The following is an 89,307-nucleotide window of genomic DNA, read 5'->3' as shown; positions in this document are numbered from 1 at the left end:
TTCCCCTAAACCAAGGTTTTTGGAAAAGCAGTTACACATAGCGAAATCTGTAAAAATCCTCCCACCGCGACATAGAGGAGGAAAATTGATGGCCGTCATTGGTTATATCCGCGTATCAACAATCGACCAGAACAGCGATTTACAGCGCAATGCCCTCACAAGCGCAAACTGTGACCGCATTTTTGAAGACCGTATGAGCGGGAAAGTTGCCAGACGCCCCGGTCTTAAACGCGCTTTAAAGTGCGTTAATAGCGGAGACACCCTGGTCGTATGGAAACTGGACAGGCTGGGACGCAGCGTTAAGAACCTGATCGCACTGATATCAGAGTTACATGAACGCGGTGCCCACTTCCGCTCTTTAACAGACAGTATTGATACCAGCACTGCCATGGGGCGCTTCTTTTTCCACGTGATGTCTGCACTGGCGGAGATGGAGCGCGAGCTAATCGTCGAACGAACGCTGGCCGGGCTGGCAGCAGCCAGGGCACAGGGACGCGTAGGTGGAAGGCCCAACGCATTAAAATCGCATGAGCGAGAGCAGATTGGGCGGCTATTGGCGAAGGGGCACACCCGCAAGCAGTTGGCCATTATTTACGGGGTAGGGTTATCGACGCTTTACCGATACTTTCCTGTTGATGGTCAGAAGAAGGATAACGCAGTAGGAATGTAATTCTTTTGCAAATATTGAAACGCCGCAGCGATGCCATTTATCTCACGGAAATGGGCGCATTTATCGCGCGGCGCATCAGTACGAGGTTCAGGACCTGGACTCGGCTACCCGTATTCTGAATGAAAAAGGCTATCGGTTGCTGGTGGCTAACCGCACAGAACCGTGGGGGCAAACCGTCACCCGTCTGCTCAGCCCGGAGGGCTTGCTTACGGGATTAACGATTACGCCGTGGCTTCGGGAGGTATGACGCCCTTCACCAGGCCATTTACCAGCAGGGTAAAAACCTGAATCGCTTTTGGTAATGCCTGCTGCGGATCTTCGCTGGCGGCCACCCACTGGGCGGCATTCAGTGCGGCACCGTTTAACAGCCAGGCGGTGGCATCAACATCTACCGGTTCGATTAAGCCGCGTTCAATCAGGTCGGAAAGGCTCTTACGCGTAGCGTCGAGGCAGTTATTCTGGCTCGGCCATTTTCCCGGGTCCCCAAGAAAAGCCGGACCATCAAGTAGAACGATGCGACGGACTTCTTCATCCAGCGCCATCTCGATATAGGCTATCCCTTCTGCCAGAAGCTTTTGCTGGTCATCCTTCACATGTGCCGCTGCACTTTTGGCGCTTTGCGCCATTTCAGAATCAATCTGGGTAACGACAGCGGCAAGTAACCCTTTTTTATCGCCAAAATTATGATACAGGGCCCCGCGCGTCAGGCCCACGCTGGCGGTTAAATCATCCATCGAGGCTGCGGCAAACCCTTTTTCGGCAAAGGCTTTACGTGCAGCCGCAATCAATTTAGTGCGGGTTTCTTCCATCGTTTCGGCGCGGCGTTTGGCAGCCATACGAACTCCTTGCAATCTACACCACGCAAGTCGTTTGACATACGCGGCGTATGTGTGATTAAGTTGACATACGCCGCGTATCTTAATTCATTTATTTACGCCGCGCATCCACTGTCCCTGTTTAAAGAAAGGATCCGTTATGAACCAACCGAAACCCGTTTTCCCTGCAAATCGCCACGCGCTGTATGAGCAGCACGGTTATTCTGCAGCGATCCGCTCTGGTGATTTACTGTTTGTTTCCGGACAGGTGGGTAGCCGGGAAGACGGTACACCCGAACCCGACTTTGCAACGCAGGTAGAGCGTGCCTTCGATAATCTCAAGGCCACGCTTGACGCTGCAGGATGTACGTTTGCCGATCTTGTTGATGTGACAACCTTTCATACCGATCCGGAGAATCAATTTCCAGCCATTATGCAGGTGAAACAAACGATTTTCCCTAAGCCACCGTATCCGAACTGGACAGCCGTGGGCGTTACCTGGCTGGCGGGATTTGATTTTGAAATAAAGGTTATCGCCCGGATCCCTGAACATCAGGAATGAACACGTTGCACACAGCTATCAGAAGAACCGGTATCTGTGTGTAAATGTGCAACCGGGGCGGACATAGTGAGTGGTAGCTTAGCGTGACGCTACCTTACAAAGGGCGGTTAGCGTGTTAGCCGCGCATATCGAAACCGGATTTTTGAAAATCTCTGTAGACTTCCGGGTTGTTGAATGCCGGGAATTTGGCTTTTTGGGCTGCTGATTTTATCGCTTCACAATAGGCTTTATTGCCGTTGCTGGTGGATATGTTTAAAGGCGTGCCATCCTGAGCAAATTCAATATGCAGCCTGCATTTTTTCCCTTTCCAGTTTTGCGGCTCATCCAGTTTGTCATTTATTGCCGCCCTGATTGCCCGCGCTTGCGCGCCCCACTCATCCTGATCGTCCCAGCGTCCTGAGCTGCAACTGCCCGTTGCCGTGGTCTTATGGCATCCAGAAGGATGTAACGGCGAACATCCTGCGACCATGTTCACCACTAATGCCACCATAACAATTTTCTTTATTGTTTCAGACACGATCACTTCTTGCCTCTCAGTCCATTTAAGCATCAGAAATAGTGATCTATTTTTCTGTATTGACTGGACATGTTTCAACTACCAATTTTTCACACAACCCGATGCTTCCAATGAACCTTTTTATGGCGCAAGGGTAATAACCTGCGATTTCGTCGTTCATCATGCACGCTAAATCACTACCAAAGCGCTCACCTCCCCAGTGCCTTAAGAATTGCATCCTCCATTTTCTCGGGCGTCGTCATCGGTGCAAAACGCTTGAGGGGTATCCCATCGCGTCCGATCAGGAACTTCGTGAAATTCCATTTGATCCGTCCTCCCAGCACGCCAGGCAATTCCTTTTTCAGATAACGAAACACCGGGTGCGCTGCGCCACCGTTTACCTCAACTTTCTCGAACATGGGGAAACTTACGCCGTAGTTAATGTAACAAGTCTTCGAGATTTCATCGGCGCCGCCGGGCTCCTGCTTACCAAACTGGTTACAGGGAAAGCCAAGCACCACTAACCCTTGACTGGCGTATTTCGTGTATAGCGCTTCAAGGCCCGCGTATTGCGGCGTGAAGCCACACTGGCTGGCAGTATTCACGACCAAAACCACCTTACCCGCATAGTCGTCCATTGAGATAAGATGGCCATCCAGGCTGGTGGCGGTAAGTTGATGAAAATTGGTCATACTGGCATCCTTAAAAGAGAAACGGTTCGGCGTGAAATCTGGTTAACCCTCAGGTTGAATCACTCCTGATGATGGTCCCTCAGGAAAACGGTTAACACATCCTTAGGAGAGGTTATTCCCGTTTCTGAAAGCATCCAGCCCACCGCGCCGCGATGATATGAACCGTGAAAAAGGACATGATTGAGCATATCTCCTGCCTTCATTTCACCATACCCACCATCGACGAAACGAAATTTAACGACTTCAGAAAGATCAGACGTGTTCATTGTACCGACGTGTTGAATATACCATTCAGTGCCTTCAAACATCTTTATCAGAAGCTCGTCTGCAGTCGGGGTTTCTGGCGTATTTAACGCGGTGTATTGGTGCTTTTGTCCAGTAATGTTGGCTCTGAAAATCATATCAACGACATAAACATGGTTCATAAGTCTGAGCATCAGATGATGCTTATCAGCATTCGCTAACGTATCTACCTGTATAGAAAGATGTTGCGGATTGCAAGACACCTTAATGCCCAAGTAATGGATGATGATGGTACGATTTACAGTGACGAATCGCAGGGGGAGTATGATCCGTCAACTAACGCTTAACGTCTGCTGTTGGCTCGCAGAGGCCAGGCTGGCTGGTCTTCAGGTCTGCTTTGAGCGATAAGCAGATATTCCCTTATGGAGACCTCAGTGTAATCAACCTTGTCAGTTCACGGATTCACCTGTTCTGTAAACAAACCTGGATTGATGAATTGAATTAACAGAAGCTTTTAGTCTGGCTAATCACATATTGTTTTTTGTCGACAAAACTTAGGGCTGATTTGCACCTCAACCATAAGGACAAAGTATGTCAAATAAAAAACGTGTAGCCATAACCGGTGCTTCAGGGAAAATTGGCAGGGTTACAGTAGAGTGGCTTGAGAAAGCGGGTTATAAACTGTTTCTCATCGATAAAAAAGACCCCGTCACCGATGCTCATCCAGCTATGATCGCGGATTTAGAGGATTTTGGTGCAACGCTTGATGCACTTTCCTCCGTGGGGGAGGACGTTTATTCACGACCCGAAGCGGCAGCCTTTGATGCCGTGGTTCATCTTGCCAGTATTCCTCATCCCCGAATGATCCCTGATTCTGACGAGTTCAGAAATAATATGCTGGCCACCTTCAACGTGTTTGAGGCATCCAGGCGGCTGGGAATAAAAAATATTATCTGGTCGTCGAGCGAAGTTCCTACCGGCGTGCCTTACGACAAGTGGGATGCCCCCTATGTTCCGGTGGATGGGCACTACCCTACCAGCGGATTAAGCATTTACGCGCTAACTAAAGTGCTGGGTGAAGAGATGGCCCGTCAGTTCTGCCTTAATAACGCTGACATACGCATTACCTGTCTGCGACTTTCTAACGTTATGGCACCGGAAGAATACGCGCAGTTTGAAAGCTGGCAGGACGAACCTGCCGTCAGGCAATGGAACATGTGGACCTACGTGGACGTTCGGGACGTTGCTCAGGCGATTGAAAAAGCTGTTGAATATGATGTCAGGGGCAAAGATGAGTTCTTTATTACCAGCGATGTCACCTGTATGCGGACACCTACACAGGAACTTCTTGACCGTTACTATCCTGACGTTGAACAGCGTAAAAAATTAGCAGGTAATGAATCCGTGCTGAGCAGCGAAAAGGCAATGCGCGTCCTGGGATACCGTCCTGCGCATCGCTGGACCGATAGCGTGTGATGCTAATTGCCCCCTCATTTTGCCACCGGCCTGTACAGGGCCGGTTACCCCTTTAACCGGAGAATCATATGAGTGAGAAAAAGCTGGCTCTGATAACTGGTGCGAGCAACGGTATCGGCCTTGCACTTGCTGAAGAATTTGCAGCTAACGGATACGATCTTGTCATCGTCGCCAGGGATGAAAAAAAACTTTCAGCCGCGGGTGAAAACCTGCAAAAATGTTTTTCAGTTAACGTACACGCGTTCAGTGCTGACCTGAGTGAGTATGACCAGATAACAGATCTCCAGGTCAGAATGGATGAGGCCGGTTTAGCCCCTAATGCACTGGTCATCAACGCCGGTCAGGGGCTCGGCGGCGCGTTTATCGACGGTACCGATCTTGAAAAAGAGCTTAGATTAATCCGGCTCAACGTTGATGCTGTGGTACATCTTTCTAAAATATTTATCCCGCGGCTCGTAGAGAAGGGTAACGGGCACGTTCTTATCACTTCGTCGCTTTCCGGCTCGGCGCCCATACCTTTCGAAGCGGTTTACGGGGCGTCAAAGGCTTTCGTCAACTCCTTTTTTTACGCCATACGTAACGAGCTGATGGGGAGCGGTTTATCAATGACGCTTCTGATGCCTGGGGCAACGGAGACCAATTTTTTCAAAAATGCAGGACAGGCCAGCACGACCGTAGGTTCGATGAAAAAGGACGATCCGAAAGAAGTGGCAAAACGTGCCTGGTATGCCCTGATGACAGGACACGAATTTGTCTATGGCAGTGAGTATGCCGAGTATGAGGGCGAGGTGATGAACAGAATGATGAGTGAGTCACATAAGGCTCAGCGTCACCGCATCATTTCTGAACCCGATTCTGCCACCAAAAAGTAAACCCGCACGGCGCCGGGCATCAGCCCAGCGCCTCTTTCAACAGCGTAAATACAACACTGAAAGCATGATTGCTGACAGCCGCATTGTAATGCGTTTTGCCCGGAACATCGGCCTTAGGATAGGTAAATGAGTGAACCGCACCGGCATAGTTCGTCAGCTGAAAGTCACATCCGCAGGACGCCATTTCACCGGCAAAAGCTTTTATCTGCTCTGCGGAAACAAACGGATCATCGGCCCCATTTAACACAGCGACCTTGCCCCTGATATCCCCTTTCTCAGCAGGGGTGCGGGTATCAAGCGTCCCGTGAAAGCATGCCGTGACGGCCAGAGGCGCACCGCTGCGTGCCAGTTCGAGTACGCAATGTCCACCATAACAGAATCCTACAGCAGCAAGCTTATCCTCATTCACGCACTGGAGCTGCGCCAGTCGTGCCAGCGCTGCGTTAAGAATCAGGCGTTCGGCTGGCGAGTCCTTTAATGAGTTCATACGGTTAGCTGCATCCTCTGCCGAGTCAGGCAGGCATCCATAAAGATCGGCAACGAGTACAACGTAGCCTTTTTTTGCAATGGTACGCGCGTGTTCAATACTCGACGATGCGACACCCATCATATTAGGGGCGAGAAGAACGCCGGGAAGAGGTGCGTTCCGGGAATCACGAACCAGTACGCCCGTAAAGATCTTTCCCTCGGCGTGGTAATGAATAAATTCTTCTGTAAGCGACATGGCCCTGTTCCCTGTAAATTCATATTTTCGGCAACCTGCCCCAAAGCATCCTACCGATGGCATATTATCTTTTCATCCAGCGTTCAAAAGCCGACTTCCAGTCAGGGTGCCAGCGCGACAGGGCAGGGCGGTTGTCCAGCATATCCTGAGCGGCCCACATAATCCGTTTGGCATCCATCTCGCTGGTCACAGCGTTATCAGGGCAGATGATATAGAAATCACCCCGCACAAATCGTGGGAAGAAATAGTCAATGACCTGTGCCGCCGTCCACGCTTCATCAGGCTTTTTACCGCTGCGCTCGTCCATGCCTGGATCGTTCATGTCGGTCCAGGTATAGCCCGGGACCAGAAGATGAGCGGTGAGTCTGGTCCCGGTTTCCTTCAGAAGCTGATGGGACAGCTGTTCTGTCAGCACCTTCACTGCTGCCTTTGAGGCGTTATAGGCTGCGAATCCTGGCGGGGTGGTAATGCCTTCCTTCGAACCGAGGTTAACAATCGCCCCTTTCTCGTCCATTTTTAACATTTCTGGCAGAAAAATATGTTGTGTAGCGACCATAGACAGCAGATTGACCTCCATCTGCTGTCGCCAGAGATTGGGGGAATCCGAGGCTCCGGCTGCTATCTTCACTCCGGCATTGTTAAACAACAGGTTCACTTTTCCCCAGGTGTTGTAAACGGTGTCTTTGAGCTGCAGCTGGTATTCGTTACGGGTTATGTCGCCAGTGACAAGCAGCGTTTCAGCCTCCAGTTCGCCAGCCAGCTGCTCAAGTGCCTGTCTGTTACGATCGAAAAGGCAAAGCTTCATGCCTTTTCGGGCCAGCTCCCTTGCCGCAGCGGCGCCAATACCCTTTGCCGCACCGGTTATTACGGCAACGTTACCTGTCGCGATGACTTTATCGTTCATGATTTACTCCCGTCAGTAATGCGTATCGATAAGAACATAAGCAGAAGTGCTAACAGGGAAAAAGCAGACCCAACCCACCCCGTAGAGATCCAGCTTCCTCCCGAAGCGATAACGAGCCCTCCCCCGGCTGCGCCGATCGCATTGGAAATATTAAATGCGCTGTGCGTAAGGGACGAGGCCAGAGTCTGTGCCTCACCAGCAATGTTCATCATATGGGCCTGAAGCGCCGGCACGAGTGAAAATCCGCAACCGAGCATAAACAGCACGATGAGAACCGGGGTCTGCAGCGTTCCCGAAAGGGAAAACAGACCAAGAAAGACGATGTTCCAGGCGATGATGCCAAATATGGATGGGATCAGCGCAATGTCCGCCAGTCTGCCACCAATAATGTTGCCGACAACCATACCCGCCCCCCAGAGAACCAGGATCCATGGCACGGCTGAGGTTGAAAATCCGGCAGACTCCGTCAGCGCCGGAGTGATAAAACTGTATACGGCAAACATTCCGGCAAAGCTGACTGAAGCGACGGCAAACGTCATCAGGATCCGTGGGCTCTTTAGCGCGCCAAGTTCCTTGAGCGGTGAAGCGGACCTGTCGGCCGGCACGGACGGAACAAAAAGCATAACCATTATGGACGTCAGCACCAGGCCCGTTGCCACCATCCAGAAAGAGATTCTCCAGCCCAGCGTCTGGCCCGCCCATGTGACAAGCGGAACGCCGGCAACGTTCGCTACGGCCAGTCCCAGCATAACGTAACCGATATACCGGGCTTTGTGCTGTGGCGAAACCATTGAAGCTGCCACGAGCGCGGAAACGCCGTACCATGCGCCATGAGGCATACCAGAGATAAAGCGTGCTGCCAGCATAGTATTGTAGCCCGTGGCCAGTGCGCTCAGGGCATAGCCTGTAAGTGCAATAATTAACAATATCAGCAGTAGGTTTTTACGGGCCAGGCGCGCTCCAAGCACCGCAATCGCCGGGGCACCGACCACCACGCCTGTAGCATATGCGCTGATATAGCCACCCGCGGAAGGGATTGAAACGCCGGTTCCCCGCGCAAGATCCGGCAGGAGGCTCATGGGTGCAAACTCGCCCGTTCCGATGCACAGTCCGCCCGCGCCCAGCGCAAGCATGGCGGGGAAAAGACCCACAGGCGGATGAATACGATCACCCTGTCGTGAAAGCGTTTGTTCTGACATTGACTATGACTCCTGATCTCTTTCACTGCCGTATGCAAAAAAGAAGAACCGCTACCTGTCGGGTAACGGCTCTCAGCTATGTGCAGCTTATGGGTCACAACGTTCCGAAAAGAACGGCAACAGGCAGTGGTATATTGAACTGAATTAAACTATAAGCCCTTCCTTTCGGTTATTGATGAATCAGATAGTCAGTAACGGTGAATATTATTCAACAATTCTGCTGCTTGTTTCGCCATGAAGGGTGATAAGCGTTATTTCGGCGGGTTTCCCTAGCCGGAAGGGAAAGCCGTTCCAGATACCGGAACCGTTGCTGACGTAAAGCTTCAGGGCCCCTACTTCGTACAGCCCGGACACAAAACCGTTATTAGCAGGCGCGACCAGCCTGTCCAGACCAGCGATCATACCGCCGTGAGTATGTCCGGAAAGTTGGAGGCTAACTCCACTTTCTGCGGCCTGGACAGCATTTTCAGGCCTGTGGTCAAGAAGAATGACGGTTTCCCCCGGGCGGGAAGACTTGAGGGCCGTGGGCAGGTCAGGGCCCGGCAGACCGTATGTTGGCGCAACGGCATCCGTCACACCCGACAGATACAGCGAGTCGCCGTAACGGCTTACACGGTAACCGGCATTATTAAGAAAATGCAGGCCCAGTTTTTCAAAGGCCAGGATCCAGTTTTCAGCGCCAAAGTAATATTCATGATTGCCCGTTACGGCAAAAACGCCGTCCTCAGCCCGCAACTGGCCAAGCGGCTCAATGTCGGAGAAACGCGCTTCTGGCCAGCCATCAATCATATCCCCGGTAACCACAATCATATCCGCATCCAGCTCACGGGTGCGGGAAACAACATCCTGTATCCAGCTTCGCGGCAGCAGTCTGCTGGCGTGCAAATCCGTCAGCTGAACTATACGGTAACCTTCGAAACGGGGGGGCAAGCCCCTGAGCATGACGTCTATCTTTTTCACTTCAGGAACCACTGTACCATTTTTCAGGGCCTGCGTTGTCAGCATGGCCGCCAGAACAGGCAGGAAAAACCAGCAAGCTGTATGCCATTTCATCCGGCGTCCTGATACCAGTCGGTGCAATATCCAGAATAGGTCACGTAGTACTAATAGGACCGCCATAAAAACGGTCATACCGAAAAGCCCGGTAGTAAGCAGCAGCAACGGTTTTGGTATCTCCGGAGAAAACATATTCCCCGAAAATAATTTCGTGATCAGATGAAACTCGGAGGCTACAACCATTACGCCTGCGATGGCTATTTTAGCCGAAAGCGGTGCGGGAAGCGGCCTGATGAACCGAAACAGCACGTAAAGCGCTGGAATGAGGGTCCAGATATGAAACACGTGGAAATCTCCCGGTAATGAAAACTGTTGGTTTGCCGTGGCGGCGGGTTGCAACGTTTTGTTGAATGAATCTAAACTTACCATCCTTCAGGAACGATTCCATTCAATGTCATTTCACATTGCATTGAATTTTAATCAACGGTTTAACTTTATGTCCTCCAGATTGTCTACCACGCTCACCCGAAGCGATCTTGCTGAGCTCAACGCATTTCTTATCACTGAGAAAAGGCGCAGTTTTACCAGGGCCGCCATAGAACTGGGAATAACCACCTCTGCGCTGAGCCATACCATACGCAACCTCGAGACGCGTCTGGGTGTCAGGTTGTTGAACAGAACAAGTCGTACGGTCTCTCCGACCGAAGCGGGCGCAAGCCTGGCTCTTCGTCTAGAAACAGGATTTAAAGAAATTGGCGACGCGCTTGAGGAAATTAACCGCATGCGCGATCGTCCCGTGGGAAAGCTCAGGCTTAATGTGCTGAGTGACGGAGCACGCCTCATCATGGCGCGACATCTTCCGCGCTTTATCAGCAAATATCCTGAAGTGGAGCTCGAAATCAGCGTTGATGACAGGATGGTCGATATCATCCAGGAAGGATTTGATGCCGGGATTCGCTTTGGCGGAACCGTTCCTGAAGATCTCGTTGCAGTCCGACTGGGCAAAGAGCTCAGATGGGTGGCGGTGGCATCGCCACGCTATCTTTATCAGCATACACCCCCTGCTGTGCCTGAAGATCTGCGCCTGCATGACTGCATTCAACTACGAACCGGGCAGGGCATCATCTACAAATGGGAATTCCGTAAGGGAGAAGACTATCGTGTAATTGACGTCAGAGGGCAGCTCTGTGTGAGCGAAACGGCGCTGGCAATTGAGCTGGCGCTGTCCGGCGTCGGTATTGCTTACTGTCTCGAAGATCGGGTGCGTGATTATATTCGTGACGGCAGACTCAGGATTGTTCTTCCTGAATGGGCCCCTCTGGAAGAGCCTATGTATCTGTACTATCCAGGTCACAGACAAGTTCCCCAGGGGCTCAAGGAACTCATCGAAATTCTGAGAGAAGAAATAGAACTAACGCATGCAGTTTCAGCCTGAATCAGGCTCAGGGATTCATAAATCACCTGAGCCTGAGTTTCATAACCTGTTATGGATGTTTTTGAAGCATTTCCTTAAGGTTATGACGTGAGGTCGTAATGATAGTCCAGGGATCTTTTGGCGCGTCATGCTCAATAATATACCACTCAACCCCACTGCTTCTCCCTGCACTGATGATTGAGCGCCAGTCCAGCAAACCTTCACCTGCCGGAGTGAAATTCATTTCGTCATCACGAATCCCGATAGCAGCGTTATCTTTTGCATGAATCGCATAGATGCGTCCTGAATATCTTGCAATTATTGACGCAGGATCCTGTCCTCCACGCGCAGCCCATGCCACATCGAGTTCAAGACTAAGATTATTTTTGTGGGTGTGTGTCATAATCAAATCCAGAGCTGTCACATCATCATACTTCTTCATCTCAAAGTTATGATTATGGTAAGACAAGGACATTCCTTCATTTCTTAACGTCTCCCCCATACGATCAAGCCTCCTGGCGTAATCTATCCATCCCAGTTTTGTCGTAGGTCGTTCATTAATCTCAATCCATGGGACAACGAGGTGAGAGTTTCCTATGCCTTTGTTAAACGCAACAATTTTTCCGCGCTCGCTCTCTAGAGCAGATAGCTGTACATGCGATGCAATAACGTTAAGCTGATATTTTTTCAACGTTTCCTGCATTGTCGGTAAATCCACGTGATGATCACCGACAAGTTCTACATGTGAAAATCCCGCTTTTTTAGCCATGGCAAACTGTGCATCAGTATCACCAACATTTCTAAGCGTGTACATCTGAATAGCAATATCATCCTGCGCTTCGGTGCGGGCATACCCCACTATGCTTGCCATCATAAGGACTCCACAAAAAATCGAGTTTTTAATCATTATCGCTCTCATTAAAAAGTAATCGATTACAAAATATAATTCGACAGTTTTTTAATACAACAAACATCCATTAAAATGTGAACTAAATCACTGAATATGATTCTCTATATGAAGCAAAAAAAGATTTTATTTAACATTTTTGTTGAAATTCAGCAGCATTAATCTGACTTATTTACTGATTTCGTTGAATATGCGGTCGGTATAGATTTGGCATTTTAAAACTGGCTGAAATTTCTGCAGTAGTAAGATCAAACTATCTGTCATCCCAAAGGTACTGACTAAAGTCGGTTTCCGGTTAGGGCGAAATATCAATGATGTAAAAATGAGCCCCAAGCATGCCTTTTACTGTGATCCTGGATGAGTGGAAAAATACTATAAGTTGGGGTACTACCAGGTTCATTAACCATTAGTTCATGCGTAACGTCCGCTCCTGGCACAAAGCGGACCTCCCCCCTACACCGCCGACTTCGGCCTTAAATTCTCATCAAACGTCAGTCGCTTCCGGTCAGACTCAACCTCGCGCAGCGGCTCGACCTGGTGCATCGTCAGCTTGCAGCGCTCTACCAGCACCTGATACTCCCGCGTGCCCTGCTGTTTCCAGGCCAGTTCCTGCTCGCTCAGCTCGCGGATCGCTTTGGCCGGACTGCCGATAATCAAATTGTTAGCGGGCATCTCCGCTTTCGCCTTCACGAACGCCGCCGCGCCGACGATGCTGTTTTCACCGATGACCGCCCCATCCATTACCACCGCGTTCATGCCCACCAGCGCGTTACGGCGGATAATGCAGCCGTGCAGAATGGCACTGTGGCCGATATGCCCGTCCTCCTCCACCACCGTGTCCTGCTCCGGGAAGCCGTGCATGACGCAGTTATCCTGAATGTTGGCGCCATCTTTCACCACAATGCGGCCAAAATCACCGCGCAGGCTCGCGTTAGGGCCGACATAAACGCCTTTACCCAGAATCACGTCCCCAATCAGCACCGCCGTTGGGTGGACGTAGCTCTCGTCAGGCACTACCGGCGTCAGACCGTCAATTTGATAAACAGGCATCTTCACTCCTTATGCGCTTGAAAGACCACCAAAGCGTTGATAGTAGAGCGTGCCGGGCACGGGCAGTTCGCCGACGGAGGTTTCTCCCTTCTCGCTGACAAACGCCAGCGCCCCCGGTGCGACACGCTGATAGATATTGATGCAGAGCTGTCGGGCGCTTTGTCCCGCCCAGTGCGCAGGCAGTAACTCCTCCGGCAACAGCGGGTCTTTCAGCACCACACGACGATAAAAGTGAATCAGCAGCAGCTGGATCTGGAAGCACCGTTCCGGCGTAAGCTCCTCCGGCGCGGCCTCTTTTAACAGCGGCAGAAGCGGCCGGAACGAAGTAATAAACGACTCATACATCGCATTTTGCTCGGTTAACTGCCAGCACTCTTCTACCCGTGAACGCAGCGCCGCGCGGGAGAGCGCCAGCGGCGAGTGGGCCTCAAAGAAAATGACGTTCTCCGCCACGCCAGCATCGTGAAGCAGAGATTGTACATCCGCCAGATGCTGCGACGGCGAGGCCATCAGGCTCGGCGCCAGCGTGCCAAACCCCTGCCAAATCAGCTGCTTTTTGACGTCGGCAAGGGTAGTTTTGTCCAGCCCTTCGGAGAGCAGCAACAGCCATTTTCCGTCCCAGGCGGGCAGTTCGGCGCGGTAAATCTTGTTCTCCGCGCGACGGGTCAGGCGCAGCCCTTTATCGCTCAGGCGGTAGAAGCTGCGACGCCCGATGCGCGAGACGTCCAGCCAGCCCTCTTTGTTGAGGCGAAACAGCGCGGTGCGCACGAAGCGCTCGCCAAACCCCATGCCTTCCAGTAAGGCGGCGAGGCTGCCAAGCCAAATCTCGCCGCCGCGATGTGAAAGCGCGTCACCGTATAATGAGGAGATAAGCGACGTTCCGCTAACGGGAACCGAGCTAACCGCGTGCTGGATAAAGGCATCGAGTTTATTCATGTGATTCATTCTGTTGTTATTTTTTGGTCTGGATGAATCATAGCATATTCCCCTCTCCCTTGAGGAAGAGGCCTGGGGTGAGGGGAAACATACGGCTATAGTGGTCATTCCGTTCACTTCATGTTTCTTGCTACTCTGTGACGGCACGACCGGTGAACGTGCCAGGGTGGCTCAATCGCCACCACCCTGGCGACCCGGGCTCCCGGCGGTAAATCGCCGCTTCGCGGTGCCCTCAGCTTATTCCTTCAGGCTATCGGGTCGGGCATGAGCCTGCATCCCTGCAGGCCACGCCCTCTCGGCGCATCCCTGCGCCTCGCCCCGGCCTTACGGAAACGCTTCGGCGATTTACAGCCGGACCGGGACATCGCTGTAAGTCATTCATAATCCTGATGGCACATATATCGCTTCAAGTTAAAAAATTACTGGGGATCCCTCAGCCCAAAGGGAGAGGAAGAAAAAGTCCCTTCTCCCCTCTGGGGAGAAGGTTAGGATGAGGGGCAAGGGAAAAAACTCAACCGTTGGCCGCGACTTTACGCAAATCAAACACCCGACAGGCCTTGCCCTCTGAACGCGGGATGCTGCCGCAGTTGACTATCATCACATCGGTGGAAATCCCCACCATCGATTTAATACGATGACGCAGCTGGTGGCACACCTGGCAACGCTGCTCGTGGGTCAGCGTTAAGCTGCTCTCTTTCAGCTCCACCTTCACGGAAAGTGAATCAAGATGTCCGCGACGGTTCACCTCCAGCTGATAGTGGGGTGAGAGATGTTCAAACTTCACAATCTCCTCTTCCAGCTGTGACGGGAAGACGTTGACGCCGCGGATGATCAGCATATCGTCGCTGCGACCGCTGATCCGGTCCATGCGGCGCATGGTACGGGCGGTGCCGGGCAGCAGACGCGTCAGGTCGCGGGTGCGATAGCGGATCACCGGCAGCGCCTCTTTAGTGAGCGTGGTGAACAGCAGTTCGCCCTGCTCGCCGTCGTTCAGCGGCGTGCCGTCGTTCGGGTTGACGATCTCCGGATAGAAATGATCTTCCCAGATGGTCGGACCGTCGGCGGTTTCAATGCACTCCATCGCCACGCCCGGCCCCATCACTTCGGAGAGGCCATAAATGTCCAGCGCCGTAATCCCCAGGCGTTTTTCGATTTCACGGCGCATGGCCTGTGTCCACGGCTCGGCGCCGAATACCCCCACGCGCAGGGAACAGGTGCTGGCATCGCCGCCCATCTGACGTTCCAGCTCCTCAATCAGGTTGAGGCAATAGGATGGCGTCACCATGATCATGTCCGGCTGGAAATCACGGATCAGCTGCGCCTGTTTCTCCGTCTGGCCGCCGGACATCGGGATCACCGTCGCCCCTAAGCGCTCGGCACCGTAATGTGCGCCCAGCCCGCCGGTAAACAGACCATAGCCATACGCCACGTGAATTTTGTCCTTTGCACTACCGCCCGCAGCGCGCAGGGAACGGGCCACCAGGTTGGCCCAGTTGTCAATGTCGCCCTGCGTGTAGCCGACAACGGTCGGTTTGCCGGTGGTACCGGACGATGCGTGAATGCGCACCACCTGCTCCATCGGCACGGCAAACGTATCAAACGGATAGTTATCCCGCAGATCCTGCTTGGTGGTGCACGGGAATTTGCGGATATCCGCCAGCTCGTTGAAATCGTCAGGGTGAACGCCTGCGGCGTCAAACTTGCGTTTGTACATCGGCACGTTGTTGTAGGCGTGATGCAGCGTCCATTTCAGACGCTCAGTCTGCAGCGCCTGTAACTCGTCAAGGGAGGCTGTTTCAATCGGATCAAGCTTTGTTGTATTTGTCATTGTAGGGTGCTCACAGTGAAATTTGATCAAACACGCTCAAGGATCATGGCAATGCCCTGACCCACACCGATGCACATCGTACAGAGCGCGTAGCGCCCGTTGCGTCGATGCAATTCATTACTCGCGGCCAGCGCCAGTCTGGCCCCGCTCATTCCCAGCGGATGGCCCAGCGCAATCGCGCCGCCGTTCGGGTTAACGTGCGCGGCATCATCCGGCAAACCCAGCTGACGCAGGACGCCCAGCGCCTGCGCGGCGAAGGCTTCGTTGAGTTCGATGACGTCCATATCGTTGATGCTGAGACCGGCACGCTCCAGCACCCGGCGGGTGGCAGGCACCGGTCCGAGCCCCATTAAACGTGGCTCCACGCCTGCCGTTGCCATCGCCACGATCCGCGTGCGGGGGATTAATCCCTGCGCCAGCGCCATTTTCTCGCTGGCGATGATTAACGCCGCCGCACCGTCGTTGACGCCGGACGCATTCCCCGCCGTCACCACCCCGTTCTTACGGAACGGCGTTTTCAGCCCGGAAAGCTGTTCGAGCGTGGTCTCTGCGCGCGGATGTTCATCCACGCTGAATTCGGTGACCGTCCCTTTTTTACCCGGTACCCGTACCGGCACGATTTCCTGCGCCAGAATGCCGTTCTGTTGCGCCAGAGCGGTTCGTTGCTGGCTGCGCAGCGCGAACGCGTCCTGATCGGCACGGCTGATATTTAACAATTCAGCTACATTCTCTGCCGTTTCCGGCATACTGTCAGTTCCGAATTGCTGATGCATGAGCGGATTCACAAATCGCCAGCCGATGGTGGTATCAAAGATCTCCGCCTGGCGCTGAAACGCGGCGGTGGCTTTCCCCATCACAAACGGTGCGCGCGACATGGACTCGACGCCGCCCGCCATCAGCAGGTCGCCATCACCTGCTTTAATAGCGCGAGCAGCGAAGCCTATTGCGTCCAGACCCGAGCCGCACAGGCGGTTAACGGTGGTTCCGGATACCGTCTGCGGCAGACCGGCAAGCAGCGCCGACATTCGCGCCACGTTGCGGTTATCTTCCCCCGCCTGGTTGGCGCACCCGAAAATCACATCATCAATCCGTTCCAGGTCGAGCTGCGGGTAGCGGTCCAGCAGCGCACGCAGCGGTACGGCACCGAGATCGTCCGTTCGCACGGCAGAAAGCGCGCCGCCGTAGCGCCCCACTGGCGTTCGAACGCCATCACAAATAAATGCGTCACGCATCAGGCCTCTCCTGTGACAGTGCCGCCGATGCGGTGTGATTTTCCGCGGAAAAGGGCGACGGTTTTCTGTTGCTGGTTCTGAATTTCAATGTCGTACACGCCGGTCAGTTTGCCCTGATGCATCACCCGCGCGGTGGCGGTGAGCTTATCTCCGGCAAAGCCCGGACGCAGAAAATCGATCGAGCAGCCGGAGGCCACCGCCGCCAGCCCCTGGCTGTTGCAGGCGTAGGCAAAGGCGGTGTCTGCCAGCGAAAAAAGTTGGCCGCCGTGACAGGTTTTGTGGCCGTTGAGCATCTGCGGGGTGATGGTCATCGTCACCACCGCGTAGCCCTCGTCCATATCGACAATGTCCATCCCCATCGCCTGCGCGCAGGCGTCCTTTTCGTACATCGTGCGGGCGTTATGCCAGGCGTTATGACTCATAGCTACTCTCCAGAAGCGCCCGCTGGCGCAGCAGTGAACAGGGGCGATAACGTTCTTCGCCGTAATGTCGTTGCAGGTTCTCCAGCAGGGTCAGCAAGCGCTGCCAGCCCAGACGCTCGCCCCAGGCGATCGGGCCGCTCGGGTAGTTCACGCCCAGACGCATGGCGGTGTCGATGTCCTTCTCGCTGGCGACCCCCTTTTGCAGGGCATCCAGCGCTTCGTTAGCAATCATTGCCAGCGTGCGCCAGACCAGCAGACCGGGATAATCGGCAATTTGCACCACCCGGAGACCCTGCTGTTGCAGGTAGCGGATGGCTTTTTGCGTCGCGGTGTGCGGGTTGCTGGCGGCCGCCGCAATCACCGCCACGTCACGCTCAATACGGTCCATCATCACTACCGGGCCGTTGAGGCGCAGCGCCAGTGCCTGAGCGGTTTCCCCCTGCGTTTCAACCAGATACACATCATCAATTTCTGTGACACCGTCACGTCTTTTTTCCACGCGCATCGGGCTGTAGCTGTCATTTACGGTCTCAACCCACTGCACGATGGGTTTCTCCCCCTGCCAGTCGTAAACCCCTTTTCCGCTCTTTTTACCCAGTCTTCCGGCCAGCACCAGCTCCTGCTGCACCAGCGAAGGCAGGAAACGACGCTCCTGCCAGAAGGCGTTAAACACCGAGCAGGTCACCGCAAAGTTGACGTCCTGACCAATCAGGTCGGTCAGCTCCAGCGGCCCCATCGGAAAACCGCCGCCCTCGCGCAGCGCAGCGTCAATCACCTCCGGTGGAGCGACCTGATCTTCCAGCGCACGCCAGGCTTCGGAATAAAACGGACGCGCGACGCGGTTGACGATGAACCCAGGCGTTGACTGGCAGCGAACGGGTTGTTTACCCCAGTTCAGCGCCAGTTCACACAGCGCGTCTGCCACTTCCGCAGAGGTCGCCAGCCCGCTGACCACCTCCACCAGCTTCATCACCGGCGCGGGGTTAAAGAAGTGCAGCCCCGCCACGCGCTCCGGATGATTCACGTCTGCCGCAATCGCCGTGACGGAAATGGACGATGTGTTGCTGGTCAGCAGCGTCTGGGGCGGACAGATCTCCGCCAGCTGCGCAAACAACGCCTTTTTCACCTCCAGCCGTTCGGAGGCCGCTTCAATCACCAGCTCGGCCGCGGAAAGCGCGGTGATATCCGTCACCGGAAGCAGTCGGGCCAGGATCTGGGCGCTGGCATCGGCGGAGAGCTTTCCGCGCGTTACCCGGGAGGCCAGACGCTGGCGAATCCCGTCGATGGCGCGTGAAATCGCATCGCCGGCGATGTCGTAAAGCAGAACCTGATGGCCGTGGCTGGCGGCAACTTCGGCAATGCCCGCGCCCATCGTGCCGCTGCCAATCACGGCGACCGTGCGTATGTTCAGCATCTTATTTCCCCGTAAAGTTCGGCGTGCGCTTCGCCAGGAAAGCGCTGACGCCCTCGCGGTAGTCGTCGCTGCGACCGGCCAGACGTTGATAGTCGCGCTCCAGGTCAAGCTGGGCATCCAGGGTGTTAGTTTCCGCGGCGTTAATCGCCTGCTTGATCAGCCCCAGCCCAAAGGTTGGCTGAGACGCAAAGTGCAGCGCCATCTGCTGCGCGGTAGTGGAGAGCTGGTCGTCATCCACCACCTGCCAGATCATTCCCCACGCCTGCGCCTGTTCGGCGCTGAGTTTATCGCCGAGCAGCGCCAGTCCCATGGCGCGGGCACGTCCGGCCACGCGTGGCAGCAGCCAGGTGCCGCCGCAGTCCGGCACTAAGCCGAGCTTGCTGAAGGCCATCACAAAGTTGGCGGAACGGGCGGCAATCACCATGTCGCAGCCGAGCGCCAGCGTGGCGCCCGCGCCGGCCGCTACGCCGTTGACTGCACAAATGACCGGCTTCGGCAGTTTTGCCAGGCGGCGTACCAGGGGGTTATAGAAGGTTTCAACCGACATCCCCAGGTCCGGTGCCGGGCCGATGGGGTCGACGTTGCGGTCGTTCAAATCCTGCCCGGCGCAAAAACCGCGCCCTGCGCCGGTAATCAGCAGGCAGCGGATGGTGTCATCGCGCTCGGCCTGTTTCAGGCATTCTGCAAGCTGCTGATGCATCACGTCATTAAAGCTATTCAGACGCTCCGGACGGTTCAGCGTAATGGTCATTACGCCCTGTTCTACTTGACTGAGAATACATTCCACAATTAGCGTCCTTTAAAGTCGGGGGTGCGTTTTTGCAAGAAAGCGTCGATACCTTCCCGGCGGTCTTCGGTGGCAGAGAGCAGCGTAAAAAGCTGACGCTCCTGCATCAGGCCAGCCTGCAGTGGCACCTCCTGAGACTGACGAAGCGCCTGTTTCGCCGCCTGCAGCGCCAGCGGGGAATGGCGCGCCATCACTGCCGCCTGCTTCAGGGCATACTCCAGCGTCAGGGATGCCGGGAAGACATCGCTGACCAGCCCGGCGCTCATCGCCTGCTGCGCAGTAATGCTCTCTCCGGTCAGCACCATTTTGCTGGCAAGGGATTTACCGACGCTGCGGATCAGTCGCTGGGTACCGCCCGCCCCCGGCATAATGCCGAGGGTGATTTCCGGCAGGCCAAATCGTGCGTTATCCCCGGCAATCACCACGTCGCACAGCAGCGCAAGTTCACATCCGGCGCCCAGCGCGAAACCGTTGACGGCGGCGATCAGCGGTTTGTTAAACGCGTTAATGCGCGCCCACAGTTGCGGGCGGATATCGTTCAGGGTGGCGGGCAGGTCTTTCTCTGCCATTTCGTTGAGATCGGCCCCGGCGGCAAAGCAGCGTTCGTTGCCGTAGATCACACAGGCCGAGATGTCGGCATCAACCGCAGCGCTTTCCAGCGCGTCGGCTAATTGCGTCAACAGGGCGTTATTCAGGGCATTACGCGCCGCCGGACGGTTCAGCGTCAGCTGCAGCACGCGGCCATGACGGGTAACAGTCAGTTCGCTCATGCCATCCCCTTTGCGTCAAAGTCGACGATCACGTCGGCGGTGAGCGGCAGTGACTGACAGCTCAGCACATACCCGGCGGCCAGCTCGTCCGGCTCCAGACTGTAGTTGGTCGCCATGTCCACCTTCCCGCGCAGCACTTTGCATTTACAGGTCGCGCACACGCCGCCTTTACAGGCATAAGGCAGGTCCGCCCCCTGACGCAGGGCAGCATCGAGGATGCTTTCGTCGTCTGCCGTCAGGGTAATTTCGCGGTCGCGCCCGTCCTGTCGCACGGTCACTTTCTGCCCTTCCGCCTGCACGTTTACCGTGCGTTTCACGGCGGTCCCCGGCGTATTAAAGCGTTCAAGATGAATGGATTTTTCCAGCATCCCCAGCGCCTTCAGCGCGGCTTCGGCCTCGTCCATCATCGACGACGGGCCGCAGATAAACGCGTCGTCGTACTGACGGAAGTTGATCAGGGTTTTCGCCAGCGCCTGCAGCTTTTCCCCGTCGATGCGGCCATACAGCAGATCGCTGTCCAGCCGCTCTTGGCTAAAGATGGAGACCAGCTGCAGCCGCTGCGGATATTTATCTTTCAGGTCCGCCAGCGCCTGGCGGAACATCATGCTCTGGCTGCTGCGGTTGCCGTAAATCAGAGTGAAATGGCTGTTCGGTTCGGTGGCCAGCGTGGCGGAGAGGATCGCCAGCATCGGGGTGATGCCGGAGCCTGCGGCTATCGCCAGGTAGTGGCCTTCACGTTCGGCCTGCGGCTGATAGCCAAATTGCCCCTGCGGAACCATCACCTCCAGCGCCATGCCTGCTTTGATCTCATCCCGGGCATAGCGGGAAAAACGCCCGCCTTCGATGGCTTTGACCGCCACGCTGATCTCACCCGGCGCGGTACTCCGGCAGATGGAGTAACAGCGGCGCAGCTCGTCCCCGCCCAGCTTCGTTTTCAGCGTCAGGTGCTGTCCGGGGCGAAAGCGGTAGGCTTCCTGCAGCGCCTGCGGCACCGCAAACGTGATGGTCACCGCGTCGCGGGTTTCGGGTTCCACTTTTGCCACTGTTAATGAATGAAACGTTGTCATGGCAGCCTCAAATGCATTTGAAATAGTCGAAGGGTTCGCGACAGGTGTTGCAGCGGTAAAGCGCTTTGCAGGCCGTCGAACCAAATTCACTGATTAGCGCGGTGTCGGTGCTGGCGCAGCGCGGGCAGCTCACCTCCAAAGGTGCGTGCGCGTGGCAGCTATGCCCCACGGGCGGGCTGATGCCGTAAGCCCGCAGGCGTTCGCGCGCGTCGGCGGTCATCCAGTCGGTGGTCCAGGCAGGGTCAAGCTGGAGCACAATGTGCACCGGGGTAAAGCCATGCGCGGTCATCACGTCGCGGATCGCCCCCAGCAGGTGTTCCGTTGCCGGGCAGCCCGAATAGGTTGGCGTGAAGCCAATCACCCAGCCTTCCCCCTGTGCCTTCACGCTGCGCACCATGCCTAAATCGGTGATGGTTAATACCGGCACTTCCGGGTCCGGGATCTGGCTTAACAGCGACCAGATCTGCGGGATTTGCGCCGGTGCGATGTCGACGAGACGTTGCATAGCCTTCTCCTTTACCACTGCTGACCGGGATACGCGCGCTGGAGATACTGCATTTCTGCCAGCATCGGCCCCAGATGTTCGGTATGCAGCCCCTTCTTACCCCCGCTGCGGTACGCCACCTCGTCGGGTACGCTCAGGCTGGCTTCTTTAAGACCGGCATACACTTCGCTTTCCCACGGCTGGCGCAGGGTGCGCGGGTCCACCGCCACGCCGGAATCCATCAGCGCCAGCTCAACGTCATCGGCGTCAAACAGCTCTGCCGTAAAGCGCCACAGATTATCGATGGCCTGCTGCATTTTTTGTGCGGACGTTTCGGTCCCGTCGCCCAGGCGTACCAGCCAGCCGCGGCTAAAGCGCAGGTGGTAGCGCGCCTCTTTGATCGCTTTGGCGGCGATGGCGGCAAGCTGGCCGTCAGTGCTGCGGGTCAGGCGCTCATACAGCGCCACGTTCCAGGCATCCATCAGGTACTGACGGGCAATCGTGTCGGCGAAATTGCCGTTGGGCTGCTCCACCAGCAGGACATTGCGGAACTGGCGCTCGTCGCGCCCAAACGCCAGGGTATCTTCGTCGCCCTCACCTTCACATTCAGCGGCGTAGGCCAGGAAATTGCGTGCCTGGCCCAGCAGATCAAGACCGATATTGGCCAGCGCGAGATCGATCTCCAGCTCCGGCGCGTGGCCGCACCAGGCACCCAGACGCTGGGAGAGCACCAGACCGTTGTCGCCCAGACGCAGGGCATAGGCTGTGACTGTTTTCATCCTTCGCCTCACATGTGCTCGATGCCATCGGGGATGGTGTAGAACGTCGGATGGCGGTAAACCTTGCTTTCCGCCGGATCGAAAAATTCGCCGCTCTCTTCCGGCTGGGAGGCAATAATCTCGCTCGCCTTCACCACCCAGATAGAACATCCTTCACTGCGACGAGTGTAAGCATCGCGCGCATTTTCCAGCGCCATGCGATCGTCGGCGGCATGCAGGCTGCCCACGTGACGGTGGGACAACCCTTGTTTGCTGCGTACGAACACTTCGTACAGCGGCCAGTAGACATTGCTCATGATTATTTCCTCTTATGCGGCCTGACGGGCGCGTTGTTTTTCTGCGTGGGCCAGGGCGGCTTCCCGCACCCACGCCCCGTCTTCCCAGGCTTTACGTTTCGCGGCCAGCCGTTCGTGGTTGCAAATGCCGCGCCCGTTAATCACCTCTTCAAATTCCTGCCAGTCGATTTCGCCGAAGCGGTAGTGACCGCTCTCTTCATCAAAACGCAGGTCGGGATCCGGCACCGTCATGCCCAGCATCGCCACCTGCGGCACCGTGTTGTCGACAAAACGCTGACGCAGCTCGTCGTTTCCGAAGCGTTTGATTTTCCAGGCCAGGCTGCGGGCGCTGTTTGGCGAGTTATCGTCGTTCGGCCCGAACATCATCAGCGCAGGCCACCAGAAGCGATTGATGGCGTCCTGCAGCATCTGGCGCTGCGCCTCACTTCCCTGGGCCAGCGCCATGCAGGCTTCAAAGCCCTGACGCTGGTGGAAGCTCTCTTCTTTGCAGATTTTCACCATCGCCCGGGCATACGGACCGTAAGAGGTGCGGCACAGCGCCACCTGATTGACGATAGCGGCCCCGTCCACCAGCCAGCCGATGACACCGATGTCGGCCCAGCTCAGGGTGGGATAGTTAAAAATGGAGGAGTACTTCATCTTGCCGTCGAGCATCTTCTGGTAGATGTCTTCCCGTGCGCAGCCCAGCGTTTCTGCCGCGCTGTAGAGGTAAAGTCCGTGTCCGGCTTCATCCTGTACTTTCGCCAGCAGAATCGCTTTTCGGCGCAGCGTGGGTGCGCGGGTGATCCAGTTACCTTCCGGCAGCATGCCGACGATTTCGGAATGCGCATGCTGACCAATCTGGCGGATCAACGTTTTACGGTAGGGGTCAGGCATCCAGTCCTGAGGCTCAATTGCCGTCTCCTGCGCTATGCGCTGCTCAAACCGTTGTTCTTGCGTCACGTCATCACCTTTATGATTCGTTAGTTTGCAAATTAAAGCGAAATGATGAATCACTTTATTTTTTAAAAGTTACACAAAGGTTAAATATAACCCCAAGAATTGTTTCCTTGTTTTGTGATGGTGCTCGCAAGGCTTTTGCTATCGCCCTTGCAGAAAGCGGTCTGACGGGCTGCAATTCATCAGGCCAGATCACAGCATTAACAATTCATTAAAATCTCAGCTTGCTTTTTATGATTCATAATTAAACTATTAATGGTGAAATTACGTAACACTTGGAGATAAGCGATGCAGCAGTTAGCCAGCTTCTTGTCCGGTACCTGGCAGTCTGGCCGGGGCCGTGAACGCGCCATTCATCACGCCATCAGCGGCGAAGCATTGTGCGAAGTCACCAGCGAAGGGCTGGATATGGCGGCCGCTCGTCGCTATGCGATTGAGCGCGGTGGCGAAGCGCTTCATAAGATGACCTTTATTGAACGTGCAGCCATGCTGAAAGCGGTAGCGAAACACCTGCTTAGCGAAAAAGAGACGTTCTATGCCCTCTCCGCCCAGACCGGGGCGACGAAAGCGGACAGCTGGGTGGATATTGAAGGCGGGATCGGCACCCTCTTTACTTACGCAAGCCTGGGCAGCCGGGAGCTGCCGGATGACACGCTGTGGCCGGAAGATGAGTTGATCCCGCTGTCAAAAGAAGGCGGTTTTGCCGCTCGCCACGTTCTGACCTCGAAATCCGGCGTGGCGGTACATATCAACGCCTTTAACTTCCCCTGCTGGGGGATGCTGGAAAAGCTGGCGCCGACCTGGCTTGCCGGGATGCCCGCCATCATTAAACCGGCCACCGCCACCGCGCAGGTGACACAGGCGATGGTGAAATCTATCGTGGACAGCGGACTGGTGCCGGACGGCGCCATTAGCCTGATTTGCGGCAGCGCGGGAGACCTGCTTAACCATCTCGACAGCCAGGACGTGGTGACTTTTACTGGCTCCGCCAGTACCGGGCAAAGCCTGCGCGTTCACCCGAATATTGTGGCGAACGCGATACCGTTCACCATGGAGGCCGACTCCCTGAACTGCTGCGTGCTGGGTGAAGACGTCACGGCGGAGCAGCCGGAGTTTGCCCTGTTTATCGGGGAAGTCGTTCGCGAGATGACCGCCAAAGCCGGACAAAAATGTACCGCTATCCGCCGTATCATCGTCCCCCAGAATCAGATTGATGCCGTCAGCCAGGCGCTGATTGCCCGGCTGGAAAAAGTGGTGGTGGGTGATCCGGCGCAGGACGGGGTGAAGATGGGCGCGCTGGTGAATGCCGAACAGCGCGCCGACGTGCAGGAGAAAGTGGACCTGTTGGTTACGGCGGGATGCCAGATCCGTCTGGGTGGCAAAGCGGATTTACAGGCCGCGGGCGCGTTCTTCCCACCGACCCTGTTGTTCTGTCCGCAGCCGGACGAAACCCCTGCGGTGCACTCAACTGAAGCTTTCGGCCCGGTCGCGACGCTGATGCCGTATCGCCATACAGAGCACGCGATGGCGCTTGCCCGCGCGGGCGGCGGCAGCCTCGCAGGAACGCTGGTTACCGCTGATTTAGCCCTTGCCCGCCAGTTCATTGCCGGTGCGGCACGTGCCCACGGGCGTATTCAGATCCTCAACGAGGAATCATCCAAAGAGTCCACCGGCCACGGCTCCCCGCTGCCGCAGCTGGTGCACGGCGGGCCCGGTCGCGCGGGCGGCGGTGAGGAGCTGGGCGGTCTGCGCGCGGTGAAGCACTACCTGCAGCGCACCGCGATTCAGGGCAGTCCGACCATGCTGGCGGCCATTGGCAAGCAGTGGGTGCGCGGCGCAACCGTGCAGGAAGATCGCGTGCATCCGTTCCGCAAATACTTTGAGGAGCTGCAGCCGGGCGACAGCCTGCTGACGCCGCGTCGCACCCTGACGGAAGCGGATATTGTGAACTTTGCCTGTCTGAGCGGGGATCACTTCTACGCCCATATGGACAAGATTGGTGCGGCAGAGTCGATCTTTGGCGAACGGGTGGTTCACGGTTACTTCCTGATCTCCGCCGCAGCGGGACTGTTCGTCGATGCGGGGGTCGGACCGGTGATTGCCAATTACGGTATGGAAAACCTGCGCTTTATCGAGCCGGTCAAACCGGGCGACACCATTCAGGTGCGCCTCACCTGCAAACGCAAAACGCTGAAGAAGCAGCGCACCGCGGAAGAAAAACCGACGGGCGTGGTGGAGTGGGCGGTTGAGATTTTCAACCAGCACCAGCAGGCCGTAGCGCTCTACTCCATCCTGACGCTGGTGGCGCGCCAGCGGGGTGAATTCTAACACCTTACCTTCACCGCCTTCCCTGCCGGGTGGCGCGATGCTTACCCGGCCTACGACGACCTGCCGGGTGTGACACCGTCCCGCTCTTTTTTTAACCTGGCAAGTGCAACAAATAACCTGGCAGATGCAGGCAAACGCTTTTCTCAGGCGTCTGTCAGGATAAGGCTGACACAACACAATAAACACAACAAGATGAGGTCTACGATGGGAAGCAATTCTTCTTTTTCTGCCCGTAGAACGGCACTGGCCATGGCCGTTGCGCTGTGTTGCGCCTGGCAATCCCCTGTTTTCGCCCACGGCAGCGAGGCGCATATGGTCCCGATGGACAAAACGCTGCAGGACTTCGGCGCAGACGTGCAGTGGGACGATTACGCACAGATGTTCACCATTGCGAAAGACGGCGCCTTTGTGAAGGTCAAACCGGGCGCAAAAACCGCTATCGTCAACGGTAAAACCCTCACGCTTGAGGTACCGGTGGTGATGAAAGGCAACAAGGCCTTTATCTCAGAGACGTTCATCAACGATATTTTCCAGTCCGGTCTCGATCAGACCTTCCAGGTTGAAAAAAGTCCTCACCCGTTAAATGCGCTCACGGCAGACGAAATTAAGCAAGCCGTAGAGATTGTTAAAGCCTCTGCGGATTTTAAACCGAATACCCGCTTTACCCAGATCGCCCTTGCGGAGCCAGAGAAAGCCAAAGTATGGGACTATGTGCTCAACGGCACGGCAGTCGATGCCCCTCGCCAGGCGAAGATCGTCATGCTCGACGGAAAGCATGTCATCGAGAGTCTGGTGGATCTGAAGGATAAAAAAATTCTGCGCTGGGAACCAGTCAAAGACGCGCACGGCATGGTGCTGTTGGATGATTTCACCGCGGTTCAGCAGATCATTAACGACAGTACTGAATTTGCTGAGGTGCTTAAAAAGCACGGCATAACCGACCCGAAAAAAGTGATTACCACGCCGCTGACCGTCGGCTATTTCGACGGTAAAGATGGCCTTAAGCAGGAAGACCGTTTGCTGAAAGTGGTGAGCTATCTGGATGTCGGCGACGGCAACTACTGGGCACATCCGATTGAAAACCTGGTGGCGGTGGTCGACCTTGAGCAGAAGAAGATCCAGAAGATTGAAGAAGGTGCCGTTATCCCGGTTCCCCTGACCCCGCGTCCCTATGATGGCCGCGACCGCATAGAGACACCGAAAAAACCGCTCGATATCATTGAACCGGAAGGCAAGAACTACACCATAACCGGCGACAGAGTGCACTGGCAGAACTGGGATTTCCACCTGAGCCTGGACTCGCGCGTGGGCCCGATGATCTCAACCGTCACGTATAACGACAACGGCAAGAAACGTCAGGTGATGTATCAGGGGTCGCTCGGCGGCATGATTGTCCCTTACGGCGATCCGGACGTGGGCTGGTACTTTAAAGCCTATCTCGACTCCGGCGACTACGGCATGGGCACCCTGACCTCGCCGCTGGTGCGGGGTAAAGACGTGCCGTCCAACGCCGTGATGCTCAATGAAACCATCCCGGACTATACCGGCGCGCCGATGGAGATCCCGCGCGCAATCGCCATTTTCGAACGCTATGCCGGGCCGGAATACAAGCATCAGGAGATGGGTCAGCCAAACGTCAGCGCCGAGCGTCGTGAACTGGTGGTGCGCTGGGTGAGTACCGTCGGTAACTACGATTACATCTTCGACTGGGTATTCCATGAGAACGGCACCCTCGGCATTGATGCTGGCGCGACGGGTATCGAAGCCGTGAAAGGCGTTCAGGCCAAAACCATGCATGACGCCACCGCCAAAGACGATACCCGTTACGGCACGTTGATTGACCACAACATTGTGGGCACCACGCACCAGCACATCTATAACTTCCGTCTTGATATGGATGTCGATGGTATTAACAACAAGCTGGTGGCAATGGATCCGGAAGTGAAACCCAATACCGCCGGTGGCCCGCGCACCAGTACCATGCAGGTCAATCAGTACGACATTGATACCGAACAGCAGGCGGCACAGAAATTTGACCCAGGCACTATTCGCCTGCTGAGCAACACCCGTAAAGAGAACCGCATGGGCAACCCGGTCTCGTATCAGATTATCCCCTACGCTGGCGGCACCCACCCGGTGGCAACCGGCGCGAAATTTGCCCCGGATGAGTGGATCTACCATCGCCTGAGCTTTATGGATAAACAGCTGTGGGTGACCCGTTACCACCCGGATGAACGCTATCCGGAAGGTAAATTCCCTAACCGCTCCATCCACGACACGGGACTGGGGCAGTACAGCAAAGATAACGAGTCGCTTAACGATCAGGATGACGTAGTCTGGATGACCACCGGCACGACCCACGTCGCCCGTGCGGAAGAGTGGCCGATCATGCCAACGGAATGGGTGCATGCCCTGCTTAAACCGTGGAACTTCTTCGACGAGACGCCAACGCTCGGAAAGAAAAAAGACGAAAAATAACCCACCGCCGGGCAATCGCCCGGTTTTTTTTGCCCTGCCGTTTGAGGATCGTCCATGCTTGCTTATAGTTACAGATATCTCACCTGCATGATTTATCCCCCGGACGGGAAAGGGCTTTATGGAAAAAAGAAAAAAACCGACACTGGAACGCGCAACCTGGCCGACGCGCCACGCGATGGTCATGCATGGGCTGGCGATGAACCTGCCCTGGCTGGCGTTCGTCAACGTCAGCTTCGCCGTGATGATCCTGCTGCGACACGTCCTGCTTAAGGCGAGCGATCCGCTTTATTCTCATATACCGCAACTGACGACCCTGGTCGATGCCTCGATGCTCGGCATTATTATCCTCTCTGCCGCGTTGATCCTGATGGCCTGGCGGCGTATTGCGGGTATCAGCGTGGTGCTCTTTATCTGTAGCGCCATCTGGTCGGTATCCTGTTTTTTGTTTATTACCTATTTGCTGCTGCCCCACGTCTGGCCGCTGTGCGTAATTTTGTTACTCGCAGGGTTAACGGCGCTCTACTTTTACCCTGAGGGATTACTCGCCTTTGTGCTTCCGCTCTGGATCACCCTGCCGGTCGCAAGCTGGGTACTCAACGATGGCCTCAACCTTCACTTTGTCATCATCTGGAGCGTGTTTACCCTGATCCTGATCTGCGGGCGTTTTATCCTGTTGAGCTGGTTTGATGAAGCCTGGCGTCGTAATCAGCAAAATCAACTGTTGATCTCACGGCTGGATGCGCTGGCGCATCAGGATCCGCTAACCAAAACCGCCAACCGCCGGAGAATGGAGGTGGTGCTGGAAAACGCGGTTGAGCAGAAGAAACCTTTCTCGCTGATTATGCTGGATATCGACTATTTCAAACGCTACAACGACACCTACGGCCATCAGGCGGGTGATGACTGCCTGACGCGCGTGGCGCGGGTGCTGAAGCAGTCGGTACGAACGCCGGACGACGTCGTATCACGTTACGGCGGCGAGGAGTTTGTGGTGATCCTTTTCAATTGCCCGCTAAACATCGCAGAAAAGGTTGCCATGCGTATTCAGGACGGGCTGCGCACGGAGGCCATACCGCATGGCGCCTCGACGGTCAGCGACCATGTGACCGTGAGCATGGGGATTGCCGGCATGACGGAGGGGTTAGCCGGCACCGAAATAATCGCCCGCGCCGATGCGGCGCTTTATCGGGCGAAAGAGGCCGGACGGGATCGGTGGTCGCTTTGAATAATGCCGGGTGGCGCTGCGCTTACCCGGCCTACAAAACCAGAGAAAGTAGGCCGGGTAAGGCGTAGCCGCCACCCGGCTTGTTTCTTAATACCGCACGCAAACCGACTTCGTCTCACACCATCCGTCCAGCCAGTCCGGGCCAAAGTCGCGACCGGTGCCGGACTGCTTCATGCCGCCGAACGGCAGGTTGGCGTCGATCAGCGTATGGCTGTTTACCCAGACGGTGCCCGCCTGCAGCCTGTCGGTGTACTCCAGCGCCTTGCTGATATTCTGCGTCCAGACGCTGGCGGTCAGGCCATATTCGGTGTCGTTTGCCAGCTGAAGCGCCTCTTCACCATCGGCAACGCGCACCAGATTGACCACCGGGCCAAACACCTCTTCGCGGGTTAAGCGCAGCGCGGCATCCGGGTTGACCACCAGCGTCGGCGAAATGTAATAGCCTTTCCCTTCCGGGCCACGGTTACCGACAATCAGCTCTGCGTGGCGAGATTGCGCTTCATCGAGGAAAGTCTGCACCTTGTCACAATGCGCACGCGACACCAGCGGGTTGATAAATGCTTCCGGGGACATACCCGGCCCGACGCTCAGGGATTTCACCGCCTGTTCGAAGCCGCTGACCAGCGTGTCAAACAGCGGCGCTTCAATGTAGATACGAGAACTCGCCGCACACACCTGCCCCTGGTTCAGGAAGCTCCCGGTCATCAGGCCTTCGATCACCCACGCCGGGTCCGCATCTTTGAGTACGATAGCCGGGTTTTTGCCCCCCAGCTCCAGGGTCACGCCTGTCAGGGTATCTGCCGCCGCGCGGGCAATTTGCTTGCCCGTCGCCGTTGAGCCGGTAAAGCTCACCTTCGCAACATGTGGGTGCGAGGTCAGCGCGGCGCCACACACCGCGCCGCTCCCGGTCACCACGTTGAATACCCCGTCCGGAATGCCCGCTTCACTGGCCAGTTCCGCCACGCGCAGCATGGTCAGCGGCGTGGTTTCTGATGGCTTGATGACAATCGAGCACCCCGCCGCCAGCGCAGGCATCACTTTCCACATCCCAATCATCAGCGGGAAGTTCCAGGGCACAATCCCGGCCACCACGCCAACCGGCTCTTTACGTGTCCATGCCTGATAACGCGCCCCCTGTGGCAGGGGAATAGAAAGGTCGAGGGTTTTGCCTGCGATTTTGGTGGTCAGCCCGGCGGTATAGCGCATCCAGTTCAGGGTACAACCCACTTCAAAGAGACGGGAAATGTTAATCGATTTCCCCTGCTCCAGCGTTTCAAGCTGGGCCAGCTCCTCGCTGTGCTGTTCAACCAGATCGGCGAAACGGAGCAGGATCCGCTCGCGCTCCGCCGGTAATTTTCCGGCCCAGCTGCGGGCAACAAAAGCACGCCAGCCGGACATGACGGCACGGTCAACGTCATCGACGCTGGCATCGGCCGTCGAGGCAATCACCTCGCCCGTGGCCGGGTTATAGACGTTGAGCCGCTTTTCGCTGTCCGACGCGGCCTGACGCCCTTCAATCCACAGGCCATGATGTCGGTCTAAAAACTGCTGCACGGCAGGCTGAATAGCCACCTGGGATTCGGACATAGGATACTCCTTCGTTATTATGCGCAGGGTGTTCATCCAGTCTAAGAGGGGTTTCGCATTCTCGCTTTTGTCTCTGTGACATTCGCTTTGCCACCTGTGACAGGTGCCGCAAATCGTGATAATTCCACCTTATATCGCTGTTCCCGATGAGTGTTCTTTCCTATAGTCAGCTCAGAGCTCTGACAAAACGCAACATAAATGCAACAATGCGAAAACATTGACGGTGCAGTGAGAGAAACGATGGCGTGTGCAAGCGAGCAGGAACAGTATCAGCAGTGGCTGGCGCAGATTAACCAGGTGTGCGGGCGTTTTAATGCACAGCCCACCGGGGGAAAATTCGTCGGCGAACTGGAGACCAGCTATGCGCGCAGCCTGAAGCTCAGCACCGTCACCGCCGGCGGCGTAAATCTGTTCCGCTCCCGTCAGGAGATCAAACAGAGTAATGATGCCTGGTTCTATACCGTCTTCCAGCTTGAGGGCAGTGCGGAAATTGAACAGGATGACCGTCGCGCTGTGCTCCGAACAGGCGATATCACGCTGCTTGACGCCTCCCGGCCCTGCTCAATCAACTGGCAGGAAAAATCCCGCCAGATTTCGCTGCTGGTACCCCGCCAGATTATTGAGCAACAGTGTCGTTTCCATGAGATTAGCTGCGCGCTCGCCCTCTCTCGCTCGCTGCCAACGGTACAGCTGAGCCATCGCCTGCTGATGGAAAGCATGAACAACGCCGACCTGAGTGACCGGGAGAGCGAAGCCGCGCTCGAAGCCATGGTCTGCCTGCTGCGCCCCGCGTTTCAGCAACGCGACGTGATTCAGCCGCGCAAGGAACGCCAGTTCCAGCATGTCGTGGCGCTGATTGACGATCATATTCAGTCTGACTCTCTGCGCCCGGAGTGGATTGCCGCCGAGAGCGGGATGTCCGTGCGCAGCCTCTACCGCATGTTTGCCGAGAAGGGGCTGGTGGTCGCGCAGTACATTAAAAACCGTCGGCTGGATCTCTGTGCGCAGGTGCTGCGCTCTGCCGGGGATGATGAAAAGCTGGCGGGAATTGGCTACAGCTGGGGGTTCACCGACCATAGCCATTTTTCAACGGCCTTTAAGCAGCGTTTTGGCGTCTCGCCCGGCGAATACCGCAAGCGCCACCGCTAGCTATTTTTTCAGCCATTTGCCGTTAATTCCCTTCACGTATTCGCCCGGCTGCGCGCGAGCAACCAGTTTTTGCCCCGCCATTTTCGCCACTTCATCGACCGGTAAATTATTGCTGTCGGCCAGCTTCTGATAGCTCTCGGTGCGTGCCGCGTTAATACGGTTTACCAGCGCCAGCGTTTCAGCATCCTGTTGGATCGGGGCAATATACCCGCTGAGTGTTTCCCCCACGCGCCCCTGCGCCCGGGCATCATATAAGGTCAGCGCAGCCGCCTGCGCATTCATCCCCAGAGCCAGTAGAATCAGAGCTAAACGTTTCATGGCATCCTCAGAACAGATCGCTGCGCGATTTCAGCAGGGTTTCAACGTCTTTATCGACCTTAATGTGGATCTCGTGTTCGATTTTGACATTCATATTGATGGTAATCGGCTCTTTCGGCGCAGCGACTTCAATACGCGGCGTACAGCCGGTCAGTAGCGCAGCAACGGCAACGGTGAGTACACCAGCCATCTTTTTCATTGTTGATCCTCACTTTCCTTGCCAGTCGAACTGCGGAGACCGGGTATCGTCGCGTGTTGCTCAAACCAGGTTTGCAGGTTGTCTCCAAAACGCAGGCTGCGCCAGAGGGTAAAGACATTCTCGTCATGGGTATAGTTCAGGTTGACGGAGCTGCTTTTGCCATCCACACGGCTGGTTCCCTTGATGGTCGCCTGCATGGTTAATTCACCCAGGTTATCTAAATTGATTCTTGTCCACGAACGAGAAATTTCCATATAGCGGAGCCAGTTGATCGCGGCACCCGCAACCATATTATCTTTCACGATGGCATCCGCCGTATCTTTGTCGATACGTAGCGTCATTGGGCCAGGGTTGGTCAGCCAGCCATCTTTAATGATCCATTTTTCATTGTCCAGCCAGAATGGCAGCGCCCCGCTTACCGGGCCTGACATGGCAAACTGTTTCGGATTGACGGCGCCGATCAGTTCACTTGACGAGATATTGTCCACGCGAAGCAGCGCCGGATCGTGCTGCGGCATCCGCAACTGCTGCATCGTAATCTTCCCGCCGAGGGTTTCCACTTTCACGTTGGTAAGCAGCAGCGGATTGTCCTCCGTCCAGGGATAATCCCCCTGTAGATCGGCGGTAATATTGCGCGCGGTCACCAGGTTTTCCACTTCGCCAATACGCAACGTAACCGGGCCGCGCGTACCCAGGGACCAGGTCCCCCTGCTGAAGCGGAACGGCAGCACAAAATCGACACCGTTGATCTGGTTATCCGGCATCCAGGCGCTACCGGCTTTCAGCACGCCGTGCCCCCCCGCCTCAAAGCCCTGATCGGCCGCCGCCGAGAAAGCCACCTGCGCATAGAGTTCCCCATCACGCAGCGTCATTTTCCAGTCCGGAGGGATCAGAGGCTGGAACACGGTGAGCGACTGTTTCGGCCACCAGGCCTGCCCGCGAAGGCGTTCACCATCCCAGCGACCATTCACCTGTACCGGGCCGATTTTCTCTGCATGGAGGTCGCCCTTAAACTGGAACACCGTCGGATCGGTGCCGTCGACGCTAAAGGTCAGAACCGACGGTGGCAGCGTGCTGCCACCGGAGAAACGGGTTTGCCCGGCATTGAGCGCCAGCGCGCCGCTGAACGTCGGCTTTTCGGCGTCACGGAACCAGCGCACGGGTTGATCCAGCACCAGACGCGGCGTGCTGACCTCCATGGTTCCATACTGGAACTTGTCAAAACCGGTGGAGAGCGCCGTGAGCTCAATGAGTTTGTCACGCCACTCGCCTTTCCCGGCGACATCCCAGCGGGCATGCATCGGCGTAAAACTCCCTTTTCCCCAGTAGCGCCACTGCCAGAGACCGCTGTCGGGTAAAAAGTCGTTCGCCTGCCCGTCCAGATGCAGTTCAAAATCGCCCATCTCGTTTTCATGGGCACGCAGGATAGCCTGTAACCGCCCGTCCACGCCCTTCTGCGTCAGCTTCACACCTGCCAGCGGCCAGCGGATTTCATCGATATCAAGCGAGTCAATGATGCGCCCGCGCGAGCGAAGCAGTGCGCCCGGTTCAAAGGCGAGTTGCGGTTCATATACGCTGCCGGTCAGTGTTGCCGGCAATTTGGCATAAAGAATGAGGTCGTTTTGCTTCGCCTCACCGCTCAGATGCAGCGGCATGTCGCTGTTTTCCATACTGAGCCTGCCTGGCCCAATATTGAGTACCACGTTGCCTTTCCCCGCATCACCATGGGTAAGCACGTTCAAACGCCCGGTCAGGGTGGCTTTCTCAAGCCCCTGCTGCCAGTTATCGGCGCGAAGCGAAACGCGTCCGCTCAGCGGCATACCGGACAAATCCCAGTTCCAGCGCCCGTCGCTGATGTTCAGCTGTTCCGCCGTAACTTGCCACGGCAGATCGAGCAGTGGATCAGGGTTGTCTCGCGCCATCACCACCAGTTGTCCACGGTTGTCTTCCCAGTCCAGATCGGCATCGACGAGAGACGTCAGTTGTGGCACGTTAAAGGTTGCCACCGCGTGGCCTTTTACCGGCACGCCATCCGGCACCAGCGGCAGAGTGAACTCTCCCACCAGTTTAATGGGCTGCGGCTGATCGGGAAGCTGCACATCGAACTGGCTGACCGAAAGCGTCTGCCCGCGAAGCGTTCCTTGAATGCTCACCTGCTCGCCTTTATAGGCTATCTCCTGGCTGGACGGGGTCAGCGAGGCCTTCAGCTCACCCTGCCACTGCTGCCAGGGCGAGAGGGTGAGACGGTGAATGGTCAGCCAGGTATTCGGTAATACCGCCTGCCACTGCGCCAGCGTTTTGGGGGCAACGGTCGACGGCGCGGATTGGGGAATTTTGCTGAGGCAGACGGCGTTAAGATCCAGCGCGCCGATATCCAGCTGCCAGCGGCTCGGATGTGACAGCGTCACGTTTTCAATGCGAGCAATTTCGCACTCTTCAACCAGATAGCGGAGATCGGGGATCACCAGCGCATGACGAGTCAGTTTAGGACTCTCTTCGAAAGCGATACGCGTCCCGACGGGAAGCCAGATTCCGGCAAGCGTCGGTACCCACTGAGCGAGCGTCATCAGCAGCGTCAGCGGCAATAAAATGAACAGCAGTAAAAGCGCAAGTGCGGCTTTGTATTTACCCTTCATGGGCAGTTAATATCCTGATTTAGCGAAAGAATTAAGCCGACGATGCCTTTCATTGTCGCATGTTTAGCCAGTCAGTTGAAGGAAATGCCATTTTTAAGGATAGATGCTCTAGAATAATTCATAGAACTTATTGAATTCAATAATATTTTATAAATTGTAAGATAATTTTAATCATGCTAACGTGAATGCAAAATCACTGGAGAAAGTCTTATGAAACTCGCGGTATATAGCACAAAGCAGTACGACAAAAAGTATCTGCAACATGTTAACGAAGCTTACGGGTTTGAGCTTGAATTTTTCGACTTTCTGCTGTCCGAAAAAACCGCCAAAACGGCGCACGGCTGTGAAGGCGTCTGCATTTTTGTTAACGATGACGGCAGTCGTCCGGTGCTGGAAGAGTTGAAAAAACAGGGAGTGAAGTATATCGCCCTGCGCTGTGCAGGCTTTAACAACGTGGATCTCGATGCGGCGAAAGAGCTGGGGCTGAAGGTGGTGCGCGTTCCGGCCTACTCCCCGGAAGCCGTCGCGGAACATGCGATTGGCATGATGATGTCGCTCAACCGTCGTATTCACCGCGCTTATCAGCGCACCCGTGATGCCAACTTCTCGCTGGAGGGGCTGACCGGCTTTACCATGTACGGTAAAACCGCAGGGGTGATCGGGACCGGGAAAATTGGCGTCGCTGCCCTGCGGATCCTCAAAGGCTTTGGCATGCGTCTGCTGGCATTTGATCCGTATCCAAGCGCCGCGGCGCTGGAGCTGGGCGTGGAATATGTTGACCTGCCGACCCTGTTCTCGCAGTCTGATGTGATCTCCCTGCACTGCCCGCTGACGCCGGAAAACTATCACCTGCTGAACCAGGCGGCGTTTGACCAGATGAAGGACGGCGTGATGATCATCAACACCAGCCGTGGTGGCCTGGTTGACTCTCAGGCCGCTATCGAAGCGCTGAAAACCCAGAAAATTGGCGCGCTCGGGATGGACGTGTATGAGAACGAACGCGATCTGTTCTTTGAAGACAAGTCCAACGATGTGATTCAGGACGACGTGTTCCGCCGCCTGTCTGCCTGTCATAACGTCCTGTTTACCGGTCACCAGGCGTTTCTGACGGCTGAAGCGCTGATCAGCATTTCAGAAACCACGCTGGGTAACCTGCAGCAGCTGGAAAAAGGCGAAACCTGCCCTAACGAGCTGGCATAAGTATGACGCCGGGTGGCGGCTATGCCCCACCCGGCGTACTGTCTGTTTCCCAGGTTCGGTGAGCAACGCGCCACCAGAGCAGGACGGCCACCAGCGCAATCGCGCTCAGCACGCTGAATGCCGTCGCAAAGGAGTAATGCCCGGCTATCGTGCCGGTTAACGCCGGGCTCATCGATGCCCCAACGCCCTGCATCAACATCACCACGCTCTGCCCGGCATTGACGTGCCCACTCCCTCGCAACAGCACAACAATAAACGACGGTACCACGACGCCGAGGATGCCAGCGGCCAGCCCGTCGAGAATTTGCACCGGGATCATCATCAACGGCGCGTCCGTGGACGCCGCCAGCGCCGCACGCACCGGCATCACCAGCAGCGCCAGCATAATTAATCGCCAGTAGCCGTAGTGTTCTATTCTCCGTGCGACCCAAATGGCGACGGGGATCATCACGGCCTGAGAGATAATGACAGTGCCCGCTGCATACAAACCGGGGTTGATTGAGGCGGGTGCCGCTGCAACCCTCATGCTGAGCATCGGCAACAGGGCAGCGTTCGCCAGATGAAACAGGAGCAGCGTCAGTCCGGTAATAAACAGCGCCCGGTTTTTAATCAGCACCGCAAAGCCCGGAACAGGCAGGTTCGCTGAAGAGGACAACCCGCGCGCGGCATTGTTGTCGATATCCTTATTGCGAATGGCAAGCAGCGCACACAACGTTAGCAACGTCGTACAGGTCATCAGCAGGAAAATTCCGCCGACGCCCCAGTACCAGGCAATGCCGCCAGCCATCAGTGCGGTCATAAAATTGCCCGCATGATTAAACGCCTCATTTTTGCCCATCTGCGCGCTGAACCCACTCTGGCCGGTCAGCCCTAAGGTAATTCCGGTGATCAATGGCCCCACAAACGCCGCACAGATGCCGGTGATAATTTGTGAAACGGCGACAACGCCGCTCTGCTGGCTAAACCAGAGCAGAAGCGTGCTCAGGGTGATCAACAGGCAAAGCAGCGCGAGTACAGCGCGTTTGTTTCGGGAGGTGTCGGTGATGAATCCCGCCGGGAGCGTGGCCAGTAAACCCGCCAGCCCACCCGCCGTCATCAGAATACCAATATCATCAGGCGTCCAGTGACGTTCGGTGAGAAAAATACCGAGAAAAGGGCCGAGGCCATCGCGGACATCCGCAATGAAAAAACTGGTCAGGCATAACGCCCGCAGCGAACGAAGAGACATACTGCCTGCCTTTACAAAGGGTCGCCTGAAAAAATTAAAACGTAGTATACCCGGCATTGCGCGGTTTGGTACGTCGCGTTGCAGGTACGGATTGTCGCGGATCGCGTCATAAAGAAGCAGTGGCTTTGCCCAGGCTTCTCATCATATTCGTCGTCAGGCTAAGTTGTTCGCTCCCCATCTGATGGGACAGTTCTTCCATAGCTGCCTTCCATACCGGAATGACCTGTTCGAGCAGGCTCCAGCCCTCTGCTGTGAGGGTGAGTCGTTTACCGGCACGTCCCCGGCCTCCCACCGCGTCGATAATGCCGCGGGACACCATACTACCTATATTTCGACTCAGTGTGGTGGCATCTACCCCCGCCCTTGCGGCCAGTTCTGCAACGGTTTCATTGGGTGCACCTCCGATCCCAACCAAAAGACTGAACTGCTCTGCGGTCAGACCAAACGGTCTTAAGCAGGCGTTGTAATAGCGTGTAATAGCCCGGGCAGTGGCTCGCGCCTGAAACACAGGACAGACTTCCGGAATGGTCTTCAGCAGCGCCACATCGATGTTGTTCATCTTTTCATCTCGACAATCAATACAATCTCAAATACTGTATATACACTATTAATCAGATTTGAGGAACAGTGATGCCCGCATTCGTCCACATCAACTTACGTATTATTGACCCTGCGCGACAGGCCAGCCTTGCCCCCCGCTTCACATTAGCGTTAGAGGAAGCGGGAGGGAAAATTGTGCATTTTGGTTCGGTTGCAGAAGTACTCGAAGGCGATGAAGCCCCCGTTACCCTATGCTGGCATTTTTGAATTCCCGACTTTAGATCAGGCGCTTGCTTTCTATCATTCAGAAAAGTATGCGCCGATTAAGGCTGAACGCCAGCTAGCCCAGCAGGCCAGGATGTTCATCGTCACGACAGGCTGAACGCGTCATTGACCCATGCCGGGAACGTTCGCCTGTATAGCTATCCCAGAACCGAAATTTGTCTCCGTTATGACAACCTGCTCTCTGTTTTCGTGGAAATAACGGTCTAACCTGATTGTGTAAAAAACACTCAGGAGGGACACATGTACAATTCAATTTTGGTTCCAATTGATATTTCCGAAGATAGCCTGACGCATATGGTGATTCCTTTCGTTCAGGCTCATACCGCACTTAACACAGCTAAAGTCCATTTTCTTACGGTCATTCCTTCGCTACCTTATTATTCTTCTTTAGGCCTGGCCTACTCCGTGGAGATGCCGAAGATAAAAGAGTTCCAGCATGCGGCTTTAGAAAAACTGGATGAAATCGTTAAGCAATTTAAAATTCCGCCAGAAAAGGTGCAGACGCACGCCGTTACGGGATCGCCAAAAGATCAGATCCTAAAACTCGCGGACACGATCGGCGCCGACCTGATCATCATCGCCTCCCATAAGCCTGACATATCAACGTATCTGTTAGGTTCAAATGCGGCGGCAGTGGTGCGCCACGCAAAATGCCCTGTGCTGGTCGTAAGATAAAAAACCGGGCGAAGAGCCCGGTTTTTTTGCTGACACTTCCCTGTCCCAGGGGGCGCGGAAAATGCTAAAACGCGTTTATGTATTCACCACGCTGGCGTTTAAATTGAGATCGGCAATGGCGGCGGGTTTTCCAAGTAAATATCCCTGAACTTCATCACACTTATTTTTTTTAAGAAAAGCCAGCTGTTCGCTGGTCTCCACTCCTTCAGCGGTCACTTCCATGGAATAGGCTTTACCCAAATCGATTATCTTCTCGACTACCGATTGGTTCTGTGGCGAATCCGCTAAGGTAAAAATAAAGCTTTTATCGAGCTTTAGCCCATCAAACTGAAACTTTCGAAGATAGCTCAGAGAGGCATAGCCGGTACCGAAATCATCGATCAGAATCCGTACGCCCATTTTTTTGAGGGCTTTCATGGTGTGCAACGTTTTTTCTGGATCGGAAAGCGTGACATTTTCAGTCACTTCTATTTCCAGCCTGGTGGGTTCAAGTCCCGTTTCGTGAAGAATTTCTTTTACTCTTTCAGCCAGATCGCTCGCCTGGAATTCAATAGCCGAAATGTTGACTGATACCGATAACCCTGGCAATTGATCTTTGGCCTCCGTACACGCTTTACGAATGACCCAGTTGCTGAGGCTAATAATCAGCCCTGTTTCTTCAGCCAACGGGATAAACTGATCGGGCATCATGGTTCCTCGATCCGGGTGTTGCCACCGGACCAGCGCTTCGACGGCATCTGTTTTCGAATATCGGAGGTTATAACGCGGTTGATAAACCAGATAGAGTTGGTCTTCGCGAATGGCGGTCTTCAGCTCCAGTTCGAGTTTTCTGCGTTCGGTCAGCTTTTCCGACATATCCTGGCGATAATAGACCCATCGGTTTCTCCCAGATTGTTTTGCCTGGTAAAGCGCAATGTCAGCATAGCGCAGAAGATCGTTTGCGCTGTTGCCGTCTTGTGGCGCCAGTGCAATCCCCATGCTTACCCCTATTGTCACATCATTGCCATCAATGGTGAAAGGACGGTTGAGTTCTGACACGATGCGCTGGCACACCTCTTCAATCTGGTCTGTCTGGCTGGTGTTACCGAGGAGCAGCATAAATTCATCCCCGCCCTGCCGTGCAACAAAATCACCGCTCCGAATACAGCTTTTAAGACGTAAGGCGACTTCGCCAAGCAGAGCGTCGCCGGTGGAATGCCCAAAAATGTCATTGACGGGTTTGAACTTGTCCAGATCCAGGCAAATCATTGCAAAGGGATAATTATTGACGCCTTCATTCGCTAACCGGCCCGCCAGAAACTCCTTAATATGATACCGGTTTGGAAGCCCCGTTAATTCATCATGCCGTGACAGAAATTCCACACGTTTAGTTGCTTCCACTTCCAGAGAGACATCTGTTGCCGCGCCCCGTAAAACCACCGAACCATCAGGCTGAGAAGAAAATTTAGCCAGAAGCGTGCAGTAGGACGTGGATTGCTGATAGTTAATATAAGGGCAATTCTTAAATTCGAAGCGTCCAGTTAATTCCCGGTGGCGGACACGATCATGAAGTAAGTGACTTGTCGACGGAAAGAGCTCATCCAGCCTGCGGCCGATCCATTGACTATGTTCATATCCCGTTACCGTGGAGAAACGACCTGATAGCCATGTAATCTTTAACGATAAGTCAGTTTCCCAGAACCAGTCGCTGGTTGTTTCACTGACATCCCTGAATCGTTTTTCACTGGTGATAAGATTCAACCGTGCCTGCTCAAGGAGAAAGGCATTTTCGTCATGAATTCTCGCCTTGTGCATAATATGACGCATAAGGATCACCGTCATCGATATTGTCAGCAGTACGGAAAGAATGAGTAATGGCAGGAAATAAACGATCAGCGCCTGGCCAGGATTTTCACTGTCCCATAAAATATGCACATCACCATTTGGCGTGCTTATGGTCAATGACGTCTGATTATTCACTTCATTGGGTGAAATGCGAACATTTTTGATGGCGGCATCATGCCCAATCGCAAGGAGTTTTTTAGCCGTTAATTTGTCGACAAACACCATGACTGAAGGCCTGCCCGGTAACGGTTGCACACTCGAATCATCACCCGTTGTTATCCATTCAGCAGAAACAATGGCCGGTATGCCGTCGATAAGCGTTAGCATGGACACCGGCAACCCCTTTTTTTTGCTCAGTTCACTGAGTAAACGGTCTTTTGTGGATTGACCCAACCAACGCTCCAGATCTTCAGGTATCCGTTTCCCGGAAATCACGCTGTAGCGCGTGGCGCCTTCCGGAGAGAGAACAAACACCCCCTCATAGCCAAAGTTATCATACAGAGACTTGCCAAGATTCTGCTTATCCCATGCCCAGTGCATGTCAACATTCTGATGAAGATGTTTGTAGGCGTCCCCCCACTCGGCATAATCTTTCAAATGGCTACGGATGCTCTCCTGTCGGGTATCTAACGCTTTTCTTAGTAAGAAATCATCATGCGAATCGCTGATTTCATTAACATTATTTTTTATTATCAACAAAGAAATTATTGCCGCCGCAAAAATAGCGATCAGCAACGTTACAACATAGGTAAAGGTTTTATTTATCAGCCTCTTAGAATGCTCAGCATCCGTAAAGCCAGGAGTGGTCAGAGGTAGGGTCATCTTTCGCCTTCTTAACTGCTATAACGTCGATTTTTTGTTATCCTCATTTATCGGCATTTAAGGGCAAAAATTTAGAATTAAAAAAGACATTTGAAAGAATATTTTATTTCTTACAACCCAGATCAAATTATTAACAGTTCTCGAATGTAGCGCTTTGTCTCTATTAATAAAAAATCCTTTTATCGGCGCGTTCAATTTCACCGGTTATCTTTCAAAAGCATGCTAAAATATCGCTGATTAAAGGGTATAAAAAACCGGGCTTCACGCCCGGTTCTTTTTTTCAGCCCAAATGGACACTATTTACTTAACCCACGATTCTCCAGCATCGGTTCAATCCTCGGATCGTGCCCGCGCCAGCTCCGGTAAAGTTCAGCTAAATCAGTGCTGTTCCCGCGCGACAGAATCGCCTCGCGGAATTTCTGTCCGTTTTCACGCGTCAACCCGCCCTGCTCGACAAACCACTGATAGCCATCGTCTGCCAGCATTTGCGTCCACAGGTAGGCGTAATACCCCGCCGCATAGCCACCGCCGAAGATATGGGCAAAATAGCTGCTGCGATAACGCGGGGGTACCGCGGGCAGGTCCAGCCCCTCTTTTTTCAACGCAGCCGTTTCAAAGGCTTCAACGTCAGATACGGCTTCACTGATGGCGTGCCAGTTCATGTCCAGCAATGCCGCACCCAGCAGCTCCGTCATGTCATAACCCTTGTTGAAATGGGTCGCGTTGAGCATGCTTTCCCGCAGCGCGTCCGGCATCGGTTCACCGGTTTCGTAGTGACGGGCGTAGCGGGTAAATACCTGAGGATGGCTGGCCCAGTGTTCATTGATCTGCGACGGAAATTCAACGAAATCACGCGGCGTATTGGTACCGGACAGCGTGGCGAAGCGCTGGCTGGCAAACAGACCGTGCAGGGTATGCCCAAACTCGTGGAACAGGGTAATTACGTCGTCCCAGGAGAGTAACGCGGTGCCCCCGTTACCCGGTTTTGGGTAGTTACAGACATTGTAGATAACCGGGCGGGCAGAAAACTCAAAAGATTGTTCAACGAAATTGCCCATCCAGGCTCCGCCCTGCTTGGAATCGCGGGCAAAGAAGTCGCCGTAAAATAGCGCCATCCCTTCACCGGTATGGTCGAAAATTTCCCATACGCGAACGTCCGGATGATAAACCGGAATATCGAAGCGTTCCACGAAGCGGATACCGAACAGCTGGCTGGCCGCCCAGAAGACGCCGTCATGCAACACGGTATTGAGCGCAAAGTAGGGCCGGATCTGCGACTCATCAAGCGCATATTTCGCCTGGCGCACGCGCTCGGCATAAAAGGCCCAGTCCCAGGCCTGCACGGTGAAACCGCCCTGCTCGTCATCAATCACTTTCTGAATATCGGCCTGTTCGCGCTCCGCTCGGGCACGGGCGGCAGGCACAATGCCGCGCATAAAGGCCAGCGCGGCGTCGGGGGTTTTCGCCATCTGGTCGGCAATACTCCAGCTGGCGTAATCCTCAAAGCCGAGCAGGCGAGCCTGACGCGCACGGAGCGCCGTCAAACGCAGGATCAGCGCGCGGGTATCGTTTTCATCCCCTTTCTGGGTACGCGTCCAGCCTGCGTTGAACAGGTTTTCACGCGTCTGCCGATTGCGCAGCGCAGAGAGCGCAGGTTGTTGAGTCGTATTCAGCAGCGAGATCAGCCAGCGGTCGTTAAGCCCTTTTTCCGCGGCCGCCTGCGCGGCGGCGGCGATCTCTTCTGCACTGAGCCCCTCAAGCTGATGCGCATAATCCACCACCAGCCCACCCGCTTTATCGGCGGAAAGCAGACGCTGGTTAAACTGGCTGGTCAGGGAGGCTGCCTCGGTGTTCAGCGCCTTCAGCTCGGCTTTTTCTGTCTCATTCAGACGCGCACCGGCCAGAATAAACCGCTGGTACGTCTCCTCGACCAGCCGACGGGACTCGGCATCCAGCGCACCGCGATCTTGCCAGACGCTCTCAACGCGGGCGAAAAGTGTGTCATTCAGCCAGATGTCATTCGCCAGCGCGGCAAGTTCAGTGGAAAACTGCTCCTCTAACTCTTGCAGGTACGGATTGGTATGCGCAGAGGTCATGGCGAAAAAGACGCTGCTGACGCGCGAGAGCATAACGCCGCTTTTCTCCAGCGCCAGCACGGTATTATTGAAGTCTGGCGCGGCGGTTTGCGAGACAATCGCATCAATGTCCGCCCGCTTCTGACGCAGCGCTTCATCGAACGCCGGACGATAGTGACTGTCGTTAATCTGATCAAAATGGGGTGCCTGGTAAGGCAACAGACTGATTTCAAAAAAAGGATTCGTGGCCGTCATCTTTCACTCCTCAGAACGGATATCTTCCCAGAGTAGGCCAGGCCGCCATCACCTGCAATGCTGTCATACAAATGTTGCCTTAACGCACCCTCTGCGGCCGTGCTATGTTAGTACAACACAAAAAGCGTTGAGGAACAGTGAGATGATTATTTTAGTTACCGGGGCAACGGCGGGTTTTGGTGAATGCATCACGCGTCGCTTCGTCGCCAACGGGCACAAGGTGATTGCAACGGGCCGTCGTCAGGAGCGCCTGCAGGAGCTGAAAGATGAATTAGGTGACAGCATCCTGACCGCACAGCTGGACGTGCGCAATCGCGCAGCCATTGAAGAGATGATTGCTAACCTGCCTGCCGAGTGGCGCGCCATCGATCTGCTGGTCAACAACGCCGGACTGGCGCTGGGCATGGAGCCCGCGCACAAAGCCAGCGTTGAAGACTGGGAAAACATGATCGACACCAACAACAAAGGGCTGGTCTATATGACTCGCGCGGTGTTGCCGGGCATGGTTGAGCGTAATCGCGGTCACATTATCAATATTGGTTCTACCGCCGGGAGCTGGCCTTACGCGGGCGGCAACGTCTATGGTGCGACCAAAGCGTTTGTCCGTCAGTTCAGCCTGAACCTGCGCACCGATCTGCACGGCACCGCCATTCGCGTTACCGATATCGAGCCGGGTCTGGTGGGCGGCACTGAATTCTCCAACGTGCGCTTCAAGGGTGACGACGCGAAAGCGGATAAAACCTACGAAAATGCTAACGCGCTGACGCCGGAAGATGTCACTGAAGCGGTCTGGTGGGTGGCGACGCTGCCTAAGCACGTCAACATCAATACCGTGGAAATGATGCCAGTCACCCAGAGTTTTGCCGGACTTAGCGTCCATCGTGGCTAAATAAGCCCCACCCGGCCTGCGGGCCGGGTCTGTTTCGGGTCCGAAAAGAATGGTAGTATGTTCAGGCTAACTCTCTGAGAAATGACAACTCATGGCCGCTGAATCGCAACTCAATCCCACCCAGCCCGTAAACCAGCAAATCTATCGCATTTTGCGACGTGATATTGTCCATTGCCTGATTCCGCCGGGAACGCCGCTTTCTGAAAAAGAGGTCTCGGTGCGTTTTGACGTCTCCCGTCAGCCGGTGCGTGAAGCGTTCATTAAGCTTGCTGAAAACGGCCTGATTCAGATCCGCCCGCAGCGCGGCAGCTACGTAAACAAAATTTCACTTTCTCAGGTGCGTAACGGCTGTTTCGTTCGCCAGGCCATTGAATGCGCGGTCGCCCGCCGGGCGGCAACGCTTATCAATGATAACCAGTGTTACCTGCTGGAGCAGAACCTGCATCAGCAGCGTATAGCGATCGACCGTAAGCAGCTCAACGATTTCTTCCAGCTCGATGATGAATTCCACCAGAAACTGGCACAAATAGCGGATTGTCAGTTGGCCTGGGATACCATTGAGAACATTAAGGCCACCATCGACCGCGTGCGTTATATGAGCCTCGATCACGTCTCCCCGCCGGAAATGTTGCTCAGACAGCATCACGATATTTTCAGCGCGCTGGAAAAACGCGACCCGGACGGCGTGGAAAAAGCGATGACGCTGCATTTGCAGGAAATCAGCGAATCCGTGCAGCTTATTCGTCAGGAAAACAGCGAGTGGTTTAGCGAGGAGTAATATTCGCCGCACCCTGTTGGGCGCGGCGTTGGGTTTAGCGAACGACTAACACCGGAATCGTGGCGTAGCGCAGAATGGATTCCGCATTCGATCCCAGCAGATGGGTGGTGATGCTCGGGTTTTTCGACCCGATGACAATCGCATCGTATTTCCCCTCCTTGCTCAGCTTGATAATTTCATCGCGAACGTTGCCAAAACGAACCATGCTGTGAATATTCTCTGGGGCAATATCAAACAGTCTTTTTAATTCGTTCATTTTCTTCGCGGATTCCGCGGTCATATACTCTTCAAACTTTTTGATATCGGCATTGAATCCGCGCAGGAGAGACCGACTGCTTGCAGGCAGAATGTTGACCAGGGTAATTGATGCCCCCTCTGCCTTTGCAAGGCTTGCCGCGTGGCGAACCGCTTTGTCGCTCAAATCCATTTCAAACACATCTACAGGCATCAAAATGTTCTTATACATAAGCCTGACTCCTTATTCCGATGAAAGAGTTATTTCCTGTACCCAGAATGGCAGCAGAAATATAAACCAACCCTAAACGCTTCCATGTTGAAACTATCAATAAATGAAAATAACGGTCTGCTTTGTAAATTGCTGTCGCGAACCGTCAGCACCTCATGTCATTAAGAAAAAAGTGTGACTTTGATCAAAAACAAAAACATCACTTGCAGACAGGCGTATTTATATGCCCCGTGAACGGTGAAACCTGAAATACCGCCGTAACGGATAAGTTAGAGAGGAGAAAATACCATGATGACATATGACCGTAACCGCAATGCAATTACCACTGGCAGCCGCGTGATGATTAGCGGTACAGGCAAAACTGGCGTGATTAAAGCGATCCACAGCGACGGGCTGGATGCCGCGCAGGTGCGCCGCAGCAAAACGGTGGAAGTGGAAGGATGCGAAGGTAAGTTCGAGCCGATTGAGCTGATTCGTCTGGGTATGCACTAAGTTGTGCGCTGACATGCCGCCGCGCACGGCGGCATGTACTGAATTACCGTTGAGACGCGTACTGCGCCACGGTAGCTTTCGCGCCCTTTTGCACCAAAGACCGGTACGCGGTCATCACCGCATCAACAAAGACCGTCTCACGCGGTAATTCTTTGCCAAAGATAGACTCAATGCCGAGCAGCGCACGCACGCGGCTTTCCCCTTCAGCACTTCCCTTCACTGCCGCCTGAATCACCGCCAGTTGCGGATCGCTCACCTCGATGGCATTACCCTGCTCATCCACTCCGCCGACATACCGCATCCAGCCCGCCACGCCCAGCGCCAGCAGGGGGAAAGGTTTCTGATGCACCAGATGCCAGCGCACGGAATCTAACATGCGTTGCGGGAGCTTCTGGCTACCGTCCATCGCGATTTGCCATGTGCGATGACGCAGAGCCGGGTTGCTGTAGCGGGCAATCAGCAGATCGGCGTAATGTCCTAAATCGACGCCTTTCACCTTCAGGGTCGGCGCCTGCTCGTGGAGCATCAGCGCGTGAGCCGCAACGCGGTAATTCTCATCTTCCATGCAGTCGTTGATATGCTGATAACCGGCCAGATACCCCAGGTAAGCCAGGAAGGAGTGGCTGCCGTTAAGCATGCGCAGCTTCATCTCTTCAAACGGAATGACGTCTGATACCAGCTCGGCCCCGGCTTTTTCCCACGCAGGACGCCCCGCCACAAAGTTGTCTTCGATCACCCACTGGCGGAAGGGTTCACAGGCCACGCCCGCCGGATCACGCACGCCAGTGAGCTGTTCGATTTTATCCAGCGTATCAGGCGTGACCGCAGGTACGATGCGATCCACCATGGTTGACGGGAACGTGACGTTAGCCTCGATCCAGTCCGCCAGCTCGCCGTCTACCGCCCGGGCATAGGAGCAGGTTACGTTGCGCATCACATGACCGTTTTCCGGCATGTTGTCGCAGGACATCACGCTAAAGGCCGGTAACCCCGCCGCTTTGCGACGCGCCAGCGCTTCCACCACCACACCCGGCGCGGACGTCGGCTGATGCGGGTTTTGCAGGTCGGCGGCGATGAATGGATGATCGAGCATCAGTTGCCCGGTTGCGGGAGAGTGACAGTAGCCCTTCTCGGTAATGGTCAGTGAAACAATCGCCACCTGCGGTTCGCACATCGCTGCCAGTACGGTCTCCAGCCCGTCAACCTGCGCATGCAGGGCCTTTTTGACCACGCCCACCACGCGGGATGTCCACGCATCGGCGGACATCTCCGCTACGGTATAGAGGTTATCCTGCGCCTTCAGGTCGGCAATCTGCTGCTCGCCGCCAATCAGGTTGACCTCACAGTAGCCCCAGTCGTTGCCATAATCAGACGCGAGGATGTCGGCATACACCGCCTGATGCGCGCGGTGAAAGGCGCCAAATCCTAAATGAACAATGCGTGCTTTAAGGCTGTCGCGATTGTACTGAGGCAGCGTCGCTTTGGCCTGTAATAACGTGTTTTCCATGATTAAGACTCGTTAATTAGAAAGCTGTGGATCGCTGCCGCTTGTTATAAAGCGGCAGCGTCTGCTGACTACACCAACTAGAATGGCAGTTGGGGTAAAAAATCTCTGCCATCCACCATACTGATACTGCCATTTGAGATTTTGATTTATATTAACTTTTGTTCAGGTGGTGTGACACAAAGACAAAGTTGTGTGACAAGTCACGCAGGCTGTGTACCATTACCGCCGTGACGATACCGTGCCGTAGGCCACAGGCTCTTTTGGCGTGGCCTCCGCAGCATCTTCCGCTGCGCTCAAATCACGATCCCGCACTTCGGGCATCAGGCAGGCCGAGACCAGACCAATCACAGAGTAAGCCACCAGCATGGCCACAATCGGCCACCAGGAACCGGTCATGTTACAGAAGATCCCCGCCAGCACCGGACCAAACCCCACTGCCACCAGACCGCCCGCCTCTTTGGAGATAGCCATCCGGGTAAAGCGATTTCGCGAGCCAAACATCTCCGCCATGGTGATATTTTCCAGCGCAAACAGCCCCAGTACCGCGAAATTATGGATAACGATGATGGAGAGCATAATGGTTCCCGGCGCATAGCTTTTATCGACGATGATCGACAGCATCGGGTACGCCAGAATAATGGCGGAAATATTAAGGATAATGTACGGCAGACGGCGTCCCACTTTATCGGACAGCCAGCCCAGCAGCGGGATAGAGATAAACCCAAGAATGGAGCTTATCATCAGCGCGTCGGTGGGAATGGCTTTATCGAACAGCAACGTCTGGACCAGATAACCGGCCAGAAACGTCTGAATCAGACCCGAATTGCCCGCCTGACCGAAACGCAGACCGGTCGCCAGCCAGAAAGATTTACTTTTCACCATGGCACCTAACGATGTGTCCGGCTGCGCGGTTTGAGCATCGTTCACTTTCTCAAAGACCGGGCTTTCCTTGAGGTTCATACGCAGCCAGATGGCAAAGATCATCACCACGACGCTGGCGAGGAACGGCACGCGCCAGCCCCAGGCGAGCAGCTGTTCGCGGTCGAGGGCAAAGAACATAACGGCCCAGATAGCGGTCGCGCTCAGCGTCCCGCAGTTAGTCCCCATCGCCACCAGCGAGGAGATGATGCCGCGTTTACCTTTCGGTGCATACTCCGCCAGCATGGTCCCGGCCCCGGAGATCTCTGCCCCTGCCCCGAGTCCCTGAATGATGCGCAGCGTCACCAGCAGTACGGGCGCGAAAATCCCGATCTGTGCATAGGTGGGCAGCACGCCAATCAGCGTGGTGCAGATCCCCATCATGGTGATGGTGATAAACAGTACCTTTTTACGGCCAATGCTGTCGCCCATGCGACCAAAAATAAAGGCGCCGACGATACGTGCGATATAGCCTGCACCGTAGGTTCCCATCGCCAGGATCAGTGCCATCGCAGCGGACTGTTCCGGGAAGAAGATTTCATGAAATACCAGGGCGGCCCCCAGCGAGTAGAGCTGGAAATCCATGAACTCCAGCGCGGTGCCCAGCCAGCCTGAAACGGCGGCTTTCACCAGATCGGAGGTGGTTCTTTGAGGTTGTGCTTGCGTCATAATGGCTATCTCTGAAAGGTAAGATGCGTACCACATAGAGCCCGTCTTCGCGGGCTCTTCACCGCGTGAATTATTCCGGGTTGAACGTGAGCAGGACCTTGCAGCACTGCCTCTGGTCTTTCTCAAACAGTTCAATGGCGTCTGTTACATGGTGATAGTCAAAGGTATGGGTGATCAGTTTTTCCGGGTCGATCAGTCCTTTTGTCAGCCAGTCGATGACGACCGGGAATTTATTGGCGTTCAGGCGCGAGCAGAAAATCGCCAGCTCTTTGCCGGTGATGCCCTGCTGAACAATCTGGCTCGGTTCGCTGGAGAAGCCCATCAGCACGATGCGCGCCGCCGGCGAGGCCAGGGTTATCGCTTCCTGTAAAATGGACGGATGACAGGCGGCATCAATGATTAACGTCGGTTTGATGCCTTTTTCGTCCAGCGCGGCCTGCAACGACTGCTCGCCGTTATTAAAGACCCAGTCCGCGCCGCTGCGCTGGGCCATTGCCAGGCGTTCGTCTATGCGGTCAACCACAATCACCTGTTTCACCTTATAGACGCCCTTCAGCGCCTGCACGGTGACCAGCCCCATCGGGCCTGCGCCGTAGATCAGCGCCACGTCCTGTTCACCAGGGTTGGCCTGCCCCGTCACGTTGGCGGCAATGGTAAATGGCTCAACCATGACGGCGTGTTTATCCGGGATCGCATCCGGGATGCGCCAGGCATTTTTTGCGGGTACCGTTGCATATTCGCTGAAACCGCCGTCGCGGTGAACGCCCAGCACCACCAGCGAGGTGCAGACGTTTGGTTTTCCGACGGAGCACGGGTAGCAGTGTCCGCAGCTGATCACCGGGTCAACCGACACGCGTTCTCCTGACCGGGACGGATCCACGCCCTCGCCAACGGCATCGATCACGCCAAAAAACTCGTGGCCAATCACGCGCGGATACTTCGCAAACGGGTTATGGCCGCGGTAGATGTGGCTATCCGAACCGCAGATCCCGGCGAGTGTGATTTTGACGCGCACTTCGCCTGCGCCTGGCTGCGGGCGTGGACGCGCTTCAATGACCAGCTGGTTCGGCTGTTGAATGACTATGCTTTTCATCGTTCGCTCCTCGTTTACCAGTTCCACAGCGTACCGTCTTCAAGACGTGCCACCGGCAGGTACGCCGGATCGTACGGATATTTCGCCGCCAGCTTCTCGTCAAACTCAATGCCCAGCCCTGGCTTGTCACCCGGGTGCATATAGCCGTTATCAAAGCGCCAGCTGTGCGGGAAGACGTCGAGCATTTGTTCGGAATAGCCCATATATTCCTGCACGCCAAAGTTCGGTACCCACAGGTCAAAATGCAGCGCGGCGGCATGACACACCGGCGACAGATCCGACGGGCCGTGCGAACCGGTACGCACCTGGTAGAGCGACGCAAAGTCAGCGATGCGACGCATGCCGGTGATGCCGCCCGCATGCGTGATTGTGGTGCGGATATAGTCGATAAGCTGCTCTTCGATAAGCTGCTTGCAGTCCCAGATGCTGTTAAACACCTCGCCCACCGCAATGGGCGTGACGGTGTGCTGGCGAATAAGACGGAAGCAGGCCTGGTTTTCGGCAGGCGTGGGATCTTCCATCCAGAACATGCGGAAGTCTTCGATGCTCTTACCGAAGCGCGCCGCCTCAATGGGCGTCAGACGGTGGTGCATATCGTGCAGGAGGTGTTCATTGAAGCCAAATTTACTGCGCACCGCGTCGAACAGTTTGGGTGTGAAATCGAGGTATTTCTCGGTCGACCAGAGCTGCTCTTCCGGCCAGTCGCCTTTGGTGGCAGGCTCGTAGGCCAGCCCTTTTCCTTTCGACATGCCGTAGGTAGTTTTCATACCCGGCACACCGCACTGCACGCGGATCGCCTTGAAGCCCATCTCTTTATGACGCGCGTAATCTTCCAGCACGTCGTCAATGGTGTGACCGGTCGTGTGGCAGTAGACCATGACGCCTTCACGGGAGGCGCCGCCCAGCAGCTGGTAGAGCGGCATATTGGCCGCTTTGGCTTTGATGTCCCACAGCGCCATATCCACGGCGGAGATGGCCGACATAGTGACCGGTCCGCGACGCCAGTAGGCGCCTTTATAGAAGAATTGCCAGATATCTTCGATACGGTGCGCATCGCGGCCAATTAACTGCGGGCAGAGGTGATCCTTCAGGTACGAAGCGACGGAAAGCTCGCGTCCGTTCAGCGTAGCGTCACCGAGGCCGACAATCCCGTCATCGGTGGTGATTTTAAGGGTGACAAAGTTCCGCCCCGGGCAGGTAACAAACACGTCAGCCGCGACAATCTTCATAATTCCTTTCCTTACATCGTTCGTTGTGATGTCGGAAATTTACTCAATTGCAATACTACCATACAAGTATAATGATCATAAAATCAGCTGGCGATCACAAAACCGGACACCTGACACCGCCCTTATAAACCCTTTTTTGTACCTTTTTCATTTCAGGTGAGGATTTATTTAAACATGAGACCCGATGATGGCGTTAACTTTCCATACCTGCGCTGCGGGTATGCCGTCTTTTCTCTTTGGTGTAGAATCTGTAAGGGGTTACTTGATTATCTGCACCCATTTAAAAGGAAACGCTATGACAACATTAAGCAAACGCCTTTGTCTGACAGCCCTGCTGGCGCTGTCATCGTTCGCTTTTGCCGCCTCTGCGACAGCCGAAACCAGCAAACTCATTATTGAGTCTGGTGACAGCGCGCAAAGCCGCCAGAACGCCGCCATGGACAAAGAACAATGGAATGACACCCGTAGCCTTCGTCAGAAGGTCAACAAACGTGCTGAAAAAGAGTGGGATAAAGAAGATGTCGCTTTTGACGCACGCGATAAGTGTCAGCAAAGTGCAAACGTCAATGCCTACTGGGAGCCTAACACCCTGCGCTGCCTGGACCGCCGCACTGGCCGTACGGTAGCCCCATAATGTCGGCTTCGTGTGACGTTAAGCTCCGTCCGCTGGAGCGTGAAGACCTGCGCTTTGTCCATCAGCTCGACAACAACGCCAGCGTGATGCGCTACTGGTTCGAAGAGCCTTACGAGGCCTTTGTCGAGCTGTCGGATCTGTACGACAAACACATTCACGATCAGAGCGAACGTCGTTTTGTGGTGGAGTGTGGCGGCGAAAAAGCCGGGCTGGTGGAGCTGGTTGAAATCAACCACGTTCACCGTCGGGCAGAGTTCCAGATCATCATTTCGCCTGAGCACCAGGGGAAAGGCCTGGCCTCACGCGCGGCGAAGCTGGCGATGGATTACGGATTCAACGTTCTGAATCTCTACAAGCTGTACCTGATTGTGGACAAAGAGAACGAGAAAGCGATTCATATCTACCGCAAGCTGGGCTTTATGGTGGAAGGCGAGCTGATTCACGAGTTCTTTATCAACGGTGAATACCGCAATACCATCCGCATGTGCATCTTCCAGCATCAGCACCTGGCCGGGCATAAACCCTCAGGCGCCAGCCTGCTGAAACCAACCGCGCAGTGAGTTTGATGACAACCCCTGTCATCAACAATTGCGCCGTCTTTCTTGCCGGGTGGCGCTGCGCTTACCCGGCCTACATTGTGGAATAATATCAATACATTGCTCAGTAGTATTCAATCGTGTTTTTGATGGTGTACTTGCGCTCAACGGCGGGCTTGACGCTGTCATCGGTGATGATCAGATCGCAGCTCACAGGATTGTTGTGTCGATCGTAGTCGCAGCTCTGCTTCACGTTACCCAGCGGCTTGTCGTTTAACAAACTCACTGCCGAGTAATCCATCCTTTTGCGTACGTCTTTAGACGGTGTCGACTGGACAGACAGATGCTGATCCCCGGAGACGGTGGTTTTGCCCAACGGGTAACCATCGGCATCATAGCGGTATTTCACTTCCATCTCTTTGCCGTGCGCCGCCACCACGAAACCGTTATCGTCGGTATCCCACGTCACCCCGGCTGACGGCAGTTCGGCCAGCTGGCATTTCCCCTGCAGCTTCACTTTGCGCTGCTGGGTTTCGGCATCAATGTAGTAATTCGCATCCAGCACCAGCGCCACGCCGGTGTTGGCCTCCAGGTCGTGCAGTTCCAGCGTATCGAAACACCCTTCTGTCGACACGGTGCCCGTCACCCGTTTAGACACTTCGCCCTTCTCGTTGAACAGCGTCTGGGTAAAGTCTTTAACCGGGCCGCGCAGGGGGTCAAAATCAAATTCGTTCGAGAAACTCGCCATCTCCGGCGTAAACGACAGTGGTGCGGAGTTGTTGTCACACCCCGCGAGAGTGGCTGCCAGGAGCGTTATCGCTGCATATTTCTTCACATTGATTACCGTACAGAGAGATTATTCCCAATCATATTAGCAAATACAGTTGTTTACACGAAGCCTGCTAAAATTAATGTCTACACACAGAGTAAAGGAGCGACAGATGAAACGGTTACCCTGGATTACCGCCCTGCTGTTAATGAGTGCTTCAACGGCCGCCCTGGCGGCACCCGATTCCTGCGAGCGCGTGAAAAGCGATATTCAGCAGAAGATCATCAACAACGGCGTGCCGGAGTCAGGATTCACGCTGAACATTGTGCCGAACGATCAGGCCGATCAGCCGGACGCACAGGTGGTAGGCCATTGTGCCAACGACACCTTTAAAATTCTGTACACCCGCACAGGGAGCGGAGCGGCGTCCGCCAGTCAGGATAATGCGCCAACTGAACCGCAGTAATTTCCCCTCAATCCCCTTTGATTTGATAAGGATTAATATTTACTACCCCTAAATCAGTAACACTCACCCCACCATTAGCCCGGTTATCATTTCGGGAAAAATAATACGCAATTACATTGGTGGGGTGAGCCATGTCCGATATCGAACATCACGGCGGGATTAGCCGTCGAACACTCGTGAAATCTACGGCGATAGGATCGCTGGCGTTCGCCGCCGGTAGCGTCTCAATGCCTTTTGGCGTGAAACGCGTTGCCGCCGCAGTGCAAAGCGCCACGAAACCTGCTGACGATAAAGTCGTCTGGGGCGCCTGCTCGGTTAACTGTGGCAGCCGCTGCGCATTGCGTCTGCACGTCCGCGACGATGAGGTGTACTGGGTCGAAACGGATAACACCGGCGAGGATATCTACGGCAATCACCAGGTTCGCGCCTGCCTGCGCGGACGTTCTATTCGCCGTCGCATCAACCACCCTGACCGTCTGAACTACCCGATGAAGCGCGTGGGCAAGCGCGGTGAAGGCAAGTTCGAGCGTATCAGTTGGGATGAAGCGCTCAACACCATCACCGCCAGCCTGAAAGACGTGGTCGCCAGATACGGCAATGAAGCGGTGTACATCAACTACTCCTCCGGGATTGTCGGCGGCAATATCACCCGCTCCTCCCCTTACGCGTCGCTGGTGGCGCGCCTGATGAACTGCTACGGCGGTTTCCTGAGTCACTACGGCACCTACAGCACGGCGCAAATCGCCTGCGCAATGCCTTACACCTACGGCAGCAATGACGGTAACAGCACCTCGGATATCGAAAACACCAAACTGGTGGTGATGTTCGGCAACAACCCGGCGGAAACGCGCATGAGCGGGGGCGGGATTACCTATTATCTTGAGCAGGCTCGCGAGCGGTCCAACGCGCGTATGATTGTCATCGATCCGCGCTATACCGACACGGCAGCCGGACGTGAAGATGAATGGATCCCAATTCGTCCAGGGACCGATGCCGCGCTGGTGGCCGGTCTGGCATGGGTAATGATTAACGAAAATCTGGTCGACCAGCCTTTCCTCGACAAGTACTGCGTCGGCTACGACGAAAAAACGCTGCCGGAAGGCGCGCCGGCTAACGCGCACTACAAAGCGTATATTCTCGGCCAGTGCGATGACGGAACGGCGAAAACCCCGGAGTGGGCCTCGCGCATTACGGGCATACCGGCCGATCGCATCGTTAAGCTTGCCCGGGAAATCGGTTCTGCGAAGCCAGCCTATATCTGCCAGGGCTGGGGTCCACAGCGTCAGGCGAACGGCGAATTGACGTCCCGCGCCATCGCGATGCTGCCGATCCTGACCGGCAACGTAGGGATCAACGGCGGTAACAGCGGCGCGCGTGAGTCGACGTACACCATCACCATCGAACGGATGCCGCTGCCGGAAAACCCGGTCAAAACGCAGATCTCCTGCTTTAGCTGGACGGACGCCATCGCCCGCGGACCGGAAATGACTGCCCTGCGCGACGGGGTGCGCGGTAAAGATAAGCTGGATGTGCCGATTAAGTTCATCTGGAACTTCAAGGACTTGAAGCGGACCCTTAGTAGGCCTGAGGTCCTGCATTGAGTCAAGGACTTTGTGTCAGGCTTTGTGTCAGGCTTTGTGTCAGCCTTGTGTCATTAGACGGGATGTCTAGACGGCTGGTCAGGACCCCGGTGGCCTCTTTGTCAGGACTCAGGGTGGCACCGGGGAACATTGGTGTCTTAATTGTATTGAATGAGGTCTCTAACTTTTGGTCCAAAACTCATCGTACCCTGACTGTAAGCACGACCACCAGCACCAGCTTCAGCAGGAAGACGACAAGATAGACTTTATGCAGGTCCATGCGCCATCCTGTTATGTTATATTATTACATTAAACAAGGTCCAGACCGAAGTCCAGACCATAGTTATTAATTACATTGATAATCCACCACCTGAAGTCCTGCCAACATTCAGCCCAGCCTTACCCATGCTAGGAGTCTTAACCGGGGTGTCGCTCTGTGTCTCCACCACTGGTGACGCATCAGGCTCTACAGGAAGCTCCACAGCAGGCGCAGGGACCGGAGGTGATACGGATGTACCACCACCAGCAGAGAAGCCCTTAGCGATGGACCGGAGGCCCTTACTGACGCTCTTACCCATTATTCAGCCTTGGTGAACTTCAGGCGTTTGACTACAGGCAGGACTGCGGTTGCAGCGCCAGTGTCCAGCTTAACTGTCGTAGCAGCTTCAGCGACAACGAACACCTTACCGAGGATTTCCAGAGAGTGAGACTGGGTGTCACCATCACGAGACAGGACGACCGTAATATTTTCACCGTCGTGACGGAAGCAGCCGAAGCTCAGGGCCGTGAAGCGTTTAGCCAGCATGAATACGCCTTTGTCTTCACCGTTGTAATACGCGATGTCGGTACCCAGCATATCCACGATAGCGTCTTCACCAGAGAAGCCCTGTTTAGCAGCCAGACGGGACAGCGCTTTCAGTTGGGACTCATGGGCGATGATGCCGTAATCAGACACTTCAGAGCCGAAAGAGGACTCGGTGTTCTCAAACAGAGCGTCCATGATAGCGTCTGCCTTAGTGGTCAGGCTTCCAGTCAGGACTGGCAGCTCTACGGTCTTCAGCAGCTTGGAGGACTCCAGAACGTCAACCATGCGAGCGTTGATGGTACGGACCACATTCTCACAGATGTTCATAGCGTCCTGCTGGAGTGTGCCATGAGTGAAACCAGTGGAGGACTTGGCGTCCCACAGTTTAGTTTGCTCCGAGATGAGGATTGCCTGTTCGATAGGTTCGACGACAATCTCCTGACCAGACGGAACGGTCACGACTTCAGGTCGCTCACCACCGCGTACAGGGACGACCACAGAGCGGTCAGACAGAGTGTGGGCGATGATTGGGGTAGGCAGGCTATTGCGGGTAGGCAGGACTTCTACAGGGAACGGAATGTTATCCTGAGCGTCTTTAAGTACACCGTTCAGCATAGCCTTAACCGTCTTAGCTAACTGGAGGGCATAGACCTGTGGGTCAGCGTTAGTTGGCAGACCTCCGTTAACCTGAATGTTGTCGGTGTCGGTGATACGTACTGGCTCAATGCCGAACTGGAAAGCGTCTTTAGTCATAGTCATAATAATCAATCTCCTAAATTAGTTTGGATACTGTGGGTCCCGACATCGGGTCAGGACCACTTGTGTGTCTGTGTCTTAGAGGCTGTCCATCCAGTTACCGCCTGACTCAATGTCAGCGACAATAGCGGCACGGGAGCGACCAGCGGAATGGGTAGCACTGCGGAGGTTCTCACCATAGGTCCGGCGCTCAGCTTTGACCTGTTCGCGGCGCTGTAGCTCTTTCTGCCACTCTGCATCGGTCATGTTCTCTTCACGCATACGCTCAGCCTGAATGCGCTGCTCTTTAGCGATACGCTCAGCCTCGGCTCGCTTGTTCTGCTGGCGACGTTGGTAGGCGGTCATCAGGTCATTACTGAAGAAGTTACCAATGGTCACGCCAGCTTCAGCCAGAGCTTCCAGTAACTCCATCGCCTCGCGGCTGGTGGACGGTAAGCCTGACAGGTAGCCCGGAATCAGGGTCTTGATAGCGAAGGACAGTGGGTAGGACTGACCGTCCAGACTCACAGTATTCTCGTAGAGATTGATGTCGGTGACTGACAGTTTCCAGTCGTTGTTGTTGAATAACATAAGGTGGTACTCCTATTGAGAAGGTGAGAATTATCGGTATCGCAGACACAGTTATGCCTACGGGTCTCCCCGCATCGGTCATTCTCAAAAGGTGTTTAAATTAGGTTCATCCGGAGATTTCCGGAAGGTTAAGACTCCAGTTCACTAGCTGCGCTAGACTTCGCAAAGGCTCGACGTAACTGATTATTCAAATCACGGTCGACCAGCATTGCTATCAGCTCGTCACGGCTGTAGTAAGGACGCTCAGGGTCTTCGACTCCAAGTCTCAGCAGAGACAGCAGATGACGTGTGGGCAGGCCACGGTAACGAAGGGTCGCTTTGCCGATAGGTGTACGAGGGTCAATCATAGCCATGATTACTTACCTCCACTCACAGCGACCAGCGGTCACAGCTTGATAGTCTGAATACTCAGCCTGTGAGACTTCACGTCCGGCGATGTAGAGGCCTGTGCCATGACGCTGGATGAATTCCTTGGTCTCCGGCTTGATGTCCTCAGCAGACGCTACAGCAGACTGCACGGTGGCGCTGGAGGTCATAGACACGAAGGCTCGGGTTACTGCCAGTCCGTACCCAAGGTCCAACCACCGACCGAACTCTATAGCGGCTACTGGGTCAGCCAGCCACGAGGTCCCTAAGTGACCCATGTTAATCTTTTTAACAAACCCGTTTTCTGGGTTGGTTAGACTTCTACCAGCCTTGGTCCTCATGAAGCGAGCAACCTCGGTACTACGGTTATCTTCTACCTTACCAATCTGAATGCCTACCCGGCGTATCTCATCCAGTCGAAACAATCCGTCCTGACTGGTGATGTCCTGACCGAAGATATGAATGGTGTATTCCTGCTTATTGTCAGAAGTCATAAGAGGCACCTCCCGCCAGAGCTTCGGCAAAGGACTTGAAGCGCTGTTCTTGGTCAGCTTTCGCCTGAAGGCGTTCGGCATCAGGTGGGACCAGCTTATCAAAGGTGCCGTTTTCGTAATCTTCAGTTAGGACCTGAAGGCGGCGGGACCATTTGCTCTCCACCTGCATCATCGCGTTAGAGATGTGCTTCAAGTCGGCATCAGAGCGTGACGCTATCCAATCCATCTCTTCTGAGTCACCCTCACAGGTGTAAGGATTGTTGAAATAGAAGATGTCCTGTAGGCCACGCTTCAGCTCTTCCTCGGTGTGTGTCTGGAGGTATGACTGGATAGGCTCCGCGTACATCTCCCGGATTTTCTCATAGTCCCAGTCTTCCGCTTGGGCATACCATCGGGATAACTTCAGCAGGTCTAAGTTATAGCGACAGCAATCGACACTGGACTCTGCATTGGTCAGCAGGATGATTAAGAACTGGCGGTTAGTTACAGGTAATTCGGTATTCATACAAAGATGCTCCTTTGGTAAAGCACTTTCTGTCTCCACATGGAGTCCGCACCATTCAGACGCATCCTAAACGGACCCCCATCAGAAAGTGCTTAACGAAAGTGAATGGTTAAATGTTGACGGTCTGGAGTGACCGGGTGTCTCCATATGTATAAAGGCGGGACCGCATGTCAGGACGAGTTGTAAGGACTTCCAGATGGTGAGCGGTGATAAACTTAAGCCAATGAGTAGTGAGTAGACGAGCTACTAACAGACGACTAAAGAACGCTAACGAGCTGGAGGTCGATACAGGAGGTCTGACAGAGGCGGTCACGGGCCTTGATTACTTAGGAGAGATACTTAATGTCGGTTGACCAGATGCTCGCATGTTCTGACGCATCAGACTCAGAGGCGGAAGCAGGTCTCCCTATAGTGATAGTTTAGGGTCCGTAATCATGAACCAGCTTTACTGGCGTGGTACTGGACGGATTTACTGGCGCTGACGACGGCAGCATAGACGTAGCGAGCGTAGCGAGTTGAAACCATAGGTTCACCCAAGGCAACACGCTTACGGCTCAGGGACTCCTGCACAGCGCTTACAGTTAATGTGTCGTGCGTTAGTAGTTGGGTCAGAATCAAGTATGGGCTGACAGGCTTGGTATTGCTTGCCATTGATTCGCTCAGGCGACCAGCACCAGTAAGGACATCATCCAGCCAGCCACTCAAGTCACCCTGACCATCGAATGACAGCAGGTCCCCGCAGTGCTGCTGCAAGTAGGCTTTGGTGAACGTGTTGTCGTGAGTTGCGATTGGTCGTGCCATAGAGTATCTCCTGTCGTTGAATTAGTTGGTTCCCCTATAGTGATAATCAAGTCCACCACTGGTGATACATACAGTAGCGCGACAGGATGTGACTCACAGGCTGGACTGGATGTCAAGGATTAAGGCGACCCTAGGAATTAAGGAAGTAAATATAAAGAGGGAGGACCGGATGTGACTCACAGGTTGGACCGAATGTCAAGGACCAAAGACGCCTCAGGAATTAAGGAAGTATATATAAAGAGAGACCAGAGGCGACTCACAGTCAAACAGGAATGTCAAGAGGAGACCATAGGAATTTGGAGGGACCTGAGTTAGGGAACCAGTTTAAATAAGACAACAGACAGACTTAAAGTCGGACAGCCGAAGGCGAACCGGTGGACCTATAGTCAGGAGGGATTATGATTATTATCACCCTCCCTAACTTCAGTCAGACTTCAGTGACCCAAGGTCTCAACCATCAAGCCGTATATGGTCTACACCTTGGGTCTTCCTACTTAAAGTAAAGCTGTCTTCAGCACCTCAGCCAGCCTACCAACAGCGTGTCCTTTCCCGTACAGGTCATACGTAATGGACTGACTGCTGTGACCTAAGATGCCCTGAGCGTCCACCAGATTAACTCCACGCTCTTTCATTCGTGTAGCCAGCCAATGCCTCAGACTGTGGAGAGAGACATCCGTAGCGTCTCCCAGAGCTTCAGTCATGACCCTTGAGTTAAACCAGCTTGAGTATGCGCTTGGAGTCATCCCGAAGAGAGGACCCTCGTCAGGCTGCATGTCTACCCATTCGAGGAAGGACTTCAGGTCAAGACCACAGGCCCCATCGGTCAACGGCACAAGTCGGACTGAATGCTTGTTCTTCACAGACTTACCTTCCCCATCTTCATTGATGTCGATACAGACCAGCCCATTGTCCAAGGTTACAATGTCACGTTTAGTCAGGTGGCAGACCTCAGCAGACCTAGCTCCAGTGACCACAGATACCAGAGACGCCCATCTACGGGCCTCAGAGGTCGTGTGAGCCGTGTGTCGTGTGAACTGATACTCAGACTCAACACGGACCAGAAGTCTCTCCAGCTCCTCGTCAGTGAATGCTCTACGCTTGGAGTCTACATCCTTAGTTAACTTCATGCGCTCAATCGGGTTGCGGCCCTCAAGTTGCCCATTCATCAGGCCATAGTCCAGACACATCTTCGCCTTAGTCAGCAGCTTGTTAATCGTCGACGGTCTCACCTCAGAAGCCAGCATAGCGTCCCTGACAGCCAGCCACTCAGAGCGAGACATCAGGTCCATGTCTTCAGGCAGGAACCGGGAGACAGTATTTAGTGAGGACGAGAGGTCCTTGTAGCTGGAGGACTTCAGGGTCTGGACCTTCTCAGCCAGCAGCGAGGACACTAGCTCAGAAAAACTACAGATAGCTGGTTGGTCAGCGATAGTGACCTCAGGTTGGCGCTCCTGTGTGAAAACTACTGGTCTATCCCCCTGCTCATTCTTCAGAATTGACGTAGAGTCGCCTATAGTTGAGTAATCAGTATGGTTATTATCATCAATCAGCTTAATCAGACCAGAGGTATCACCAGTGTCTACCCTCTGCTGTGCTGCGGTCAGGACTTCAAGCGCTAACCTTATGCCCTTCTGCTGGTCCAGACTTAAGGCTTGCGTAGCGGCTAGCTCCCTCAGGTTGGACTTCTCGTCGACCAGAGTAGCGACCTCAAGTCCATTCCAGTAATCGTCACTAGCGTCTGTCAGGAACTGCTCAGCCATAGACCGGAGATGCTCTGTAAGCTCCTGTAGTGAGACTTCAGGCCTATCCAACATGAAGGCCTTAGCTGTGGCTGCGAGCTCTCTCTGACGCATTGTGGCTACTCTCCTGTCTGTGCTTCGGGTCGATACTGAAAGAAACGGGATGGTCTGTCCCTTGAGTCTGAAGCGGATAGTATATCGACCATTGGCTCTACGGACTAACTGAGGCTTAGCTACGCTGAGTAGATTGATTTGTGTCAGCCTTGTGTCAGGGCTTGAGGTGTAGACTTGCTGATACAGATAGGGAGACCCAGAGGAAAAACTGGATGGATATACAGTGTTATCATGATTAATGTCAGTCATATCAGGACCTTAAGTAGCGTTGAGTCAACTACTTCAAGTCCGTCCATCCGTCTGACAGTGGAGTCCATCTGGAACTACGCGGGTAATACCATCATCAACCAGCACTCCGATATCAATAAAACCCACGATATCCTGCAGGATGAAAGCAAGTGCGAAATGATTGTCGTCATCGATAATTTCATGACGTCGTCAGCGAAGTATGCCGATATCGTGTTGCCGGATTTAATGACCGTCGAGCAGGAAGATATTATTCCTAACGATTACGCCGGGAACATGGGCTACCTGATTTTCCTCCAGCCCGTCACCGCACCGAAGTTTGAACGCAAACCCATCTACTGGATCATGAGTGAAGTGGCGAAACGTCTTGGGCCGGATATCCATCAGAAATTCACCGAAGGACGGACGCAAGCGCAATGGCTGCAGTATCTGTATGCCAAAATGCTCGAAAAAGACCCTCAACTTCCGTCCTATGATGAGCTGAAGAAAATGGGCATTTATAAGCGCAAAGATCCGAACGGACACTTTGTGGCGTATAAAAAGTTCCGCGAAAACCCGGAAGCCAATCCGCTGAAAACGCCATCGGGTAAGATTGAAATTTACTCAAGTAAGCTGGCTGAAATTGCAGCGACCTGGGAACTGGCAAAAGACGAAACCATCAGCCCTCTTCCCGTCTATGCCTCAACATTTGACGGTTGGGATGCCCCCGCGCGCGCGCAGTATCCTCTGCAGCTGTTTGGCTTCCATTTCAAAGCCCGTACCCACTCTAGCTACGGTAACGTTGACGTGCTGAAAGCGGCCTGCCGCCAGGAGGTCTGGCTTAATCCTCTCGATGCCGAAAAACGCGGCATTAAGAACGGCGATACGGTGCGCGTGTTTAACGATCGCGGTGAGGTGAGAATTGAAGCGAAAGTCACGCCTCGCATCATGCCCGGCGTGAGTGCCATGGGCCAGGGCGCCTGGCATGACGCCAATATGAATGGCGATCGTATCGACCACGGCTCCTGCATCAACACCCTGACGACCCATCGCCCGTCTCCGCTGGCCAAGGGCAACCCGCAGCACACCAACCTGGTACAGATTGAGAAGGTATAAGGGGTGAAACGGATGGCCGTGGTTTATTCTATGGTGTGTATTACTGATTAACACAGTCGCGCGGGCGTGCCCCGCGCAAGCAAGGAAGGTTTAATGAAAGACGTCTTACAGCGTGAATCGTTCGCGTTCAGCGCCCGGGTGCTGGGCGCGCTGTTTTATTTCGCTCCTGACAGCGAGCAGACTGCGCCCCTGGTACAGGCCCTTATCGCTGGCAAATGGGTTCAGGACTGGCCCCTGTCTCCGGAAACGCTGCAGCCCGTTGCCGATACCTTTGCCACGTCTTCCGATGAGCCGCTGACGGACGCCTGGCAACGGTTGTTTATTGGCCCTTATGCCCTGCCCGCGCCGCCGTGGGGTTCCGTCTGGCTGGATCGCGAATCCGTGCTGTTTGGTGACTCAACCCTTGCGCTGCGCCAGTGGATGCGTGAAAACGGCATCGCTTTTGAGATGCAGCAGAACGAACCGGAAGATCATTTCGGTACCCTGCTGCTGCTGGCGGCGTGGCTGATTGAGAATGGCCGCGATTCGGAGTGCGACCAGCTCCTGGCGTGGCACCTGCTGCCGTGGAGTACCCGCTTCCTGTCGGTATTTGTCGACAATGCGGGTCATCCGTTTTACACCGCGCTGGGCAGGCTTGCGCAGCTGACGCTGGCGGACTGGCGATCCGCGCTGGTTATCCCTGTTGCGGAAAAGACGCTGTATCGCTAAGGGATGTGATGAGGTGTTGAGATTGTCCGCTTGCGGTCTTGCTTGTGCCGGAAGCGGATTTTTAAAAAAAGATAACAGATAAACCTCTTCATCCAGGCAGGCGAATTCCTCATTTTTATTTCCTCAACCTTAACCATTCAGAGCCCTTCTTAGCCCTTAATGAAAGCGACGTAATATGTGTGGCTCGTATGTCCGCAATTGCTCTAAATGCTTAACGATCATTACTTATTTATGACGCGCCAGCCCATGATTATTTATTTAATACCCGATGAATGTGAATTTTTTGTCTGGTTTAGCTATAAAAATCACTGATGCCATATGAAACATTTTAATAATGATTAAATCTGATGCCATACGTAATGACCTTCAACTTTAGATGCGATATAACGTCCCCCGAACACAAGTTAACAATATCATAACATTACAAAGGTTAAGCAAATGAAGCAGGTTGGCATCGTCGGTTGGCGAGGAATGGTAGGTTCTGTTTTGTTACAGCGAATGGTCGAAGAGAACGACTTCGACGGTATTTCTGTGCATTTTTACAGTACTTCAAGTGCAGGTGCCGCCGGTCCTGTCATTGGTGGCGTCGGCTATACGCTAAAAGATGCTAATTCAATCAATGCCCTGTCCGAAATGGATATCATTATAACCTGTCAGGGCGGTGATTATACTAAAGCAATATATCCTGATTTGATTGATCATGGCTGGAAAGGCTACTGGATTGATGCGGCCTCAGCGTTACGGATGGATGAGAAAGCCTGTATTATTCTCGACCCCGTCAATCGTTCTAAGGAGGGTGCGAATAAGTACCCTCCGCAACGAAAATGAAACTTTTAGTCAATTAAATTCAATCACTTACATAGGCGTTTTTTTGCGTTTGGTGACTTATTCGCACCTTCCCTAATATTGATCGTGCAATCAAAGAAGGAATTAAACTTTTTGTTGGTGGCAACTGCTCCATCACCCTGAGTCTTATGGGGCTTGCTGGACTGATAAAGGCTGACTTAATCGAATGGATGAGCGTAATGACGTCTCAGTCTGCATCAGGTGCAGGGGCTAAATATGTTAGAGAATTAATCGCTCAAAGCGCATATATCAGCCAGCATTTATCCTCAGATGAACTCATGTCATCAGGATCGGTGCTTCCTTTAGTCAATAAAGTCAGTGAGCTTATTAACAGTGCTGATATGCCCATCCAGAATTTCGGCGTACCTCTTATGGGCAGCATCATTCCATGGATTGATAGCGATTTAGGCGATGGGAATAGCCGCGAAGAGTGGAAAGGTGAGGCAGAAACGAACAAGATTCTTGGGCTTTCTCCAGGTACAATCCCGGTAAACGGTTTGTGTATTCGTGTCGGCGTGATCCGGTGCCATAGTGCTGCCATCACCCTGAAGCTCAAGCGTGAAGTCAGCGAAAAAGAATTCGCAAGCTTAGTAACGCATTCCCACCCCTGGGTTAACTACGTACCCAATAACAAGGATGAAAGTGTCAGTCGATTGACCCCAGCTTACATCAGCGGTTCGCTGCAGGTTGGCGTTGGCCGTTACAAAAAAATGTCCCTGAATAATGACCCTATTTACTCGGTTCTGACGGTGGGCGATCAGCTATTATGGGGGGCGGCAGAACCGTTGCGCCGGATGTTGAATATTTTGCTTGGCAAAATATAAGTCGAATTTTACGAGTAAAACATCTCGTGACGGAATCACGGCAAATCCACCAGATCGAAAACGAATATTACCCCTACATTTAGTGGTTGCTATGTGAAGGTAGTTCATCCATCCTGCTTGTAACCGCGGGCAGGACGGAGTCACATTTTGTGGGTAATCCAATCCTTGAGAAAACCATCGTCATCTTTCTTCTCATCTTGTGGATAATCAGTGCATTCAGGGCCAGGAAAAGAAAATGTTCTGACCCCGCTATTGAAGCAGCTGATGCCAGAGAACGCCATGAATGGCGCTATTTCAGATGGGGGTTCCGGACGATACAAGTGGCAGCGACAATATATATCTTTGTTCAGCTGTTTCAGGTATTAATGAGATAAGATACGTCACTTTCAAACTCCCCGTGGGCGACGTTTTTCGTTGCACAATTGGGTTATCGCCTGCCTCTCCCGTCAACTGCGTTACGCCCGCTGCGGCAAGCACGCTCCAGCGGGCGGTGAGCTGTGGTTCCAGTCAAGATCCATCGACCAGGCGTAAATCCCTGCGCCGGCGTCATGTCGGGCAAACCCCGATGCCGCCGACTGGGCATCGCTCACGCCGTAATACGTTTGCATATACTTGCTGGAGCCCCAACTGCTGGTCAGCGCCAGCGTTACCGCATTTTACGCACACCTGACTATATCTCCCCCTTAAAAGCCGTACCGCAGCATAGTGAGGCGCGCATTGACGCCGCGAAGGAGTCCGTGCCGCTAACGTCGCTCATACCGGAGCGAATGGCCGAGCTGGAACCGTTAGCCTCAGCGCGCAGAATTGAACTGGAATTCTTCGCCGAGGAGAACATCCGGATTAGCGGCGTCAGGCAAAGTTTGATATCGCTGATAGACAATCTCATTGAAAATGCCGTGAAGTACAGCCCTGAGTGCGTCCGCAGAAGGTGGCCTCCAGGTGACGGTTGCCTTCCCGAACCGCACGTTTAGCTAAACCAGAACAGGGTGTTTGATCGCAAATGCCGCAGATTGCTTCAAAAAAATTACCCTATTTGTTATATTGTTGTTTATTGCTTATTCACCTCTGCGGTGCCAAAAAGAACAAGATTCACCGCGACCCAGGACAGAGAAATGTTAGATTACCGCTTCCCGACAGCTTTGCAGATGGTCCTCAGCGTAGCGATGGCGGAGCAATTAGGTAAACGTTCGACGAGTGGCGTTCTGGCCTACGGCCTGGAAGCCAACCCGAGCTTTATCCGCAAATTGATGGTTCCCCTTACGCGTGACGGAATTATCGTCTCCACGCTTGGCCGCAACGGCTCCATTCATCTTGGGCGCCCGCCGGAAGAGATCACCCTGCGTGACATCTACCTTTCGGTCACTGAAGATAAAAAGCTGTGGGCGTCGCGTCCTGACGTACCGGCTCGCTGTGTGGTCAGCGCTAACGCCTGCTGGTACTTTAAATCGGTATCCGAAGAAGCTGAGCAGGCTTCGCTGGCGGTATTAGCCCGACACACCGTGGCAAGCGCGCTGGAAGAGGTCAAAAAAGCCGATAGCAGCGGCTGCGATCCGGTACCTGAGCTTATGGCCCAGTATAAAGAATCGTTTTAACGGTTGATCTGATGTGAAAAAAAAGCGCCTTACTGTGAAGGCGCTTTTTTGTTTTCTGCAACATCCCTATGCAGGCAGAACGTCCCTTTCCTCTTTACCGCGCGTAACGAATTTACGCAGCGTCACGTAAAACACCGGCGTCAGGAACAGACCAAACAACGTGACGCCCAGCATCCCGGAGAAGACCGTAATCCCGGTGACACCGCGCACTTCTGCGCCCGCGCCGTGGCCAAGGATCAGCGGAATGGTTCCGGCGATGAAGGCAATGGAGGTCATCACAATCGGGCGTAAACGCAGGCGGCAGGCCTCCAGCGCGGCTTCCATGATACCTTTGCCCTGAATTTCCAGCTCGCGGGCAAACTCCACGATAAGAATCGCGTTTTTACACGCCAGCCCCATCAGTACCACCAGCCCTACCTGCACGAACACATTGTTATCACCACCGGTCAGCCAGACGCCAAACAGCGCGGACAACATTGTCATCGGCACGATAAGGATCACCGCCAGCGGCAGCGTCCAGCTTTCATACAGTGCCGCCAGCACCAGGAAGGCCAGCAGCACCGCGACCGGGAAGACGATCAGCGCCGTATTACCTTGTGTCGCCTGCTGGAAGCTCAGATCCGTCCATTCAATATTCATTCCGTTCGGCAATATCTGCTTAGACATACCTTCCAGCTGCGTCATCGCCTGGGCGGAGGAGAGTACGCGCGGGTCGGCATCGCCAATCAGGTCAGCCGCCGGGTAGCCATTGTAGCGGATCACCGGATCCGGCCCGTAGGTAGTGCTGATCTTAACCATACTGCCAATCGGCACCATTTCACCCTGGTTATTACGGGTACGTAAGTTCGCAATATCCTCCACGCTCTCGCGGTACGGTCCGTCGGCCTGCGCCATTACACGCCAGGTACGCCCGAACTGGTTGAAGTCATTCACATAAGACGAGCCCAGATAGGTTTGCAGCGTACCGAACAGATCGGTCAGCGACACGCCCTGCGCTTTCGCCTTGTCACGGTCAACCTGCACGTCCAGCTGTGGAACGTTGGCCTGGTAGGTCGAGATCGGGAAATGCATCCCCGGCGTCTGCATAATCGCACCGGACATGGTATTCACCGCGTTCTGCAATGCGCCATAGCCAAGACCGGCACGATCCTGAATGTACAGGGAATAACCCGACCCCTGCCCCAGCCCCAAAATCGGCGGCGGCAGAATGGAGAAGCCAAAGCCCTGCTGGATTTGCGCAATTTTCGCGTTGATTTCAGCGTTAATTTCCGCAGCACTGTGTTTACGCTGGTCGAACGGCTTCAGGCCAAAGAAGACCGTTCCGGTGTTCGGCGTATTGGTGAACTGCAGCGCATTCAGACCCGGGAAAGCAACCGCATAGTCCACGCCTTCGGTATTCATCCCGATTTCGCTCATTTTGCGGATCACCGCATCAGTACGCGCCAGCGACGAGCCTTCGGGCATTTTCACGCCACCAATCAGGTACAGCTTATCCTGTGTCGGAATAAAGCCACCGGGAACCGCTTTAAACATGACGCCTGCGGCACACAGCAGCAGCAGATACACCACAAACACCGCGCCACGTCGGCCGAGCGTTTTACCCACCAGCCCCTGATAGCCAGTCGAGCTACGATGGAAAAAGCGGTTAAACGGTCGGAAAATCCAGCCGAACAGACGATCGATAAGCCGGGTCGGGAAATCTTTCGGTGCGCCGTGCGGTTTTAACAGCAGAGCAGCCAGCGCTGGTGAGAGCGTCAGCGAGTTGATAGCGGAGATCACCGTCGAAATGGCAATCGTTACCGCAAACTGTTTGTAGAACTGGCCGGTGACGCCAGAAAGGAACGCCATCGGCACAAACACCGCGCACAATACCAGCGCAATCGCGATAATCGGCCCGGACACTTCACGCATCGCCTGATGCGCCGCCGCAAGCGGAGCAAGCCCCTCTTCGATATTTCGCTCGACGTTTTCCACCACCACGATGGCATCATCCACCACGATACCGATAGCCAATACCAGCCCGAACAAACTCAGGGTATTAAGCGAAAAGCCCAGCAGGTAGAGAACGCTGAACGTCCCCACGACCGAAACCGGCACCGCGATCAGCGGAATGATCGACGCACGCCAGGTTTGCAGGAAGAGGATCACTACCAGTACGACCAGCACTACCGCTTCCAGCAGCGTTTGCACCACCGCACGGATAGAATCGCGCACGAATACCGTCGGATCGTAAGGTGCCGCCCACTTCATATCTTCCGGGAAACGGGTGGACAGTTCCGCCATTTTAGCGCGCACCGCGTTAGACAGATCGATGGCGTTTGCGCCAGGAGACTGGAAGATACCGATCCCGACCGCGTCTTTATTGTTAAGCTGCGAACGCAACGCATAGCTGCCCGATCCCATTTCAATACGCGCCACGTCGCGCAGGCGTACCAGCGACCCGTCCTGAGACGTTTTGAGAATGATATTGCCAAACTCTTCTTCGGTATGCAGACGCCCCTGGGCATTAATGGAGATCAGGAAATCGCTCTCCTTCGGCAGCGGCTCGGCGCCCAGCTGCCCGGCCGACACCTGCACGTTTTGCTCCTGCATCGCCGTGACGACATCCGAGGCGATCAGCCCGCGCGCCGCTACTTTATTGGGATCCAGCCAGACGCGCATCGCGTATTCGCCTGAGCCAAAAATCTGGATCTGGCCGACACCGGGCAGACGCGCCAGTTCGTCCTTCACTTTCAGCGTGGCGTAGTTGCGCATATACAGAGAGTCGTATTTACCGCCAGGCGAAAACAGATGCACCACCAGGGTCAGCGTAGGAGACTGTTTCTGCGTCGTGATGCCCAGACGGCGCACATCCTCCGGCAGACGCGCCTCGGCCTGCGCCACGCGGTTTTGTACCTGAACCTGCGCCTGATCCGGGTCGGTTCCCGGACGGAAAGTGACGGTCGTCACCAGCACGCCATCAGAACCCGCGACGGATTTCATGTACATCATGTTCTCAACGCCGTTGATCGCCTCTTCCAGCGGCGTCGCCACGGTCTCAGCAATCACTTTCGGGTTGGCGCCCGGGTACTCCGCGCGCACCTGCACGCTTGGCGGTACGACATCAGGGTATTCGCTCACCGGCAACAGCGGGATGGCGATTAATCCTGTGATAAAAATCAGAATCGACAGGACGGCAGCGAAAATCGGCCTGTCGATAAAAAAGCGGGAAAAGTCCATGGGTAGGATTCTCAGGTCAGATGATCAGTTGAGGGCTGTTCTGGCGGTCATGGCGACGGTTTTCGCGTTAACCGGCATACCCGGCATAAACACTTTTTGTAAACCATCGACGATGACTTTATCGCCGGGTTTCAGCCCCTGCTGCACGATGCGTAAGCCGTCCGCCAGGCGCCCTGGCGTAATATCGCGTCGCTGTGCTTTGCCCTCTTTATCCACGATATAAACATATTTGCGATCCTGGTCAGTCAGCACCGCTTTGTCGTCAATAAGCGTGGCCTGGAATTCAGCGCTGCCCGGCAGGCGAACGCGAGCGAAAAGGCCCGGCGTGAACTGACGCTGCGCGTTATCCAGCAGCGCGCGCATACGGATCGTACCGGTACTCGGCGCCAGCTGATTATCCAGGAAATCCACTTTGCCCTGATGGGGATACCCTTCCTCACCCGCCAGGCCAATTTCAACCGGTAGTGCAGTGTGATTGCTGGACGCCCCCTGCCCGCTGCGGGCGAGGTTTTGATAGTGGAGGTAGGTTGACTCATCCACGTCAAAGTAGACGTACACCGTCTTCTGCGAGACCAGCGTTGTCAGCACGCTGGCGCTGTCGCCCGCCGTGACCAGATTACCGCTGGTGATCAACGCGCGGCTGGCGCGGCCATCAATCGGTGCCGTTACTTTCGTGAAATCGAGGTTAAGCTGCGCGGCGTCTACCGCAGCCTGCGCGGCGCGAATATCGGCCTGCGCCTGAATGGCGGCCGCACGGCGCTGCTCCCACTCTTCACGGGATACCAGGTTGGTATTGATGAGTTTATCGGTACGGTTAGCCTCGCTTCGGGCCAGGCTGGCCTGCGTTTTGGCTCTCTCCAGCGTCGCCTGCGCCTGCTCCAGCGCGGCACGATAGGTTCTGTCATCAATCGTGAACAGCACCTCACCCTTTTTCACCTCCTGGCCGTCGGTGAAATTCACTTTGTCGATATAGCCAGAGACGCGGGGGCGAAGCTGAACGCTCTCCACGGCTTCGATCCGGCCGTTAAAGCTATCCCACTGACTAATGGATTTCACAACGACATCAGCAGCATTGACGGCGGGCGCAGGGGGTGCAGCATTTTGCGCGGCGCTGTTATCACATCCGACAAGCAACAGGGAGAGCAATATCGCTCCCAGCGCATGCAGAGGTTCGTTTCCCCAGGTTTTTTGCAGGCTCATTATTTTTATTCCGGTAATTGTAGCCGCCGGGCAAGACGCGGCAGGAGGCACCGCGCCACTTCCTTTGTCCGGGCTGGCTTAAGGCCATTTGTGTCGTTCATCGCCACAAAACTGTAACAGTTGCGAATACACTATTCGCGGCGATTGTAGGAAGGCGCTTAACTAAGTGCAAGAATAATTGTTGCACTTTATGTGCTATTCGATCGGATGTTAAAAAGGCCCGTTTCAGGTAAGGATTTAAATGCAACAATAAAACTTGCAATTACTGCAAAAACGCGCCACCTTTAAATGCAACAGATAAAGTTACCATTTAACAGGCTGCGTGGAGGTAACCCGATGAACACGGGCGCATTTATGCATGATTTACTCGACTGGATCGACAACAACCTTGATAGCCGTCTGGATATTGAGTCCGTCGCCAGGCGCTCCGGCTATTCGAAATGGCACCTTCAGCGACTGTTTAAAGAACATACAGGCTACCCTCTCGCCGGATACATTCGCGCGCAAAAGCTGCAAAAATCCGTTGAGCGCTTAACCCACAGCGACGAACCGATTCTGAACGTGGCGATCGCGTTGGGTTTTGACTCTCAGCAATCCTTCAACCGCAGTTTTAAACGGCAATATGGCCAGGCTCCAGGCGCATGGCGGCGCAGTGTGGCCTGCCGTGAAACCCAGCAGGCGCACACGTAACGCACATTTTGCTGCAACTTTTTCCGGCCTCTGTTATACTGTACATAAACACAGTATGAGAGGTGCGTGATGGCTGTTGAAACAAAATATGTTGTCGTAAGAAAAGGTGAAGAGAAAATGACATTTGCCAGTAAGAAAGAGGCTGACGCTCACGACAAACTGCTTGATATGGCAGAGGCGTTTACCGACTGGCTTTTGCAAAGCGGAATGCAGATGGATGAAACGCAGGCTGAAGATCTTGGCCTGTATCTCGCCGAGCAGAAAGATGCCGTGCAGCATATTTTGCGAACCAGTAAGCTCCCGGCTCTTGATACCCCTGCTGACGATAAAACCGAGTCAGGTGCAGCTGACAGTAAAAAAATCAGGGCGGTTAAAGCGGCCTGATGGCCACATCATCATTCCTGTTGCCCGGTCTGCTGTGGTAACGCATCGCAGACCTCTTGTAACTCATTAAAAAACCTTGCCACATGGAAACCATCGCAGACAGAATGATGTACCTGAACGGCGAGAGGTAATAATACCCTGCCCTCTTGCTCGTAATATTTTCCAAGCGTAAACATAGGGGCAAAAAAGTTTTTCATATTAGCCACGCTAACGCTGAAGCTCGTAAAACTTACCCACGGAATGCCGGATATAAAAAAGATATTTTCCCTGGATTCTTCTTTTGGCCAATACGCAAGTTTATCGCCATAGCGAGCCATGTCTTCAGAATAGGTTTTCTGAAAGTGCTGTATATCGCCATCGTAATGACTCCATAATGATGAAAAGGTCTCTGTTTCATTATGGAAAATCGTATAATTTGGATGAATTTCATTCCATATGACAAGCTCATTGTCCTTCATGGCCATACGGAATTCTGGGTGACGGTTAACGATTTTAGCAACGAGAAAAATAATCGTCGGATAAAACTTCCAGCCAACGTTTTTAATATGGCTTAGCAGCACGGTAATATCGACCAACACCGTCTGGTTAAACGTCGATTGAGCAAACCCCTGAAATACCTCAAAATGCTCCTTTCTTGCCCAACGGGATAAATCAACAGCCGTATATTCCGGGATTATTTTTTCCATTTTTAAGCCTTTGTTGAGCAAGCAGATCTTGACGTTAGCCTAAGTTTTTTTCCTGACTTAAGCAAGCAGGGGCCTGCAGTTCACATGTCGAAGAAAAACACGTTCACAGAAATTACATTTTCAGCGTATCAATAACGGCCCTCAAAGCCGGCGATACGTTGCGGTGCGGATAATAAAGATAGAGCCCGTCCATGCGCAGGCTATAGCGCTGCAATACCCGGATAAGCGTTCCTTTTTCAAGATCATCAGCCACCAGCTCAAGCGGAACATAAGCCAGCCCAAGCCCAAGACGGGCGGCTTGGGCTTCCATATAGCTGTCTGACAATGCCCACTGCCCCTCTGGCCGATGGGTGATTTTTTTCCCGTCCTCGACCAGTTCCCACTGATAATCACTTCCATCAGCAAACTGATAGGCAATACAGGGATGCGCCACTAAATCAGCTGGCGTCTGGGGAAAGCCATAACGCCTGAAGTGCCCCGGTGCAGCCACTACGGCCATTTCCATATCGGGCGTGATGCGCACCGCAATCATTCCCTGACTGACCTCAGCTCCCAGCCTGACACCCGCATCAAACCGCTCGGTGATGATGTCGACGAAGCGGCTTTCATTTATGAGTTCCAGCCTGATATCCGGGTAACGCTGTTTAAAAATGGCGAGCTTTGGCAGCAGGCATTTGTCGATGGCGTGCTGACTGGCGTTAATGCGCACCGTGCCGGACGGTGTCTGACGATAATGTGCGAGGGTCGCCAGACCCGAATCAAGTGCATCGAACGCGGATTCGGCTGTCTGATAGAGCTGCTCCCCGGCGTGGGTTAACGACAGCTTACGCGTGGTGCGCACGAGAAGCTGGACGCCCAACCGCTCCTCCAGCTCGCGCACCGAGCGGCTCACCCCGGATTGCGCCAGCCCAAGCCGCTGCGCAGCCGCGGTGAAACTTCCCTCCCGCACCACCTGCATAAACAGGTACAGCTCATTGTAGTTTTCTCGCTTCGCCATTACGCCCCGCAATTCATAACAATTTGATATTAATTTTAGCAGATTATGGCCTCTAATCAGCACTATTCCCGCTAACTATAATGGCCGCAACACAACACCGCAGGGTATCGATACATGAAAACATTCACCCAAAAACTGTCTGTTGCGATGCTGCTATGCGCATCATTAAGTGGAGTGACAACCATGAGTTATGCAGAAGCCACCAATCCTAACGCCCCCGTCTCGATGGTCACAACCTGGGACAAAACCTTTGCCAAAAGTGACCAAGTTGACCACCGTAAGGTCTCCTTCCAGAACCGTTACGGTATTACCCTGGTAGGCGATCTCTATCTTCCTAAAAACCGTGGCGACCGTAAGCTGGCAGCGATTGCCGTCAGCGGGCCATTTGGCGCGGTCAAAGAGCAGTCCAGCGGCCTCTACGCGCAGACCCTGGCGGAAAAAGGGTTTGTAACCCTGGCGTTCGACCCTTCCTGGACGGGCGAAAGTGGCGGCCAGCCGCGCAACGTCGCGTCACCGGACGTCAACACCGAAGACTTTAGCGCCGCGGTCGATTTCCTGGGCGTGCAGAAAGAGGTCGACCGTAACCGCATTGGCATCCTTGGGATCTGCGGCTGGGGCGGTATGGCGCTGAATGCGGCATCCATGGATACGCGCATCAAAGCTGTCGCCACCAGCGTAATGTATGACATGAGCCGGGCGATGGGTCACGGCGTAGGCGACGGCAAAGATCGTTATTCTTCGGCAGATCGCCATGCTGTGCTGCAGTACCTGAATGAACAGCGCTGGAAGGATGCCGAAAGCGGCACCTTTGCACAGGGCGGCCATGACATTTATGTTGACGAGAACGGCAAAGTGACCGCGTCAGAACGTATTCTGCCAGAAGCCTTGCCCGCCAACCCGAATCCGGTGCTGAAAGAGTTTTATGACTACTACCGCATGCCGCGTGGCTTCCACGCGCGTTCCGTCAACTCAACCGGCGCATGGACGGCAACTATGCCGCTCTCGTTCATGAACATGCCGCTGCTGAGCTATGCCGGAGAGATCGCTATCCCGACGCTTATCGTGACCGGCGAAAAGGCGCACTCCCGTTATTTCGCCGAAGATGCGTTTAAAGCGGTCGGCAGCGAGCAGAAAGAACTGGTGATTGTCCCGGGCGCAAACCATGTCGATCTCTACGACAATGCTGCCGGGAAGATCCCATTCGCTCAGTTTGAACAATTCTTTAAAAACAGCCTGAAATAAACCTCCCTGCTGCCCGTTTCGACGGGCGGCTCTCTTCGCGAAATCAGACGATGTCCACATTAAACCACACCACTTCACAGCATGAGGAACATGCGTACTGGGGAGGCATTTTTGCCATGACCCTTTGCGTATTCGTCCTGATTGCCTCGGAATTTATGCCCGTGAGCCTGCTCACCCCGCTTGCCGCAGATTTAAGCGTGACGGAGGGGCTTGCAGGCCAGGGCATTGCTATCTCCGGCGCGCTGGCGGTACTGACCAGCCTCTTCCTCTCCCGGCTTGCCGGGAATATGAATCGTAAACACCTTCTGCTGGGCATGACGATACTGATGGCGCTCTCGGGGCTCATTATTGCCTTCGCCCAGAACTATCAGACGTATATGACCGGTCGCGCGCTGATCGGTATCGCCATCGGCGGGTTCTGGTCCATGTCGGCGGCAACGGCTATTCGCCTGGTTCCCCATCATCAGGTCACGCGCGCGCTGGCTATTTTCAACGGTGGTAACGCGCTGGCAACGGTCTTGGCCGCCCCGCTAGGCAGCTACCTGGGTGCAACCATTGGCTGGCGCGGTGCCTTCCTTTGTCTGGTGCCCGTGGCAATCGCGGCATTCCTGTGGCAGTACGTTAGCCTGCCAAATATGAGCGGGCGTAAAAACGGTGCGTCAGGTGAAGGCGTCTTTCGGCTATTTCGCCAGCCTGTCGTATCCGTCGGTCTGATAGCCTGCAGCCTGTTCTTTATGGGACAGTTTGCGCTGTTTACCTACGTGCGCCCATTTCTCGAGACCGTCACGCACGTCAGCGCCTCCGGGCTATCGCTGATTTTGCTCGCCATCGGCATTGCCGGATTTGTTGGCACCCTTCTCGTTTCTCTGGTATTGAACGCGGCGTTTTACCTGACGTTAATAGCGATTCCACTGCTGATGGCCACCATCGCTGGCGCGTTGATTATGACCGGGCATAACGTGTGGATTGTTGCCCTGCTGTCAGGCTTGTGGGGAATGCTGGCGACGGCAGCACCGACGGGCTGGTGGGCGTGGGTCGCCCGAACGCTACCGGAGGATGCCGAAGCGGGCGGAGGGTTAATGGTCGCGGTGATCCAGCTCGCCATTGCACTGGGTTCAACGGCGGGCGGTATGGTGTTTGATCGCCTCGGCTGGCAGAGCACGTTTGCCCTGAGCGGCATAGTGCTGCTTTGTGCGGCTGCGTTGACGTTTATGCTTTCACGCCTCCGCGAAAGCGCCTCATGGAAATAACGGCGTAGCGTAAGGTTTCAGTTTGGAATACTTTTCGTAAGGATATTTTATTTAATTACTAAACCCTCAACGTCGCCAGATGGAATAATAATTAAGCAATATCCTGGACAGCCCGTCGACACGCTTTGCTAGCCTGATTATTCAGGCAAAGCTCACCCCGGAGGTATTCTTGCTGATTAAACTCAAGAAAGAACGAACGCACCAGGAGGATCGCCGGCTTGCTCTCTGGCTGGCGACCTCAGCAGGTTTACTCAACGCCATCGCCCTTGGGGCCTTTGGCTTTTTCCCCTCTCATATGACCGGCAACACCTCACAATTATCCAGCGAAGTCTCCTCCACCGATCTGAGCGATATCATTTTCTTTGGCTCGATTATTCTCTCCTTTGTGGCGGGCGCAATCCTTGCACGTCTTATCGTGATATGGGGCATTATCCATAACGTCAGGCTGGTTTTTTGCCAAATCCTTTTTGTCGAAGGGATATTATTAACCGGCGTATCTCTCTACGAGATGTATTTCCATGCGCTCACCAGCAACCGCGAGATTATTATTTTCCTGTGCTGTCTGATGGGCATTCATAATTCAACCTCCACACAGCTTTCCGGCGGACGGGTGAGATCGACGCACATTACCGGCACGCTGACGGACGCGGGAATTTCCCTGGCCTCCGTCACGGTTGCCATGCTTCGCAGGGATTACTCCAAAGATACCGCGGCACAAAAAAGTCAGTTGAAAACCCACTTAACCACCCTTTTCTCGTTCATTACCGGGGGTATCGCCGGGTTACTGCTCTTCAGATGGGTTGGCTTCAACGCCATGCTGGCGTTCGGGTTGATGCTCTCCGTTGTCGCGACCGTATCGATTATCAGTATCTCAGTGCGTGTTCGCCGTGTACGCCCCCTACTCAGCAGATAAAGCTCTCAGGCAGGGTGACAGGAACATCGCGATACGTGACCCTGTCACTTTATGGGTTGCGCTTTAGGACTATTCTGCCTGCGCCATATTCAGCCCTTACGCCATAAGGCCTGACTTAAGGTTGTCACTCTTTTCATAGGGTTACTGATTTTCCCCCTTCGCTGGAACCCTTCCCAAACGCTTGCTATAGGTCAATTACCCCTGCCGAAACATGGCATAACAACAGGCAACCGGTGGTTGCTATAACGCATGCGCACAGGGAGACACACCGCAATGCACCCATTACTCAAACGTTCGCTGCTGTTTGTTGGCGCGATTATCGTGGTTCTTGCCCTTCTCATCTGGGGGATCGGACTTGAGACAATCAAGGCGCGTCAGGTTGACCTGATTTATCTCGGGCAACAGCACATGATACTGGTTTTCTCGTCGATGTTTTTTGCCCTGCTGGTCGGTATTCCGGCCGGTATCCTGCTGAGCCGCCCGGCCGCGCGGGGTATCGCCGAATATGTGATGCAAATTTTCAACGTGGGTAACACGCTGCCACCGCTGGCCGTGCTGGCCCTGGCGATGGTGGTGATTGGCATCGGTGATACGCCCGCCATCATCGCGCTGTTTCTTGCCTCGCTGCTGCCCATTGTGCGCAATACCTACGCGGGACTGTGTTCCGTTCCGGCCTCGTTACTTGAAGCGGCAAACGGGATCGGGATGACCAAATGGCAGCGTCTGCGTCAGGTTGAATTGCCCAACGCCTGGCCCGTCATGCTCTCCGGGATCCGCATCGCCACCGCCATCAACGTCGGTACCGCGCCGCTGGCCTTCCTGATTGGTGCCAGCAGCTACGGTGAGCTGATTTTCCCCGGCATCTACCTGAACGATTTTCCGACCCTGATCCTCGGCGCGGCGGCCACCGCCCTGTTCGCCCTGATCCTCGACACCCTGCTGGCGGCGCTGGGTCGCGTGATGAGCCCCCATCTCGCTCAATAACAATAACAAGGAGCTTTTATGAGACTGTTTCCCGGCCTGACGGCGCTGTGCGCCGCGGCGCTCTTCACCAGCCAGGCAATAGCAGCCCCGCTGATCCTGGCAACCAAAAGCTTTACCGAGCAGCATATTCTCTCGGCCATGACCGTGCAGTATCTACAGAAGAAAGGATTCCAGGTACAGCCGCAAACCAATATCGCCACGGTGATTTCCCGTAACGCGATGATCAACAAACAGATTGATATGACCTGGGAGTACACCGGCACGTCATTAATCATCTTTAACCACATCAACAAACGCATGTCGCCGCAGGAGTCTTACGAGACGGTGAAACGCCTGGACGCAAAGCACGGTCTGGTATGGCTTAAACCCGCTGACATGAACAATACCTATGCTTTCGCCATGCAGCGCAAGCGCGCCGAGGCGGAACATATCAACACCATGTCAGAGATGGTGGCGAAGATTGAGCAGATCCGTAAAACCAACCCGGACAAAAACTGGCTGCTGGGCCTGGACCTGGAATTTGCCGGGCGCAGCGACGGCATGAAGCCGCTGCAGGCCGCCTATAACATGACGCTGGACCGCCCGCAGATTCGTCAGATGGACCCGGGACTGGTCTATAACGCGGTGCGTGACGGCTTTGTCGACGCCGGTCTGATTTACACCACCGACGGGCGCGTGAAGGGCTTTGACCTGAAGGTGCTGGAAGATGATAAAGGCTTCTTCCCGAGCTATGCGGTCACTCCGGTGGTGCGTAAAGACACGCTGGAGGCTAATCCGGGTCTGGAAGAGGCGCTCAATACCCTCTCCGCCCAGCTCAACAACGACGTTATCACCGAGCTGAACAAGAAGGTGGATATCGACCATCAGTCACCGCAGCAGGTCGCCCGTGATTTCCTGCGTAGCAAACAGTTGCTGTAGGAGGCGCTATGGATACCGTGCACTACATCCTGGATAACTGGGACTATCTGTTAACCCTGACGCTGCAGCACCTGTGGCTGGTGGCGCTGGCCGTGGGTTTAGCCATCCTCATCGGCGTCCCGCTGGGCGTTCTGATTGTCCGTCATAAATGGCTGGCAACGCCGGTACTGGGCATCGCTACCATCGTGCTGACCATTCCGTCCATCGCCCTGTTTGGTCTGATGATCCCGCTCTTTTCGCTGATCGGTCAGGGTATCGGCGCCCTGCCCGCGATTACGGCGGTGTTTCTCTACTCGCTGCTGCCGATTGTACGTAACACCCATACGGCGCTCGACAGCCTGCCGCCGGGCCTGCGTGAAGCCGGACGGGGCATCGGCATGACCTTCTGGCAGCGTCTGCGCTGGGTGGAAATCCCGATGGCGCTGCCGGTAATTTTCGGCGGGATCCGTACCGCCGTCGTCATGAATATTGGCGTGATGGCGATTGCCGCGGTAATCGGCGCGGGTGGCCTGGGCCTGCTGCTGCTCAACGGTATTGGCGGAAGTGATATTCGCATGTTGATTGCGGGCGCGCTGATGATTTGTCTTTTAGCTATTGTGCTCGACTGGCTGCTGCACCGTTTGCAGGTGGTTCTGACTCCAAAGGGGATTCGATAATGATAAAACTGGAAAACCTCACCAAACACTTTTCACAGAAGCACGGCCAGACCTTTAAGGCCGTCGATAACGTCAACCTGAACGTCCCCGAAGGGGAAATGTGTGTCCTGCTCGGTCCGTCCGGCTGCGGGAAAACCACGACCCTGAAGATGATTAACCGCCTTATCACACCCAGCAGCGGAACAATCCTCATTAACGGTGAAGACACCAGCGGGATGGACACGGTGACCCTGCGCCGCAATATTGGCTACGTGATCCAGCAGATTGGCCTGTTCCCGAACATGACTATCGAAGAGAACATCACCGTTGTACCGCGCATGCTGGGCTGGGATAAAGCGCGCTGCAAAACCCGCGCCGAAGAGTTGATGGATATGGTGGCAATGGATCCGCGTAAGTTTCTTAGCCGCTATCCGCGCGAGATGTCCGGCGGCCAGCAGCAGCGTATCGGCGTCATCCGCGCCCTGGCGGCGGATCCTCCGGTACTGCTGATGGATGAACCGTTCGGCGCGGTGGACCCCATCAACCGCGAGGTGATCCAGAACCAGTTCCTGGAGATGCAGCGCAAGCTGAAGAAAACGGTGATGCTGGTCAGCCACGATATTGATGAAGCCCTGAAGCTCGGCGACCGAATCGCAGTCTTCCGTCAGGGGAAAATCGTGCAGTGTGCCAGCCCGGATGAACTGCTGGCAAAACCGGCCAATGAATTTGTCGGCTCGTTTGTTGGTCAGGACAGGACGCTGAAGCGGCTGCTGCTGGTCTCCGCAGGAGACGTCACCGACCAGCAGCCGACCATTACGGCGCGGAGCTCTACGCCGCTTCCTGAAGCCTTTGCCACGATGGACGACAATGACATTCGCGCAATTACCGTGGTCGACGAGCACGGAAAACCGCTAGGCTTTGTGAAACGTCGCGAAGCGCGCAACGCCAGCGGTACCTGTGGCGACATCCTGCATCCGTTCCGCATGACCGGCAAGGCGGAAGACAACCTGCGCGTCGTGTTGTCACGTCTGTATGAAAGCAATACCAGCTGGATGCCGATCGTGGATGAGGACGGGCGTTACAACGGCGAGATTTCGCAGGACTATATTGCCGAGTACCTGAGTTCCGGGCGTACGCGTCGGGCACTGAATATTCATAGCGACAGTTAACCCTTCTGGCCGGGCCTCGCCCGGCGCTTTCGCACGCATACCTTTTGCTAACCCCCCGATTTCCCGCCACAATATTGTATCGTTCCCCTGTAATTGTGACCCATGCAACGTCTTCATGCTTACCCCGACATCCGGGCGATGTTTCGCCGACTGTTGATTGCCACCGTCACCGGCGTGCTGGCGGCGCTGGCCGTTGCGGTGTTTCGCCACAGCATGTACCTGCTGGAGTGGCTGCTTCTCAGCAACGACAGCGGTAGCCTGGTGAATGCCGCCGCATCGCTCTCGTCATGGCGGCGCGCGCTGACGCCTGCGCTGGGTGGGCTGGCCGCCGGTGTACTGCTTTGGGGATGGCAACGACTGACCGCCCAGCGGCCTCACGCACCAACCGATTACATGGAGGCGCTGGAGACCGGGGACGGCCAGTTTGATTACGGTGCCAGCCTTGTAAAATCCCTGGCGTCGCTGCTGGTCGTCGCCAGCGGAAGCGCCATCGGGCGCGAAGGGGCTATGATCCTGCTTGCCGCTCTCGCCGCCTCCTTTTTCGCTCGCCGTTTTACGCCCAAATCTGAATGGAAGCTCTGGATCGCCTGTGGTGCCGCGGCCGGGATGTCCAGCGCTTATCATGCCCCCTTAGCCGGAAGCCTGTTTATTGCAGAGATTCTGTTTGGCACGCTCATGCTGGCCTCACTCGGCCCCGTGGTTATTGCGGCGGTGGTGGCGCTTCTGACCACCCGCCTGCTGGCACCCGGCGCCAGCACGCTCTATGAAGTCCATCTGAGCGGCATACTGACCGCGACAGATTATGCCCTGCTGGTCGCCATGGGTCTGCTGGCAGGTCTTTGCGGCCCCCTGTTGATGTGGCTGATGACGTTTAGCCACGGACTGTTTCTGCGTCTCAAACTTTCGCCGCCGTGGCAGCTGGCGCTGGGGGGGTTGATCGTCGGGCTGCTGTCCCTCCTCACGCCGAAGGTATGGGGGAATGGCTACAGCGTGGTTCAGGCTTTTCTGCTCGCCCCGCCGCTGCTGTCGGTGATTGCCGGAGTGTTTATCTGTAAATTGCTGGCGGTACTGGCCAGCAGCGGTTCGGGTGCACCGGGCGGCGTGTTTACGCCCACGCTGTTTGTCGGCATGGCGACGGGGATGCTGTTTGCGCAGCTTTTCGCGCTGTGGTTACCGGGTTCTGAGACGGCAATATTGCTGGGACTGGCGGGAATGGCAACGCTACTTGCTGCGACCACGCATGCGCCCATTATGTCGGCGCTGATGGTCTGTGAAATGACCGGACAGTATGTTTTACTGCCCGGTTTACTGGTCGCCTGTGTGGTGGCGTCCGTGCTGTCGCGGACGTTACGCCACGACTCGATCTACGGCCAACACGCCGCCGAGGGCAGAGAGATCGATGTACTGCGCTAACTCGCGCTGCTCGGCACGAGGCAGATAAGGCAGCTCACCCACCAGCGGCCCAGGCAGTTTTGCGCTCAGCACGTCGATGATCTCCGCGTAGTGCGCCAGGCCCGGGTTGATACGGTTTGCCACCCAGCCCACCAGCGGCAGGCCGTCATTGGCAATCGCCTGCGCTGTCAGTAGCGCATGGTTGATGCACCCTTCCTGGATACCCACCACCATCACCACCGGAAGCTGTTCCTGGACGACCCACTCAGAGAGCGGACGCAAATCATTCATCAGGCTGCGCCAGCCGCCCGTCCCTTCGACCACCACGTGATCAACCTTCTCGCTCAGGTTCGCCAGCCCATCGGACAGCAGGGGATAATTAATCAGACCGCTGTGCGCCACGCTGCTCTCCTCTTCGCTTAAGGCAATGGGATTGACCGCCTGATAAGGCAGTTCCAGCGACGAGACGCTTTGCAGCACCAGGGCGTCTTTATTACGCAATCCCTCTGGCGTCTCTTTACTCCCTTTTGCGACCGGTTTGTACCCTGCCACGCGTTTACCGCTTGCTGCAAGCGCCTGCAGCAATGCGCGGGATACGACGGTCTTGCCGACAGAGGTATCTGTACCAGTAACAAAGAAACGCTTAAGCATGACTCACTCCACCTCTTGGGTATGCTTCGAAAATATAAACCAGGTAAATAATTCAGTGGAGGAAGTCTACGGGATGCGTGCGCTACCCGGCTTGAGATAGCGCAATTTTTCGTACATCTGCGGAAAAGAGTTAACCCTGTAACAGGCGGATAAGCAGCGAGCCGTTATACATGGCATCTTTGACCAGCGCCGCACCTGCCATGGTGCCCTGGTTAGAGAATTGGGTGCTTTCCACCGCAATATTCTTGCTGTAGGCGGGAAGCGACTGCTGATGGATACAGGCCGAGATCGCCGGAAAGAGGATCTCCGCCGCCTGGCTGAGCGGGGAGCCAATCAGGATTTTTTGCGGGTTAAAGAGGTTCACCATAATCGCCAGGATGCGGCCAACGTTAATCCCCACCCCGGTAATAATATCCTTCGCCAGCAAATCTCCCTGACGCGCGGCGGCGCAGAGGGAATCGACCGTTAAGGGTTGGCCGTGCAGCGAGGAGCTCATGGACTGGCTGAGCCTGACCTGCGCCAGCTCCAGCACGCTTTCTACACTGGCAATAGTCTCCAGGCAGCCATGGTTCCCGCAGTAGCAGCGCTTCCCGTACGGGTCGACCTGAGTGTGCCCGATTTCCACCAGGCTACTGCTCCCGGCGTGAAGAAGACGCCCGTCGGTGATGACACCCGCCCCAACGTTATGGTCGATCACCACCTGAATCACATCTCGCGCACCGCGCGACGCGCCAAACAGGGCCTCCGCCATGGTCCAGGCACTGATGTCATGCTGAATATAGACCGGCACGCCGGTATGGTTTTTCAGCACCTCTCCCAGCGGCATCTCTTTAACATCGTCGTAAAACGGCATGCGGTGCACGATGCCGTTTTCGGTATCAATAATGCCCGGCATGGTGATGGCGATTGCCGTTAAGCGTTCCAGCCGCTGCTGATGGCGGATAAAGAAGTTATCGATATGGGAGACAATGGCATCGAGGAGCGATTGTTCCGCGTTGAGCGGCAGCTCAAGCCGATCCTCCACCACCAGTTTGCTGCTCAGATCGCGCAGCGCGAGGAAGATCTCCCCGCGACTGATGCGCAGTGACAGGTAATGCCATGCTTCCGTCTCAACCACCAGCCCGACCGCCGGACGGCCACGGCTGCCCGGCTCCTGAATTTCCGTCTCCTGGACCAGGTGCGCTTCCAGCATTTCACGGACAATCTTGGTGATACTGGCAGGTGCCAGCTGTGCCAGGCGCGAAAGATCGATACGCGAAACCGGACCAAGCTGATCAATCAGGCGGTATACCGCGCCAGCGTTGGTCTGCTTAATCTGATCAATGTGCCCTGGCTGACTATCAGCAACCACCTCGTACTCCCTTATTTTCGAGCTTCGAAATAAACTTTGGGCTATGGTGAAGCACTTCCATAGCTGTCGTCAAATATTTACTTAGCTCTGTGATTTACCGCACATTTTTATCCCTTTTCCCTACCGGTTTTGCCCACCTGAAGCACTGATTAACTGCTGTTTGAAGCGCTGCGCGGCGTGGCTCTGTTCACGATGTTTTGACCAGACCAGCCACATCTCGGAAACGGCATCCTCTTCGGCGATGGGAACCCAGCGCATTTCGCGCAGTTGTACCCGTTTAAAGGAGGCCGGAAGAATAGAGACCCCCAGTCCGGCGGCGACCAGCCCAATAATGGTCATCGCCTCGCCCACCTCCTGGGTGATAACCGGAGCAAGATCGTAGCGACGCATCAGTCCCAGAATGTCGTCATACAGGCCCGTTCCGACCTGAGGATCAAAAAAGACAAAGGGTTCTTTTGCCAGCTCTGCCAGCGATACCGCCGGACGCGAGGCCAGCGGGTGGTCAAGGGGGATCATAGCCATCAGGGGTTCATGCAGAATCACCTGCCACGCCAGCGTGTCCGGCAGCTGCGTATTCCGCATCAACCCCAAATCCAGTGCGCCTTCATTCAGCGGTGCAATTTGCTCGCGGGTATTAATTTCGCACGTCTGAATATGCACATCCGGGAAATGGCGGCGGAATGAGGAAAGCGTCTGGGAGACGGCGCTGATAAAGGGCGCGGACGACGTAAACCCGATTCGCAGCTCACCGGCTTCTCCGAGGTAAAGCCGCTCTGCACGGGCGGCGGCGTCATCAACCATGCTCAGGATTTGTCGGCTGTCGGTCAGAAACTGCTTACCCGCCGCCGTCAGGCTCACGCTGCGGTTGGTGCGGGCCAGAAGGCGCGCGCCCACCTGCTGTTCGAGGATTTGAATCTGCTGGCTTAACGGGGGCTGAGAGATATTCAGCCGTGCCGCCGCGCGGCCAAAATGCAGCTCCTCAGCAACGGCGACAAAGTAGCGAAGATGACGCAGTTCGATATTCATATTTTTAAAGTATCATTTGAGATAATTAATATATTAGACAGAATATTTACATTTTCCTACCCTGATCGTGTGGTCATACCCGTCACCCGAAATCACGGGGATGTTTAAGCAAGGAAACTGTGTGAGTCGTACAACCTCCATTGATATCTCTCCGGCAAGCGATATCAATGATTTACCCGTAGCATCGCAGCCGGTCCAGTTCATTAAACGTGGTACTCCCCAATTTATGCGCGTTACCCTGGCGCTCTTTTCGGCCGGTCTGGCCACGTTTGCCCTGCTCTACTGCGTTCAGCCGATCCTCCCCGTTCTCTCCCATGAGTTTGGCGTATCGCCCGCCAGCAGCAGCGTTTCGCTCTCGATTTCAACCGCGATGCTGGCAATTGGCCTGCTCTTTACCGGCCCTTTGTCCGACGCCATTGGCCGTAAACCGGTGATGGTCACTGCCCTGATGCTGGCCTCGGTCTGTACGTTGCTCTCGACCATGATGACCAGCTGGCACGGCATTCTGGTGATGCGCGCGCTGATCGGGCTGTCGCTCAGCGGCGTGGCCGCGGTCGGGATGACCTATCTCAGCGAAGAGATCCATCCGAGCTTCGTTGCCTTTTCGATGGGGTTGTACATCAGCGGGAATTCAATTGGCGGCATGAGTGGGCGTCTGCTGAGCGGGGTCTTTACGGACTTCTTTAGCTGGCGTATTGCGCTGGCGGTTATCGGGTGTTTCGCGCTGGCATCTGCACTGATGTTCTGGAAAATCCTGCCGGAATCACGCCATTTCCGCCCGATTTCTCTGCGCCCGAAAACGCTGTTTATTAACTTCCGTTTGCACTGGCGTGATAAAGGGTTGCCGCGCCTTTTCCTGATGGGCTTCCTGCTGATGGGGTCATTCGTCACGTTGTTTAACTATATTGGCTATCGCCTGATGCTTTCGCCGTGGCATCTGAATCAGGCCATGGTCGGTTTGCTTTCTGTGGCTTATCTCACCGGCACGTGGAGTTCGCCGAAAGCCGGGGCGATGACCGCACGCTTCGGCCGCGGGCCGGTCATGCTGGTCTTCACAGCGGTAATGCTGCTCGGCCTGCTGCTGACGCTCTTCTCCTCACTGTGGCTGATTTTTGCCGGGATGCTGCTCTTCTCCGCCGGGTTCTTCGCCGCGCACTCGGTCGCCAGCAGCTGGATTGGCCCGCGCGCGCGTCGAGCCAAAGGACAGGCATCGTCGCTGTACCTGTTTAGCTATTACCTGGGATCCAGCATCGCCGGGACGCTGGGGGGCGTGTTCTGGCATCACTACGGCTGGAACGGCGTGGGCGGGTTTATCGCCCTGATGCTTTGTGCCGCGCTGCTGGTGGGGGCAAGTCTTCATCAACGGTTGAGATAATAAACGTGCGGGCTGATGTCCGGTAAGACGTACGAGCGACCTAAACGGCACCAGCGTACTGGTGCCGTTTATCGTTCAGGAATCCCAGGCCTGCTCTATCTTACCGGCTTCAAACTGCGGAGGCGGTTTTCGGAAACGGCGCGTTAGCCATGTCAGGTAAAGGATCCCCAGTGCCGCCCAGATGAGGCCAAGCGTCAGGGACGTCGCTTCGAGGTTTATCCACAGCACGCCGACCGTTACCGCCCCAATAAGCGGCAGCAGGAGATAGTGGAAACGATCTTTCCACGTTTTGTTTAGCCCCTTACGTCGCCAGAAATGGTTGTACACCGAGAGGTTAACAAACGTAAACGCCACCAGTGCGCCAAAGTTGATCAGCGCCGTTGCGGTCACGAGGTCAAAGTATAGCGCCGACAGGGCCACTATCCCCACCATAATGACGTTCAGGGCCGGGGTACGCCATTTCGGATGCACATAACCAAACACCCGCTCCGGAAAGACGTTGTCACGCCCCATCACATACAATAACCGCGAGACGCTGGCGTGCGAGGCCAGACCCGAAGCCAGCGTATTGACAAAGGTGGTACATAAAAACACCGACTGGAAGAGCTTACCGCCCACGTACAGTGCTATTTCCGGCAGCGCGGCATCCGGGTTCTTGAAGCGCGCGATGGTCGGGAAAAAGAGCTGCATGAAGAACGAGGCAACAATGAATATCAGCCCGCCGTACAGCGCGGTCAGGAAAATGGCTTTGGGAATGACCCGTGCCGCGTTTGGCGTCTCTTCCGATAGCGTGGTAACCGCATCAAAACCGAGGAAAGAGAAGCAGACGATGGTCGCGCCGGTAATAATCGGGATCAGATGTGCGTTCTCGCTGATAAACGGCTGGAGCGACCAGACGGTACCGACCCCTTCTCCCTTGTGCAAGCCATGCACCACGAGG

The 89,307-nt window shown here is 54.9% G+C and carries 83 protein-coding genes and 8 pseudogenes (1 of these 91 running past the window's edge); 39 read left to right on the top strand and 52 right to left on the bottom strand.

What is annotated here, in order from left to right:
• The first annotated feature begins 88 nt into the window (after nucleotides 1-88).
• Together ACOTXR_RS14830 and ACOTXR_RS14825 are read left to right on the top strand one after the other, a co-directional pair.
• Nucleotides 89-670: a recombinase family protein gene (locus ACOTXR_RS14830; RefSeq protein WP_063161787.1), complete on the top strand. Its 582-nt coding sequence runs from the start codon at nucleotides 89-91 to the stop codon at nucleotides 668-670.
• Nucleotides 671-746: 76 nt separating this feature from the next.
• Nucleotides 747-917: pseudogene (locus tag ACOTXR_RS14825) on the top strand (VOC family protein); the annotation flags it as partial.
• Here the strand turns inward: ACOTXR_RS14825 and ACOTXR_RS14820 are convergent.
• The gene (locus tag ACOTXR_RS14820; RefSeq protein WP_014883722.1) at nucleotides 892-1,506 is read right to left on the bottom strand and encodes a TetR/AcrR family transcriptional regulator; all 615 of its coding nucleotides are present in this window, start codon (nucleotides 1,504-1,506) and stop codon (nucleotides 892-894) included. The pseudogene ACOTXR_RS14825 and the gene ACOTXR_RS14820 overlap by 26 nt on opposite strands.
• 139 nt (nucleotides 1,507-1,645) lie before the next feature.
• Here ACOTXR_RS14820 and ACOTXR_RS14815 point away from each other — a divergent pair, with 139 nt between their 5' ends.
• On the top strand, nucleotides 1,646-2,047 hold the full coding sequence (locus ACOTXR_RS14815; RefSeq protein ID WP_222834842.1) for a RidA family protein: 402 nt from the start codon (nucleotides 1,646-1,648) through the stop codon (nucleotides 2,045-2,047).
• Nucleotides 2,048-2,162: 115 nt separating this feature from the next.
• Here ACOTXR_RS14815 and ACOTXR_RS14810 read toward each other — a convergent pair whose 3' ends face one another.
• The 3 genes and pseudogenes from ACOTXR_RS14810 to ACOTXR_RS14800 all read right to left on the bottom strand — a co-directional run.
• On the bottom strand, nucleotides 2,163-2,597 hold the full coding sequence (locus ACOTXR_RS14810) for a cell envelope integrity TolA C-terminal domain-containing protein (RefSeq protein WP_101706472.1): 435 nt from the start codon (nucleotides 2,595-2,597) through the stop codon (nucleotides 2,163-2,165).
• A gap of 155 nt (nucleotides 2,598-2,752) precedes the next feature.
• Complete coding sequence (locus ACOTXR_RS14805) at nucleotides 2,753-3,235, bottom strand: glutathione peroxidase (RefSeq protein ID WP_058689988.1); 483 nt, start codon at nucleotides 3,233-3,235, stop codon at nucleotides 2,753-2,755.
• A 59-nt stretch (nucleotides 3,236-3,294) separates the two neighbouring features.
• A pseudogene (locus tag ACOTXR_RS14800) lies at nucleotides 3,295-3,711 on the bottom strand (DinB family protein); the annotation flags it as partial.
• Nucleotides 3,712-4,069: 358 nt separating this feature from the next.
• On the opposite strand from ACOTXR_RS14800, the gene ACOTXR_RS14795 reads away from it, so the two are divergent.
• A complete protein-coding gene (locus ACOTXR_RS14795) occupies nucleotides 4,070-4,954 on the top strand; it encodes an NAD-dependent epimerase/dehydratase family protein (protein WP_058689986.1) in 885 nt (294 codons plus the stop codon).
• A gap of 68 nt (nucleotides 4,955-5,022) precedes the next feature.
• Nucleotides 5,023-5,826 (top strand): SDR family NAD(P)-dependent oxidoreductase, encoded by an 804-nt coding sequence (locus tag ACOTXR_RS14790; protein ID WP_014883716.1) that lies wholly within the window; start codon nucleotides 5,023-5,025, stop codon nucleotides 5,824-5,826.
• A 19-nt stretch (nucleotides 5,827-5,845) separates the two neighbouring features.
• On the opposite strand, the gene ACOTXR_RS14785 is transcribed toward ACOTXR_RS14790, so the two are convergent.
• The 4 genes from ACOTXR_RS14785 to ACOTXR_RS14770 all read right to left on the bottom strand — a co-directional run bounded on the left by ACOTXR_RS14785 (nucleotide 5,846) and on the right by ACOTXR_RS14770 (nucleotide 10,078).
• Complete coding sequence (locus ACOTXR_RS14785; protein WP_014883715.1) at nucleotides 5,846-6,550, bottom strand: dienelactone hydrolase family protein; 705 nt, start codon at nucleotides 6,548-6,550, stop codon at nucleotides 5,846-5,848.
• Nucleotides 6,551-6,614: 64 nt separating this feature from the next.
• Nucleotides 6,615-7,454, bottom strand: a complete 840-nt coding sequence (locus ACOTXR_RS14780; protein WP_014883714.1) for an SDR family NAD(P)-dependent oxidoreductase — start codon at nucleotides 7,452-7,454, stop codon at nucleotides 6,615-6,617.
• Nucleotides 7,451-8,653 carry an MFS transporter gene (locus ACOTXR_RS14775; RefSeq protein ID WP_058689985.1) on the bottom strand — a complete coding sequence of 401 codons (1,203 nt, stop codon included), beginning with the start codon at nucleotides 8,651-8,653 and terminating at the stop codon, nucleotides 7,451-7,453. Before ACOTXR_RS14775 ends, ACOTXR_RS14780 begins: the two co-directional genes overlap by 4 nt.
• A gap of 204 nt (nucleotides 8,654-8,857) precedes the next feature.
• Complete coding sequence (locus tag ACOTXR_RS14770; RefSeq protein ID WP_222834841.1) at nucleotides 8,858-10,078, bottom strand: metallophosphoesterase; 1,221 nt, start codon at nucleotides 10,076-10,078, stop codon at nucleotides 8,858-8,860.
• 22 nt (nucleotides 10,079-10,100) lie between these two features.
• Here ACOTXR_RS14770 and ACOTXR_RS14765 point away from each other — a divergent pair, with 22 nt between their 5' ends.
• Complete coding sequence (locus tag ACOTXR_RS14765) at nucleotides 10,101-11,084, top strand: LysR family transcriptional regulator (RefSeq protein ID WP_236248890.1); 984 nt, start codon at nucleotides 10,101-10,103, stop codon at nucleotides 11,082-11,084.
• Nucleotides 11,085-11,133: 49 nt separating this feature from the next.
• On the opposite strand, the gene ACOTXR_RS14760 is transcribed toward ACOTXR_RS14765, so the two are convergent.
• From ACOTXR_RS14760 to paaA, 14 genes are all read right to left on the bottom strand, one after another.
• Nucleotides 11,134-11,937 carry a sugar phosphate isomerase/epimerase family protein gene (locus ACOTXR_RS14760; protein WP_226856266.1) on the bottom strand — a complete coding sequence of 268 codons (804 nt, stop codon included), beginning with the start codon at nucleotides 11,935-11,937 and terminating at the stop codon, nucleotides 11,134-11,136.
• Between the two features lie 486 nt (nucleotides 11,938-12,423).
• A complete protein-coding gene (paaY, locus tag ACOTXR_RS14755; protein WP_014883709.1) occupies nucleotides 12,424-13,020 on the bottom strand; it encodes a phenylacetic acid degradation protein PaaY in 597 nt (198 codons plus the stop codon).
• 9 nt (nucleotides 13,021-13,029) lie between these two features.
• On the bottom strand, nucleotides 13,030-13,965 hold the full coding sequence (paaX, locus tag ACOTXR_RS14750) for a phenylacetic acid degradation operon negative regulatory protein PaaX (RefSeq protein ID WP_014883708.1): 936 nt from the start codon (nucleotides 13,963-13,965) through the stop codon (nucleotides 13,030-13,032).
• Between the two features lie 502 nt (nucleotides 13,966-14,467).
• A complete protein-coding gene (paaK, locus tag ACOTXR_RS14745) occupies nucleotides 14,468-15,784 on the bottom strand; it encodes a phenylacetate--CoA ligase PaaK (RefSeq protein WP_014883707.1) in 1,317 nt (438 codons plus the stop codon).
• A 26-nt stretch (nucleotides 15,785-15,810) separates the two neighbouring features.
• The gene (pcaF, locus tag ACOTXR_RS14740) at nucleotides 15,811-17,016 is read right to left on the bottom strand and encodes a 3-oxoadipyl-CoA thiolase (RefSeq protein ID WP_014883706.1); all 1,206 of its coding nucleotides are present in this window, start codon (nucleotides 17,014-17,016) and stop codon (nucleotides 15,811-15,813) included.
• Nucleotides 17,016-17,438: a hydroxyphenylacetyl-CoA thioesterase PaaI gene (gene paaI / locus ACOTXR_RS14735; RefSeq protein ID WP_014883705.1), complete on the bottom strand. Its 423-nt coding sequence runs from the start codon at nucleotides 17,436-17,438 to the stop codon at nucleotides 17,016-17,018. Before paaI ends, pcaF begins: the two co-directional genes overlap by 1 nt.
• Entirely contained in the window at nucleotides 17,428-18,852 is a 1,425-nt protein-coding gene (paaH, locus tag ACOTXR_RS14730) for a 3-hydroxyacyl-CoA dehydrogenase PaaH (RefSeq protein ID WP_058689981.1), read from the bottom strand. Before paaH ends, paaI begins: the two co-directional genes overlap by 11 nt.
• A gap of 1 nt (nucleotide 18,853) precedes the next feature.
• Nucleotides 18,854-19,642, bottom strand: a complete 789-nt coding sequence (gene paaG, locus ACOTXR_RS14725; protein ID WP_094166814.1) for a 2-(1,2-epoxy-1,2-dihydrophenyl)acetyl-CoA isomerase PaaG — start codon at nucleotides 19,640-19,642, stop codon at nucleotides 18,854-18,856.
• Nucleotides 19,642-20,409 (bottom strand): 2,3-dehydroadipyl-CoA hydratase PaaF, encoded by a 768-nt coding sequence (gene paaF, locus ACOTXR_RS14720; protein WP_014883702.1) that lies wholly within the window; start codon nucleotides 20,407-20,409, stop codon nucleotides 19,642-19,644. The genes paaG and paaF overlap by 1 nt, the downstream gene beginning before the upstream one ends.
• Nucleotides 20,406-21,476 carry a 1,2-phenylacetyl-CoA epoxidase subunit PaaE gene (gene paaE / locus ACOTXR_RS14715; RefSeq protein ID WP_058689980.1) on the bottom strand — a complete coding sequence of 357 codons (1,071 nt, stop codon included), beginning with the start codon at nucleotides 21,474-21,476 and terminating at the stop codon, nucleotides 20,406-20,408. Before paaE ends, paaF begins: the two co-directional genes overlap by 4 nt.
• Nucleotides 21,477-21,483: 7 nt before the next feature.
• Nucleotides 21,484-21,981 carry a 1,2-phenylacetyl-CoA epoxidase subunit PaaD gene (paaD, locus tag ACOTXR_RS14710; protein WP_014883700.1) on the bottom strand — a complete coding sequence of 166 codons (498 nt, stop codon included), beginning with the start codon at nucleotides 21,979-21,981 and terminating at the stop codon, nucleotides 21,484-21,486.
• Nucleotides 21,982-21,992: 11 nt separating this feature from the next.
• Complete coding sequence (gene paaC, locus ACOTXR_RS14705; RefSeq protein WP_058689979.1) at nucleotides 21,993-22,739, bottom strand: 1,2-phenylacetyl-CoA epoxidase subunit PaaC; 747 nt, start codon at nucleotides 22,737-22,739, stop codon at nucleotides 21,993-21,995.
• Nucleotides 22,740-22,747: 8 nt separating this feature from the next.
• The gene (paaB, locus tag ACOTXR_RS14700; protein ID WP_006175064.1) at nucleotides 22,748-23,035 is read right to left on the bottom strand and encodes a 1,2-phenylacetyl-CoA epoxidase subunit PaaB; all 288 of its coding nucleotides are present in this window, start codon (nucleotides 23,033-23,035) and stop codon (nucleotides 22,748-22,750) included.
• A gap of 12 nt (nucleotides 23,036-23,047) precedes the next feature.
• The gene (paaA, locus tag ACOTXR_RS14695) at nucleotides 23,048-23,977 is read right to left on the bottom strand and encodes a 1,2-phenylacetyl-CoA epoxidase subunit PaaA (protein WP_058689978.1); all 930 of its coding nucleotides are present in this window, start codon (nucleotides 23,975-23,977) and stop codon (nucleotides 23,048-23,050) included.
• Nucleotides 23,978-24,262: 285 nt separating this feature from the next.
• Between paaA and paaZ the strand changes: the two genes are divergently transcribed.
• The 3 genes from paaZ to ACOTXR_RS14680 all read left to right on the top strand — a co-directional run bounded on the left by paaZ (nucleotide 24,263) and on the right by ACOTXR_RS14680 (nucleotide 30,005).
• Entirely contained in the window at nucleotides 24,263-26,302 is a 2,040-nt protein-coding gene (gene paaZ / locus ACOTXR_RS14690; protein ID WP_058689977.1) for a phenylacetic acid degradation bifunctional protein PaaZ, read from the top strand.
• 204 nt (nucleotides 26,303-26,506) lie between these two features.
• Nucleotides 26,507-28,780 (top strand): primary-amine oxidase, encoded by a 2,274-nt coding sequence (tynA, locus tag ACOTXR_RS14685; RefSeq protein WP_058689976.1) that lies wholly within the window; start codon nucleotides 26,507-26,509, stop codon nucleotides 28,778-28,780.
• A gap of 118 nt (nucleotides 28,781-28,898) precedes the next feature.
• Nucleotides 28,899-30,005: a GGDEF domain-containing protein gene (locus ACOTXR_RS14680; RefSeq protein WP_058689975.1), complete on the top strand. Its 1,107-nt coding sequence runs from the start codon at nucleotides 28,899-28,901 to the stop codon at nucleotides 30,003-30,005.
• Nucleotides 30,006-30,092: 87 nt separating this feature from the next.
• Here ACOTXR_RS14680 and ACOTXR_RS14675 read toward each other — a convergent pair whose 3' ends face one another.
• On the bottom strand, nucleotides 30,093-31,592 hold the full coding sequence (locus ACOTXR_RS14675) for an aldehyde dehydrogenase family protein (protein ID WP_058689974.1): 1,500 nt from the start codon (nucleotides 31,590-31,592) through the stop codon (nucleotides 30,093-30,095).
• Between the two features lie 240 nt (nucleotides 31,593-31,832).
• On the opposite strand from ACOTXR_RS14675, the gene feaR reads away from it, so the two are divergent.
• Nucleotides 31,833-32,741, top strand: a complete 909-nt coding sequence (feaR, locus tag ACOTXR_RS14670; RefSeq protein WP_014883693.1) for a transcriptional regulator FeaR — start codon at nucleotides 31,833-31,835, stop codon at nucleotides 32,739-32,741.
• Here feaR and ACOTXR_RS14665 read toward each other — a convergent pair whose 3' ends face one another.
• The 3 genes from ACOTXR_RS14665 to ACOTXR_RS14655 are packed head-to-tail and all read right to left on the bottom strand — an operon-like array spanning nucleotide 32,742 to nucleotide 35,894.
• Entirely contained in the window at nucleotides 32,742-33,059 is a 318-nt protein-coding gene (locus ACOTXR_RS14665) for a YdbL family protein (RefSeq protein ID WP_058689973.1), read from the bottom strand.
• A gap of 7 nt (nucleotides 33,060-33,066) precedes the next feature.
• A complete protein-coding gene (locus tag ACOTXR_RS14660) occupies nucleotides 33,067-33,258 on the bottom strand; it encodes a YnbE family lipoprotein (protein WP_014169918.1) in 192 nt (63 codons plus the stop codon).
• Nucleotides 33,255-35,894, bottom strand: a complete 2,640-nt coding sequence (locus tag ACOTXR_RS14655) for a YdbH family protein (protein ID WP_058689972.1) — start codon at nucleotides 35,892-35,894, stop codon at nucleotides 33,255-33,257. The genes ACOTXR_RS14660 and ACOTXR_RS14655 overlap by 4 nt, the downstream gene beginning before the upstream one ends.
• Before the next feature lie 210 nt (nucleotides 35,895-36,104).
• Between ACOTXR_RS14655 and ACOTXR_RS14650 the strand changes: the two genes are divergently transcribed.
• Entirely contained in the window at nucleotides 36,105-37,094 is a 990-nt protein-coding gene (locus ACOTXR_RS14650) for a 2-hydroxyacid dehydrogenase (RefSeq protein WP_023338286.1), read from the top strand.
• Between the two features lie 19 nt (nucleotides 37,095-37,113).
• Here ACOTXR_RS14650 and ACOTXR_RS14645 read toward each other — a convergent pair whose 3' ends face one another.
• Together ACOTXR_RS14645 and ACOTXR_RS14640 are read right to left on the bottom strand one after the other, a co-directional pair.
• Nucleotides 37,114-38,322: an MFS transporter gene (locus tag ACOTXR_RS14645; protein WP_058689971.1), complete on the bottom strand. Its 1,209-nt coding sequence runs from the start codon at nucleotides 38,320-38,322 to the stop codon at nucleotides 37,114-37,116.
• Between the two features lie 106 nt (nucleotides 38,323-38,428).
• Complete coding sequence (locus ACOTXR_RS14640; RefSeq protein WP_023330311.1) at nucleotides 38,429-38,881, bottom strand: MarR family winged helix-turn-helix transcriptional regulator; 453 nt, start codon at nucleotides 38,879-38,881, stop codon at nucleotides 38,429-38,431.
• Nucleotides 38,882-38,952: 71 nt separating this feature from the next.
• On the opposite strand from ACOTXR_RS14640, the gene ACOTXR_RS14635 reads away from it, so the two are divergent.
• The 3 genes from ACOTXR_RS14635 to uspF all read left to right on the top strand — a co-directional run bounded on the left by ACOTXR_RS14635 (nucleotide 38,953) and on the right by uspF (nucleotide 39,822).
• Nucleotides 38,953-39,129: a DUF1330 domain-containing protein gene (locus ACOTXR_RS14635; protein ID WP_226856278.1), complete on the top strand. Its 177-nt coding sequence runs from the start codon at nucleotides 38,953-38,955 to the stop codon at nucleotides 39,127-39,129.
• A complete protein-coding gene (locus tag ACOTXR_RS14630) occupies nucleotides 39,095-39,244 on the top strand; it encodes a DUF1330 domain-containing protein (RefSeq protein WP_226856265.1) in 150 nt (49 codons plus the stop codon). The genes ACOTXR_RS14635 and ACOTXR_RS14630 overlap by 35 nt, the downstream gene beginning before the upstream one ends.
• A gap of 143 nt (nucleotides 39,245-39,387) precedes the next feature.
• The gene (uspF, locus tag ACOTXR_RS14625) at nucleotides 39,388-39,822 is read left to right on the top strand and encodes a universal stress protein UspF (RefSeq protein ID WP_045269523.1); all 435 of its coding nucleotides are present in this window, start codon (nucleotides 39,388-39,390) and stop codon (nucleotides 39,820-39,822) included.
• Between the two features lie 75 nt (nucleotides 39,823-39,897).
• On the opposite strand, the gene ACOTXR_RS14620 is transcribed toward uspF, so the two are convergent.
• Both ACOTXR_RS14620 and dcp read right to left on the bottom strand, forming a co-directional pair.
• Nucleotides 39,898-42,468, bottom strand: coding sequence for a bifunctional diguanylate cyclase/phosphodiesterase (locus tag ACOTXR_RS14620; RefSeq protein WP_058690940.1), 2,571 nt, complete (start codon nucleotides 42,466-42,468; stop codon nucleotides 39,898-39,900).
• A gap of 296 nt (nucleotides 42,469-42,764) precedes the next feature.
• On the bottom strand, nucleotides 42,765-44,798 hold the full coding sequence (dcp, locus tag ACOTXR_RS14615; protein WP_058690939.1) for a peptidyl-dipeptidase Dcp: 2,034 nt from the start codon (nucleotides 44,796-44,798) through the stop codon (nucleotides 42,765-42,767).
• A gap of 142 nt (nucleotides 44,799-44,940) precedes the next feature.
• On the opposite strand from dcp, the gene ydfG reads away from it, so the two are divergent.
• Complete coding sequence (gene ydfG, locus ACOTXR_RS14610; RefSeq protein WP_023330307.1) at nucleotides 44,941-45,687, top strand: bifunctional NADP-dependent 3-hydroxy acid dehydrogenase/3-hydroxypropionate dehydrogenase YdfG; 747 nt, start codon at nucleotides 44,941-44,943, stop codon at nucleotides 45,685-45,687.
• 91 nt (nucleotides 45,688-45,778) lie between these two features.
• Nucleotides 45,779-46,465 carry a GntR family transcriptional regulator gene (locus ACOTXR_RS14605; RefSeq protein ID WP_014883681.1) on the top strand — a complete coding sequence of 229 codons (687 nt, stop codon included), beginning with the start codon at nucleotides 45,779-45,781 and terminating at the stop codon, nucleotides 46,463-46,465.
• 34 nt (nucleotides 46,466-46,499) lie between these two features.
• Here ACOTXR_RS14605 and ACOTXR_RS14600 read toward each other — a convergent pair whose 3' ends face one another.
• Complete coding sequence (locus tag ACOTXR_RS14600) at nucleotides 46,500-46,931, bottom strand: universal stress protein (RefSeq protein ID WP_014883680.1); 432 nt, start codon at nucleotides 46,929-46,931, stop codon at nucleotides 46,500-46,502.
• A 288-nt stretch (nucleotides 46,932-47,219) separates the two neighbouring features.
• On the opposite strand from ACOTXR_RS14600, the gene ydfZ reads away from it, so the two are divergent.
• Entirely contained in the window at nucleotides 47,220-47,423 is a 204-nt protein-coding gene (ydfZ, locus tag ACOTXR_RS14595; protein WP_014883679.1) for a putative selenium delivery protein YdfZ, read from the top strand.
• Between the two features lie 43 nt (nucleotides 47,424-47,466).
• Here ydfZ and ACOTXR_RS14590 read toward each other — a convergent pair whose 3' ends face one another.
• The 4 genes from ACOTXR_RS14590 to rspA all read right to left on the bottom strand — a co-directional run bounded on the left by ACOTXR_RS14590 (nucleotide 47,467) and on the right by rspA (nucleotide 52,839).
• Nucleotides 47,467-48,930, bottom strand: a complete 1,464-nt coding sequence (locus ACOTXR_RS14590) for a mannitol dehydrogenase family protein (RefSeq protein ID WP_058690938.1) — start codon at nucleotides 48,928-48,930, stop codon at nucleotides 47,467-47,469.
• A 219-nt stretch (nucleotides 48,931-49,149) separates the two neighbouring features.
• Nucleotides 49,150-50,517, bottom strand: a complete 1,368-nt coding sequence (locus ACOTXR_RS14585; RefSeq protein ID WP_014883677.1) for an MFS transporter — start codon at nucleotides 50,515-50,517, stop codon at nucleotides 49,150-49,152.
• A gap of 70 nt (nucleotides 50,518-50,587) precedes the next feature.
• Complete coding sequence (locus tag ACOTXR_RS14580) at nucleotides 50,588-51,610, bottom strand: Zn-dependent oxidoreductase (protein WP_058690937.1); 1,023 nt, start codon at nucleotides 51,608-51,610, stop codon at nucleotides 50,588-50,590.
• Between the two features lie 14 nt (nucleotides 51,611-51,624).
• Entirely contained in the window at nucleotides 51,625-52,839 is a 1,215-nt protein-coding gene (gene rspA / locus ACOTXR_RS14575; protein ID WP_014883675.1) for a starvation-sensing protein RspA, read from the bottom strand.
• Between the two features lie 295 nt (nucleotides 52,840-53,134).
• Between rspA and ACOTXR_RS14570 the strand changes: the two genes are divergently transcribed.
• Nucleotides 53,135-53,473, top strand: a complete 339-nt coding sequence (locus ACOTXR_RS14570; RefSeq protein ID WP_008502414.1) for a DUF1283 family protein — start codon at nucleotides 53,135-53,137, stop codon at nucleotides 53,471-53,473.
• Entirely contained in the window at nucleotides 53,473-54,033 is a 561-nt protein-coding gene (gene speG, locus ACOTXR_RS14565) for a spermidine N1-acetyltransferase (protein ID WP_014883673.1), read from the top strand. Before ACOTXR_RS14570 ends, speG begins: the two co-directional genes overlap by 1 nt.
• A gap of 100 nt (nucleotides 54,034-54,133) precedes the next feature.
• Here speG and ACOTXR_RS14560 read toward each other — a convergent pair whose 3' ends face one another.
• Nucleotides 54,134-54,844: a YnfC family lipoprotein gene (locus ACOTXR_RS14560; RefSeq protein WP_047028152.1), complete on the bottom strand. Its 711-nt coding sequence runs from the start codon at nucleotides 54,842-54,844 to the stop codon at nucleotides 54,134-54,136.
• A gap of 106 nt (nucleotides 54,845-54,950) precedes the next feature.
• On the opposite strand from ACOTXR_RS14560, the gene ACOTXR_RS14555 reads away from it, so the two are divergent.
• Both ACOTXR_RS14555 and ACOTXR_RS14550 read left to right on the top strand, forming a co-directional pair.
• Nucleotides 54,951-55,244: a DUF1161 domain-containing protein gene (locus tag ACOTXR_RS14555; RefSeq protein WP_023330302.1), complete on the top strand. Its 294-nt coding sequence runs from the start codon at nucleotides 54,951-54,953 to the stop codon at nucleotides 55,242-55,244.
• A gap of 131 nt (nucleotides 55,245-55,375) precedes the next feature.
• A pseudogene (locus ACOTXR_RS14550) lies at nucleotides 55,376-56,800 on the top strand (molybdopterin-dependent oxidoreductase); the annotation flags it as partial.
• Between the two features lie 601 nt (nucleotides 56,801-57,401).
• Here the strand turns inward: ACOTXR_RS14550 and ACOTXR_RS14545 are convergent.
• The 7 genes from ACOTXR_RS14545 to ACOTXR_RS14515 all read right to left on the bottom strand — a co-directional run bounded on the left by ACOTXR_RS14545 (nucleotide 57,402) and on the right by ACOTXR_RS14515 (nucleotide 63,223).
• A complete protein-coding gene (locus ACOTXR_RS14545; protein ID WP_078309553.1) occupies nucleotides 57,402-58,388 on the bottom strand; it encodes a hypothetical protein in 987 nt (328 codons plus the stop codon).
• Between the two features lie 75 nt (nucleotides 58,389-58,463).
• Nucleotides 58,464-58,955: a hypothetical protein gene (locus ACOTXR_RS14540; RefSeq protein WP_078309555.1), complete on the bottom strand. Its 492-nt coding sequence runs from the start codon at nucleotides 58,953-58,955 to the stop codon at nucleotides 58,464-58,466.
• 128 nt (nucleotides 58,956-59,083) lie between these two features.
• A complete protein-coding gene (locus ACOTXR_RS14535; protein WP_078309557.1) occupies nucleotides 59,084-59,308 on the bottom strand; it encodes a hypothetical protein in 225 nt (74 codons plus the stop codon).
• A gap of 6 nt (nucleotides 59,309-59,314) precedes the next feature.
• The gene (locus tag ACOTXR_RS14530) at nucleotides 59,315-59,815 is read right to left on the bottom strand and encodes a hypothetical protein (RefSeq protein ID WP_000199921.1); all 501 of its coding nucleotides are present in this window, start codon (nucleotides 59,813-59,815) and stop codon (nucleotides 59,315-59,317) included.
• A complete protein-coding gene (locus tag ACOTXR_RS14525) occupies nucleotides 59,805-60,320 on the bottom strand; it encodes a hypothetical protein (protein ID WP_001091024.1) in 516 nt (171 codons plus the stop codon). The genes ACOTXR_RS14530 and ACOTXR_RS14525 overlap by 11 nt, the downstream gene beginning before the upstream one ends.
• A gap of 432 nt (nucleotides 60,321-60,752) precedes the next feature.
• Nucleotides 60,753-61,121 carry a hypothetical protein gene (locus ACOTXR_RS14520; protein ID WP_000113586.1) on the bottom strand — a complete coding sequence of 123 codons (369 nt, stop codon included), beginning with the start codon at nucleotides 61,119-61,121 and terminating at the stop codon, nucleotides 60,753-60,755.
• Nucleotides 61,122-61,615: 494 nt separating this feature from the next.
• Entirely contained in the window at nucleotides 61,616-63,223 is a 1,608-nt protein-coding gene (locus tag ACOTXR_RS14515) for a site-specific integrase (RefSeq protein ID WP_170955165.1), read from the bottom strand.
• Nucleotides 63,224-63,280: 57 nt separating this feature from the next.
• On the opposite strand from ACOTXR_RS14515, the pseudogene ACOTXR_RS14510 reads away from it, so the two are divergent.
• From ACOTXR_RS14510 to ACOTXR_RS14490, 5 genes and pseudogenes are all read left to right on the top strand, one after another.
• A pseudogene (locus ACOTXR_RS14510) lies at nucleotides 63,281-64,315 on the top strand (molybdopterin dinucleotide binding domain-containing protein); the annotation flags it as partial.
• A 93-nt stretch (nucleotides 64,316-64,408) separates the two neighbouring features.
• Nucleotides 64,409-65,023 carry a Tat proofreading chaperone DmsD gene (gene dmsD / locus ACOTXR_RS14505; RefSeq protein ID WP_047028150.1) on the top strand — a complete coding sequence of 205 codons (615 nt, stop codon included), beginning with the start codon at nucleotides 64,409-64,411 and terminating at the stop codon, nucleotides 65,021-65,023.
• Nucleotides 65,024-65,461: 438 nt separating this feature from the next.
• A pseudogene (locus ACOTXR_RS14500) lies at nucleotides 65,462-65,812 on the top strand (aspartate-semialdehyde dehydrogenase); the annotation flags it as partial.
• Between the two features lie 113 nt (nucleotides 65,813-65,925).
• A pseudogene (locus tag ACOTXR_RS14495) lies at nucleotides 65,926-66,693 on the top strand (aspartate-semialdehyde dehydrogenase); the annotation flags it as partial.
• 149 nt (nucleotides 66,694-66,842) lie between these two features.
• Entirely contained in the window at nucleotides 66,843-67,067 is a 225-nt protein-coding gene (locus ACOTXR_RS14490) for a hypothetical protein (RefSeq protein ID WP_014883667.1), read from the top strand.
• Between the two features lies 1 nt (nucleotide 67,068).
• Here the strand turns inward: ACOTXR_RS14490 and ACOTXR_RS14485 are convergent.
• Nucleotides 67,069-67,349: pseudogene (locus tag ACOTXR_RS14485) on the bottom strand (MipA/OmpV family protein); the annotation flags it as partial.
• Between the two features lie 45 nt (nucleotides 67,350-67,394).
• Here ACOTXR_RS14485 and ACOTXR_RS14480 point away from each other — a divergent pair.
• Nucleotides 67,395-67,607: pseudogene (locus ACOTXR_RS14480) on the top strand (sensor histidine kinase); the annotation flags it as partial.
• 198 nt (nucleotides 67,608-67,805) lie between these two features.
• Nucleotides 67,806-68,285 (top strand): RrF2 family transcriptional regulator, encoded by a 480-nt coding sequence (locus ACOTXR_RS14475; protein ID WP_047344087.1) that lies wholly within the window; start codon nucleotides 67,806-67,808, stop codon nucleotides 68,283-68,285.
• Nucleotides 68,286-68,351: 66 nt separating this feature from the next.
• On the opposite strand, the gene oqxB is transcribed toward ACOTXR_RS14475, so the two are convergent.
• Both oqxB and ACOTXR_RS14465 read right to left on the bottom strand, forming a co-directional pair.
• Nucleotides 68,352-71,504, bottom strand: coding sequence for a multidrug efflux RND transporter permease subunit OqxB (gene oqxB / locus ACOTXR_RS14470; RefSeq protein ID WP_200923535.1), 3,153 nt, complete (start codon nucleotides 71,502-71,504; stop codon nucleotides 68,352-68,354).
• A gap of 24 nt (nucleotides 71,505-71,528) precedes the next feature.
• Nucleotides 71,529-72,704: an efflux RND transporter periplasmic adaptor subunit gene (locus ACOTXR_RS14465; RefSeq protein WP_078310601.1), complete on the bottom strand. Its 1,176-nt coding sequence runs from the start codon at nucleotides 72,702-72,704 to the stop codon at nucleotides 71,529-71,531.
• A gap of 336 nt (nucleotides 72,705-73,040) precedes the next feature.
• Here ACOTXR_RS14465 and ACOTXR_RS14460 point away from each other — a divergent pair, with 336 nt between their 5' ends.
• Both ACOTXR_RS14460 and ACOTXR_RS14455 read left to right on the top strand, forming a co-directional pair.
• The gene (locus tag ACOTXR_RS14460) at nucleotides 73,041-73,394 is read left to right on the top strand and encodes a helix-turn-helix domain-containing protein (RefSeq protein ID WP_014883647.1); all 354 of its coding nucleotides are present in this window, start codon (nucleotides 73,041-73,043) and stop codon (nucleotides 73,392-73,394) included.
• A gap of 69 nt (nucleotides 73,395-73,463) precedes the next feature.
• The gene (locus ACOTXR_RS14455) at nucleotides 73,464-73,778 is read left to right on the top strand and encodes a YebG family protein (protein WP_014883646.1); all 315 of its coding nucleotides are present in this window, start codon (nucleotides 73,464-73,466) and stop codon (nucleotides 73,776-73,778) included.
• An 11-nt stretch (nucleotides 73,779-73,789) separates the two neighbouring features.
• Here ACOTXR_RS14455 and catA read toward each other — a convergent pair whose 3' ends face one another.
• Together catA and ACOTXR_RS14445 are read right to left on the bottom strand one after the other, a co-directional pair.
• Nucleotides 73,790-74,464: a type A chloramphenicol O-acetyltransferase gene (gene catA, locus ACOTXR_RS14450; protein WP_045134998.1), complete on the bottom strand. Its 675-nt coding sequence runs from the start codon at nucleotides 74,462-74,464 to the stop codon at nucleotides 73,790-73,792.
• A 112-nt stretch (nucleotides 74,465-74,576) separates the two neighbouring features.
• Nucleotides 74,577-75,461: a LysR family transcriptional regulator gene (locus ACOTXR_RS14445; RefSeq protein WP_032636721.1), complete on the bottom strand. Its 885-nt coding sequence runs from the start codon at nucleotides 75,459-75,461 to the stop codon at nucleotides 74,577-74,579.
• Between the two features lie 114 nt (nucleotides 75,462-75,575).
• Here ACOTXR_RS14445 and ACOTXR_RS14440 point away from each other — a divergent pair, with 114 nt between their 5' ends.
• The 8 genes from ACOTXR_RS14440 (at nucleotide 75,576) to clcB (ending at nucleotide 83,985) form a co-directional block, all read left to right on the top strand.
• Nucleotides 75,576-76,703, top strand: a complete 1,128-nt coding sequence (locus ACOTXR_RS14440) for an alpha/beta hydrolase (protein WP_058690810.1) — start codon at nucleotides 75,576-75,578, stop codon at nucleotides 76,701-76,703.
• Nucleotides 76,704-76,753: 50 nt separating this feature from the next.
• Nucleotides 76,754-77,953, top strand: a complete 1,200-nt coding sequence (locus ACOTXR_RS14435) for an MFS transporter (protein ID WP_058690809.1) — start codon at nucleotides 76,754-76,756, stop codon at nucleotides 77,951-77,953.
• 169 nt (nucleotides 77,954-78,122) lie between these two features.
• Nucleotides 78,123-78,866, top strand: a complete 744-nt coding sequence (locus ACOTXR_RS14430) for a YoaK family protein (RefSeq protein WP_222834839.1) — start codon at nucleotides 78,123-78,125, stop codon at nucleotides 78,864-78,866.
• A 273-nt stretch (nucleotides 78,867-79,139) separates the two neighbouring features.
• Nucleotides 79,140-79,850 carry an osmoprotectant ABC transporter permease OsmY gene (gene osmY, locus ACOTXR_RS14425; RefSeq protein WP_032636727.1) on the top strand — a complete coding sequence of 237 codons (711 nt, stop codon included), beginning with the start codon at nucleotides 79,140-79,142 and terminating at the stop codon, nucleotides 79,848-79,850.
• 18 nt (nucleotides 79,851-79,868) lie between these two features.
• Complete coding sequence (osmX, locus tag ACOTXR_RS14420; RefSeq protein ID WP_058690808.1) at nucleotides 79,869-80,768, top strand: osmoprotectant ABC transporter substrate-binding protein OsmX; 900 nt, start codon at nucleotides 79,869-79,871, stop codon at nucleotides 80,766-80,768.
• A gap of 8 nt (nucleotides 80,769-80,776) precedes the next feature.
• Nucleotides 80,777-81,424, top strand: a complete 648-nt coding sequence (gene osmW, locus ACOTXR_RS14415) for an osmoprotectant ABC transporter permease OsmW (RefSeq protein ID WP_014883638.1) — start codon at nucleotides 80,777-80,779, stop codon at nucleotides 81,422-81,424.
• Nucleotides 81,424-82,572, top strand: coding sequence for an osmoprotectant ABC transporter ATP-binding protein OsmV (gene osmV, locus ACOTXR_RS14410; RefSeq protein WP_032636731.1), 1,149 nt, complete (start codon nucleotides 81,424-81,426; stop codon nucleotides 82,570-82,572). The genes osmW and osmV overlap by 1 nt, the downstream gene beginning before the upstream one ends.
• A 102-nt stretch (nucleotides 82,573-82,674) precedes the next feature.
• Nucleotides 82,675-83,985 carry a voltage-gated ClC-type chloride channel ClcB gene (gene clcB / locus ACOTXR_RS14405; protein WP_069683674.1) on the top strand — a complete coding sequence of 437 codons (1,311 nt, stop codon included), beginning with the start codon at nucleotides 82,675-82,677 and terminating at the stop codon, nucleotides 83,983-83,985.
• Here the strand turns inward: clcB and bioD are convergent.
• The 3 genes from bioD to ACOTXR_RS14390 all read right to left on the bottom strand — a co-directional run bounded on the left by bioD (nucleotide 83,920) and on the right by ACOTXR_RS14390 (nucleotide 86,992).
• A complete protein-coding gene (bioD, locus tag ACOTXR_RS14400; RefSeq protein WP_014883635.1) occupies nucleotides 83,920-84,615 on the bottom strand; it encodes a dethiobiotin synthase in 696 nt (231 codons plus the stop codon). The genes clcB and bioD overlap by 66 nt on opposite strands.
• A 130-nt stretch (nucleotides 84,616-84,745) precedes the next feature.
• Entirely contained in the window at nucleotides 84,746-85,966 is a 1,221-nt protein-coding gene (gene mlc, locus ACOTXR_RS14395; RefSeq protein ID WP_014883634.1) for a sugar metabolism global transcriptional regulator Mlc, read from the bottom strand.
• 120 nt (nucleotides 85,967-86,086) lie between these two features.
• Nucleotides 86,087-86,992: a LysR family transcriptional regulator gene (locus ACOTXR_RS14390; protein ID WP_023330286.1), complete on the bottom strand. Its 906-nt coding sequence runs from the start codon at nucleotides 86,990-86,992 to the stop codon at nucleotides 86,087-86,089.
• Between the two features lie 121 nt (nucleotides 86,993-87,113).
• Between ACOTXR_RS14390 and ACOTXR_RS14385 the strand changes: the two genes are divergently transcribed.
• Nucleotides 87,114-88,367: an MFS transporter gene (locus ACOTXR_RS14385; RefSeq protein WP_023337217.1), complete on the top strand. Its 1,254-nt coding sequence runs from the start codon at nucleotides 87,114-87,116 to the stop codon at nucleotides 88,365-88,367.
• 75 nt (nucleotides 88,368-88,442) lie between these two features.
• On the opposite strand, the gene ACOTXR_RS14380 is transcribed toward ACOTXR_RS14385, so the two are convergent.
• Nucleotides 88,443-89,307, bottom strand: the 3' portion of a protein-coding gene (locus ACOTXR_RS14380; RefSeq protein WP_032636736.1) for an APC family permease. 527 nt of this gene lie beyond the right edge of the window; the window shows 865 of its 1,392 coding nt (coding positions 528-1,392); its start codon lies beyond the right edge, outside the window; it ends in the stop codon at nucleotides 88,443-88,445.

This window comes from Enterobacter cloacae complex sp. IR53030, assembly GCF_049238365.1.
Taxonomy (GTDB): Bacteria; Pseudomonadota; Gammaproteobacteria; order Enterobacterales; family Enterobacteriaceae; genus Enterobacter; species Enterobacter kobei.
The sequence above is the reverse complement of the archived record's forward strand: the minus strand, read 5'-3'. Positions and strand labels throughout refer to the sequence as shown.

What these genes read in the sequence shown, in the direction of transcription:
- paaI (WP_014883705.1), bottom strand. Translation starts at nt 17,438, where the DNA reads ATGAGTCATAACGCCTGGCATAACGCCCGCACGATGTACGAAAAGGAC.
- ACOTXR_RS14580 (WP_058690937.1), bottom strand. Translation starts at nt 51,610, where the DNA reads ATGAAAAGCATAGTCATTCAACAGCCGAACCAGCTGGTCATTGAAGCG.
- ACOTXR_RS14815 (WP_222834842.1), top strand. Translation starts at nt 1,646, where the DNA reads ATGAACCAACCGAAACCCGTTTTCCCTGCAAATCGCCACGCGCTGTAT.
- ACOTXR_RS14535 (WP_078309557.1), bottom strand. Translation starts at nt 59,308, where the DNA reads ATGGCTATGATTGACCCTCGTACACCTATCGGCAAAGCGACCCTTCGT.
- ACOTXR_RS14675 (WP_058689974.1), bottom strand. Translation starts at nt 31,592, where the DNA reads ATGTCCGAATCCCAGGTGGCTATTCAGCCTGCCGTGCAGCAGTTTTTA.
- ACOTXR_RS14620 (WP_058690940.1), bottom strand. Translation starts at nt 42,468, where the DNA reads ATGACCCTACCTCTGACCACTCCTGGCTTTACGGATGCTGAGCATTCT.
- ydfG (WP_023330307.1), top strand. Translation starts at nt 44,941, where the DNA reads ATGATTATTTTAGTTACCGGGGCAACGGCGGGTTTTGGTGAATGCATC.
- paaY (WP_014883709.1), bottom strand. Translation starts at nt 13,020, where the DNA reads ATGCCTGTTTATCAAATTGACGGTCTGACGCCGGTAGTGCCTGACGAG.
- ACOTXR_RS14780 (WP_014883714.1), bottom strand. Translation starts at nt 7,454, where the DNA reads ATGAACGATAAAGTCATCGCGACAGGTAACGTTGCCGTAATAACCGGT.
- ACOTXR_RS14455 (WP_014883646.1), top strand. Translation starts at nt 73,464, where the DNA reads ATGGCTGTTGAAACAAAATATGTTGTCGTAAGAAAAGGTGAAGAGAAA.
- ACOTXR_RS14555 (WP_023330302.1), top strand. Translation starts at nt 54,951, where the DNA reads ATGAAACGGTTACCCTGGATTACCGCCCTGCTGTTAATGAGTGCTTCA.
- ACOTXR_RS14570 (WP_008502414.1), top strand. Translation starts at nt 53,135, where the DNA reads ATGACAACATTAAGCAAACGCCTTTGTCTGACAGCCCTGCTGGCGCTG.
- ACOTXR_RS14760 (WP_226856266.1), bottom strand. Translation starts at nt 11,937, where the DNA reads ATGATGGCAAGCATAGTGGGGTATGCCCGCACCGAAGCGCAGGATGAT.
- catA (WP_045134998.1), bottom strand. Translation starts at nt 74,464, where the DNA reads ATGGAAAAAATAATCCCGGAATATACGGCTGTTGATTTATCCCGTTGG.
- ACOTXR_RS14440 (WP_058690810.1), top strand. Translation starts at nt 75,576, where the DNA reads ATGAAAACATTCACCCAAAAACTGTCTGTTGCGATGCTGCTATGCGCA.
- ACOTXR_RS14630 (WP_226856265.1), top strand. Translation starts at nt 39,095, where the DNA reads ATGAAGCCCCCGTTACCCTATGCTGGCATTTTTGAATTCCCGACTTTA.
- paaD (WP_014883700.1), bottom strand. Translation starts at nt 21,981, where the DNA reads ATGCAACGTCTCGTCGACATCGCACCGGCGCAAATCCCGCAGATCTGG.
- ACOTXR_RS14775 (WP_058689985.1), bottom strand. Translation starts at nt 8,653, where the DNA reads ATGTCAGAACAAACGCTTTCACGACAGGGTGATCGTATTCATCCGCCT.
- ACOTXR_RS14590 (WP_058690938.1), bottom strand. Translation starts at nt 48,930, where the DNA reads ATGGAAAACACGTTATTACAGGCCAAAGCGACGCTGCCTCAGTACAAT.
- ACOTXR_RS14460 (WP_014883647.1), top strand. Translation starts at nt 73,041, where the DNA reads ATGAACACGGGCGCATTTATGCATGATTTACTCGACTGGATCGACAAC.
- paaX (WP_014883708.1), bottom strand. Translation starts at nt 13,965, where the DNA reads ATGAATCACATGAATAAACTCGATGCCTTTATCCAGCACGCGGTTAGC.
- ACOTXR_RS14445 (WP_032636721.1), bottom strand. Translation starts at nt 75,461, where the DNA reads ATGGCGAAGCGAGAAAACTACAATGAGCTGTACCTGTTTATGCAGGTG.
- paaZ (WP_058689977.1), top strand. Translation starts at nt 24,263, where the DNA reads ATGCAGCAGTTAGCCAGCTTCTTGTCCGGTACCTGGCAGTCTGGCCGG.
- ACOTXR_RS14540 (WP_078309555.1), bottom strand. Translation starts at nt 58,955, where the DNA reads ATGTTATTCAACAACAACGACTGGAAACTGTCAGTCACCGACATCAAT.
- rspA (WP_014883675.1), bottom strand. Translation starts at nt 52,839, where the DNA reads ATGAAGATTGTCGCGGCTGACGTGTTTGTTACCTGCCCGGGGCGGAAC.
- ACOTXR_RS14635 (WP_226856278.1), top strand. Translation starts at nt 38,953, where the DNA reads ATGCCCGCATTCGTCCACATCAACTTACGTATTATTGACCCTGCGCGA.
- osmV (WP_032636731.1), top strand. Translation starts at nt 81,424, where the DNA reads ATGATAAAACTGGAAAACCTCACCAAACACTTTTCACAGAAGCACGGC.
- ACOTXR_RS14795 (WP_058689986.1), top strand. Translation starts at nt 4,070, where the DNA reads ATGTCAAATAAAAAACGTGTAGCCATAACCGGTGCTTCAGGGAAAATT.
- ACOTXR_RS14475 (WP_047344087.1), top strand. Translation starts at nt 67,806, where the DNA reads ATGTTAGATTACCGCTTCCCGACAGCTTTGCAGATGGTCCTCAGCGTA.
- ACOTXR_RS14600 (WP_014883680.1), bottom strand. Translation starts at nt 46,931, where the DNA reads ATGTATAAGAACATTTTGATGCCTGTAGATGTGTTTGAAATGGATTTG.
- dcp (WP_058690939.1), bottom strand. Translation starts at nt 44,798, where the DNA reads ATGACGGCCACGAATCCTTTTTTTGAAATCAGTCTGTTGCCTTACCAG.
- oqxB (WP_200923535.1), bottom strand. Translation starts at nt 71,504, where the DNA reads ATGGACTTTTCCCGCTTTTTTATCGACAGGCCGATTTTCGCTGCCGTC.
- ACOTXR_RS14585 (WP_014883677.1), bottom strand. Translation starts at nt 50,517, where the DNA reads ATGACGCAAGCACAACCTCAAAGAACCACCTCCGATCTGGTGAAAGCC.
- ACOTXR_RS14680 (WP_058689975.1), top strand. Translation starts at nt 28,899, where the DNA reads ATGGAAAAAAGAAAAAAACCGACACTGGAACGCGCAACCTGGCCGACG.
- ACOTXR_RS14765 (WP_236248890.1), top strand. Translation starts at nt 10,101, where the DNA reads ATGTCATTTCACATTGCATTGAATTTTAATCAACGGTTTAACTTTATG.
- ACOTXR_RS14390 (WP_023330286.1), bottom strand. Translation starts at nt 86,992, where the DNA reads ATGAATATCGAACTGCGTCATCTTCGCTACTTTGTCGCCGTTGCTGAG.
- pcaF (WP_014883706.1), bottom strand. Translation starts at nt 17,016, where the DNA reads ATGCGTGACGCATTTATTTGTGATGGCGTTCGAACGCCAGTGGGGCGC.
- paaF (WP_014883702.1), bottom strand. Translation starts at nt 20,409, where the DNA reads ATGAGCGAACTGACTGTTACCCGTCATGGCCGCGTGCTGCAGCTGACG.
- ACOTXR_RS14645 (WP_058689971.1), bottom strand. Translation starts at nt 38,322, where the DNA reads ATGTCTCTTCGTTCGCTGCGGGCGTTATGCCTGACCAGTTTTTTCATT.
- ACOTXR_RS14660 (WP_014169918.1), bottom strand. Translation starts at nt 33,258, where the DNA reads ATGAAAAAGATGGCTGGTGTACTCACCGTTGCCGTTGCTGCGCTACTG.
- ACOTXR_RS14830 (WP_063161787.1), top strand. Translation starts at nt 89, where the DNA reads ATGGCCGTCATTGGTTATATCCGCGTATCAACAATCGACCAGAACAGC.
- ACOTXR_RS14545 (WP_078309553.1), bottom strand. Translation starts at nt 58,388, where the DNA reads ATGACTATGACTAAAGACGCTTTCCAGTTCGGCATTGAGCCAGTACGT.
- paaE (WP_058689980.1), bottom strand. Translation starts at nt 21,476, where the DNA reads ATGACAACGTTTCATTCATTAACAGTGGCAAAAGTGGAACCCGAAACC.
- ACOTXR_RS14810 (WP_101706472.1), bottom strand. Translation starts at nt 2,597, where the DNA reads ATGCTTAAATGGACTGAGAGGCAAGAAGTGATCGTGTCTGAAACAATA.
- bioD (WP_014883635.1), bottom strand. Translation starts at nt 84,615, where the DNA reads ATGCTTAAGCGTTTCTTTGTTACTGGTACAGATACCTCTGTCGGCAAG.
- ACOTXR_RS14820 (WP_014883722.1), bottom strand. Translation starts at nt 1,506, where the DNA reads ATGGCTGCCAAACGCCGCGCCGAAACGATGGAAGAAACCCGCACTAAA.
- ACOTXR_RS14785 (WP_014883715.1), bottom strand. Translation starts at nt 6,550, where the DNA reads ATGTCGCTTACAGAAGAATTTATTCATTACCACGCCGAGGGAAAGATC.
- ACOTXR_RS14650 (WP_023338286.1), top strand. Translation starts at nt 36,105, where the DNA reads ATGAAACTCGCGGTATATAGCACAAAGCAGTACGACAAAAAGTATCTG.
- ACOTXR_RS14515 (WP_170955165.1), bottom strand. Translation starts at nt 63,223, where the DNA reads ATGACTGACATTAATCATGATAACACTGTATATCCATCCAGTTTTTCC.
- ACOTXR_RS14640 (WP_023330311.1), bottom strand. Translation starts at nt 38,881, where the DNA reads ATGAACAACATCGATGTGGCGCTGCTGAAGACCATTCCGGAAGTCTGT.
- ACOTXR_RS14655 (WP_058689972.1), bottom strand. Translation starts at nt 35,894, where the DNA reads ATGAAGGGTAAATACAAAGCCGCACTTGCGCTTTTACTGCTGTTCATT.
- tynA (WP_058689976.1), top strand. Translation starts at nt 26,507, where the DNA reads ATGGGAAGCAATTCTTCTTTTTCTGCCCGTAGAACGGCACTGGCCATG.
- osmX (WP_058690808.1), top strand. Translation starts at nt 79,869, where the DNA reads ATGAGACTGTTTCCCGGCCTGACGGCGCTGTGCGCCGCGGCGCTCTTC.
- speG (WP_014883673.1), top strand. Translation starts at nt 53,473, where the DNA reads ATGTCGGCTTCGTGTGACGTTAAGCTCCGTCCGCTGGAGCGTGAAGAC.
- paaB (WP_006175064.1), bottom strand. Translation starts at nt 23,035, where the DNA reads ATGAGCAATGTCTACTGGCCGCTGTACGAAGTGTTCGTACGCAGCAAA.
- ydfZ (WP_014883679.1), top strand. Translation starts at nt 47,220, where the DNA reads ATGATGACATATGACCGTAACCGCAATGCAATTACCACTGGCAGCCGC.
- paaK (WP_014883707.1), bottom strand. Translation starts at nt 15,784, where the DNA reads ATGACAAATACAACAAAGCTTGATCCGATTGAAACAGCCTCCCTTGAC.
- ACOTXR_RS14525 (WP_001091024.1), bottom strand. Translation starts at nt 60,320, where the DNA reads ATGAATACCGAATTACCTGTAACTAACCGCCAGTTCTTAATCATCCTG.
- paaH (WP_058689981.1), bottom strand. Translation starts at nt 18,852, where the DNA reads ATGCTGAACATACGCACGGTCGCCGTGATTGGCAGCGGCACGATGGGC.
- osmY (WP_032636727.1), top strand. Translation starts at nt 79,140, where the DNA reads ATGCACCCATTACTCAAACGTTCGCTGCTGTTTGTTGGCGCGATTATC.
- dmsD (WP_047028150.1), top strand. Translation starts at nt 64,409, where the DNA reads ATGAAAGACGTCTTACAGCGTGAATCGTTCGCGTTCAGCGCCCGGGTG.
- ACOTXR_RS14465 (WP_078310601.1), bottom strand. Translation starts at nt 72,704, where the DNA reads ATGAGCCTGCAAAAAACCTGGGGAAACGAACCTCTGCATGCGCTGGGA.
- ACOTXR_RS14790 (WP_014883716.1), top strand. Translation starts at nt 5,023, where the DNA reads ATGAGTGAGAAAAAGCTGGCTCTGATAACTGGTGCGAGCAACGGTATC.
- clcB (WP_069683674.1), top strand. Translation starts at nt 82,675, where the DNA reads ATGCAACGTCTTCATGCTTACCCCGACATCCGGGCGATGTTTCGCCGA.
- ACOTXR_RS14770 (WP_222834841.1), bottom strand. Translation starts at nt 10,078, where the DNA reads ATGGTAAGTTTAGATTCATTCAACAAAACGTTGCAACCCGCCGCCACG.
- ACOTXR_RS14530 (WP_000199921.1), bottom strand. Translation starts at nt 59,815, where the DNA reads ATGACTTCTGACAATAAGCAGGAATACACCATTCATATCTTCGGTCAG.
- paaC (WP_058689979.1), bottom strand. Translation starts at nt 22,739, where the DNA reads ATGAAAACAGTCACAGCCTATGCCCTGCGTCTGGGCGACAACGGTCTG.
- ACOTXR_RS14605 (WP_014883681.1), top strand. Translation starts at nt 45,779, where the DNA reads ATGGCCGCTGAATCGCAACTCAATCCCACCCAGCCCGTAAACCAGCAA.
- ACOTXR_RS14805 (WP_058689988.1), bottom strand. Translation starts at nt 3,235, where the DNA reads ATGACCAATTTTCATCAACTTACCGCCACCAGCCTGGATGGCCATCTT.
- osmW (WP_014883638.1), top strand. Translation starts at nt 80,777, where the DNA reads ATGGATACCGTGCACTACATCCTGGATAACTGGGACTATCTGTTAACC.
- uspF (WP_045269523.1), top strand. Translation starts at nt 39,388, where the DNA reads ATGTACAATTCAATTTTGGTTCCAATTGATATTTCCGAAGATAGCCTG.
- ACOTXR_RS14665 (WP_058689973.1), bottom strand. Translation starts at nt 33,059, where the DNA reads ATGAAACGTTTAGCTCTGATTCTACTGGCTCTGGGGATGAATGCGCAG.
- feaR (WP_014883693.1), top strand. Translation starts at nt 31,833, where the DNA reads ATGGCGTGTGCAAGCGAGCAGGAACAGTATCAGCAGTGGCTGGCGCAG.
- ACOTXR_RS14520 (WP_000113586.1), bottom strand. Translation starts at nt 61,121, where the DNA reads ATGGCACGACCAATCGCAACTCACGACAACACGTTCACCAAAGCCTAC.
- ACOTXR_RS14435 (WP_058690809.1), top strand. Translation starts at nt 76,754, where the DNA reads ATGTCCACATTAAACCACACCACTTCACAGCATGAGGAACATGCGTAC.